Here is a 113225-nt window from a genome sequence, read left to right as displayed (position 1 = left end):
GCCGGCTCAGGGTTTTGCCCATGGTCTGGGCTTGGACGCGGACCAATTGCGCCAATTGCGCTTGGGTCATGGGTCCTTGAGCGGAGAGCACTTCCATCGCAATGACCCCGGCATGGGTCAGGCCAATGGCCCCCAGCTTCTCGTTCCAGGAGTGTTCTACAAGGCGTGCTGCCGTGGACAATAGGCGGCCCGTGGGCCAGCGATCCATATCAGGCATACCAAAGAGTATAGCGATTGTGCGATTCGTGGGCCGCGCCCGGGCTCACTAGGCTGGAATTCCCTAAAATTGTCAAGGAGATAAACATGCCTGAACGACTCGTTCCCGGAGACGACGCGCCGGACTTCCAGCTGTTGGACTCGGCCGGACGCGAGGTCGGCCTGCAGGACTTCCGCGGCCGGAACACGGTGGTCTACTTCTATCCGGCGGCTGCCACGCCGGGCTGCACCAAGCAGGCCTGCGACTTCCGAGACTCACTGGCGGCCCTGCAGGGTGCGGGCTATGACGTCGTCGGCATCTCCCCCGATCCGGTCGCGAAGCTCGCGGGCTTCGCGGCGGCCGAAGGACTCAGCTTCCCGCTGCTCTCCGATCCGGACCACGCGGTGGCCGAGGCGTACGCGGCATGGGGTGAGAAGAAAAACTACGGCCGCACCTATGAGGGCCTGATCCGTTCCACCGTGGTGGTCGGTCCGGACGGCAAAGTCACCCTGGCGCAGTACAACGTGCGCGCTACCGGCCACGTCGCCAAGCTGCTCCGCGACCTGAAGCTGGACGCCTAGCTGCCCTGCCCCGCAGCCCGGCCCCGGCGCCGGGCTGCGGGGCAGAACTGTAGACTGGTGCCTGGCATCCGCCGTCGAGGGTCTTTCGGGCCCGCGAACGACGGCGCCGCGCGCGAGTGGTGAAATTGGCAGACACGCAGGATTTAGGTTCCTGTGCCTTCGGGCGTGGGGGTTCAAGTCCCCCCTTGCGCACAATGCAAAACCCCGGTCGTCGGACCGGGGTTTTGCTGTTTAACTCTGGAACTAGACCGGGGACCGCCCTTCCCGCACCCGCCAAAAAGCCCGGAATCCCGGCGAAGCCGCCCGCCCGCCCCGCCGCCCTGAACCGGTTCCGAAAAAGAATTTCGATTCCCACCCATCTCTTTCCGCCAAGCCCGCGAATACCCATTGAGACACCAACCAAGGGTCGGTGCCCGACAGTCGGAGAAAGGCCACAGCGGCAAAAACGTCGCTGAAGGCAATGAAATCGGCACAACAAAGGAGAATCGAAATGCAGACCATCAAGCGCACGACTTTCGCCGTTGCAGGTATCGCTGCTGCAGCCATGCTCAGCCTCACTGCCTGCGGCGGTTCCAGCACGGGATCCAGCTCCTCGGCTCCCGCTTCCACGCCGTCGGAGTCCGCCATGTCTTCCAGCATGGCCCCGTCACCGTCCATGAGCTCCTCCGCCGCAGCGATGGACCCGGCAGCGGACCTCGTCGGCTCCGGTTGCGCCGCCTACGCCTCGCAGGTTCCCGACGGTAAGGGTTCCGTCGCCGGCATGGCGCTGGACCCGGTGGCCGTAGCCGCCTCCAACAACCCGATTCTGACCACCCTGACGGCCGCCGTCTCGGGCAAGCTCAACCCCAAGGTCAACCTGGTGGACACCCTGAACGGCAGCGAATTCACTGTCTTCGCTCCGACGGATGACGCGTTCAAGAAGATCGACGCCGCCACCATCAACAAGCTCAAGACGGACGATGCCCTGCTGAGCAAGATCCTCACCTACCACGTAGTTCCCGGCAAGATCAGCCCGTCTGAAATCGTGGGCACCCACAAGACCGTCCAGGGCGGTTCCGTGACCGTCACCGGCAGCAAGGACGCTCTCAAGGTCGACGGCGCCAACGTGGTCTGCGGTGGCGTCAAGACCGCCAACGCCACGGTCTACATGGTCGACTCGGTCCTGATGCCCAAGTAGGCATCACCAAGACCTCCTGACCCGGATCCAGCCTGACTCCCTGGATCCACCTGGAGAAACGAAGGCCCGCACCGGACGGTGCGGGCCTTCGCCTGTTCCCTCCGGGCGGGTCAACTAGACTGGGGCTGTTCCGCAGCCGGCGGCCAACAAGTTCCCAGAGGTGATTCCTTCAGTGCCCAGCAGTACCGCGCCCATCAGTACCGGCCCCCGCAGGGCGTTGCGCCGCATCGCGGCCGGCTTCGGCGCCGTCCTGCTCCTGCTGCCGCTGGCCTCGTGCACCGGAGCGCCGGGCCCCGCACCCTCGCCCACCTCCGCCAGCGCGTCCGACGCCGGGCCCACCGCCACTTTCACCTTTGGCACCGCCTCGCGCCCGCTCGGCCTGGATCCGGCCCTGGTGTCCGACGTCGACTCCTACCGCATCACCCGCCAGATCCTCGAGGGCCTGATCGGCGTCGACCAGACCAGCGGCAAGCCAACACCCCTGCTGGCTACCGAATGGACGACCAGCGACGCCGGCCGCGCCTACACCTTCAAGCTCCGCGAGAACGTGAAGTTCCAGGACGGCACGGCCTTTAATGCGGCGGCCGTGTGCACCAATTTCAAGCGCTGGTTCAACTTCCCCGCCGCCCTCCGCAAGCAGGCACCCGGCAGCACCTTCAAGGGTGTGTTTATGGCGCACGCGGACCAGGCGTCGCTGTCCATCTACAAGGGCTGCACCGCGCTGGCGGCAAACAGCGTCCGGATCGATCTCACCCAGCCCTTCACCGGTTTCCTCCAGGCGCTCACCCTGCCCGCCTTCGCGATCTCCTCGCCGCACGCCCTGGCCGCACAGTCGGCCGACGTGCTGAACCAGAAGCGCGAAGGCCAGCCGGTGTCCGCCTACGCCCTGCACCCTGTGGGCACCGGCCCCTACGTCTTCGACTCCTGGGACAACAACACCGTCACCCTGAACAGCAACAGGCGCTACTGGGGCGACAAGGGCCAGATCGGGACCATCAACTTCGTCACCTACGACCACCCGCAGGCCCGGCTTCAGGCCCTGCTTGACGGGAAAATCGATGCCTACGATTCCGTGACCGTGGGCAACTTCGACCAGCTGGTCAAGCGCGGCAAACAGATCATCCAGCGCGATCCCTTCTCCGTCATGTACCTGGGCATGAACCAGGAAGTCCCGGTGCTGCGGAAGCTCAAGGTCCGCCAGGCGATCGAGATGGCCCTGGACAAGGACACCTTGATCCGGAAGTTCTTCATTGACAACACCGCCGCGGCCTCGCAATTCGTCCCGCCGAAGCTGAGCGGCTTCAACAACAACGCACCCTCCCTGGGCTACGACCAGAACAAGGCCAAGGAGCTCCTCGCCGAGTCCGGCTACAAGGGTGAGGAACTGAAGTTCTACTACCCGCTCAACGTCACCCGGCCCTACCTGCCGACCCCGGAAAAGGTCTACGCGGAGATCAGCCGCCAGCTCACCGCCGTCGGGCTCAACATCAAACCCGTTCCGGTCGAATGGTCCGACGGCTACCTCCAGAAGGTGACCTCCCCCGGCGACCACGCACTGCATCTGCTCGGCTGGAACGGGTCCTACGCGGATCCCGATAACTTCGTGGGCCCGCTTTTTGGTGAAAATACCGGTGAGTTCGGCTACCAGGACCCCCAGGTGTTCTCGAAAATCTCCCGCGCCCGGGGCCTGCCGGACGGCAAGGACCGGACAGAGCAGTACCAGACCATCAATGCGCAGATTGCCGCGACCGTGCCCGCCGTGCCGATTGCGTTCCCAATCTCGGCACTGGCTCTGTCAGACCGGGTGCTGAAGTACCCAGCGTCGCCGGTCCTGAACGAAGTTTTCACGAACGTCGAACTAAAGCCTTGACGGGACGGCCCAATTTCAGTTAGTGGGCCGTGCGGGGATATTCTGTGACAGCCAGAGCCGCTGCTATCGGAGACTGATTGTGACTTTCATTTCCAAGACCCAACATGCCGACGTCGTCCTGATTGGCGGCGGCATCATGAGCGCCACGCTGGGCGCCTTCCTGAAGCAGCTTGAGCCGAACTGGACCATTTCGCTCTTCGAGCGCCTGGACCAGCCGGGGCTTGAAAGCTCCGATCCGTGGAACAACGCCGGCACCGGCCACGCCGCCCTGTGTGAGCTTAACTACTCCCCCGCAGCCAAAGACGGTTCGGTGGACCCGGCGAAGGCCCTGCACATCAACGAGCAGTTCCAGCTTTCCCGCCAGTTCTGGTCCCACCTGGTCACCAACAACCTGATCGGTTCCCCCAAGGGCTTCATCAACACCGTGCCGCACATGAGCTTCGTGGTCGGCGACGCCAACGTCAAGTTCCTGCGCACCCGCTACGAGGCGCTCAAGCCGAACCCCCTGTTCCGCTCGATGGAGTACTCCGAGGACCACGCCCAGATCGCCAAGTGGGCACCGTTGATCGTCAAGGGCCGCGATCCGAAGCAGCACATCGCCGCCACCCGCGCCGCCGAAGGCACCGACGTCGATTTCGGCGCCCTGACCCGCGAACTGACCGGCTACCTCGCCAACAACGGTGTGGAAACCAACTACGGCCACGACGTCACCGGCATCAAGCGTGCCTCCGACGGCGGCTGGGACCTTGCACTCAAGCACCCGCGCTCCGGCGAGCACGGCTCGATCCACGCGAAGTTCGTCTTTGTCGGCGCCGGCGGCGGTGCGCTGCACCTGTTGCAGGCCTCCGGCATCCCGGAAAGCAAGGGCTTCGGCGGCTTCCCGGTCTCGGGCCAGTTCTTCCGCTGCACGGACGAGACCCTCGCCGGCCAGCACAGCGCCAAGGTTTACGGCCAGGCCTCCGTCGGCGCCCCGCCCATGTCCGTCCCGCACTTGGACACCCGGTTCGTCAACGGCAAGCGCTCACTGCTGTTCGGCCCGTACGCCGGTTTCTCCACGAACTTCCTGAAGAACGGCTCCTACCTGGACCTGCCGCTGTCCATCCGGCCCTCCAACATCATTCCGATGCTGGCCGTGGCCAAGGACAACATGGATCTCACCGCATACCTGGTTAAGGAAGTCGCCAAGCGGCACGGAGCCAAGGTCGAGGCCCTGCGGGAGTACTACCCGGAGGCCAAGGACGGCGACTGGGAGCTCATCACCGCCGGCCAGCGGGTGCAGATCATCAAGAAGGATCCGAAGAAGGGCGGCGTGCTGCAGTTCGGCACCGAGGTCATCGCCGGCCGCGACGGCACGATCGGCGCCCTGCTTGGCGCCTCCCCGGGTGCCTCCACGGCCGTGCCGATCATGATCGAGCTGCTCCAGAAGTCCTTCCCCAAGAACTTCAAGGGCTGGCAGTCCAAGCTCAAGGAGATGATGCCGGGCTACGGCATCAAGCTCAACGAGAACCCGGACCTCGCCGCCAAGCTCGAGGCCGAGACGGCCGCGGCACTCCAGCTGGAGCCGGTCAGCGCCACCCGCTGAAACTCTTCCGGGTTGCGGCACGTTCAATCCCTGTGACGTCACGCTGTGACGTACCTCCGTCGACCCATCAGGAGACCATGAGATGTTCCGGCTGGCCAAGCTTTCGCTAGGAAACCGGGCGCTGATCGCGCTGATCACCGTCTTCGCGTCGGTCTTCGGCGTAATCACGATGACCTCGCTCAAGCAGGAGCTCATCCCATCCATCGAGTTCCCGCAGATCACGGTCATCACCTCGATGCCCGGGGCCTCTCCGGAAGTCGTAGACAAGCAGGTCAGCGGGCCGCTGGAGACGGCGCTCAACGGCGTCGAGGGGCTGGAGTCGACGTCGTCGACGTCGCGCAACGGCGTTTCGCAGATCACCCTGGCGTTCACCTACGGCTCCAACCTGGACCGCGCCCGGAACCAGATCGACCGCGCCATCTCCAACGCGAAGCAGGCGCTGCCGAAGGACGTCCAGCCGCAGGCGATCGCCGGCAGCATCAGTGACTTCCCGATCGTCTATCTTGCGGTCTCCTCGGACAAGCCGTTGAGCGAACTCAACGCGGACCTGGCCCGCCTGAGTGTGCCGCGGCTGCAGAAGCTCGACGGCGTGCGCGGCGCCGAAGTGACCGGCGGGGCCACCCAGCACATCAAGATCCTGCCGCGGCCGACGGCCATGGCAGCCTCCGGCACCACCATCGCGTCCATCTCCGAGGCGCTGAAGAACAACGGCAGCCTGGTTCCGGCCGGCAGCATCGAGGAGCAGGGCAAGACGCTCTCGCTGCAGATCGGCAGTCCGGTGGATTCCCTTGACGCGATCAAGGCCCTGCCGCTGGGAGGCGCCCGCGACGCCGCGACAATCGGCAGCGTGGCGGACGTCAGCATCACCGAGGACGCCCGCACCTCGATCACCCGCACCAACGGCAAGGAAACGCTGGCCGTCTCGGTCACCAAGAAGCCCGAGGGCGACACGGTGGGCATCTCCCACGCGGTCAAGGACGCCATCCCGCAGCTTGAGGCCGAACTGGGGTCCAACGCCAAGTTCACCCCGGTGTTCGACCAGGCGCCGTTCATCGAGAAGTCCATCAAGGACCTCACCACGGAGGGCCTGCTGGGTCTGGGCTTCGCCGTCGCCGTCATCTTGCTGTTCCTGCTCTCGGTGCGCTCCACGCTGGTCACGGCCGTGTCCATCCCGCTGTCCCTGCTGATCACCTTCATCGGGCTCTCCGCGACCGGCTACTCGCTGAACATCCTGACCCTCGGCGCGCTGACGATCGCGATCGGCCGCGTGGTGGACGACTCGATCGTGGTGATCGAGAACATCAAGCGGCACCTCAGTTATGGCGAGCAGAAAATCACCGCCATCCTGACCTCCATCCGCGAGGTCGCCGGCGCAATCACCGCGTCCACCCTCACCACGGTGGCGGTCTTCCTGCCGATCGCGTTCGTCGCCGGACTCGCCGGTGAGCTGTTCCGGCCCTTCGCCCTCACCGTCACGATTGCTTTGGTCTCCTCGCTGCTGGTCTCGCTGACCATCGTTCCGGTGCTGGCTTACTGGTTCCTGCGGACCCCGGCGGACAAGGCCGGCGCGTACGTTTCCGAAGCCTCAGCCCGCGAGACCGCCGCGAAGGCCCACGAGGCCGAGCAGCGCAGCTTCCTGCAGCGCGGCTACCTCCCGATCCTGACCAAGACCCAGCGGCACCCCGTCATCACCCTGGTGGCGGCCGTTTTGGTCCTCGGCGGCACCGCAGCGATGTCGCCGCTGCTCGCAACCGACCTGCTGGGCCGTTCCGGCGAAAACAGCATGACCGTGCGGCAGGCCCTTCCGGCCGGCACCAGCCTGGCGGAGGGCAGCGCCGCGGCCGTCAAGGTCGAGAAGACCCTGCGCGGCATCGACGGAATCAAGGACGTCCAGGTCACCACCGGCAACGCTCAGTCCGGCTTCTCAGCCCTGCAGTCCACCGGGGCGGCGAACTCCAGCTTCACCGTCGTGACCGAGGAGAAGGCCAACCAGGGCAAGCTGCAGGACATTGTCCGCAAGGAGCTCGCCAAGATCTCCGACGCCGGCAAGATCACGGTGGGTTCGCAGCAGGGCGGATTCGGCACGACGTCGACTGTCGACATCACGCTCAAGGCCGCCAGTTCCGCCGACCTCAAGACCGCCAGCGACGCCATGGTCAAGGCCATGGACGGGGTTCCCGGCTCGTCCGAGGTCAGCACCAACCTGGCCGCGAGCCAGCCCGTGGTCCAGGTCAAGGTGGACCGCGCCAAGGCCGTTGCGGCGGGCCTGAACGAACAGCAGGTCGCCGGCGTCCTGGCCGCCAGGATCAGTCCGGTCCCGGCCGGCACCGTCCGCATCGGCACAAACGACTTCCCGGTCCGGATCGGCGAAGGCACCCGTTTCACCAGCATCGGCGCCGTGCGCGACCTCCCGCTGCCGACGGCGCGGGGCCCGGTCCCGCTGTCCTCGATCGCTTCCGTGGAACAGGTGGAGGTTCCGGTCTCGATTACGGCCAGCAACGGCCAGCGGACCGCTCGCGTCTCCGTCACGCCGTCGGGCGGAAACCTGGGTGCGGTAAGCACCGAGGTGCAGGCCCGGCTCAAGTCGGTCCAGCTGCCGCCGGGCGTCACGGCAGAGATCGGCGGCGCCACCACGCAGCAGGCTGAGTCCTTCGGCCAGCTGGGGCTGGCACTGCTGGCCGCCATCGCGATCGTTTACGTGATCATGGTCGCCGCGTTCAAATCCCTCGTGCAGCCACTGATCCTGCTGGTCTCCATCCCGTTCGCAGCCACCGGCGCCATCGCGCTGCTGCTGGTGACGGGCGTCCCGCTGGGGCTGCCTTCGCTGATCGGCATGCTGATGCTGGTGGGAATTGTGGTGACCAACGCGATTGTGCTGATCGACCTGATCAACCAGTACCGCCAGCCGCGCAACGGCGAGCCCGGCATGAGCGTGGCGGACGCGATCACGCACGGCGCACGCCAGCGCCTCCGGCCGATCCTGATGACCGCGCTGGCCACCGTGTTCGCGCTGACCCCGATGGCTCTGGGACTGACCGGCGGCGGGGGCTTCATCTCGCAGCCGCTGGCCATTGTGGTGATCGGCGGCCTCATTTCCTCCACCGCCCTGACGCTGGTCCTGGTGCCCGTGCTGTACCGCTTGGTGGAGGGCCGGCGCGAACGGAAGGCGCTGCAGAAGGCCAACGGCGGCAAGGCCACCCACGGGCGCCGGGCCCAGCCCGCGCCGTCGGACGCCGCGGACGCCATCGACCGGCTCGATGAGCAGGACGAGGCCGACGAACCGGACGAGGCACCGGCGCTCCGCAACTAAATTCCGCCCCCGCCCCTCCCCTCCCCAACTAGCTCGCAATAGTTGTCGTTTTGCCCGCTCAAAACGACAACTACTGCGAGCTAGTTGGGTTCGTGCGGCCCGGGCCTGTGGATAACCGCCTGGGTGCCGCCGGAATTTGCCAGCATGGGGCCATGAAGACGCCGCAGCCCCTGCCGGACCCGGTTGCCCGTGCGCCCTTCACCTTCCAGGAGGCGCTCGACGCCGGGGTCAGCTACCGCCGGCTCCGGCACCGCGGGCTAGCATCGCCGAGCCGTGGCATCCGGATTCCTTGCGCCGCGGAAACGCCGCCCGACCTGGAGCCGCTGGTACGGCCCTTCACCCGGATAACGGAATTCACGGTCGCCTCGCACGCCACGGCATTCCGGCTCTGGGAGATGCCTGGATTCCTACCGGGGGCGGATGATCCGGGCATCCACCTGTCGCGGCCTGACTCCATGGCCATCCCCCGGCGGACTGGCGTAATCGGCCACGTCGGTCAGTTCTTCCCCGATGAGATCGTGAGTATCGGCGGCCTCCTCGTGACGACGCGGGTCCGTACCTGGCTCGATGTGTCCCGGTTGATGGGGGTGGACGAACTCACCGTGGTGGCCGACCATCTGATCCGTGTGCCGCGGGCTGACCTGGAGGGCCGCAGTGATCCCCACGCCAGCATCGCGGACCTGGCCGAGATGCTGGACCGGCACAAGGGCACTCCCGGAATCCGGAAGGCCCGGCTCGCCTTGGAGCAGGCCCGGGTCGGCGCGGACTCGGCTCCAGAGACTCGGCTGCGGCTTGCACTGACGCGGGCCGGTCTGCCCGAACCCGAGGTGAACCCGCGCACGGAGTTGCTCAACGGCGTCGTGCGTCAACCCGACCTGGCGTATCCGGAATTTCTGGTGGCGGTGGAATACGAAGGCGACGGGCACTCCGAGGCCGGGCAGGTGATCCGGGACATCACCCGCGAGGAAGACTTCAGCCGGGGCGGCTGGACGCTGGTCCGGTTGTCCAAACGCCACATGGCCAACGACGCCCGTTCTGCGGTGTCGAAGGTCCGCGCCGCGCTCCTGGACCGGGGCTGGAGGCCGCGTTGACCTTCCCAACTGGCTGGCAGTTGTTGTCGTTTTGGGCCCTCAAAACGACAACAACTGCGAGCTAGTTGGGGGCGGAAGCCGACTCGGCGGTGTGTGCGGGGGCGGGGTCCGGGTCGGAGAATGCCAGCTTGGGTACCAGCATCAGGGCTGCGGCCGCAGCCAGTCCGGTGACCCCGCAGATGGTCCACACCGTGAGGTAGCCCGCCAGCGGCGCTGCGGTCTGCCCGGCGGCGGCAGAACCAGCGTCGGCCAGGACGTGGTTGAGCAGGGCAATGCCGAACACCGCCGACGCGAAGGCCCCGCCGATGGTCTTGGTCGTGTTGGTCAAGCCCGTGGCCATCGCCGTCCGGTTCAGCGGCGCCGCAGCGGCCGCCGCCGAGGGCAGCGCCGCCACGAGCGCCCCGGAGCCGACGCCGGCCACCGCCATGTTGACCAGGGCCTCGGCCAGGCTGCCGTGGAAGGGCAGGAAGAGCAGGTAGCCCAGCCCCACCAAGGTCGCCGCGCCCACCAGGGTCCAGCGCGGGGTCAGCCGGCGCGTCACCACGGGGTACAGCAAAGCCCCCACCAGCAACGCCAGCACGTACACGCCGATGATGATCGAGACCTGGCCGGCGCGCAGCCCCAGCCCGTAGCCGTGTAGTGCAGGATCGGTCCGGGCGAAGGTGGAAAGCGGGGCCTGGGCGCCCAGCACGGATACCCCGAACAGCCCCGCGGTCAGCTGCACCGGCCACATGGACTTGGACCGCAGCATCCGGATGTCCACCAGCGGATCCCCGCGGCCCAGCTCGACGCGGGTGAACGGAACGAAGACCAGCAGGCCGGCCGCGACCAGCGCCCAGGCCCACCAGGCCCCGGGGCCGCCCAGCCGCATGAAGGTCAGTCCGGACGTGATCAGCAGGAGCCCGACGGCGAGCAACGCGAAGCCGCGGGTATCCACCCGGCCGCCGCTGCGCTCGGTGGATTCCGGCACCCCGAAGCGGATCGCGAACCAGCACGCCGTCACTGCCAGGGCAGGAAGCATCAGCACCAACTGCAGTTGCCCTGCGAAGGCTTCCACGAGGGCACCGGCCGCGAGGGCACCGGCGATGACGCCGAATTCCAGCGCGCCGACAAGGGCCCCGGCCGCGCGGCGGGTGCGGGCGGCGCCGTCGGGCAGCCCGTGCACCCGGCTGAAGACGAGGGCGATTTCCAGCGGCAGCCAGACCACATAGAAGCCCTGCAGCGACCACGCCGCGAGGAACGTCCAGAAATCCGGCGCCAGCGCCACGCCCCAAGAAGCGGCGGCGGTGAGCACGGTGGAGACGAGCAGGATCCTGCGATGTCCGTACAGGTCTCCCAGTTTCGCGAGCACCGGCACGGCCAGGGCACTGACCGTCAGCTGGGCGGCCTCGAACCAGTTGACGTCGGCGTCGTGGATCCCCAGGTGCCGGGCGATGTCGGTGAGGATGGGGGTGTAGTAGCCCTGCAGGATTCCGCTGGTGAGTTCCACCAGGCACAGAAAAGCGACAACGCGGCGCATGGCGCGACCTTCCGGGCGGGCTGGGCATCTGGCGGCCAGCCGATTGATTGCATCCTAGGGCCGGGCCCCGCGCGCTCCCCGCAGGACGTGGAATATCCCGGCGTGGCGGACGTTATAGAGGGTGATAGATGCAAATGCATGTAAATCGGTTATAGTAGAAACAGCTCCCGGAAGTCTCCGGTCACGGAAAGGCACATCATGCAGATCGGCGTATTCAGCGTCAGCGATATCACCACCGACCCCACCACGGGGCGCACCCCCACGGAACACGAGCGCATCAAGGCCTCGGTTGCGATCGCCAAGAAGGTCGAAGAAATCGGCATGGATGTCTACGCCATCGGCGAGCACCACAACCGGCCGTTCTTCTCCTCCTCCCCCACCACCACGCTCGCCTACATCGCGGCGCAGACCGAGCGGATCATCCTCTCCACGGCCACCACGCTGATCACCACCAATGACCCGGTGAAGATCGCCGAGGACTTCGCGATGCTCCAGCACCTCGCCGACGGCCGGGTGGACCTGGTCCTGGGCCGCGGCAACACCGCCCCGGTCTACCCCTGGTTCGGCAAGAACATCCAGGACGGGATCGAACTCGCGATCGAGAACTACTCCCTGCTGCGCCGGCTCTGGGATGAGGACACGGTCAACTGGTCCGGCAAGCACCGCACCCCGCTGCAGAACTTCACGTCCACGCCGCGCCCGCTCGATGGCGTTGCCCCCTTCGTCTGGCACGGCTCCATCCGCACGCCGCAGATCGCTGAGGTGGCGGCGTACTACGGCGACGGCTTCTTTGCCAACAACATCTTCTGGCCCAAGGAGCACTACCAGCAGCTGATCGGCCTCTACCGCGAACGCTACGAGCACTACGGCCACGGCAAGGCGGACCAGGCGATTGTGGGTCTCGGCGGCCAGTTCTTCATGCGGAAGAACTCGCAGGACGCCGTGAAGGAGTTCCGCCCGTACTTCGACAACGCCCCCGTCTACGGCCACGGCCCCTCGCTCGAAGACTTCACCTCGCAGACCCCGCTGACGGTCGGCAGCCCACAGGAAGTCATCGAGAAGACCCTGACCTTCCGCGAGTACTTCGGCGACTACCAACGCCAGCTGTTCCTGATCGACCACGCCGGCCTGCCGTTGAAGACCGTCCTGGAGCAACTGGACCTGTTCGGCGAGGAAGTCCTGCCGGTGCTCCGCAAGGAATACGCCGAGAAGACTCCGGCCCACGTTCCCGAGCCGCCCACCCACGCCGGTCGCGTGGCCGCCTCGCTGGCGGTCCGTGAGGCCGCCCCGCAGGACGCCTGATGTCCACGAAGGCTGCGCCGGCGGAAGCTGGCCGGGCGGGGGTACCGGCGGAACCGGGCACCAGCCCGGCCTCCCCGGTGCGGCTCGCCGCGCAGACCTGGGAGTCGCTGTTCCGGGCCCAGGTCGCGGTGATGCGCCGGCTGCAGGCAGGACCTGCCTTCAAGTCCCTGGCCCTCAACGAGTACGACGTGCTGTTCACGCTCTCACGCTGCCCGTCCGGCTGGCTCCGCCAGAATGAGCTCAACGACCATGTGCTGCTGAGCCAGTCGAGCCTGAGCCGGCTGGTGGAGCGGCTGGAAAAGCGCGGCCTCGTGGAGCGCAGGCCCGCCCCCGACGACGGCCGCGGCGTCCTTATCCGGCTCACCGAAGCCGGGCGGGAACTGCAAAAGACGATCGGGCGGGAGCATGTCCGCGACATCGCCTCCCTGGTGGGCCCGGCGCTCACCGCCGAGGAACAGCGCGAGCTGCTGCGCCTGACGGAGAAGCTGCGGGCCTCGGTGGCGTCGCGCTAGCTGTCCTGCTCCGCCGTCGGCCCCTGGGCGAGCCCAGCGGAACGGCTGCTAGCGGATGGCGAGCAGCGCCGCCGGGTCCTCAACCGGCAGCTCGCCGGTGACGGTGGCGGTGACCTTCAGTTCCTTCAGCAGGAGGCTGCCGCCCACCGTGGACAGGAAGGCCGTGTCCGAGGAGTCCCGGCCGGCCGTAATCCGGAGCATGCTCTCCCGCGGCGCCAGGCCGGTCGGATCGATGACGTGCCAGGCGCCGTTGACGTGGGCTTCGGCCACGGCATGGAAATCCATCGGGCTCAGCCCCGGAGCATAGACCGCGGCCAGCCGCGCCGGGACGTTCTTGGACCGCAGCAGCGAGATGGCCAGGTGGGCGAAGTCCCGGCAAACACCGCGCCGGTGCAGCAGGGTCTCGACGGCACCGTCCGTCCCGCGCGAGGACCCGCTGACATAGCGCAGTTCGCTGAAGACCCAGTTCCGCACGGCGTGCAGGAGCTCCCCGCCGTCGAGGCCGCCAAACTCGGCATACGCCGTCGGGAGGAGCCGGTCGGATTCGGCGTAGCGGCTGGGCCGGACGTAGCGGATGAGCTCCATCAGTCCGGGTTCCTCCGGTACGGCGGATCCGGTGACGGTGGCGCCGTACTCCACCAGCACCTCGGTGGGTTCGGCGAACTCCATGTAGTGGAAGCGACCGCCGTGGTGGTCCGAGAGCTCGGTCAGGGGCACGTCTTCGCCTCCGGCCGTCACGGACAGCGACTCCTCGAATCCGCTGTAGCCGGGGTTGCGGGCTACAGCGACCGCCATCGCGACCTTGGTATCGGCCACGGTCTTGAAGGCCAGGCGTGCGGACACGATGCGTTCCATGAATCTCCGGAGGGTGCGAGCGAAGCCGCTGGATTGTCAGCGGGAGGGCAATGTCCCCGGGCCGCCATGGTGCCGGCGGGGGGACTAGTTTTTGATCTTCAGCGACATTAGCATCCGCTGGACATTGGCGAATTCCGAGCCCTCGTTGACGTATTTGTCCGCCTCGCCCAGAGTGTCAAAGGACTGGGCCGGGGCGACTTTCTGGTCCGGAGCGAACGCCTTGAGCTCAAGCAGGTCGCCGAAGGAGTAATCGCCCTTGCCTTCGGGGCCGCGCACGACGTTCCGCAGGGCGCAGGCTTTGCCGCCCGCCCCGCCGACCACGTTGCTGATGCCGTACGAGCCGAAGTACTTGTAGCCCTGGATCACGCGGAACACCACATGCGGGTCGATGGTTCCTTCCCCGCCGAGGTGCGGCAGTTCCACCGGAACGCTGCTGACCACCACGTACGGCTTGGCCGTCCCCGGCTTGCAGACGGCCGCCGCCTGCGGCCGGAGTCCGGTCTGCAGCGTGGCCAGGTACCGGCCGTCCGCGTCCTTGACCTCGATCTTGAGCGCCCCCGGCAGTGAGCCCTGCGCCGGGGTGACGGACTGGGCAATCCACTCCTGCGGCAGGTCGAAACTCACGTTCTTGCCGGGATCGGAGTACGTTTTCCAGGCCGCCGCCGTGGCACCAGCCGTCGCGGAGGCGGTTGCGGAACCAGAGGCGCCCGCGGAGGCCGAGCCGCCTGACGCGGCGGCCGGGGACGACGCACCGGTGGAGGAAGCCGCCGTCGAGCCGGCACCCGGACTCCCTGCCGTCCAGGCCGGCGTGCCCTTGCCTTCGCTGCTGCAGCCGGCGAGCGCCCCGGCGGTGAGCGCCAGCGCGGCGGCTATCCGGAGTCCGCGGGTAAGAACCGTGCCAGTCATGCTGCCAGCGTAGCCGGGCACCCGCGCGGTTCAGAGCCTCCGGAGCAGCGTTTCGTAGAAGCGGACGCCGTGGCCCAGGGTCTCGAGCGAGATTTTTTCGTCGACGGCGTGGATCGAGCCGCGGTCCGCGGCGTCCATGGCGAAGGGGGCGAACCGGTACACGGAGTCGCAGATCCGGGTGAAACGGCGCGAGTCCGTGCCACCCATCATGATGTACGGCGTGATGATCGCCTCCGGGAAGGTCTCTGAGATACAGTCCTCCAGCAGCTGCCACTGCGGACCGGTGGAGGCGGACACCGGCGTGGGCTCGTTGCCCTCCACCACCCGCAGTTCCACCATCGGATCCCGGATGACTTTCCGCAGCCGCTCCACGGTTCCGGCCACGGTATCTCCCACGGCCACCCGTATGTTGGCGTTCGCCTTGGCCGTGGCGGCGAGCACGTTGGCGCCCGCGCTACCTTCCAGGGTGGTGATGGCCACGGTGGTCCGGGTCATCGCGTTGGTTTCGTTCCCCAGCCGGCCGAAGAGCCACGTCATTGGGACCCTGAGCAGGGACAGGTTCGCGAAAGCTACCCGCAGCGGGGCCGGGGCGTGCGGTCCGAAGCGCCGGAGCATCTCCGCGGTCACCTCCGGGAGTCGCTGCGGGAAGGGATTTTGCTCGATCCGGGTGATCGCCCGCGCCAGCCGCGCCGTCGCTCCCATCCGGGGCGGCGTCGAGGCGTGTCCCCCCGGATCCCGGGTCAGCAGCTCCACGTCCAGGATCCCCTTTTCGGCCACGCCGACGACGGCGGCCGGCCGGCTCACGCCGGGGAACGCCCCGCCCGCCACGGCTCCGCCCTCGTCCAGCACCAGCCAGGGCCGCACCCCACGGCCGGCCAGCAGCTCCACGGCCGCTGCGGCACTGTCTCCGGCAGTCTCCTCGTTGTTGCCGAAGGAGAAGTAGACGTCGTGCGCCGGGGCAAAACCCTCGCCCAGCAGGGCCTCCGCGGCCTCCAGGATGGCGACCAGCTGGCCCTTGTCGTCCAGCGTGCCGCGGCCCCAGAGATGGGTTGCGTCGCTGTGGCCGGAGAACGGCGGATGGGTCCACGCCTGTTCGTCCCCCGCCGGCACAACGTCGTAGTGGGCCATCAGCACCGTAGGGCGGCTGCCGGGATCCTCCGAGGTACCGGGCCAGCGGAACAGCAGGGCCGCCCCGTTGACGCGTTCCACATCGAGGGCTGCGTGGACCGAGGGGTAGAGCCGGGGCAGGGCCGCCAAGAAGGCCTCGAACTCTTCGGCGTCCACCTGTGCCGGAACCCGGGAGGAGACGGTGCGGAACCGGACGAGTTCGGCCAGCGAGGCGGCGGCGCGGTTGGCGGACCCGGCGGGGGCGGAGTTGTTCATGCGCGAAGTCTACGGTCCCCCAGCGGCGCTCCGAGGGCACGGCCCGCCGCGTTTCCGGCGGCGAAACAAGGCTAGGCTGGGGGGATGGCTGAACAGCATTTTGATGGAGCGGACGTTGACGGCCCGGACGGCGTCTCGCGAATGTCCGCCGTCGACATCGCGGACTGGCGGCTTCGGACCTTTGCGCTCTACGCCGCCGTGCGTAAGATCGCCGCGGATAACCCGGCCGAAGCCCACTCCTACTGGCGGCAGGAGCGCGACCGGCTGTTCGGCACGCACCCCGCCTCGCCGCTGACCGACGACGCCAAGGCGAACTTCGGCGGCCTGAAGACCGCGGACTACGATCCGATCTATCGCTTCCACGTCCCCATCACGAAAGAAGGCGCCGGACGGGAGATGAACGTCGAAACCGGTACCGACGGCCTCGTTCGTTTTGTCCGGCTGGGTACCTTCGACCTGCCGGAGATGGGCCAGCTCGCCGTCTGGAAGCTCAACGGCTACGGCGGCGGCATCTTCGTGCCGTTCCGCGACGCCACCGCCGGCCAGCCCGGCGGCAGCTACGGCGCGGGCCGCTACCTGCTGGACACCATCAAGGGCGCCTTCCACGGCGTGACGGGCTCGGGGCCGGACGCCGAGTTCGTGCTGGACTTCAACTTCGCCTACAACCCGTCCTGCGCCTACAACGAGGCGTGGGCCTGCCCGCTGGCCGGGCCGTCGAACCGCCTCGCCGTGGACATCCCGGTCGGCGAGCTGTACTAGACGGATGGAGTCGCAGCTACAACAAGCGCAGCCCTCCCGGCAGTACCCGCCGGACACAACCGCGGCCTCCCCAACTTCTTCCCCCTCTGCTTCACCGCGCCGCCGCCACCGGGGCGTGCTCCGCTATCCGTTGGTCCGCCAGCTGCTGCGCTTCACCGGCGTCGGCGTCGTTTGCACCGTGTCTTCGCTGGCACTGTATGCCTTCCTGCGGCCGTGGATCGGACCCCAGCCGGCCAACGCGGCTGCGTTGATCCTCACGTCACTGATGAACACCGCGCTGAACCGGCGGCTGACGTTCAAGATCACCGAGCGCCACCGGATGAAGCGCGACCATCTCAACGGGCTGATGGTAATCGCCGTCGCCCTGCTGATCACAGGCGGCAGCCTCGGCATCCTGCACTGGATCAACCCGGACGCCACCGTGGCCGATGAGCTCTGGACCACCACCCTGTCCGGCTTCCTGGCCACGGCCGTAAGGTTCACGATGCTGCGGCACTGGATCTTCCGCCGCGCCCGGCACCGCTAGCATCCAGCGGGGCCGCCTAGCCGAGGGCGCGGATGCTGCCGACGGCGGTGCGCACCGCGGCTGCTGCTTCCCGCAGCTCGGTGGCGGTAATGGACGAATCGAAGCTGAAGCGCACGGCGGTCTGGGCCACTTCGGCGCTGATTCCCATCGCCAGCAACACGGGCGACGGCTCGTCCGAGCCCGCGGCGCAGGCCGAACCGCTGGAGCAGACCACACCCTGCCGCTCGAGTTCCAGCAGCACAGACTCGCCGCTGGTTCCCGGGAAGCAGAACGAGGCCACCGAGGGCAGCCGCTCGACCGGATGGCCGGTCAGCACGGCGCCGGGCACTCCGGCCAGGACGGCGCCGATGAAGTCATCACGCAGGGCAGCAACCCGCGAGGAGGCTTCCTGCTGCGAGGTCCCGGCCAGGCTCAGCGCCGTTGCGAGGGCCACCGCGCCGGCAACGTTCTCGGTGCCCGAGCGGCGGCCGCGTTCCTGGCCGCCACCGTGGACCAGCGGTTCCAGCCGGGTCCGGCCGCGCACGAACAAAGCTCCGCAGCCCTTCGGGGCGCCCAGCTTGTGGCCGGAAAGGCTCAGGGCATCGACGCCCAGGCCACGAGTGTCGAGCGGCAGCCAGCCCGCGGCCTGCACGGCGTCGCTGTGGAACGGGATGCCGCGACCGCGGGCCAGCGCCGCCAGCCGGGCTACGGGCTGGATGGTGCCGACCTCGTTGTTGGCGTACATGACGCTGGCCAGCGCGGTTTCCGGCCGGAGCACGGCCGCGAACGCTTCCTCGGTCACCTGCCCGTAGCGGTCCACCGGGACCACGTCGACCGCGAAGCCGTGGACACGTTCGAGGTACCTGGCGGAGTCCTCCACCGCGGGATGTTCGACGGCGCTGATCGCCACCCGGTCCAGGCGCGGGTCCGCAGCGCGGCGGGCCAGGGCGATGCCCTTGACGGCGAGGTTGTCCGCTTCCGTGCCGCCGGAGGTGAAGACGACCTCGCCGGTCCGGCAGCCCAGGGCCTTGGCCGTCGTTTCCCGGGCTCCCGCGAGCGCCGCGGCGGCGGCGTCGCCGAGCGAATGGTGGCTTGAGGGGTTGCCGAACTCGCCGCTGAGGTACGGCCACATGGCGTCGAGCACCTCGCGGCGGACCGGCGTGGTGGCGGCGGCGTCCAGGAAGATCACGGCATTCCTCAGTCGAGCGCCGGCCCGGCGGCCTGGGCCATAGCCCCGGCGGCAGGTTCCAATTCGATGTCGAGGCCCAGGTCCAGGGCGCTGACACTGTGGGTGAGCGCACCGATCGAGATGACGTCCACCCCGGTGGCGGCGATGCCGGCCACGGTCGCGAGGCTGACGTTGCCGCTGGCCTCGACCCGTGCCCGCCCCGCGACGAGTTCGACGCCGTCGGCGAGTTCGATCAGTGAGAAGTTGTCCAGCATGATGGTGTCCACGCCGGCGGCCAGCACGGGCTCGATCTGCTCCATGCTGTCCACCTCCACCTCGAAATGCGTGGTGTGCCCCAGCCGCGCCTTGGCGTCGCGCAGCACCGCGGTGAGCTTTGCCGGGTCACCACCGGTGAGCACCGCCAGGTGGTTGTCCTTGGCCAGGACCGCGTCCGAGAGGCTGAAGCGGTGGTTTGCTCCGCCGCCGCAGCGCACCGCGTAGCGCTCCAGCACGCGAAGCCCCGGCGTCGTCTTCCGGGTGTCGGTGATCCGCGCACGGGTGCCGGCAACCAACGCGACGAACTCCGCGGTCCGGGTAGCGATCGCGCTCATCCGCTGCACCAGGTTCAGCGCCACCCGTTCGGCCAGCAGCACGCCGCGGGCGTTGCCGGTCACCCTGGCCAGCGCCGCGCCGGCCTCGAAGGCATCGCCGTCGGCCACGAGCAGTTCGACGACGGCGGCCGGGTCCGCCAGCTTCATCGCCGCGGCGAACACCTCCCCGCCGCTGAGCACCCCCGGCACCCGGGCTGCCAGCACCGCAGTGGCGCGGGCGTCGGCGGGGATGAGGGTCTGCGAGGTGATGTCGCCGTACGGGGAGTCCTCCTGCAGGGCGGCGCGCAGCACGGCCTCCACGGCGGCCGCGGGGAGGGTGCCGGCGAGGGCAGTCACCGGGAGGGCGCCCGGTCGGGCTGTGGCGGGTGCTGTCATGACGAAATCCTTTGTTTCGGGCGGGATGCGGCGGCATACCGGTGGCCGTGGGTTAGGGCGGCCGGGGCGGAACGGGCCGGGGCTGCGAGCATTGCGGGGACGACGGCGTCGCCGTCACGGGAGGCGGGGTCTGCGTCCGCCCGGAAGTGGGCGCCCACCGAGCCGGTCCTGGCCCGCGCGGCTTCCACCAGCAGGCGTGCGGCCAGCAGCAGATTCCGATCCTCGTGCCCGGACTGATCCAGGCCCGCGTCCGTCACCCTCTCGGGCCGGACCACGCCAGCCCAGGCAGCAAGCTGCGCAGCCGCAGCATCGAGGTCAGCCCCCGTACGCAGCACCCCGGCAGCCCCAGTCATCAACCGCCCCAAAGCCTCCCGACAAAACACCCCGGGACCAGGCCCAGACCCGGTTTTCACAACACCCTCGTGCAAGCCGGCCAGTGGTGTCACTTCCCCAGTCGTGTCGCGCGAGGGTACTGCGGAAGCGTGCGTCAAGGCGAGGCCGCCCGCGGCCGAGCTAGCACGCGGAGCAGTGCCGTCGTGCGACGGCCCCGCACCAAGGAAGTCCTCCACGGCCCGTCGCCCGAACACCAGCCCTTCGAGCAGCGAATTGCTGGCAAGCCGGTTGGCGCCCTGGGCCCCCGTGCACGCGACCTCCCCTGCAGCGTAGAGCCCCGGTACCGAGGTGCGCCCGCGCAGGTCGGTGGCGACCCCGCCCATCCAGTAGTGCGCCGCCGGGGACACGGGCAGCGGTTCGGCGGTCCAGTCGTACCCGGCGGCGCGTGTCGCTGCCGTGATGGAGGGGAACCGCCGGGCCAGGAAGCCCGGCCCGCGGCTGGCTTCAATTCCCCGGGCATCCAGGTAGACCGGGCTGTCCGCCGGGAGCCCGGCGGCCGCAAGGTGCAGCGCGATACTGCGGGAGACGACGTCGCGCGGGGCCAGCTCCGCGTCCGGGTGGTAGTCGGGCATGAAGCGGTAGCCGGCGGCATCCAGCAGCACGGCACCCTCGCCGCGCACCGCCTCCGAGATCAGCAGCGCGGGCGGCCCGCCCGGCACCTCGGCTGCGGCCAGCGTGGTCGGGTGGAATTGGAAGAACTCCAGATCGCGGACCGCGGCCCCCGCGCGCCAGGCCAGGGCGAGGCCGTCGGCGGTGGCGACGGATGGGTTGCTGGTGCGGGCGAACAGCCGCCCGGCGCCGCCGGTGGCGAGCAGCACGGCGTCGGCGTCGAGTCGCTTCGGCTCCGCGCCGGCCAGGTAGGCGACACCGGTGACGGCGCCCGGATTTGCTCCTGACGGACCGCCGCCCTCGGTGAGGAGCTCGGTCACCAAGGCGCCGGTTTCGACCCGGACTCCACCCTGGACGGCGCGCTCGAGCACAGCGGCCACGAGCGCACGCGCGATGCGGGCCCCGGTCGCATCGCCGCCGGCGTGAAGGATGCGGGCGGCCGAATGCGCAGCCTCGAGCCCCAGCGCCGGGCCGCCGTCGGCACGGACGTCGAAGTCCACACCGAAGCGGCGCAGCCCGGCGATGTCCCGGACGGCCTCCGTGCACAGGATCCGCACCGCCTCGGGATTGTTCAGCCCGGCCCCGGCGGCGAGGGTATCGGCGATATGCGCCGCCACGGAGTCACCCGGTGCGGCCTCCCCCGGCGCCAGCACGGCGGACACGCCGCCCTGGGCGTAAAAGGTGTTGCTCTCCTCGAGCGCGCGCTTGGTCAGGAGCACCACCTCAGAGGCGGACGCTTCCGAGGCGAGCAGCGCCGCGTACAGCCCGGCGATCCCGCTGCCGACGACGATGAGCCGCCTGGTCACGGCCGGGCCGCCAGCATGCGTTCGAGCGCCACGCGGGCCGGAGCCGCGACGTCGTCCGCCACCGTGATGCGGTTGACCACCTCGCCGCGCACCAGGGACTCCAGCACCCAGGCCAGGTAGCCCGGGTGGATGCGGTACATGGTGGAGCAGGGGCAGATCACCGGGTCCAGGCAGAAAATGGTGTGCTGCGGGTTTTCGGCGGCCAGCCGGTTGACCAGGTTGATCTCGGTGCCGACCGCGAAGACGGTGGGCTCGGTGGCGGCGGCAATGGCCTTGCGGATGAAGTCGGTGGATCCGGCAGCATCGGCAGCGTCGACCACCTCCATGGGGCACTCCGGGTGCACAATGACCTGCACGCCCGGGAACTCGGCGCGCGCCTTCTCGATCTGGGCCACGTTGAAGCGCTTGTGGACGGAGCAGAAGCCGTGCCAGAGGATCACGCGGGAATCCTGCAGGGACTGTTCGTCGTTGCCGCCGAGCTCCTTGCGCGGATTCCACATCGGCATCTGCTCCAGCGGCACACCCATGGCCTTGGCGGTGTTGCGGCCCAGGTGCTGGTCCGGGAAGAACAGCACGCGCTGGCCCCGCTCGAACGCCCACTCCAGCACGGTGGCGGCGTTCGAGGAAGTGCAGACAATGCCGCCGTGCTCGCCGCAGAAGCCCTTGAGCGCTGCCGAGGAGTTCATGTAGGTGACCGGGATGACGGGCACCCGGCCGTCGGCGTCGGGGTCGGTGCCGAACAGCTCCTCCAGCTGTTCCCAGCACTCGGTGACCGAGTCGATGTCCGCCATGTCCGCCATCGAGCAGCCCGCGGCGAGGTTGGGCAGGATCACGGCCTGCTCCGGCCGGGACAGGATGTCCGCGGTTTCGGCCATGAAGTGCACACCGCAGAAAATGATCGCCTCGGCGTCGGGCCGGGTCAGGGCCGCATTGGCGAGCTGGAAGGAGTCGCCCACGAAGTCGGCGTATTCCACCACCTCGTCGCGCTGGTAGAAGTGCCCCAGGATGACGGCCCGGTCCCCCAGCGCTGCCTTGGCGGCCCTGATGCGGGCGTCCAGTTCGGCGTCGCCGGCCAGGCGGTACTCCTCCGGGAGCTGGCCCTGGCGGGGGGTGGACGGCGGGGCCACGTCGGCCACAGAAGCTCCGGGGCCGTAGGCGGGCACACCGGCAAGGGCCTCGGCGAGGTCGTAGTCCCAGGGACCCCGGGCGAGCGCGGGGCTGCAGGTGGACCCCGCGGTGCTGCCTTCAGCCTGTTCGCGCGTGATCAGCTGGATCGCCGTGTTGACGCTGCTCATGGTGTGCTCCTGTTGTCTGGATCGAGGCCTGGGCGGCCGGTAAAGCGGTAGAGGCGGGGCGGGCGGTGCTTGCCGCCTTGGAGGTATTCGTCGGTTTCTTCGATTTCGGGGGCGGCTTTGATCTGGCGGCGGAAGTTGGCCGGATCCAGCTCGCGGTCCAGGACTGCCTCGTAGACTTCCCGGACCTGGGCGAGGGTGAAGTACTCGCCCAGCAGGTGGTAGGCGATGGAGCCGTAGGCCATCTTGTTCCGCAGCCGCCAGAGCGCGTACTCGATGATGGTGTTGTGGTCGAACGCCAGTTCGCCGAGCCGGTCGGCCCGGAACCAGCGGACGTTTTCGGATTCGTCCGCGAGCGCGGCCTCGGTCGGCTGGACCAGGGCCCAGTAGACGATCGAGACCACCCGCTGGGTGGGCGAGCGGTGCAGGCCGCCAAAGGCGTAAAGCTGCTCGAGGTAGCTTGGCGCCAGTCCGGTGGTTTCGCGCAGGTTCCGGGAGGCGGCGTCCTGCAGCGACTCAGCATGCGTCAGCGGCCCGCCCGGCAGCGCCCACAGCCCCTTGAATGGCTCCCTGATCCGGCGCACCAGCGGGATCCACAGCGTGGGGCGGCCCGAGCGCTCACTCGGGCGCAAGGCGAAGATTACCGTGGAGATGGCCAGCGACGGCGGCGCGAGCTGGCGCTCCGAGACGTTGGCTGGAGAGGTGTAGACGGTGATCAACCCCCGCATTCCGGGGTCCGGACCGGTCCCGTGGAGACTGCCCGGACGGTTCCGGCCCTACCGCCGGAATAGTTATAGTCAAAGTGACTAGAACTAATTCTACGACGACGCCGGTCCGGCGCAAAATGTTGCGGTCTCCGGGCTGGCCGCGCGGCTACTCCCGCTGCGCGGCGGCTTCCAGCAGCGGCAGGGTCCGGCCCTCGAAGTGGGTGTTGAGCACGATCACCGAGGAGGAACGGAGCACAGTCCGGGTAGCGATCATCGCATCCAGCACCCGCTGCAGGTCCGGGTTGGAGCGGGCCGCAATCCGGGCCATCAGGTCCGAGCTGCCGGACACGGTGTGGATCTCGATCAGCTCCGGAATGCGCGCCAGGGCCTCCACGACGGCGTCATGGCCCAGGTCCTGGTTGATGGTCAGGGAGCAGAAGGCGACCACCGGGTAGCCGAAGCGGGCGGGATCCGGTTGCGGCACCCAGGAGCCGATGACGCCGCTGTCCTGCATCCGGTCCAGTCGCGACTGCACGGTGGCCCGGGCGACCTTCAGCACCCGGGACGCCTCCAGCACGGAGGCCCGAGGGGCGTCCGTGAAGAATCGGACAATCTTGGCGTCCAGCGGGTCCACGTTCACGTCAGTTTCCTTGCCTGCAGGGATTCAACCGCACAAATCGTCGTGATTCGGGCTGGCTATTCAACAAACTGCAACCATGCTCTCACGCCGCCCGCGCGCGAGGGCACCCCGGGGACGGTAAATTCGAATGGTCCCAAAAGGACGCATCCACCACCGTAAGAAGGTTCGCCAGCATGACAACGAAGTCCACCGCGGAGCGCCCGGCCGTGAAGCTCGGCCACAGCATGAAGCCCCGCCAGCTCACCATGATGGGACTCGGCAGCGCCATCGGCGCCGGTTTGTTCCTCGGATCGGGGGCCGGAATCCAGGCCGCCGGTCCGGCCGTCCTGATCTCCTACCTGGTCGCGGGCACCCTGATCATCATCGTGATGTGGGCCCTCGGCGAGATGGCCGCCGCAAACCCGAACAGCGGCGCGTTCTCCGTCTACGCCGAGAAAGCCATGGGAAAGACCGCCGGCGCCACCGTGGGCTGGCTCTGGTGGCTGCAGCTCGTCGTCGTCATCGCGGCCGAGGCGCTCGGTGCGGCCGGGCTGCTCTTCACGATCTGGCCTGTTGTTCCGGTGTGGGGACTCGCCCTGATTTTCATGGCCGTCTTCACGGCCATCAACCTCGCCGGGGTGAAGAACTTCGGCGAATTCGAATTCTGGTTCGCGATCCTCAAGGTCGCCGCCATCCTGCTGTTCCTGGCCATCGGCGCCGCCCTGCTGTTCGGCTGGCTGCCGGAGGTTCCCAGCCCGGGACTGAGCAACATCACCTCCAACTTCGCCCCGGCGGGCCTGGGCGGAATCGCGGCGGCCTTGTTCGTGGTCATCTTCGCCTTCGGCGGCACGGAAATCGTCAGTGTCGCCGCGGCAGAGACGGAGAACCCCGAACGCAGCGTGGGCCACGCGATCCGCACCGTCGTCTGGCGCATCCTGGTGTTCTACATCGGCTCCGTGTTCGTCATCGCCGCCGTGCTGCCTTCGACGTCGGCAGCACTGAAGTCGCCGTTCGCGGGCGTCCTGGACCTGGCCCGCATCCCCGGCGCCGGCGCGGCAATCACCCTGGTCGCCGTCGTCGCCCTGCTCTCGGCCCTCAACGCGAACCTTTACGGCGCCTCCCGGATGGCCTACTCGCTGTCCGTGCGCGGCGAAGCTCCCGCCTTCCTTTCGCGGCTCAACACGGCCCGGGTCCCGGTCATCGCCGTCAGCATCTCGGTGGCCTTTGGCTTCCTGGCGGCCGTGCTCGAACTGCTGTTCCCGGAAAAGATCCTCCCGGCGCTCTTCCAGCTGGTGGGCTCGACCTGCCTCGTGGTGTGGGGCTCGGCCCTGGTATCCCAGCTGATCCTGCGGCGCCGGGCGGACCGTGCGGGCACCGTCCTTCCGCTGCGCATGAAGGGCTTCCCGGGGCTCACGGTGTTCGGTCTGGTTCTCCTGGCCCTGATCTTCGCCGTCGGCTTCAGCAGCCCGGAGAGCAGCAAACAGCTCTTCAGCACCATGGCGCTGATCGCCGGCATCGCCGCCGCCTGCTGGATCGGCGCCCGGCTCGGCCGTGCACGCCGCGCCGACTGAGGCTCCCCGCTGCAGCCTTTCGGGACTAAATTTGGGGATGCATGTCGAGAAGTCTTGACCGGCTCCGCTCACTAAGTGGAAGACCACGACAGGCGTGGCCCCAATATAGGAGATCATCATGCCGAAGTATCTGCTCCTCAAACATTACCGCGGCGGCCCCGTGCCGCACCGTCCAGTGCCCCCGATGGACCAGTGGGCCCCGGCGGACGTAGAGGCACATATGGCTTTCCTCAGGCGGGTCAGCGAGGTGCTTGAGGAGAACGGCGAGTACGTCGATGCGCAGGCGCTCACCCCTGAGCGCACCTGGGTTCGCTACGGAGGCCCGGGCGCCGCACCCGTCACCACAGATGGCCCGCTTCCTGAGACCAGCGATCTGGTTGCCGGGTGGTACATGATCGACGTCGATTCACGCGAACGGGCAGTCGAACTCGCGGCCTTCGTCTCCTCCGAGCCGGGCCCGGGCGGCGAGCCGCTCTACGAGTGGATCGACATCCGTGAAGTCATGTCCGGGGCACCCTCGCACGACTAACCGGGCGTGATCATCGATCCGATGCGAACACTGGACGAGGGCGCCCTGCGTGCCCTCGTCCGGCGGGTGCTCGCAGGTCTGGTCCGGCGGGGCGAGGACTTCGACGAAGCTGAGGATGCGGTCCAGGAGGCGCTGCTCGAAGCGCTGCGGGTCTGGCCGGAACACCCACCGCGCGAACCACATGCCTGGCTGACCACTGTCGCCATCCGCCGGCTTGTCGACGCCCGACGCAGCCAGGCAGCCCGTCACAGACGAGAAGAGGCCACTCGCGACGAGCCGCAGTCCCCTCTGACAGACGAGGGCGATGACACGCTCTTTCTACTTTTCTGCTGCTGCCACCGTAGCCTTGCACCTGCCTCCCAAGTGGCTCTGACCCTCCGCGCTGTCTGCGGCCTCACTACCCGCGAGATCGCCGACGCCTTCTTCGTTCCGGAAGCGACAATGGCGCAACGGATCAGCCGCGCCAAGCGCTCCCTGCAGGGGCGCCGCCTGGACCAGCCCGGCGACCTCAGCGTCGTACTGCATGTGCTCTACCTGGTCTACACGCGCGGCCACGCTGGCCGCCTCGACCTGGCACAGGAAGCCATCCGACTCGCTCGCCAGCTCACCCTCGTGACTGAAGAACCGGAGGCGCGCGGGTTGCTGGCCCTCATGCTCCTCAACCACGCTCGGCTCCCGGCACGGTTCGATCCCGAGGGCCGGATTGTCACCCTCGACCGGCAGGACCGCGGCCTGTGGGACGGACGAGAGATCGCGGAGGGCGTTCGCGTCCTGCAATCAGCGCTGGCCGCTCAGCGCTTCGGCAGATACCAGATCGAGGCTGCGATCGCAGCACTTCATGACGATGCCGCGACCGCCGAAGAGACCGATTGGCCGCAAATTCTTGCCTGGTACGACGACCTCGTCGCGCTCACCGACGACCCGGCGCGTCATAACCCGGCCGCAGCACTCGGGCGCGCGGTCGCAGTCGGCCACGTTCACGGCGCCTCTGCAGGGCTGCAAGAGACCTACCTGCTACGGGACGTGATCGGCGACCGGCACCGCTGGCATGCAGTCCTGGGCTATCTGCACGAGTTGGGCGGCTGTTTCTCCGCCGCTGCTGCCGCCTACGCCGAAGCTGCCCGCCGGGCGACGAACGTCGCCGAACGCGACCACCTTGTCCGGCAGGCCTCCCGCGCACGGACCAAGACTGAGTAAATACTCTGTACAAACTGCCAAGCGCGATGAGGCCGGGAACGGCAGCTTTTGACAGAATGGTCAGTGCTACCTGAGCTGATTGCCTAGAGCTTGGCCCGTGACTAGGGTCACAGGCATGGACACACTCCCCCTCGCGGTTACCGGCGACGACGCCGGTCCGCTCACCCCCGCCCAGCTGCGCGAGCTCTACTCGCTGATGGTCGCGGTCCGGCACCTCGACACCTCCGCGATCGCCTGGCAGCGGCAGGGCATCATCCCCGGCTACGCCCCGGAGCTCGGCCAGGAGGCTGCCCAGGTGGGCAGCGGCTACGCCGTCGACACCAGCCGCGACTTCGTCTTCCCCACCTACCGCGAGATGGGCGTCGCCCGGACCATGGGCGTGGACATGGTGGGCTACATGTCCACCCACAAGGCGACCTGGCACGGCGGCCTCTACGACCCGATGGCGTCCCGGCTCGCCCCGATCCAGGCCGTCGTCGCCGGATCCGTGCTGCACGCCGTCGGCTGGGCCCACGGCCAAACCCTGGACCAAAAAGACGGCGTGGCGCTGACGTACTTCGGCGACGGAGCCTCCTCGCAGGGCGACGTCCACGAGGCGATGAACTTCGCCGCCGTGATGAAGGCACCTGTGGTCTTTTTCGTGCAGAACAACGGCTGGGCCATCTCGGTCCCGACCGACCGCCAGGTGGCCGGCGGCTCCGTCGCCGCCCGCGCGGCCGGCTACGGCATGCCGGCGCTGCAGATCGACGGCAACGACGTCGTCGCCGTCGTCGAGGCGACCCGCCGCGCCTTCGCGCACGCCCGCTCCGGCAACGGCCCCGTGCTGATCGAGGCGATGACCTACCGTCGCGGGCCGCACTCGACCTCCGATGACTCGGGCCGCTACCGCTCCCTTGACGAGGAGCGCGACGGCGCCGGCGAGGATCCGCTGGAGCGGCTCAAGCAGCGGCTGCTGGCGGACGGATCCGCCGACGCGGCGTTCTTCGCCGAGGCGCTGGCCGCCGCCAAGGCCGAAGAGGAGCAGATCCGCACCGGCATCCAGGCCCTTGGCCCGCGCCCCGGAACCGAAATGTTTGACCTGGTCTTCCAGGAAACCACCCCTGCCTTGCAGGCCCAGGCCGCCAACTGGCGCGAGGAGTCCGAACATGTCTAACTCGATTCTCGAAAACAGTGCCGCTGCAAGCACGAGCGCAGATGCCCCCGTTTCCACCACGGTGATGTCCATGCAGCAGGCGCTCAACCGCGCCCTCGACGAGGTGCTCGCGGAGAACCCCAAGGCTGTGATCTTCGGCGAGGACTGCGGCCGGCTTGGCGGCGTCTTCCGGATCACCGACGGACTGCAGGCCAAGCACGGCGCGCAGCGGGTCTTCGACACCCCGCTGGCGGAGTCCGGCATCCTCGGCATGTCCGTGGGCCTGGCGATGGCCGGCTTCCACCCCATCCCCGAGGTCCAGTTCGACGGCTTCGCCTACCCGGCCATCAACCAGATCGTCTGCCAGATCGCCCGGATGAACTACCGCAGCCGCGGCACCATGCCGATGCCGATCACCCTGCGGGTGCCCAGCTTCGGCGGCATCCGGGCCCCCGAACACCACGGCGAAAGCCTCGAGGCGCTCTTCGCCCACGTGCCCGGGCTCAAGGTGGTTTCGCCGTCGAACCCGCACGAGGCCTACCACCTGCTCAAGTACGCCGCCACGCGGCCGGATCCGGTGATCTTCATGGAGCCGAAGTCCCGCTACTGGCAGAAGGGCGAGGTCGATCCCGGCAAGGCCGATCCCTCCGGCGGCGCGCCCGAAGGCGCCAAGGTCATGCGCGAGGGCAGGCACCTGACGCTCGTGGCCTGGGGCGCCATGGTGGCCCGCTGCCTGCAGGTGGCCGAACTCGCCGCCGAGGACGGAATCGACGTCGAGGTCCTGGATCTACGCTGGCTCAAGCCGATCGACGCCGCGGCGCTGGCCGCCTCCGTGCGCAAGACGCGCCGCGCCGTCGTCGTCCACGAAGCGCCGCTGACCTCCGGGCTGGGCGCCGAGGTGGCGCAGCTGATTACGCAAAGCTGCTTCGACACCCTCAAGGCACCGGTGGAGCGCGTGACCGGCTTCGACGTCCCGTACCCCTCCGGCGACCTCGAAGATGAATACATCCCGAACATTGACCGGATCCTCTTCGGCATCCAGCGAGTATTGGAGTACAAACGTGGCTGAAATTTCCTTCCCGCTGCCGGATCTCGGCGAGGGCCTGATCGAGGCGACCGTGCTGGAATGGCTGGTCTCGCCGGGCGAGCAGGTGGAGCGGAACCAGCCGCTGGTGGAGGTCGAAACCACCAAGTCGGCCGTCGAATTGCCCAGCCCGCAGGCAGGTAAGGTAGTGCGTATCTACGGCGGGCCCGGCGACAAGATCAATGTCGGCGAGCCCCTGATCGTGTTCGAGGTGCCGGACAACACCGCCGGCATCGTGGGCACGGTCCCGAAGGAAGAGGCACCGAAGCGCCGGGTTCGCCTGAGCGCCGTACTTGATGAGGACTGACACCATGAGCGGCAGGCACACCGGCGAGCAGCGTTCCCACACGGTCGAAGGCACCGACCCCCAGCTTTACGTCGGGGTGCACGATCCGAAGGACGACGCCGGGCTGCGTCCGGTCCTGCTGCTGCACGGCTTCTCCTCCTCCTCCAAGCTCAACTGGGAGGACACCGGCTGGATCACCGCCCTCACCGACGCCGGCCGCCGCGTCATCGCCGTGGACCTGCCCGGCCACGGCCGCAGCGGCGCCCCGGAGGACCGGGATTCCTACTCCCCCAGCAAGATCCGCGCGGATCTGCTCCAGATTGCGTTCGACGCCGGCGCACGTCCGCTGCGCGACGGCGATCCGGCCAGCGGCCTGGACGTGATCGGCTACTCGCTGGGGTCCCGGCTGGCCTGGGAATTCGGCGCCACCCAGCACGAACTGGTCCACCGGCTGGTGCTCGGCGGGCCCAACGTGGCGGACCCGCTGGCGGAGTTCGACCTGGTCGCCGCGCAGCGCTACCTGGCGGACGGAACGCCGATCGCGGACGCGTCCACCGCCGGGCTGCTGAAGATGGCGCAACTGCTGCCCAGCAACAACATCTTTGCCCTGCTGTCCCTGATCGAGGCGATCAAGGACGAGCCGTTCGACCCCGCCGAGGCGGTTCCGCAGATGCCGGTGCTGCTGGTGGCCGGGGAGAAGGACGAACGGGCCGCGTCCATGCCCGAGCTCGCCGCTCTCGGCGCCAAGGCCGGGGCGATGGTGGAACAGCTCATCCTGCCGGCGCGGAACCACACGAACGCCGTGACCAGCCGGGCCTTCAAGCAGGGTGCCATCAGCTTCCTGGGCGTCTAAGCACTCGCTTAAACAGCAACGCGGGGTCACTTACGGCCCATCCGGGGGTTCCGGATGGGCCGTAAGTGACCCCGCGTTGTTTTTGGCTGCCTAGTGGTGGCGGCTGACGCCCAGCGGACGGCCGCGGGTTTCCTTGGCCAGGATGACGCCGACGGCGGAGATGACGCAGAGGATCATGATGTAGATGCCGATGGAGCCGGTCCAGTGCGTGCCCTGCAGCAGGGCCTCGGCGATGGTCGCCGCGAAGGCGCCGCCCAGGATGGCGCCGAAGGCGTAGCCGATGGAGATGCCCGAGTAGCGTACGTTCGCCGGGAACATCTCGGCGTACATCGCGGACATCGGGCCGTAGGACAAGCCCAGGCCGATGGTCAGGACGAACAGCGCCGTGCCGTAGAGAACGATGTCCTTGGTGTCGATCAGGGCGAACATCGGGATCATCCAGGCAAAGACGATCCCGTAGCCGATCAGGAAGGTCTTGACGCGGCCAATCTTGTCCGAGAGCCAGCCGCCGACCAGGGTGAAGATGAGCCAGCCGAAGGACGCCAGTGTGGTGGCCAGCAGGATCTGCGGGGTGGGCATCTTCAGCGTCTTGGTGGCGTAGGAGATGAAGAAGGCGATCAGCAGGTAGCCGGCAGCGTTGTTGCCGATGAAGATCATCGTCGAGTAGAGGACAGCCTTCTTGTGCTTGCGGATCAGCTCGCCCAGGGGCGCCCTGCTTTCTTCCTTGCGCTCCTGCATTTCCTTGAAGACCGGGCTCTCAGCCACGGCGCGCCGGATGAGGTAACCGACCACGATCAGGACGATCGAGAGCAGGAACGGCACCCGCCAGCCCCAGCTGCCGAAGTCTTCCTTGGACATCGACGTGTTGAGGAAGTAGAGCAGGCCGGTGGCGAGGATCATGCCCACCGGGACGCCGATCTGCGGGTAGGCGCCAAACAGGCCGCGCTTGCTCATCGGTGCGTGCTCGACGGCCATCAGGGCAGCGCCGCCCCATTCACCGCCGGCCGAGAAGCCCTGGATGATGCGGAGCAGGATCAGGAGGATCGGGGCCCAGACGCCGATCTGCGCGTAGGTCGGCAGCATGCCGATCAGTGCCGTCGCGGCGCCCATCATGACCAGGGTGAAGACAAGCATGGCCTTGCGGCCCAGGCGGTCGCCGAGGTGGCCGGCAACGATGGCGCCCAGCGGGCGGAACAGGAAGCTGATGCCGATCAGGGCGAAGGACAGGATCTGCGCCAGGCCCGGGTTGGAGGCATTCAGCGGCGCGAGGAAGAGCGGGGACAGCAGCGTTGCTGTCAGTTGGGCGAAGATGAAGAAGTCGTACCACTCGATCGTGGTACCGACCAGCGTCCCGGCGAGGACCTTGCGTTCCTCATGCTTGCTGCTGGGGCCCGTCTCTGAATCGACGGTTGAAGTTGCGGTCATTGGAACTCCGTTGCTGGGGGCAGAGGTGCTGCCCGGGTGGGTGCAAGTGAAAAACTAAATGCCTACAGAATTACTGATCGAACGGTCAGTTAGTAACTGTGATACTACTATGAAATGTGTGATCAGGCACACATTTCCGCCAAAAAGCTTCGCCGCCCCGGAAAGTGACGGGGAAACCCGCTGGCAGAACTCCCGGTCGGCGTCGGCCGGCGACTCCCGGCCGCGGACCCGGGAAGGCGCTTGTTAGCCCTCACCGCGTGTTCTATAATCGAACAAGCAGTTCACATATAGAACGCTACTTCACTGTGAGCCGGAACACAAGACTCCCCCGCCCGCCTCTAGGATGGACTCCATGACCCCGAACGCCGGCAGCACCCAGGCCCCGCCGTCCCAGACGCTGTCCCGGGGCATCCGGGCCCTGGAGATCCTGGCCGACGCCCCGGAGCCGCTCACCATCGCCGAGCTCGCCGACGCCATGGGTGTCCACCGTTCGGTCGCCTACCGCATCCTGCGCACCCTCGAGGACCACTCGCTGCTGGTCCGGGACGACGCGGGCAGGGTCCAGCCCGGCCCCGGCCTGGCCGTCCTCGCCCGCGGCGTCGCCCGCAATCTCCAGACCGCCGCGCTGCCTGAGCTGACCCAACTGGCCAACGCCCTGACCATGAGCGCCTTCGTGGCCGTCTGGGACCGCGAGGACTGCGTCACCCTCGTCACCGTCGATCCGCGCCACACGGGGGCGGCCGTGGTCCAGCACCCGGGCTCCCGGCACCCGGTCAGTGCCGGAGCGCCCGGCATCGCAATCCAGTCGGCGCTTTCGGAGCAGGAATGGCACCGCCTCGCCCCGGGCATCCCCTACCGGTCGGAGGCGGCCGAGGCGCGCCGCCGCGGCTTCGCGGCCAGCCATGACGAGGTCATCCCCGGCGTCTCCTCGCTGGCCGTGCCGGTCAGGGTTCCCGGCGGGCGCCCGGCCGCCCTGGCGGTGGTCTACATCCGCGCCGCACAGGACCCGGATGAGGTTGCGGCCGCCCTGTCGGCGAGCGCCGCGCGGATCGAGGCGCAGCTGGCCTGAGGCCCCGGCCCGGGCTCTCTTGACAAGCCGGTCCAGTTCGGGCAGTTTTGTATCGTATACGATTTCATACTCAATGAGGAGATGCCATGGAGCAGCTTTCGCAGGACGCCCTGGCCGCCACCGGCAAGGTCATCGCGGTGCACATCAACTACCCGAGCCGCGCCGCCCAGCGCGGCCGCACCCCGGAGCAGCCCTCCTACTTCCTGAAGCCGTCCTCCTCGCTGAGCCTCTCCGGCGGCACCGTCGAACGGCCCGCCGGCTGCGAACTCCTGGCCTTTGAGGGCGAGGTGGCGCTGGTGATCGGCAGCCGGGCCCGCCGCGTTTCCCCGGACGAGGCCTGGCGCCACGTCGGCTTCGTCACGGCCTCCAACGACCTCGGCGTCTACGACCTGCGCTATGCGGACAAGGGCTCCAACCTGCGTTCCAAGGGCGGGGACGGTTTCACCCCCGTGGGCCCGGGCCTCCTCCCGGCCGCCGAGGTCGACCCGGCAGGCCTCCGCATCCGCACCTGGCTCAACGGCGAACTGGTGCAGGAGGACACCACCGGCACGCTGCTGTTCCCCTTCGCCCGGCTCGTCGCGGACCTCTCCCAGCTCCTCACCCTGGAGCCGGGCGACATCATCCTGACCGGGACGCCCGCCGGCGCCTCCGTGGCCCAACCGGGCGACGTGATGGAGGTCGAGGTGGACGCCCCGGCGTCGGGGCTCACCACCGGCCGGCTGACGACGACGGCGGTCCAGGGCACCGTGCCGCTCGCCGACTACGGCGCGCAGCCGCGCAGCGACGAGGCCCAGCGCGCCGAGGCGTACGGCACGCCGGCAGCCGCCGCCGCCGAACCTACGGCAGCGGCGGAACCGGCCGCGCCGAAGAATGCTCTGACCCCCGAGCTGAAGGCGAAGCTCGAGTCCGTCGCCACCGCCACCTTGAGCTCCCAGCTGCGCAAGCGCGGCCTGAACAACGTCAGCATCGACGGCCTGCATTCGACCCGGCCGGACCGCACCGTAGTCGGGGTGGCCCGGACCCTGCGCTACGTGCCCAACCGCGAGGACCTCTTCAAGACCCACGGCGGCGGCTTCAACGCCCAGAAACGCGCCATCGACTCGCTCCGGGAAGGCGAGATCCTCGTTATGGAGGCCCGCGGCGAAAAGGGCACCGGGACGGTCGGGGACATCCTGGCCCTGCGCGCCCAGGTCAACGGTGCCGTGGCCGTCATCACCGACGGCGGCGTCCGCGACGTCACCGCCGTCGGCGCCCTGGAGATGCCCACGTTCTTCGCGAACGCGCACCCCGCAGTCCTGGGCCGGCGCCATATCCCGTGGGACGTGGACCTCACCATTTCCTGCGGCGGCGCCACGGTTCAGCCCGGGGACATCATCGTGGGCGACGCGGACGGCATCCTTGTGATCCCGCCGGCACTCGCCGAGGAAGTGGCCGACGACGCCCTGGTCCAGGAATCTGAAGAGACGTTCATCGCCGAGATGGTCGCCGCCGGGCACAGCGTGGACGGCCTGTACCCGATGAACGCCCAGTGGCAGGAAAAGTACAAGGCGTGGGCCGCGGACCGCGGGCAGTCCCGGCCATGACCAGCACCGTGAGCACGGCCGGCCCGGCTGGCGCCACCTCGAGCAAGTCGGAGCAGGCGTACGCGGCGGTCAAGGCCAGCATCCTCAGCGGCGAATACTCCCCCGGCTACCGGCTGGTGCTGGCCAAGATCGCCGAGGAGCTGGGCTTCAGCGTCGTCCCGGTCCGCGAAGCCATCCGCCGGCTCGAGGCGGAAAACCTCGTGGTGTTCGAACGCAACGTCGGCGCCACCGTGGCCGGCATCGATCCCACCGAATACCTCTACACAATGCAGACCCTGGGGATCGTCGAAGGCGCCGCGACGGCGTTGTCCGCGCCGCTGATCTCCGCCGCGGACATCGCCCGGGCCCGCGCGGTGAACGAACTGATGCGCGAGTGCCTGGAAAACTTCGACCCGGTCCGTTTCACCAGCCTGAACCGCGACTTCCACAGCGTCCTGTTCGAGCGCTGCCCCAACCCGCACATCCTCGACCTGGTGCACCGCGGCTGGAACCGGCTGCAGGCGCTGCGTTCCTCCACCTTCAGCTACGTGCCCGGCCGGGCCCGGCAGTCGGTCGAGGAACACGAGGCGCTGCTGGGGCTGCTGGAGGCGGGCGCCCCGGCGGACGACGTCGAACGCGCGGCCCGCGCGCACCGCGCCGCCACCCTCGATGCCTACCTCGCCCACCGGGCTCCGTCCCCCTGACCCCAGCGGGCCGGCCCCGGCCGCCCCTCCCCCGAACGATAAGGAAAAAACAATGAAGTTCCGTTCCGATCCCCAGCAGCACCTCAAAGGCTCCCTCGCCGCGATGTTCACCCCGTTCACGGCGTCCGGCGACGTCGACCACGACAGCCTGCGGAACATGGTCCAGTGGCAGATCGCCAGCGGATCCTCCGGCATCACGATCGGCGGGTCCACCGGCGAGCCCAGCGCCCAGTCCGTCGAGGAACGCGCCGCCGCCATCCGCGCGACCGCCGAGGCGATCGGCGACCGCGTGCCGTTCATGGCCGGCACCGGCACCGCAAAACTGCAGGAGACGCTGGAGCTGACCCAGGCCGCCGTCGACGCCGGCGCGGACGCGTCGATGATCATCACGCCCTACTACTCCCGGCCCACGCAGGAGGCCCTCTACCGCTGGTACGCCACGATCGCCACCGAGTTCCCGCAGATGCCGTTCGTGATCTACAACGTGCCGTCCCGCACCGCGGTGGACATGGCCCCCGAAACCGTGGCGCGGCTGTTCCGTGACTTCGACAACATCGTCGGGATCAAGGAGACCACGAAGGACTTCGAGCACTTCTCCCGTGTCATGCACCTGGCCGGCAAGGACCTGCTGGTCTGGTCCGGCATCGAACTGCTGTGCCTGCCGCTGATGGCGATCGGCGGCGTCGGTTTCATCTCGGCGCTGGCAAACATCGCCCCGAAGGCCTCCGCGGACATGTACAACGCCTGGGTCGAGGGTGACTTCGAGACCGCCCGGAAGATCCACTACGGCGTCCACCCGCTCGTGGACCTGTTGTTCGTCGAGACCAACCCGGCGCCCAGCAAGTGGCTGATGGCCGAGGCGGGGCTGATCTCCTCCGACTACGTCCGCCCGCCGCTGATCACGCCCACCGACGCCGGGCTGAAGAAAATCACCGAACTGATGGAGGCCGGCCGGGAGTACCTCACCCCGGTGGACGGCTTCCGGATCGCCAAATAACACCTCCCCGCCACTTCAACGCCGAAGCAAAGGATTGACCCATGGCCGAGCACTACATCCCGGACGATTTGCCCACCCGCATCCAGCACTACATCAACGGCGAGTTCGTCGACTCCGTCAGCGGCAAGACCTTCGATGTCCTGGACCCGGTGTCGAACGAAACCTATGCCACCGCGGCCGCCGGGCAGAAGGAGGACGTCGACCTCGCCGTCGCCGCCGCCCGCACGGCCTTCACCCAGGGTCCCTGGCCCCGGATGAAGCCGCGCGAACGCGCCCGCGTCCTGAACAAGATCGCCGACGCCGTCGAGGCCCAGGAGACCCGGCTGGCGCAGCTGGAGACCTTCGACACCGGCCTGCCGATCACCCAGGCCAAGGGCCAGGCGCTGCGGGCCGCAGAGAACTTCCGCTTCTTCGCCGACCTGATCGTGGCCCAGTTCGACGACGCCATGAAGGTCCCCGGCGCGCAGATCAACTACGTCAACCGCAAGCCGATCGGCGTCGCCGGCCTGATCACGCCGTGGAACACGCCGTTCATGCTCGAGTCCTGGAAGCTCGCACCGGCGCTGGCCACCGGCAACTGCGTGGTGCTCAAGCCGGCCGAATTCACACCGCTCTCCGCCTCCCTCTGGGCAAAGATCTTCAAGGACGCAGGCCTGCCCGACGGCGTCTTCAACCTGGTCAACGGCCTCGGCGAAGAAGCCGGCGACGCCCTGGTCAAGCACCCGGACGTGCCGCTGATTTCCTTTACCGGCGAAACCACCACCGGCAAGACGATCTTCCGCAACGCCGCGGAGAACCTCAAGGGCCTGTCGATGGAACTCGGCGGCAAGAGCCCGGCGATCATCTTCGACGACGCCGACCTCGACGCCGCGATCGACTCCACCCTCTTCGGCGTCTTCTCGCTCAACGGTGAGCGCTGCACGGCCGGCTCCCGGATCCTGGTCCAGCGCGGCATCTACGAGGAGTTCTGCGAGAAGTACGCCGCCCGCGCGAAGAACATCGTGGTCGGTGACCCGCACGACCCGAAAACCGAGGTCGGCGCGCTGGTGCACCCGGAGCACTACGAGAAGGTCGCCCGGTACGTGGAAATCGGCAAGTCCGAGGGCCGGCTGCTGGCCGGCGGCGGGCGTCCGGAGGGACTTCCGACCGGCAACTACATTGCCCCGACGGTGTTCGCCGACGTCGCCGCGGACGCCAGGATCTTCCAGGAGGAGATCTTCGGCCCGGTCGTGGCAATCACCCCGTTCGAGGACGACGCCGAGGCGCTGGCCCTGGCGAACAACACGAAGTACGGGCTGGCCGGCTACGTCTGGACCAACGACCTGACCCGGGCGCACAACTTCTCGCAGAACCTGGAGGCCGGCATGGTCTGGCTCAACAGCCACAACGTCCGGGACCTGCGCACCCCCTTCGGCGGCGTCAAGGCCTCCGGGCTGGGCCACGAGGGCGGCTACCGCTCCATCGATTTCTACACCGACCAGCAGGCCGTCCACATCACCCTGGGCAGCGTCCACACCCCGAAGTTTGGTGCCACGGCCCGCTGACGGCCCACCGCCTGTCTGCCACCCGCCACCGCACCCGCCAGCTCAAAGAGGAGTCACATCATGGCCAACGACATCATCACCCCCACGGTCCCCGCGCCGGACATTGTCCGCTGCGCCTACATGGACCTCGTGGTCACCGACCTGGAAAAATCCCGGGCGTTCTACGTGGACCTGCTGGGCCTGCACGTCACCTACGAGGACGAGGACGCGATCTACCTGCGTTCCTTCGAGGAGTTCATCCACCACAACCTGGTGCTGCGCAAGGGCCCCGTGGCCGCAGCCGCCGCATTCGCCTACCGGGTCCGCACCCCCGAAGATGTGGACAAGGCCGAGGCCTACTTTGCCGAAATGGGCTGCCGCACGGAACGCCGCAAGGACGGCTTCGCCCGCGGGATCGGCGACGCGGTCCGGGTGGAGGACCCGCTGGGCTTCCCCTATGAGTTCTTCTACGAGGTGGAGCACGTGGAACGCCTCACCCAGCGCTACGACCTCAACAGCGCCGGCGAACTGGTCCGGCTGGACCACTTCAACCAGGTCACCCCCGACGTCCCGCGCGGCCGGAAGTACCTGGAGGACCTGGGCTTCCGGGTCTCCGAGGACATCAAGGACTCCGACGGCGTCACCTACGCGGCCTGGATGCACCGCAAGCAGACCGTGCACGACACCGCCCTCACCGGCGGCGACGGGCCGCGGATGCACCACATCGCCTTCTCCACCCACGAGAAGCACAACATCATCCAGATCTGCGACAAGATGGGCGCGCTGCGGATCTCGGACCGGATCGAGCGCGGACCCGGGCGGCACGGCGTGTCCAACGCCTTCTACCTCTACATCCTGGACCCCGACGGCCACCGCGTGGAGATCTACACCCAGGACTACTACACCGGCGATCCGGACAACCCCACGGTGACCTGGGACGTGCACGACAACCAGCGCCGCGACTGGTGGGGCAACCCCGTGGTCCCGAGCTGGTACACCGAGGCCTCCCTGGTCCTGGACCTCGACGGCAAGCCGCAGCCGCTCGTGATCCGCACCGACAGCAGCGAAATGGCCGTCACCGTCGGCGCCGACGGTTTCGCCTACACCCGTGAACCAGGCGAGGAGCGCGGCTTCAAACTCGGCTCCCAGCTCTAGATCACCTAACTGACTCGCAGTCGTTGTCGTTTCAGCCCGCAAAACGACAACAACTGCGAGTCAGTTGGGGTTATGCGGCCGCCCTGTTTCGGCGCTGGAGGACGACGGCGGCTGCCGCGCCGAGCAGGAACAGCGCCGCCGCGGCGCAGACCGGAACCAGGAACGCGGCCGAATAGCCGGAGTTCTGTGCCAGCTGGCCGGCGATGGAGGAGCCCAGCGCTGTGCCGGCGACAATGCCGCTGGCCAGCGCCGTCATCACCGTGCCAAGTTTCCCCTCCGGGGCCACGACGCCGCCGATCGCGAACACGGTGACCATCAGCGGACCCACCGGCAGGCCCAGGACCAGCAGCACCAGGATCATCGGCAGCGCCGTCGAGGGCAGGAGCAACAGGGCCGCGAGCCCGGTCATCAGCGCCGCGCAGGCCAGCCAGCGGGCGTTGACGCTGAACCGCCGCGGCCAGTACGCCACGGAGAGTGCCGCGGCGGCGGAGCTCAGGCCCATCACCGCGTAGAGCAGTCCGGCCAGCTCGGACGTGGCGAAGCTCGCCGAGAAGGAGCTGAGCGAGGTCTGGGTCGAGCCGAAGAAGGTGCCCATGCAGACCATGGCCAGGACCGGCAGCCCGACGGCGGCGAAGGTTGCCGCGCGCTGCCCGGTGGTGAGGGCTCTCCGTTGCTGCCGGGCGGCGGCCGAGGCCGCGCGGCTCCGTGCCGGGGTGCGCGGCACCGCGCGGTGCGTCGGGTGCACGGCGAACGCGGGAACCAGGGTGAGGGTGAGCGCGGCGGCCAGCGCGAGCGGCAACCAGGGGCTGAGGAGGCTGGCGAGGATGCCCACCAGCGCCGGGCCCAGCACAAAGGTCAGCTCGTCGGCGGTGCTCTCATAGGACAGGGCCGTGTCCAGGTCTTCCGCGTGTCCGCCGCCGCGGGAGCTCAGCGCCATCCAGCGGACCCGTGCCAGCGGGCCGACCTGCGGGCAGCTGGCGCCCGCCACGAAAGCCGCGGCGAGCACCGGCACGGCGGCGGCCAGCTCCCGACCGCCCGGGACCAGGTATGCGGCGAGGATCAGGGCGGTCACGGCGACCGCGTTGAAGACGGCGGAGAAGAGCAGGACGGGGCGCTGGCCCAGCCGGTCGGCGAGGGCGCCCAGCACCGGGGCCCCGAGTGCCGAGCCGATGCCAACGGCGCCGGCCGCGGCGCCGCCCACGGCATAGGAGTCGGTGACTGCGGTGACGAGGGTGAGGGCGCCGACGGTCAGCATGGCCAGCGGGAGACGGGCGAAAAGCCCCAGCGGGATGAAACTCCGGCCGGCGAGCAGGGGCAGCCGGGCAAAGCGGCCGCCGCTGCGGGCTGCCGCGGGCGCAGCGGAAAGGGACGTCGTGGAAGACGGTGAAGGGTTCATGATTCCGGGTTCGTTCGATAGTGCGCATCGTCCCTCCTCCCGATGCGCGCGACCCGGTAACCCTCCGATTGTACCCGAGCCGGCGGGCCTCAGGCCGGGGTGTCGTCGGAGATGTGCAGGGTGGATCCGTTCCGGCCCTTGACCACCTGGAGCTGCGTGGTGATCCGCTGCTTCATTTCCGCGACGTGGCTCACGAGGCCCACAACCCGGCCGCCGTCGCGGAGCCCTTCGAGCGCGTCCATGACCTGTTCGAGGGACTGTTCGTCGAGGCTGCCGAAGCCCTCGTCCACGAAGAGGGTCTCAATGTCCACCCCGCCGGATTCCATTTGCACCACGTCCGCGAGGCCGAGGGCCAGGGCGAGCGACGCCATAAAGGACTCGCCCCCGGAGAGCGTGGCGGTGTCGCGGCGCTGGCCGGTCCACTGGTCCACGACTTCGAGGCCCAGCCCGGATTTTTGCCCGCGGGCTGCCTTGGCGTCGGTGTGTTGCAGGGTGTAGCGGCCGTCGCTCATGCCGATCAGCCGCTCCGAGGCCGCAGCCGCCACCTGTTCCAACCTGGCCGCGAGCACGTAGCTGTTCAGGCTCATCCGGTAGTTGTTGTCTCCGCCGGCGCGGGCCGCCTCGGCCACGGCGGTCCACAGCGCTGCCCGATCCCGGGGCTCCCGGCCGGCAGCCGCGTGCTCCGCATACTCGGCGGAGATCCGGCCCAGGGTCTGCACCGACTTCCCGGCGAGCCCGGAGGCCAGTACAGCCTCCCGGGCCTTGCGTTCCGCCGACGCACACTCGGCCCGGAGCTGGTCGAGAACGGCGCCGTCCACGGGGCCGTCCGCGGCCAGCTCCCGGGCGGCCAAGGCGAGTTCCTCACCGGCAAAGAGTTCCGTAAGCCGGGCGGCTTCGTCCTGCCCGGCACGGACGGCGGCTTCCAACCCGGCCGCATCCGGTGCCGGCAGGAGCACCGAGCGGGCCGCGTCCGCCGACTCGAAGCCGGCGTCCGGGAGGGCCCGCTCAAGCTGGGCACGCGCATCGGTGGTCCGCGCGCGGGCCTGTTCAAGGCTGCCGGCGGCCGCGTCGGCGCGTTCGAGCAGGGCCGTCGTTTCGCGAACGGAGACGAGGCGCTTGCCGAGGCTCGCGTGCCCGGCGCGCAGGCCCGCCAAGGCGGCCTCAAGGCCTTCGACCTGTCCGAGGACCTCGCTGATGGTGGATTCGGTCTGGGCGATCCCGGAAGCGGCCGCCGTCCGGGCCTGTTCCGCGGCCAGGATCTCCTCGTCCAGCTCCGAACGCCGGGCCCGGTTGGCCGCCAGCTCTGCTGCGGCGTGGGTAGCTTCGGCCGACCGCTCTTTCGCCAGTGTGGCCTCTCTGCGGGCCACGTCAGGCTCGGTGTCGCCGCCCTGGGCTGCCAGCACGGCGAGGTCCTGCTGGGCTTCGCCGAGTTCACGCTCCAGCGCCGACAGCACAGCCTCGGCCGCCTCGGCGTCCTCCTGCGCGGTCTTTTCAGCCTCGGCGATGGCCAGCGCGGACGCCGCGGCCGGAGCGGGGGCGGGGTGCTCGGCGCTGCCGCAGACCGGGCACGGCTGGTCCGGGAGCAGCTGGGCCGCGAGTTCCGCGGCGGCATTGGCGAGCCGCTCCTCTCGGAGGTCCAGCCAGCGCTGCCGGCGGTCCTGGTGGCTGTCGCGGGCCACGCGGTGGCGGTCGGTGATCCGTGCGCAGTTTTCTGCGGCGGAAGCGTGGCGGGCGACGATGGCGACCAACTCTTCCGCGGCGGCGGCTTCCTTGGTGCGCAGCTGGACTTCGGCGGCAAGTTCTTCGAGCGGAGCCAGAGCGGCAAGGAGTTCGGCGGATTCGGCGCGCAGGGCGTCGAGGGTTGCGGCGCCGGATCGGCTGGCCGTGTGCAGTCCGTCCAGGGTGAGCTGCAGTTCGGCGCGGCGGCCGATCAGGACGGCAAGACGGTCCTCGTCCGGCAGCCGTTCCTCCAGGACGGCACGGAGGGAGCGCAGCCGGCCGAGCTCGCTCCGCAGCACTGATCCTTCGAGAAGCGGCTCGCCGGCCGGTCCGTCGGAACCCGGAGGCGCGGCAGGCAGCGCGGCCAGCTCCGGGTCGGTGAGCGCCGCGGCCCGCAGTTCCGCAGCCGCGCCGGCGGCGGCCGCGGCCGCGCGTTCCTCGGCCGCCTCGGCACTGTCAACCGCCTGCAGCTGGCCGCCAAGCACTTCGGCTTTCCGGTGCTGTTCCAGTAATGCGGTCTTCTTCCGCAGCTCCGGGGCCGCCGCTTCGGCGGCGGCGCGGCGGCGCTCGGCCGCCGCAAGTTTTGCCTGCCGCGCGGCGCGCGCCGCCGTGCCCTCGAGAAGGGCGGCCAACTCGGCGCCGACCCGCTCGGACTCGACCGCGGCGGCCTGGCGTTCCCCGGCGGCCGAGCCGGCGCTGGCCTCAAGCCAGGCCAGCAGCTGGTCGGCGTCGTCGCGGCCGGGTGCCCCGTCCAGCTCGACGCCCAGGCCCGCGGTTTCCGCTTCGGCCTGGGCCAGCAGCAGTTCGAGCTTGTTGTTGAGGCTTTCCACCTCGGTGCGGGCCGCGGCGGCGCGCCGGCCCAGTTCCTGTTCCACCGCTTCGAAGCGCTGGGTGCCGAAGAGGCTTTGGAGCAGCACCAGCCGGTCGGAGGCCTTGGAGCGCAGGAAGGCAGCGAAGTCGCCCTGGGGCAGCATCACCACCCGGGTGAACTGCTCCCGGTCCATGCCCAGCAGGGCGGTGATTTCCGCACCTGCCTCGTCGTTGCGGCCGGACTTTTCCAGCCACTCGCCGTCGATCCGTTCCCGCAGCAGGGTGTTGGCCTTCTGCTCGGTGAACCCGTTCTTGCCCCGGGCGCTGGGCTTGTTCCAGGCGGGCGTCCGGGAAACTTCGAAGTGCCTGCCCTGGGCGGAGAACTCGCAGGTGACGCGCGGCTCGGCGGCCGGGTCCGCGTGGTCGCTGCGCAGCCGCTTGCCCTCCTGCCGGGCGCCGGGCACGGAGCCGTAGAGGGCAAAGCAGATGGCGTCCAGGACGCTGGTCTTTCCCGCGCCGGTGGCGCCGTTGAGCAGGAAGAGACCGTGCGTGCTGAGCCGGTCGAAGTCGATGTGCTCCGTGCCGGCGAAGGGGCCGAACGCGGAAATTTCCAGGCGGTGGATCCTCACCGGGAAACCCCTTCCAGTCGGACGGCTTCGAGGGCTTCGGCCAGGACTCCGGACTCGGCCTCGTCGGCGGCGCGGCCGCGGACATGTTCCAGGAACCCGCAGCAGATCGAGAGGTCGTCCCCGGCCTGGGCCAGCCGGCTGCTGTAGCTGGTCTTGGCCGAGGCTTCGGCGCCCTCGGGGTCGAAGCCCAGGACGAGGGTGTCGGGAAAACGCGCCCGCAGCCGTTCCATGGCCTGGTTCGGGCGTTGCGCGTCGGTCAGCGTGATCTGGCAGTAGGCGCCCTCGGCCCAGGCGAACGCCTCGTCGGTGAGCAGCTCGTCCAGTTTGCCGCGCAACGTGGCGAGGCGGCGGGGCGCTTCCCACAGGACTTCCGTGACGGCGGTGACGCCGGTGGCGTCGACGTCGATCAGCCAGCCGCCCTTCTGGTGCTTCGCTTCGGAGAACGAGTAGGCCAGCGGTGAGCCCGAATAGCGGACGGCGGACGAGAGTGACTGCCGGCCGTGCAGGTGGCCCAGCGCGGTGTAGCTGAAGCCGTCGAAGAGGTCCAGCGGCACCGCGCCGACCCCGCCGATGCTCAGGTCCCGTTCACTGTCGGAGCTGATGCCGCCGCTGGCGAAGGTGTGGGCGAGCACCACCGAATGGACGGTCCGGGTCTTGGACCGTGCCGCGATGTCGGCGCGGACCAGCCCGGTGGCGGCGCGGGTCACCTCGAAGTGGCTGGCGGTCTCGACGCCCAGCTGCGCGGCGACCAGCCGCGGCTCCAGCCAGGGGATGCCGTAGATCGCCAGCACCGCCGCGTTGTCCTCGTCCGCGCCGGCGCCATTCGCCCCGGCGTCGTTCGAGAGCGGGAGCAGCAGCGGGGTGTCCAGCTCGGCAAGCCGGGTGCGCAGGTGCACTCCCCCGCGTTCGAGCAGGCGGGAGGCAAAGCCGAGCCGGATGGCCGAGTCGTGGTTGCCGCTGGTCAAAACCACCTTCGCCCCGGCGCCGCTGAGCCGCACCAGTGCGTCGTCGAGCAGGCCCACGACGTCGACGCCGGGCAGCGCACGGTCGTACACATCACCCGCGATGAGGACGACGTCGACCGACTCTTCGCGGACGACGCCGACGAGTTGGTCGATAAAGGCGCGCTGGGGGTCAAGCATCCCGACGCCGTGGAACGACCGGCCCAGGTGCCAGTCCGAGGTGTGCAATAACCGCATGCCACTACGCTATCGGCTGCCACCGACACTATTGCGCACCGGCCCGGCGCCAGGGGTGACAGACGTTACAGGGTGCGCTTGTCGAAGAAGTCGCGGGCCTCATCCGCGGACGTCACGGAAGTCGCCGGCGCTGCCGGTACGGCGTCCCCCGCGTCGGCCGCGTTGTTGGGCTCGCCGGGCTCGTCAAGACTGTCGTCGTCGACGTCGGCATACCCGCTGGTCCGCTCCGGGCCGCCGGAAACCGCGCCGGCCCGCACCGAGGTGCTCGCGAACCCCCGGAACACCAGCCCGGCAACCGCGGCGCCGACCAGCGGGGCCACCCAGAAGAGCCACAGCTGGCCCAGGGCGTCCGGGCTGCTGAAGAGCGCGGAAGCCGTGGCACGCGCCGGGTTGAAAGGGGCGTTCCCGATGCTCTGGCCCAGCTGCAGCAGCACGGCCATGCTCAGGCCGACGGCGAAAGGCGCAGCGGCCTTTGCCGGGTTGCGTCCCGCGGTGGTGCCGAGATAGACCGCCACCAGCAGGGCGGCACCGAGCACCTCGAGCAGCAGTACACCGGCCATCGGAGCCTGGATGACCGAGCGGCTGTCAAAACCCGCCGCGACCGTGTCGAAGGCCGTCTGCGTGCCGTTGAGTTTGGGAACCGTGCGCAGCACGCCGAACAGCGTCAGCGCCCCGAGCACGGCGCCCACCAGCTGCGCGCCAAGGTAGGCCGCGGCGTCGAGCGGCCTGATCCGGCCGGCGATCGCGTTGCCCACCGTGACCGCGGGGTTGAAATGGCCGCCGGACAGGTAGCCGAAGGCCAGCATGGCCGCCGTGAGGGCCAGGCCCGCCGCCAGCGAGGCGGACATCGGGTTGTACTGCGGAACGGCGAACAGCGGCACGCCCAGGCCCACCACCACGACGAACAGGGTCCCCAGTGCCTCGGCGGACAGCCGGGCGATGAGGCCCGGCTGTCGGTCATCGGGTACGAGGGCCGGCTGGGCGACGTCCGGCTCGGAGGCGTGCACTGGCTTGGTCATGGCGCGGAAATCCTTTGGCTGGGGGTCATGGTCTGCTTGGAGTCTGCCAGCGGGGGCTGGGTGTTCGCTGGAGCCCCGCCGTGCCGGGCGGCGGCTACGTCCCGAGCGCAATCGCCGCCACCGTACTCGCGGCGAGCGCCAGGACAGCCGCCGTCGCGCTGATCATCAGCGCCGCCGGGGCCGCGTCGGTGGAGCTGCGCAGCTGCCGGGAGCGCACCCGGACGCAGACAAAGAGGACCACCGTGGACCCGAGCGCCGCTGCGGCACACAGGCCGAGGGAGTCGAAGCGGCCGGCGGCCTGGTCCCCCGGGCCGGACAGCGCCCAGGTGCGCCAGATGAACAAATCCGCGACGACGAGGGCCAGCAGCGTCCGGCCCCAGGCCAAAGTCGTGCGTTCCGGCTGCAGCCCGGGGCCCTGCGGCGGTACGGTCACCGTGCGATCAAGATCAGGATGGCGATAGTGAGCGCGGCGATGGCGACGCCGACGGTCATGACCAGCATCAGCCCGGAGTAGGGCAACTCCCGGTTGTTGCGCATCGCGGCTTCCATTCGGCCCCAGCGGTGGTAGGCCAGCGCGGCCAGTCCGGCGCCGAGGACCGCCAGCACGACGCAGATGGCGATGCGCACCGGCCCCGGGGCGATGTTGGGCGCCAGCTGATCGATGGCGAGCGCGCCGGCGATCAGGGCCAGCGAGGTCCGTACCCAGGCCAGGAAGGTTCGCTCGTTGGCCAGCGTAAACCTGTAGTCGGGCGTGCTGCCGGTCTTCCGCCACGCTGGTTCGCGCATCACTCTCCCTTGTCCGTCCTTTGTCCGGGGCCGCGGCCATGACGAACCTGGCACCACCAGCACCCTACCCGTCTCAGCCGGGCGCCGCGTTCCCGTGCGGGCCGGGCACCGGGGTAAATTTGGAGGTATGAGCATTGAGCCCGGCAGCACCCCGGCGGCCGCCCCGGCGCCGTCCCATGAGTCCCGCATCCACGGCTGCCTGCTGGGCGGCGCGCTCGGGGATTCGCTGGGCTACGCCGTCGAATTCGCGAAAATCGACGAGATCCGCGCCACCTACGGCCCGGAAGGACTGCGGGACTTCACCGGGCTCGACGGCGTCAGCCACTTCTCCGACGACACCCAGATGACTCTGTACACGGTGGACGGCCTGCTGGAGGCACTCGAGTGGGCCAACTCGGGCGTGGCGGCGGACACGAATGCCTGCCTCTGGCTTGCCTACCTGCGCTGGCTCGGCAGCCAGGGCGAGGCACTCCCGGACTCCGCCCCCTTCCAGCCGCCGCGCTGGATAGACAGCCACGCTGTGCTCCGGCACCGCCGCGCCCCGGGCAATGCCTGCCTCAGCGGCCTCGCCACCGGGGAAATGGGAACCGTGTACCGGCCGGTCAACCCGGAGTCCAAGGGTTGCGGCACGGTGATGCGCTCGGCGCCGTTCGGACTCATCCCCTACGTCCCGGCGGACGCGGTCTACAAGATGAGTGCGGACGCGGCGTCGCTGACCCACGGGCACCCCGCGGCCCGGCAGAGCGCCGGCGTGTTCAGCCTGCTGATCCATGCGCTGGTCAGCGGCAAGGACCTGCATGAGGCGGCTGGCGCCGCGCTCTCGCAGCTCCAGGACGGCCCGCTGCCGAAGGGTGAGGAGCCCGATCCGGCCCTGGTCGACCGCTTGACGGCGTCCCTGCGCCTGGCCGCGGCGGCAGCGCCCGGGGCCGGAAGCGGAGGTTCCGGGGACCTGCTCGGCGCGGAGGAACTGGTGCGGGAACTGGGCGAAGGCTGGGTTGCCGAGGAGGCACTCGCCGTCGGCGTGTATGCCGTGCTGGCCACCGCACCGGCGACGACGGCGGCGGCCGCCAGCCCCGAGGAGCACTTCCGGGCAGCGATCGCTGTGGCGGTGAACCACAGCGGCGACAGCGATTCGACCGCCTCGATCGCCGGGAACATCCTGGGCGCGCACTACGGCGAGGAATGCCTGCCGGCGGACTGGCTGGCGGCCCTCGAGGCCCCCGACGTCATTCGGGGCATGGCCGCACGGCTGGCGGCGGTTACGGGCGCCTGAGCGAAATGTTGTTGCAGGCTTCGCAGACATCCTCGGGGATGAGTCCGCGGCGCTGCAGCAGCCCGAAGATCGCACAGCCGAGGCAGAAGCCGGCGAAGGCCTCCAGCGAGGCGGCGGCGATCAGGGCCACGAGCAGGACCCAGGCCACCGGCGCCAGGCCCGCGGCGAAAAGGATGGCAGCCGCCGTGGACAGGGCCGCTCCGATGCCCTGGGCGAAGCGCTTCGGTGGCCCGGGAACCAGCCGCTTCTTGCCCAGCAGCGGAGTCAGGACCTTGACCGAGAGCACGCCGAAGGGCGAAATCCGCGGCCCGAACAGCACCCGCAGCCAGAATCCGGCGGCGATGACCGCCAGCCCCCAGCCGGAGCCGGTCAGGAGCGTCACGAGGGACAGCAGCACCACGAGAGCCGCGGTAATCCGCGCGGAGTACTCGTTCACCGGATTGGGGAAGGCAAAGACCTTGGCCCAGTCGATTCCGCCGTGCCGGTCAGCGGCGGGAGCCTCTGCTGCGCGGGCGGGTGAAGAGATCAGTTTGCTCATCGTTCAAGGCTAGGAGCGGACCGATCCCGGGCGAAATGATTGTTGCGCCGTATGACCTAGCGCCTACGTCAGGGAGTGAACGTGGCCGCCCACCATCTGCAGGAACTCCCCCTCCGAGAGCACCTCGATCCGCTGGCCGCGGTCATGCAGTTCCAGGACCCGACGCGCCTTGCCGGTCAGCCGGCCCGAACGCAGGTCGGCCGCGACGAAGCCGTCCCCCACCACCAGCACCGTGGTGCGGGCGGTGACGCGGCTCTCGGGCCGGGCCCCCAGTTCGGCGGAGCGCAGTTTTGCCTCGGGCCGCGGAATCGCGAGTTCTCCGGTGAACACCACGGTCTGTCCGAACAGCGGGTGGTCCGGTTCGGCCCCGGCGTTGGGCACGGGGTTGGCGCCCTCGTCCGGCCAGCCGGGACGGAACGGCCGGGTGGCCGGAGCCGCGCCCTGTCCGGCGGCGAGCGCCTCGAGGGCGGACCTAGTGGCCTTGGAGAGCGGGTCGCGCCGCGGATCGAAGGCAGGCTGGCGGGACACGGCCAGCCCCAGCGAGAGGTACAGTTCCGCGATGCTGGCGGCGCCGTTGCGGGCCGCGATGTCGATCAGGATGCCGGCGCAGGCCCGGGCGTCCTCGGCGGCGTCGTGGTGGTTGAGCAACGGCACGCCGGCCTCCTCCGCGGCGTACGGCAGCGAGTTCGACACCAGCGAGTAGCAGCGCCGGGACAGCATCACGGTGCAGACGTAGTCGTAGGCGGGGCCGGGCAGGCCGGAGACCTCCAGGCCGGAACGGATCACGCCCAGGTCGAAGGCGGCGTTGTGGGCGGCCAGCACGTCGTCGCCAATGAAGGCACCGATCTCGGGAAACAGTTCACCGAAGCGCGGCAGGCCGGCGACCTGCTCGGGCCGGATGCCGTGGATGCGGACGTTGTGGTGGTCGAAGGCGTCGTGGTTCGCGGGCGGCCGCATCAGCCAGGAGGCCTCTTCGACGACGACGCCGCCGCGCACCTTGCTCAGGCCGACGGCGCACGGCGAACCGCGGAAGCCGTTCGCAGTCTCGAAGTCGATCGCTGTAAAGTCCAAACCCACGCTCCAACTTTAGCGCCGGAACCGGCTGCACCCGGTCAAGTACCCTAGATAGGTGAACCCTTACACCCTGCACGACTTCGCCGTGACCACCTTCGGAGGCGCCGGACCGGTCCAGCCGCACCTGGCCTCGTTCCTGCCCGACTGGCTTAACCCCCAGGTTTTCCTGGCCGACCCTGCCCTCGCGCCGTGGGTCGTGGTCCTGGTCTGCGGCATCATCTTCGCCGAAACCGGGCTGCTGATCGGCTTCTTCCTGCCCGGTGACTCGATGTTGTTCACCGCCGGGCTGCTCGTCGCGACGGACACCATCAAGTTCAACATCTGGGCGTTTGCCGCGCTGATCGTCGTTGCCGCGATCATCGGCAACCAGGCCGGTTACCTGATCGGTTCCAAGGCCGGTCCGGCCATCTTCAACAAGCCAGATTCCAAGCTGTTCAAGCGCGAGAACGTCGAGAGCGCCCACGCATTCTTCGAGAAGCACGGCGGCAAGGCGCTCATCCTGGCCCGTTTCGTCCCCATCATCCGGACCTTTGTCCCGGTGATCGTCGGCGTGGCCCAGATGAGCAAGCGCAAGTTCTTCATCTACAACGTGATCGGCGCCGTGCTGTGGGGCGGCGGCGTGACCCTGCTGGGCTACCTGCTGGGCGACAAGGTGCCGTGGGTCCGGGACAACCTGGACATCATCTTCATCGCGATCGTGCTGCTCTCGGTCATCCCGATCGGCATTGAAGTGATCCGTGGCCTCATCGCCAGGCGCCAGGCCGAAAAGTACGGCACCGGGCTGGTCGAGGAATTCATTGAGGAGCACGAGCCCGAGGAAGAGCGCAAGACCCCGTAGCCCCCGGTTCTCCCCGGCCGCTGCGCTCCCCCGCCGCGGCCCAAAAGGATGGCGCCCCACAGTGTGGGGCGCCATCCTTTTACGTTGTCCAGCGCAGACGCTATCCAGCGCAGACACGCTACCGGCCGGCCAGGGCCTCCACGATCGCCGGCAGCAGCGCCCGGAACGCATGGCCGCGGTGGCTGATCGCGTTTTTCTCCGCCGGGCTGAGTTCAGCGCAGCTGCGGTCCAGGCCGCTTGGCTGGAGCACCGGATCGTAGCCGAAGCCGCCCGCCCCGCGCGGTTCCCGCAGCAGCGTGCCTTCCAGCTGGCCGTACTCCACCACTTCGCGCGCTTCCTCGCCGGCCAGGCCAGGCACGGCGAGTGCCGCCGCGCAGACAAAGGCCGCGCCGCGGTATTCGTCAGGCACGTCGGAAAGCTGGTCCAGCAGCAGCTGCAGGTTCGCGGCGTCGTCCCCGTGCCGGCCTGCCCAGCGGGCGGAGAAGATGCCCGGGGCGCCTCCCAGGACGTCGACCGCCAGGCCTGAGTCATCGGCGATCGCGACGAGGCCCGTGGCCTCCGCCACCGCCCGGGCCTTGAGCAGCGAATTCTCCGCGAAGGTCACGCCGGTCTCGACGACGTCGGGGGCACCGACGGCGCCCGCGTCCACCACCTGCGTGTCGACGTCGAGTCCGGGCAGCTGGCCGCGCAGCAGTTCGCGCAGTTCCCGCAGTTTGCCCTGGTTGTGGGTCGCGAGTACCAGGACCGGCGGGTTCGGCTGGTTGCCTGACGGGGCGCCGCTCACGGGGCCTCGGCCAGGGTTTCGCGCTGGATGGCGGCGAGCTGCTCCGTGCCGAGCAGGGCCAGGTCCAGCAGCTTGTTGAGCTCGTCGCGGTCGAATGGCGCGCCCTCGGCGGTGCCTTGGACCTCGACGAACTTGCCCGATCCCGTGACCACGACGTTCATGTCGGTCTCGGCGCGGACATCCTCCACGTACGGCAGGTCCAGCATCGGCACGCCGTCGATGATGCCCACCGAGACGGCCGCGATGGTGTCCACCAGCGGCTGGGCGTTGCGGGCGATCAGCTTGTTCTCGCGTGCATAGCGGATGGCTTCGGCGAGGGCGACGTATGCGCCGGTGATGGCGGCCGTGCGGGTGCCGCCGTCCGCCTGCAGGACATCGCAGTCCAGCACGATGGTGTTTTCGCCGAGGGCCTTGGTGTCGATGATGGAGCGCAGCGAGCGGCCGATCAGGCGGGAAATCTCGTGCGTGCGGCCGCCGATCTTGCCCTTGACGGACTCGCGGGCGGAGCGGGTGTTGGTGGCCCGCGGCAGCATGGCGTATTCGGCGGTGACCCAGCCGCGGCCCTCGCCCTTGAGCCAGCGCGGCACGCCCTCGGTCAGCGACGCCGTGCAGAGCACCCGGGTGTTGCCGAACTCGATCAGGGCGGAACCTTCGGCCTGCTTGGACCAGCCACGGGTGATGCTGATCGGGCGGAGCTGGTCGGGCGTGCGGCCATCGGCGCGGATGACGGGGGCAGTAAGGGCTTCGGAAGTCATGCCTTCCAGCATATCGACTTGGCGGTGCGCGCCGCCCACGGCGTCAGTTCAGACGGTGTAGTGCACGCCCGCGACGGCGACGGCCACGTGCTGGCCGAAGACCTCCTTGGCCTCCGCCATCACCTTTGTCGGGGAGGTCCAGACCGGGATGTGGGTCAGCAGTAGCCTGCGCGCCCCGGCAGCCACGGCCGCTTCGCCGGCTCGCTTGCCGGTCAGGTGCACATCCTTGATGCCGTCGTCGCGGCCTTCCTCGAACGCTGCCTCACAGAGGAACAGGTCCGCGTCCCGGGCCGCGTCCTCGAGGCCGCCGCAGGAGTCGGTGTCCCCCGAGTAGCCCAGCACCCGGGTAACCGGGGTGCCGTCCTTGTCCGGTTCGGTGACCTCCACCCGCAGGGCGTAGGCCTCCTCGACCGGGTGGTTCACCGCGAACGGGGTCACGGTGAACGGGCCCATGGTCACGGGCTTGCGCTCGGACCAGTTGCTGAAGTCGAACTCCTCGTGCATGCCCGGGTCCAGATCCAGGCCGTAGGCCGTGGCCATCCGGTCCGCAGTGGCGGCGGGCCCCCAGACGGGGATCCGGCCGCGTCCCCAGCCGCCCGGCTTCCAGCGAACCGCGACGTGCAGCCCGCACAGGTCCATGCAGTGGTCCGGGTGCAGGTGCGTCAGGAAGATCCCGTCGATGTCCTCAAGGTCGGTGTACCGCTGGATGGCGCCAAGTGCTCCGCTGCCCAGGTCCAGCACAATCTTCCAGCTCCGCTCGCCGTCGTGCGCGGTCAGCAGGTAGCACGACGCCGGCGAGCCGGGTCCGGGAAAGGACCCGGTGCAGCCCACGATGGTCAGCTTCACAGGCCGGACCTCCGGAGGCCGGTCAGCGGCGGCGCGTCGGAGGCGACAAAATCGGTGGAGACGAAGTTGGAGATCCGCGGCCGGCCGGCGCCGGCCTGCGCGGCGGCGATCATTTCCGGGGTGATCCGGGCGAGGCTGCCGGTGGGGTACTGCGCGGCCACGTGGTCCACGTGGCGGACGCTGAGGACCTCGGGGCCGAGGAAACGGCGGGCGAGGTGCTCGAACTGCGCGGCGTCGCCGGTGGCGATGAAGTTGTACTCCGGGGCGGTCGTGCCGGTGCGCTCGAGGCCGCGCGAAGCGAGCGCACGGTACACGTCTTTGGCGGTTTCTTCCGCGCTGGAGACGAGCGTGACGTCCTCACCGAGGACGAAGGAGATCACACCGGTAAGCAGCGGGTAGTGGGTGCAGCCCAGCACCACGGTGTCCACGCCTGCCGCCGTGAGCGGGGCCAGGTATTCGCGGGCGACGGCGAGCAGTTCCGGCCCGGTGGTGATGCCGGCCTCCACGTAGGAGACGAAGGCCGGGCAGGCCACCGAGGTGATGTCCAGGTCCGGTGCTGCCGCAAAGGTGTCCTCGTAGGCGCGGGAGCCCACCGTGGCCGAGGTGCCGATCACGCCGATCCGGCCGTTGCGGGTGGCCGCGACCGCACGACGGACGGCCGGCTGGATCACTTCGATCACCGGGATCCCGTAGCGGGCGGTGTACCGTTCTCGCGCGTCGCGGAGCACGGCGGCGGACGCCGAGTTGCAGGCGATGGTGAGCAGCTTGACGCCGGAATCGACCAGTTCGTCCATCACGCCGAGCGCATTGGCGCGGACCTCGGCGATGGGCAGCGGACCGTACGGCCCGTGGGCGGTGTCACCGACGTACAGGATGGATTCGTTGGGCAGCTGGTCGATGATGGACCGTGCCACCGTGAGGCCGCCGACGCCGGAATCGAAGACGCCGATCGGGCGCTCCCCCGGCCGGGCATCCCCGGTGCTGCCCGCTGCGGTCTCCGCCGCAGCTTCCGCTGCCGGATCCGTGCTCGATGCTGAAGTCATGATTATTCGAGGATAGGGCTTTGCCATAGGCGCGGCCATCACATTGTGTCGAGCGACTCGTGTCTAATGGGTCACACGGGCCTAGGCTTCGAGCGAGGCCAGCATCGCCTGGACCAGGGACTCCTGCAGCCAGGTAGTGAAGTTGTAGACCAGGGCCAGGTAGCTTTCGACGTCCTCAGCCTGCGACCAGTCCTGCATCCGGTGGACGTGCTCGGCGTCAGCGTCGTCCCGGATGTCGAGCCGCTCGGCGAGCACCAGCCGGACGTCGTTGAGCGCGGTGGACCAGTGCCGGGCGTCCGCGGGCGTCAGCACCAGCTCGTCCTTGTCCAGGCCAAGGGCTGCAGCCTTCAACGCGCCGATCTTGCTCTCCCGCAGCGAACGCTCGGTGTACCGGCGGAACTCCAGGGAGGCCTTGTCATCGTCCTTCATGACATTGGGCAGCAGCCGGCGCAGGGCGCGGTCCGACGGCTCGCGGGCTTCTGTGTCCAGCCCGACGAGCGCCGCCAGCGGATCCTGGTTGGCCCGTTCCTCCGGCTCCAGCATGGAAACGACGTCGTCGAAAAGACTGCGCAGCAGGTCCCGCTCGGCCGGCTCCAGGTAGCCCGTGATGCCCTTGAGTCCGTACTTGAACGCCTTAGCCACGTTTTCCCTTGCCCTTGCCTGATCCGTTGCCGCCGTGGCCGCTGCTGGCCTTCTCCACGGTGGCCCACAGGCCGTAGCCGTGCATCGCCACCGCGTGCTGCTCGACCTGCTCCTTGCTGCCGTGCGCCACGATGGAGCGGCCCTTTTTATGGACCTCCAGCATGAGTTTGTTGGCCTTCGCCTCGGAATAGCCGAAGTAGCTGCGGAAGACGTAGCTCACGTAGCTCATCAGGTTTACCGGATCATTCCAGATCACGAGGTTCCAAGGGATGTCCGGGGCGGTCAGGACGTCGGTCGACGACGCCGTTCCGGTCTGGGTGCTCTCCTGGGTGTCAGGGCCGAGCGCAACACTGAGGGTCATCTGTCCATTCTATGGGGAGGCTGGGCCCACACCGGCGAGGGCCCCGCGGCGAAGCGAAGCGAGACGTGGGAGCCGGTGGCTGGGCCCACACCGGCGAGGGCCCCGCGGCGAAGCGAAGCGAGACGTGGGAGCCGGTGGGGACTAGAGTGAATTTGTGAGCACCTCAGCTGGCTGGGACCATCCCCGCACGTCCCTGTACACCGACCACTACGAGCTGACCATGCTGCAGGCCGCCCTGCATTCCGGCGCCGCCCACCGCAAGTCGGTGTTCGAAGCCTTCGCGCGGCGACTGCCGGACGGCCGGCGCTACGGGATCGTGGCGGGCACCGGCCGGCTGCTGGAGGGGATCGCGGACTTCCGCTTCGGCGACGCCGAGATCGACTTCCTGCGCCGGACCAAGGTGGTCAACGAGGAAACCCTGGAGTACCTGGCCAATTTCTCCTTCTCGGGCGACATCTGGGGCTACGCCGAGGGCGAAGCATATTTCCCCAACTCCCCCATTCTGATCGTCGAATCCACCTTCGCCGAGGCCTGCATCCTCGAAACGTACATCCTCTCGATCCTCAACCACGACAGCGCCATCGCGTCCGCGGCCTCCCGCATGATCACGGCCGCTGGCACCCGGCCCTGCGTCGAAATGGGCTCCCGCCGGACGCAGGAGGAATCCGCCGTCGCGGCCGCACGCGCCGCCGTGATCGCCGGCTTCGACAGCACCTCAAACCTCGAGGCCGGCCGGCGCTACGGGATCAAGACGGTGGGCACCGCCGCCCACTCCTTCACCCTGCTGCACGACACCGAGCGCGAGGCTTTTGAGGCGCAGATCGCCTCGATGGGTGCCGGCACCGCGCTGCTCGTGGACACCTACGACGTCGAAGCGGCCGTCCGGACCGCCGTCGAACTGGCCGGCGACAAGCTGGGCGCGGTCCGGCTGGATTCCGGCGACCTCGTGGCGCAGGCGCAGTGGGTCCGGCAGCTGCTCGACCAGCTGGGCAACGAGAACACCCGGATCATCGTCACCTCGGACCTCGACGAATTCGCCATTGCCGCACTCCAGTCCGCCCCGGTGGACTCCTACGGCGTCGGCACCTCGCTGGTGACCGGCTCCGGCGCTCCGACGGCGAGCATGGTCTACAAGCTGGTCAGCCGCACCGACGACTCCGGCGCGTTCGTTCCGGTAGCCAAGGCGGCCAAGAACAAGACCAGCAAGGGCGGGCGCAAATACGCGCTGCGCAGGCTCAACGAGCGCGGCACCGCCAGCCAGGAAATCGTCGGCATCGGGCACCACCCGGACGACGACGGCAACGACCGGCAGCTGTTGCAGCAGTTCATCAAGAACGGCGAGCTGCTGCCCGGCTGGACCGGGCCCGAGGGCGTCGTTCGGGCGCGGCAGCGCCACGCCGACAGCATGAAGGAGCTCCCGGCCGTGGTCAACCGGCTCCAGCGCGGCGAAGCAGCCATCCCCACCATCTACGAGGAGGACTGAATGTCACGTGCCTTGATCATCGTTGACGTGCAGAACGATTTCTGCGAGGGCGGGGCGCTCCCGGTCGAGGGCGGAGCGGCCCTGGCGGCCGAGATCAGCGAATACGTCGACGCCCACCACGGGCAGTTCGACCACGTCGTGGCCACCCAGGACTGGCACATCGAGCCGGGCGCGCACTTCTCGGAGCAGCCCGACTTTGTCGACAGCTGGCCGCCGCACTGTGTCGCGGGCACCCGCGGCGCGGAGCTGCACCCGGACCTGGACACCGAATACATCCAGGCCTACTTCCGCAAGGGACAGTTCACCGCGGCCTACTCGGGCTTCGAGGGGCTGCTGGCCCCGGACGACGCCGTCCCCACCGGCGACCGTGCGCCCGGTTCGCTGCCGATGGGCGGCGCCGTCGACGCCGGTGCCGCAGCCGGCAGTGATCTCGCCGCTGGCGAGGATGCCATCGGCCTGGACGACTGGCTGCAGAGCCACGACGTCGAGGAAGTGGTGGTCGTGGGCATCGCCACCGACCACTGTGTGAAGGCCACCGCCCTGGACGCCGTCCAGGCCGGCTACTCCGTCACCGTGCCGCGCGGGCTCACGGTGGGGATCGCCGAGGATCTCGACGACGCCTTCGCCGAGATGGAGTTCGGCGGCGTCGACATCGCCTGAGCTCGTCGCCGCCTCGAGCCGCACAGTAGACTCGAAATCCTTGCCAGTAACGTCGGACCCGTAAATTCCCGGAGTACACCATGAAGAAGACCCTGACCGTCCTGATCGCTGCCGGTACCCTGCTCGGTGCAGCCGCCTGCACTGCCACCCCGCAGATGACCAGTGAGGAAACCTGCGCCCGCATCAAGACCATCACCTCGTCGCCGACGTCCAGTTCGGACAAGTTCGGTATGACGCGGCTGGCCAACCAGATCCGGCCCATCGAGGCGAAGGCCTCCGAGGAGCTGCAGGCCCCGCTGCAGTCGATCCTGGACTACCTGGATGAGGCCGCGAAGAAGGACACCGACTCGGCCAAGCTTGAGGAGCTGAAGGCCGAGTACACCGCGGCCGGCCAGAAATTCTCCCAGACCTGCGGCGCCGCCCAGTAAGGCAGGGCCAGCGGCATTAAAAGGGACCGGTTACCCCGGTCCCTTTTTTGTGGCGTGTTTTGCCCTGCGGGCCGGCGCGGCCGCAGCTTCCGGCGGCTACTTCCGGCCGATGAACCAGTCCTGAAGCTTCCGTAGCCGCGTCTGCAGCTGCTCTTCGTTGGCCTGGGCGACGGCCGGGCCGCCGCACACGGTCCGGAGCTTGGTGTGGATGACGCCGTGCGGGGTTCCGGTCCGGGCGGACCAGGCCGCGACGTTCTTGGCCAGCTCGGTGCGCAGGTCCATCAGCATTCGGTGGTCCGGCACGGCCGGCACGGCCTCGGCGGCGGCTTGGGGTGCCCGCTTGTTCTTGCGGTTGAGCTGTTCGTGCTGGCGCTGGCGCAGCAGGGTACCGACCTGTTCGGCGTCGAGCAGGCCGGGAATGCCGAGGAAGTCCAGCTCGTCCTCCGAGCCCACCTCGCCGCCGGTCCCGAACTCGCCGCCGTCGAACAGCACGCGGTCGAAGGAGGCCTGCGAGTCGAGCGCCTCGAACTTGCCCTTCATCAGGGTGTCGGAGGCTTTCTCCTCGCGGTTCGCCTCGTCCATCAGCGAGTCCTCGGGATTGAACAGCCCGTCGGCGTCTTCCTTCTCCGGCCGGTCCAGGGCATGGTCGCGCTCGGCTTCCATGGAGTTCGCCAGCGCCATCAGCTGCGGCACGGAGGGCAGGAACACCGACGCCGTCTCGCCGCGCTTGCGGGCACGCACGAAGCGGCCCACGGCCTGGGCGAAGAACAATGGGGTCGACGTAGAGGTCGCGTAGACGCCGACGGAAAGCCGCGGGACGTCCACGCCTTCGGAGACCATACGGACCGCAACCATCCAACGCTTGTCGCCGGCGGAGAACTCCTCGATCTTGCTGGAGGCCTTCGCGTCGTCGGAGAGGATGACGGTGGGTGATTCGCCGGTGATTTTCTTCAACTGGCCGGCGTAGGCCCGCGCGTCGTCGTGGTCGGTGGCAATCACCAGGCCGCCGGCGTCGGGCACGGTGCGCCGCACCTCGCTGAGGCGCTTGTCCGCCCCGGCCAGCACGGCCGGGATCCATTCGCCGGCCGGGTTCAATGCCGTCCGCCAGGCCTGGGACGTGATGTCTTTGGTGACCGCGGCTTCGCCCAGGGAGGCGGCCATCTCGTCCCCGGCGCTGGTCCGCCAGCGCATCTGGCCGGAGTAGGCCATGAACATCACCGGGCGGACCACATGGTCGCGGAGGGCCTTGCCGTAGCCGTAGGTGTAGTCGGCCTTGGAGCGGCGGATGCCGTCGCGGTCCTCGGCGTACTCGACAAACGGGATCGGCGAGGTGTCCGAACGGAACGGGGTACCCGTCAGGGACAGGCGCCGGGCCGCGGGATCGAAGGCCTCGCGCAGGCCGTCACCCCAGGACAGCGCTTCGCCGCCGTGGTGGATTTCGTCGAGGATCACCAGCGTGCGCGCCGCCTCGGTCTTGGCCCGGTGCAGCATCGGCTTGCTGGCCACCTGGGCGTAGGTGACCGCGACGCCGATGAAGCCGCGGCCGTGCTGGCCGTCAGCGTTCTTGAAGTTCGGGTCGATCGCGATGCCGACCTTCGCGGCAGCGTCGGCCCACTGGCGCTTGAGGTGGTCTGTCGGGGCCACAATCGTCACCCGGTTCACCACGCCGGCCTCGATCAGCATCGAGGCCACGCGCAAAGCGAACGTGGTCTTGCCGGCTCCGGGGGTGGCGACCGCCAGGAAGTCCTTGGGGTGGCCGCCGAAGTAGCTGTCCAGTGCTTCCTGCTGCCAGGCGCGCAGCTTCGGGGCGGTACCCCACGCGGCCCGCTCGGGATACGCGGGCGGCAGCACGGGTCCGCCAAAGAGTGTCTCTGTCACTTAGGAGTCCTCCCCTCCGCGCACGTCAGCCGGTTCCGGAGAAACCCAATTAAGCACAAAAACACCAATCTTTTTCGGATGAACCGGACAGCAGGAACGCGGCGGATCCCGCAGCGCGGGGCGGCAGCGCCGGCACGGCGCCGGCAGCCCCAACGGACCCAGCCCGCTGCGGGTGGCCTAATTCGATGGCCCTATTTCCCGGAGTCTCCGCCGTCGCCGCCCGGGCGGAGGCCCTCGTAGACCTCTTTGCACTCCGGGCAGACCGGGAACTTCTTCGGATCCCGGCCCGGCGTCCACACCTTGCCGCAAAGGGCTATGACGGGTTCGCCCGACAGCGCGGATTCCATGATCTTTTCCTTGCGCACGTAGTGCGAGAAGCGCTCCCGGTCGCCCGGCTCCACTTCCTGGCGCAGTTCCTCGCGCTCAATCGTAGCCGTCGACGTCCCGGCTCCGGAGAGCTCACGCATCGGGTCGTTTTCGAGGGGATCCGTCATGCTGGTCATGACATCCATCTTAGCCGCTGGTACGGACGGAATCTCGACGGCGGATTCCGGCGTGGGACGGATTGCCGTCGTTACAGGCCCTGCCAGCGCGGCTTGCCGTCGAAGCTGTGCCGGTAGTAATCGGCGAGTCGGAGCGAGGAGGCCGCCGCCTCGTCCAGGAGGACGGAGACGTGGGGATGCAACTGCAGGACCGACGCCGGGCAGATGGCGGCCACCGGTCCCTCGGCGAAGTCGCGGACGGCCTGTGCCTTCTGCGCGCCGGTGGCGAGGAGGATCACATGCCGGGCGTCCAGGATGGTCCCGAGGCCCTGGGTGAGGACGTGGTGCGGCACCTCAGCCAGGCTCCCGAAAAAGCGGGCGTTGTCCCGCCGCGTCTGCTCGACCAGGGTTTTGATCCGGGTCCGGGACGCGAGCGAGGACCCCGGTTCGTTAAAGCCGATGTGGCCGTCCGTGCCCACCCCGAGGAGCTGGAGGTCCACTCCCCCGGCGGCCCTGATCGCGTCCTCGTACGTCCGGCAGGCCGCGGGAATGTCGCCGGCCTCCCCCTCGGGTCCGCGGACGTTGTCCGGGCTGATGTTCACGCGGCCGGTGAATTCGCGCCGGATGACTTCGCGGTAGGACTCGGGGTGCCCCGCCGGGAGCCCGACGTACTCGTCCAGGATGAAGGCCCGGGCACGGCTGAAGTCGAGGCCGCCGCGCTCATGCCGCTGTGCGAGCTCCTCGTACACCGGCAGCGGCGACGATCCGGTGGCCAGGCCCAGGACGGCGTCGGGCTTGCGCCGCAGCAGGGCCTCGATCGCGTCGGCGGCGAGCGCGGCAATCGGCCTGCTGCCGGCAAGGATCACGACTTCCATGACGGCAGGCTATCCCACTCCGGCCCGCACGGGCCCGGGCCGTCAGACCCGGTCAGCGGTTGACGGCCAGCTGCGCCAGCAGTTCCGGGGTGCGCGAATCAAACCATTTGCCGCCCAGCCGCACCCCGGCGATGAACAGCGCGAAGCCCAGCACCGGGCCGAGGAGCAGGCAGATCCAGCCCGGCACGGCGCTGCCGCCCGCGAGCTGCAGCGCCACCAGCGCCAGCTCCGGGCTCACCAGCAGCAGCAGCACCGCCATGCCGCCGAACTGCACGGCAAGGGTCTGTGCCACGTTGCCCGGCGGCTTCTTGAACGGGCTGTCGCCGGGCAGCGGCACGGGCACGGTGTAGCGCGCCGAGACCACGGAGGACAGACCCAGCCCGGTGAACAGCACCCCCAGGGCCAGGCCCAGGATGCCGGGCAACAGCGACCAGTCGCCGGTGAAGAACATCGGCAGGACGCTGAAGGCCAACACGACGGGCAAAGCGAAGACCAGGCACGCCACGGCCCTTCCGAGTCTGTCGTGCAGGCCGCGCACGCCGGCCGAGACGTGCAGGGCAAAGGCCGTGCTGTCGTAGGAGACATCCGAGGCGATGGACCAGGCGAGCAGGAAGGCGGTCAGCGGACCGACGAACAGCAGGATCCCGTAGAACCCTGTCTGGCTGGCCTGGAAGAAAAGCAGCACCGGCAGCAGCGGCACCACCACCAGGGCGCCGGCGTAGCGTGGATCGCGCAGCCAGTAGCTCAGCGAGCGCGCAACAATGGCCCCCGTGGGGGTGGCCGGAACCAGGGCGAACAGCCCCAGCCCTGATGCTTTCTTTTTGGCGGTCCCGGCGTAGGGCGGTGTGACGAGCGCGCGCTGCAGCAGGAACTTCCAGCACAAGGCAAGGGCCGCCAGGGTGGCGGCGGCGATGAGCAGCTTGAGCGCGGCCGGACCAAAGTGGCCGGCGGCAAGCTCTCCACCGAGGGCCCAGGCTGCCCCGGCGGGCGTCCATTCGAGGACCCGCGCCAGCTCAGTCACAAACTCGGCGTTGCCGGCGATTCCGCGGGCGACGCCGGCCACAATTGGCCCCATCAACACCAACGGGATCAGGAACGCCACCGCGCTGACGTCCTTGAAGCGCCGGGAACTGGCCAGGCTCACCGTGCCGGCAGTGACCACCTTGGAGAGCACGACGCACGTGAGCACGCCGAGGACCGCGCCGGCCAGGGCACCGGCCGCGGCCAGGAAGCCACGGGACCAGGTGCCCACGGTGGCCAGCGCCACGAGCGTCGTCGCCGCCCCCGGAATGCCGATCAGCCCGGCCAGCGCCAGTCCTGCCAGCAGTTGCGGCATCGGCACGGCAAAGGTCGTGAACCTGGCCGGGTCCAGCGTCATGTCCGCGGCGGACGCCACAATCGGAATGACCGCCCAGCCCAGGACCGCGGCGGCGCCGCCCAGCACCACCACCGTCTGCGCCGTCGCGACGTCGGCCTGGCGCAGGAGCAACAGCCCGGCGACGCCGAGCCCCACAATGCCCAGGGCGTACAGCGCCCCGATGCCCAGGCCCACCAACTGCCAGGGGCTGCGCCGGAGGCTGTTGCGCAGCAGGGTGAGCTTGAGCCTCAGAAGGTGCGCAACCATTCCAGCCCTTCCGTATGGCTGCGGCCGCCCACCAGCTGGACAAAGCGGTCCTCAAGCGACTCGCCCGCGCGCACCTCGTCCACGCTGCCGGCGGCCAGCACCCGGCCGGCGGCCACGACGGCGACGTGGTCGCACATCCGCTGCACGAGGTCCATGACGTGGCTGGAAACGATCACCGTGCCCCCGGACGCGACGTAGCGGTCCAGGATGTCACGGATGTTGGCGGCGGAGACCGGGTCCACCGATTCGAACGGCTCGTCCAGCACCAGCAGCCGGGGCGCGTGGATCAGCGCCGAGGCGAGGGCGATCTTCTTGGTCATGCCGGCGGAGTAGTCCACCACCAGCGTGCCGGCGTCCTGGCTGAGGTCCAGTGCGGCGAGCAGCTCCGCCACCCGCGACGCCACCACCTCCCGGTCCATGCCGCGCAACAGGCCCGCGTAGGTCACCAGCTGCTCGCCGGTCAGCCGGTCGAAGAGCCGGACCCCGTCCGGCAGCACCCCCATCAGCTTCTTGGCCTCCAACGGGTGCTGCCAGACATCCACCCCGTGGACCAGTGCGGTGCCGAAATCCGGCCGCAGCAGCCCGGTGGCCATCGACAGCGTTGTGGTCTTGCCGGCGCCGTTGGGGCCGACGATCCCGTAAAAGGAGCCGGCCGGGACGTCGAGGCTGATGCCGTCGACGGCGATCTTGGTGCCGAAGCGTTTGGCCAGCCCGCGCAGGGCCAGCGCCGGGACGTGCGGTTGTTCGAAAGTCATGACGTTAGACTAACCGCCGCGGCCGCCTAAAACGTGTGCCGCGGGATGGCCCGTTCGTACTGCGGCGGCCAAGCCAGCTCGTGGCCCAGTTCGAAGGCGGCACGCAGCCACCAGTGCGGGTCCCGCAGCGCGGCACGGGCGATGAACACGCCATCGGCCTGCCCCGTGGCGACGGCGTGCTCGGCCTGTCCTGCCGAGGTCAGCAGCCCCACAGTCCCGGTCCGGACACCGGCTTCGCGCCGGATCCGGGCGCTGAATCCGGTCTGGTAGCCGGGGCCGACCGGGATCGACTGGTGCGCCACGGCCCCACCGCTGGAGACGTCCACGAGGTCCACCCCGTGTTCGCCGGCTGCGCGGGCCAACCGCACCGAGGCTTCGGCGTCGATGCCGCCGTCGGCCCAGTCGGAGGCGGAGATCCGCAGCAGCAGCGGCATCGAGTCCGGGATGACGTCCCGGACGGCGTCGATCACTGCCAGGGTCAACCGATTGCGCCCGGTCTCGTCCCCGCCCCAGCTGTCGGTCCGGTCGTTGACCAGCGGGCTCTGGAACTGGTGCAGCAGGTAGCCGTGGGCGCCGTGGATCTCGATCGTGTCGAAGCCGGCGCCGACAGCCCGGACGGCGGCGGCGGTGAAGTCGGCGATCACGCCGTCGATCTCTTGCTCTGTCATGGCCGACGGCGGGGCGTAGCCGTCGAAGGCGCCGGTGCCCGGGCCCAGGGTGTTCCAGCCGCCTTCGGAGGCGGGCACGGTGCCGGATTTGCCGGAGAACGGCCAGTAGGAGGAGGCCTTGCGCCCGGCGTGCGCCAGCTGGGTCCCGATCTTGGCGTTCGCGGACCCGTGGCGGTGCACGAAGGAGACGATCCGCTCCCATGCCTCGGCCTGGGCGTCGTTGTAGAGCCCGGCGTCCCGGGGGCTGATCCGCCCGGCCGCGTTAACGGCGGCCGCCTCGGTCAGGATGAGGGCGGCTCCGCCGGTGGCGAAGGAGCCGAGGTGCATCAGGTGCCAGTCGTTGGGCACGCCTTCGCCGGTGTCGGGTTCGCAGCTGTACTGGCACATCGGCGAGACCCAGCCGCGGTGCTCCAGCCGCAGCGAGCGCAGCTCCAGCGGGGTAAACAGCGCGGAGCCCACTAGAACAGCACCCGCGCGAGGTTCTGCCGGGCCTTGGCGACGCGGTCATCGGATGTTCCCACCACGTCGAAAAGCTCCAGCAGGCGCACCCGGGCGGTTTCCCGTTCAGGGCCGAAGTTCCGGCCGATGAACGTCACGATCCGGCCCAGGCCGTCCTCGACGTGGCCGCCGGCAATGTCCAGGTCGGCGACGGCGAGCTGGGCCTCCAGGCTGTCCGGCTCCTGGGCGGCACGGCCGCGGAGTGCGTCCGTTTCCGCGGCGGACAGTGCCTGCAGGCGGCCCATTAGCTCGACCTGCGCCAGGCCGGCCTTGGCCTCAGCGTCGGCGGGCATCTCGGTCAGCGCCTGCCGGTAAGCCGCGGCAGCGCCGGCGTAGTCGCCGGCCTCGATGGCGTCGAACGCCTTCTGGTGCAGCGGCGGCAGCGGCGGAGCCTCGGGCTCGGCGGCCCCGGGTCCGCCGGCTCCGATCCGGCCGGTCACGCCGTTGGCCCCCGCAACCTTGAGGAGTTCGTCAAAGAGGCTGCGCACCTGCTGCTCCTCGGCGCCGCCCTGGAACAGCGGCACGGGCTGGCCCTTGACCAGCGCGACGGCGGTCGGAACAGCCTGCACCTGGAACGCCTGCGCGAGCTGCGGGAAGGCTTCAATGTCGGCGGCGCCGAGGACCAGCCGGCCCTCGTAGCTTTCGACGATCTGCTCCAGCACATCCACGAGCTGCGCGGACCCGGGCGAGTAGCTGGCCCACAGCGCAATCACCACCGGAACCTGGGCGGACAGGTCCACGAGCTCCTGGAAGTTGGCCTCGGTGACGTCCACGCGCAGCGGCGTACCGGTGGAACCGCCCCCGGGTTCACCGGGGGCCGTGCCGGCAGCCCCCGGGGCCGGCGGCCGGCCCGCCCCGGCGCCCGCCGGCGGCGCGGGGCGCTGCTTCAGCGAGGAGAGGTCGACGGCGCCCCGCAGATTGAGCGGGTTGGCTGCAGCTGGAGGGACCGGGCGGGAAGCTGGCGAAGTCATAGCTCCACTCTATCCACTACGCCCCACGCAGCAACGACCGGGCCGCGATTGCGGCCCGGTCGTTGCGGTGTGGCTCCGGCCGGGGTGCCGGCCGGACAGTGGCTACTTGATTTTTGCCCCGACCAGGCCGCGGGTGGCGGCAACCAGTTTCATCGGATCCTTGGAGCCGGTCGGCGGGACGTAGACGGCCACGGCTTCGGCGAAGCTCAGGACCATACCCGTGCTCGTCTCCTTGCCTCCGGCCAGGGCCGCGGCGTCGTTACCGATCGTCAGCTTGTCGCCGGAGTTCTTCGGCGTCCCGTCGAAGGCGAAGTCCAGCCGGCCCAGGACCAGGGCGCCGCCGTCGGCAGTGCGGAACACCACGGTGTCCTCAGGAACAACCTTGTGGCTGAAGCTGAACTTGCCGTTCGTGCCCGACTTCACCACGTCCTTCTGGTACGCCAGGGTGTCAGCAATGTACGGCGAGGACTGCCCCTCGGTGAGCTTGTCCTTGAAGCTGGAGTCAGCCTTGGTCAGCCGGTCGGCCAGCCCGGACAGCGCCTCCTGGCCGCTGTACAGCAGCCCGGACTTGTCCGAGGCCGCCAGGGTTTCGGTGCCCCCGCGGTTGATACCCGGGAAGGTGGTGCCCGGCTGCAGCGGGGTAGCCCCGACCAGCTTGTAGTTCTCCCGCGGGGAGGCCTGCACGAGGGTCAGCAGCTGCGGGACCACGTTGCCGTCGCCCTGCGTCACCGCCATGACGGACCTCGGCCAGTCGCGCTTGTTGCTGACCACTGTGGTGAGGAGCTTCGTGGCGCGCACCGGCATCCGGGGCTCGTAGCTCCCCACCTTGGAACGGATCTTGTAGTTCTGCTTGCGCACCTCAAGCTCGGTCGCCCCTACCCGGGGCGTGAGCTTGGCGGCGTCCTTGGCCGCGTCGCCGGCGTCGACGGCGCTGGCGACCTGCTCAAGGATGCGCCGGAACTGCGCGTCCAGCAGGACCGGAGCATCGGCATCCTGGCCTGCAGCCGAGGGCGAGGAACTGCTCGGCGAGGGCGAGGGAGCCTGGCTGGCCTGCGCCGCGACGCCCGTGCCCGCTACCGCGGCGGCGGTCAGCAACGCTACCGCAACGCCGGAGCGGCGGCGGAAGGCTGACGGGGCAACAACGCGTTCAACACTGCTGTCGCGGGCCGGGGCGGCGCCCGTGGCACCGCCGGCGTCCGTGGCAGCGACGTTTGCCTTGGCCTTGGCCCGCGCGCGCTGTGCAAACAAGCTGCCCTTCGGAGTGCCCCCGCCGGAGCCGCCGGCTGCACCGCCGTCGCCGGCGTTGCCCTTGTTGTCCCGCGCCGGCTTGATCAGCAGCAAGGCAGCGCCGGCCAGGATCAGCAGGCCGCCCAGGACCATGAACGGAGCGGCCCAGGGAGTGGACGTGTCGTTCGGGAACGTCATCGAAATCGACGAGGGGGCGGGCTTGGAGCCGTCCGAGGCGAGCAGCAGCGCCCAGTCCCCGTCCGCCGGCGCCGTCCAGGAGTAGTCCAGCTCGCCATTGGCGTTCTCCGTCGTGACCCACAGGTCGGAGCCTGCCGGGGACGGCGCCTTGGCGTCGCCGTCGGCGTGGTCAAGCTTCAGCGACTTGCCGTCGTCCGAGACACCGGAAACGGTGTTGTGGGCGGTCTTCCCAACCCACGCATCGACGTCGTCCGGCCGGCCGGCGGCGAGGATGAAGTTGCCCTCCCCCTTGACGTGGATCTTCACCGTGCCGCCGTGCAGGGTTCGCAGTTTCTCGTCGAAGACGGTCAATGGAGCGGCGGTGCCGCCGGTGGGTGCGGTGGCGGTGACGGTCTCGGCCGGAGCCCAAACCGTCTTCTGGCCGATTCCGGCCAGCAGTGTCAGGAGGCCGAGCAGCACAAGTGCGACTGCAGTCTTGAAACGCAAAATATTACCTATCATCAGCGGACACGTAGCTTTAAGAGTAACCGTTTTGTTACCTGAGAGTCAGATCGGGGTCTTTGTCAAGCCCCTCAGCGGCCTCATCAGGCGCTGCTGGCCCGCCAGTTCGCAAGGCTGCTGATAGTGTTTGCGGTGATCATCACACCCGGCCCGCAACCGCGGTTTTGCAGGGAATTTTCGGAGAAAAAGGGCCTTCAACGCAGTGACTGAACCCACGGATGTGTCCCCCGCAGGACACCCCGCAAGCCAGGAATCCGCCAGCCAGCCACACGGCCCGCACGAGCCGGCCCCGCAGCCCTCGACGCCGCGCGCGGCCGCGGCGGGCTTCCTGATTTCGATGGCGCGCCGCCTGCGGCAGCCGCTGCCCGGTGCCCAGCCGCGCCTGCGTTTCGAGATGCCGCCCGAACACGACGAGGAAGCCGCACCCGCCCCGGACAGCGAGAGCACCGCAAAGTTCGGCGCTCCCGGTCCGCGGATGTCGTCCCAGCACCCGCTGTACGTCGGCTTCATGGGGACGGTCGGCGTGGGCGCGGCCCTGCTGGTTTACTGGATCGGCTCCAACACCACCCAGCTGCTGCTCTGGATCGTCACCGCTCTGTTCATTGCGCTCGGCCTGGATCCCGTGGTGCGCTGGCTGGAAGGCAAAAAGGTGCCTCGGCCGGCCGGAATCCTGGTCTCCGTCGCCGTGCTGGCGCTGGCCGTCACCGGTTTCTTCGCCACGTTGATCCCCACCATCGTCCAGCAGGTGACGCAGGTCGTCCAGGAAGCGCCGCACTGGATCCAGGACTTCATCGACTCCGACTTCTTCCGCACGGTGGACAGCCAGTTCGGCGTGCGCGACCGGATCAGCCAGGAACTCGAGAAGTTCGTCAACAACCCGGAGGCCATGAGCGGCATCTTCGGCGGCGTCGTCGGGTTCGGCTCCACCGTGGCGAACGGCCTGTTCGGCGCCCTGATCGTCCTGGTCCTCAGCCTCTACTTCCTCTCGGCCATGCCGGCCATGAAGAAGTGGGGCTACCGGCTCGCCCCGCGGTCCCGCCGCGCGCGCGTCGAGGCGCTGTCCGAGGAGATCACCGGATCGGTCGGCAACTACGTGATCGGCCAGGTCTGCGTGGCGCTGCTGAACGCCACCTTCGCCTTCATTGTGATGTCGATTGTGGGGGTGCCGTTCGCCCTGCTGCTCGCGTTCGTTGTGGCCCTGCTCGCCTTCATCCCCCTGGTCGGCGGCATGATCGCCGGCGTCCTGGTCACCCTGATCGCCCTCACCGCGGGCTGGCAGACGGCCGTCGTCTTCGCGATCTGCTACTTCGCCTACCTGCAGTTCGAGGCGTACTTCATCTCGCCGCGCATCATGCAGAAGGCAGTCGCAGTCCCCGGCGCGGTCGCCGTGATCTCGGTGATCGCCGGCGGCAGCGTCCTAGGCGTGCTTGGCGCCCTGATCGCCATCCCCACGGCCGCGGCGATCATGCTGCTGGTTAAGGAAATCTTCATCGTCCGCCAGGACAAGCACTAGCGTTTACCGGCTCAGGCGTGGGCGGTGGCCACCGGCCCTGCCCACTCCTCGGGCAGGGCACTGCTGCCGCCCGGGAGCACCTCGGCCACGATCTCGTTGAGCACCCGGCCGGCGTACTTCTCCCCCACCCACAGGTGCTTCGCGCCGTCGACGCCCACGACGTCGGCGTGCGGCACCAGGCTGAAACGCTCGGCGGCGGCCACCGGCTGCAGGTAGTCGTCGTGCTCCGGAACCAGGACCTTCAGTGGCTTGCCGGCGGCGGCCCACTCCTTGAGATGGACGTCCGTGGCGCGGTGCAGCGGGGGCGAGAGCAGGATGGCGCCCTCGATTTCGGAGGCCACAGGTTCGGTGGCGCCGTACATCAGTGCGAGTTCGGTGCCAAAGGACCAGCCGACCAGCCAGCGGTTGGGCAGCCCGCGCTCGACGGCGAAGCGCACCGCCGCCTCCACGTCGAGCCGTTCGCCGATGCCTTCCTCAAAGGAACCCTGGCTGGTTCCGCGCGGTGAAGAGGTCCCGCGGGTGTTGAACCGCAGCACCGCGATGCCGGCGAGGGCCGGAAGGCGGTAGGACGCCTTCCGGTAGACGTGCGAGTCCATGAAGCCGCCGTGGGTCGGCAGCGGGTGCAGCGTAATCAGGGTTGCCTTGATCTCCCCCGACTCGGGAAGCGCCAGTTCGCCAACCAGCCGGTGTCCGTCCGCGGTGCGAAGTTCCACGTTTTCGCGGTGCGCCGGCAGCACGGTCGATGCACGGATTGCGGTGGGCGCGGTGGGCTGGCTGAACACATAGGACGCCGGGTCGAAAGTCATGCCCTCCAGCTTAGCGAAACCGGGCACGGTTGGCCGTTTCAGTTGGCCCCCTGCGAAGCTGCTCAGCGGTACCGGTAGCTGCGCGAGGTCCAGCAGTTCGAGTGCCAGTGCCGGCGCTCGGCCAGGCCGGCGGCCGCGCCAAAGATGTGGTCCTCGGACCAGACGACGAGGTGCGCGGTGCCCGGCGGCACGGCGGTGAAGCATCCGGGGCAGATGTAGGTCTTTCCGGCCCGACTGGCGGAGATCGAGCGGACTATCCATTCGCCGTCGGGGGCGCTCTCCCGCCGCGCGATCCCGGTCCGGGCGCGCTCCAGGTCCAGTTCCGGCGCGGGTCCGGCGGCGTGCTTGCCGGCGCCCTTCCCTCCGCCCTTCCCTGCGCTCTTCCCTCCGCCCTTCCCTGCGCCCTTCCCTCCGGGGGTGTGGCCCGAAGCGGCTCGGCGGGGTCGGTTGGAACGGGGCATGACTCCATTCTGCCCCAGCCCGGCCGCTCCCCCGCCACCAGGCGGCCGCCACGGCGCCCGGGAGCACCGCATCAGGCGGTAGTGTTGACCGGGTGCGTTTAGTCATAGCCCGTTGCTCCGTTGATTATGTCGGCCGGCTCAAAGCCCATCTTCCGCTCGCCACCCGGCTTCTGTTGGTCAAAGCCGACGGTTCGGTCCTGGTCCACTCGGACGGGGGATCCTACAAGCCGCTGAACTGGATGAGTCCTCCGGCCAGCCTGCGCGTCTCCACGCCGGACGAGGTCGACGTCGAAGTCGGCGTCATCGAGCAGTGGACCGTGCAGTCCGCGAAGACCGATGACCGGCTCATCATCAACATCCACGAACAGCTGCATGACACCTCCCATGAGCTGGGCCAGGACCCCGGACTGATCAAGGACGGGGTCGAGGCGGACCTGCAGCGGCTGCTCGCGGAGCAGATCGAGACCCTCGGCGCCGGCTTCTCACTGATCCGCCGCGAATACTTCACCGCGATCGGCCCGGTGGATATCCTGGCCCGCGACGCCAACGGCGCCACTGTGGCGATCGAACTCAAGCGCCGCGGCGACATCGACGGGGTCGAGCAGCTCACCCGCTACCTTGAGCTGCTGAACCGCGATCCGCTGCTGGCGCCGGTGCGCGGCATCTTTGCCGCCCAGCAGATCAAGCCGCAGGCCAAGGTGCTGGCGAACGACCGCGGCATCGACTGCGTCACCCTGGACTACGACGCCATGCGCGGCGTCGACGACAGCGAGTCCCGCCTCTTCTAGGGCCCTCCCGGCTGACCCGCCCTAGACTCTGAGCATGAACCTCACCCCGGCCGGCCGCCACCTGCTCTACGGCACGCTGGTCAGCGATGGTGCCGTGCAGCACGACGCCGTCCTGGCCGTGGCGGGCGGGCGGATCGCGTACGCCGGGCCCGCCGCCGGATTCAGCCCCGGGACCGCCAGGTTCGGTGACGCGCCGGCCCCGGAGCTGCCGCCCGGCGCCCTCATCCTTCCGGGACTGGTGGACCTGCACTGCCACGGCGCGTACGGCGGCGACTTCCCCGGCGGCGCGGAGGCCCCGGCGCGGCGTGCCATCGACTTCCTGCACCGTTCCGGGACCACCACCCTGCTCGCCAGCCTCGTGACCGCCTCCCGGGAGTCGCTGCTGCACGGAATCGCCCTCCTCGCCGGACTGAGCGAGGAGGGCCTGCTGGCCGGAATCCATCTGGAGGGCCCCTTCCTCGCCGCGGCACGGTGCGGTGCGCAGGACCCGGACTTCCTGCGCGATCCCGATCCGGGACTCCTCGCCGAGCTGGTAGCCGCCGCACGCGGCACCCTCGCCACGATGACCTTCGCCCCCGAGCTTTCCGGAGCGGACGGACTCGTCCCGATGCTGGCCGGGCACGGGGTGGTCCCCTCGCTGGGCCATACCGACTGCGACGACGCCACCGCCGCGGCGGCGCTGCGCACGGCCGCGGCGGCACTGCGCACGTCGTCGTCCGTGCGCGGCACGCGGCCCACGGTGACCCACCTGTTCAACGGCATGCCGCCACTGCATCACCGGGCACCGGGCCCTGTCGCCGCGGGCCTGCGCAGCGCCGCATCCGGCGAGGCCGTGCTTGAACTGATCGCCGACGGCACGCACCTGGACCCGGCCATGGTCGCCACGGTGTTCCAACTGGCCGGCGCCGCGAACATCGCGCTGGTGACCGATTCGATGGCCGCCGCCGGCCTGCCCGACGGCGCGTACAGCCTGGGCCGCTCCGCCGTCACCGTCTCGGCCGGCGTCGCCCGCCTCGACGCCGGCGGCGCCCTCGCCGGCGGCACCGCCACGCTGCTCGACGTCGTCCGCCGCACCGTCGCCGGCGGTGTGCCGCTGCCCGACGCCGTCCGCTCGGCCACGGCGGTCCCCGCCGCGGTTCTCGGGCTCGGCGCCGAACTGGGCTCCCTGCGCGGCGGGCTTCGGGCCGACGCCGTCGTCCTCAATTCCGGACTCGGCCTTTACCGCGTAATGCGCTGCGGGGAATGGCTGGCACCGCTTTCCTAATGTGCCTTTCGGCGCAGCGGCGGTTCCGAACGCTTTCTGCGGCCGGGATCTCGTTCATGAACTCTTTACATAAAATTTCTGGAATTATGCGCCGGGCCCGTTGACCTGACGCAGGCGGCATGAAATTCTTGTACCAGTCTTTGTGTAGGTGTTTTTCATGCTCGCAAGACATGTTGCGAGCGTGAAGCTCCTGCCGCCAAGGCCCGGTCAATCCGGGCCGAAGCCAAGGTTCTTCTCGCAGAGTGACCAAGCCCGGTGCAACGTGCGCCGGACTTCTTCAAGATCCACAATGAGGAGAATTAAATGGCACAGGGAACCGTCAAGTGGTTTAACGCTGAAAAGGGCTTCGGCTTCATCACCCCGGATGACTCCGATGGCGATGTCTTCGTTCACTACTCCGAGATCCAGACCGGCGGATTCAAGACCCTCGACGAGAACCAGCGCGTTCAGTTCGAGATCGGCCAGGGCGCCAAGGGCCCCCAGGCTACCGGCGTCACGCTGGTCTAATCTCTCCGGCAATACTGCTTCCGGCAGTACCGCTGCACGAATGATCCCCGGCATTATTGCCGGGGATCATTTCTTTGCGTTTGACCCCTCCGGCGGCAGCATTGTTTGCGGGGATTCCCCTAAACGGCGCGCGGATAATGGCACCGGCTCCGAATTAGCGCACCAGCGTGCGGAGCAGACGCGCACTCTGGCGGACTGAAAGGTCGGGAAGGTAAGCGCGGCTCAAAGCGCGCCCCATCGCCGGCAGCTGCAACGGATCCTGGTAGTACAGGTAGAGCGTGCGGTAATCCGGTTTGAACCGCGATTTGAACGTGGCCAGGGAACGGAATCCGTAAGCCGGTTCCAGCGCACGGCCCACCACGTCCAGAATTCCGGCGAGCCCCTCGCTGTCGCGCGGCCCTCCGTCGCCGTCTCCCCGCGCCTCCTCCCTGGCGAGCGGGGAGCCGGAGAGCGAGATCACTTCCACCGAGTCCCGCAGCTCCAGCACGGCAGAGGCGATCAGGAACTCCATCACGCCGGGGAAGGCGTCACCGCGGCGGCGCATGACGTCCAGCGTCCAGCTCACCACCCGTCCGCCGTCGTAAACCGGCAGCCAGCTGGTGACCCCGTGCACGCGGTCCTCGGCGTCCACGGCAACGCAGCACAGCACTTCTTCGTCTTCGAGCTCGTCGAGGCTGCCCAGCGTGAATCCCATCTCCGGGACCGACTTGCCGGCCGCCCACTCTTCTGAGACCTCGCTCAACTGGGCACGCAGCGAAGGGGAGAATTCCCGATAACGGCCCCAGACCGCACGGACGCCGGTCTTGGCCGCCCGGTTCAGCGCCGTCCGGACGTTTTGCCATTCCTTGCCTTTGAACTCCAGTTCGCGGACCGCCAGTCGGGTCTCCAGCGCCACCGCAACCCTGCGGAAGCCGCGGCCCTGAAGCAGGGGCCACAGCTCGTCCGTGCAGGAATAGAAGCACGGGATCAGCGCTTGTTCGGTGCAGTAGGACAGGAACAGCGCGGCAGTTTCCTCGCGGTGCGATGCCGGGCCGAAAGGTCCCGCCACCGTCAGCGCGACGTTGCCGTGCTGCTGGTAGGCCACTCCCCCGCGGCGCTCGGGTGCAAACCAGTACGTGTTGGGTGCCCAGAGCGCCATCCAGGACAGCGAATCGCCGCCTTGCCGGATGAGGCCGCGGGCCCGTTCCCGGTCCTCGGCCCCCGCATCCGTGCCGTGGTGGCGGCGCAGCAGCACCAGCCAGACCCCGGCAAGCGCCACGACCCAGAAGATGATGCCGGAGGAGGCGAACAGGAAAGCCTCGGTCGCGTTGCGGTTCTGGAACACGCGGTTGTAGATGCCGGGAATGGGCAGCGGCAGGTACTGCCGGGCGAGCTCCGCGGCGAGTCCCAGCCAGCCGCCGTCGCGCTCCAACCCGCCCGAGGCAAACCATGCGGCGCCATAGCCCCCGGCGAGCACCAGGAAGGTCCCCGCCACCGTCAGCGCGAGGATGCGGCGGGCCCGCCGCGTGGTTTCCACCCGGAACAGGCGCCGGTTGGCGAACAGCAGCAGCACCAGGCCCAGCGGCACTGCCACGAGTGGCAGGACGTGGACAAAGCCGGAACCCATTATGGCCGTGTGCGGCCGGCCGGGATAGTGCGGAATCCGGGCAAACAGGGCCAGGTAAACGGCTGCCAGGGCGGTAACACCCAGCTGCACCAGGATCGCGATCCGCAGTGCGAGCCGGCGCCCGTGCCGCATGCCGTCGGCGCAAATCAGCAGCAGCACCACCGGCACCACGGCCAGGGCCAGGCCGAGGGGTCCGGCGTACCCCTCCCGCCCGGCGCTGAGGCAGGTGATGTCGACGCCGCCTCCGCAGTTCTGCTCCAGCTGGTTCAGCGTGGGCAGCGGATTCAGCACCACGTCCCGCAGCAGGGCCAGCGGCCCGGTGGGACTTCGCACCGCGGCCGTGATGATGGGGCCCACGGCGAAGATCGCCACCGTCAGCGCCAGGAGGTTGCGGGTCTCCCGGCCGGTGGAGCGGTGGCGGTGGAGCGTCCCCTTGTCTCCCTGGATCCACCAGCCGGCCATGAGTCCGGACAGGGCGCCGGACAGGCCCACCACCGTTTCCGCGTGCCCCACATACAGCACGAGCAACAGCGACCCGGAGACGACGGCGGTCCGCAGCCGCCGCTGCCACAGCGCCGGCAGGAGGGCGCCGGCCGCGAGGGCGACGGCAAGGATAGCCGCGTACGGGCCGATCAGCCGGTCCCCGGCCATCGGGCCGAGCCAGCCGTCGCCCGCAAAGAGAGCGAGCTGGGTGACGAGCAGGAACAGCGTCACCGCGGCGAACTGCCCGGCAAAGAAGAAGACGGCTGTGCGCAGGGTTCCGAGCTGCCGTTCGGCGAGGCCCAGCAGCCCCAGAACCATCAGCGATGCCGCGAGGTAGGCCAGGGGGTTGGTCGCGAAGAACAGCGAGCTGAACATGGTCCACCACAGTCCGCCCTGCAACCCGGGGGCACTTACCGAGGCCGCCTCAAGCAGTGCTTCCGGCGGGCCGGTGAGGAAACTGCCGGTAGCTGCGCCGACTCCCAGGAACGCCGCCAGAAAGGCCAGCGAGAAGGGAATCCCCTGCAGGTAACGCCCGATCCGGCGAATGGCGTTCCTCACTTCTTGATCCCCCATCGCGGGGCCAGGAAGTCGAGGCCGGCGGACAGTCCCTTGGCAGCGACCGTCCAGGAATGGCCCGTGCGTGGAATCACCTTCTCGTCGACGGAGAACCCGGCCGAGCGGGCGGCACTAGCCAGCACGCCCATGTACTCGATGAACTCGGGATCCCGCTCGCCGGCTCCGAAGTAGAGGGCGTTGCCGTCGAAGCGGCGCTGCTGCATGAGGTGCAGCGGCGTCTGCCGTTCGAAGGCCGCGGTGTCGCCGCCGAACGACGCCTCGATGGTCTTATGCCGCTCCTTGGCGAGGGCGGGCTCCTGCTCGCTCGAAAACGCCAGTGCCGCGCTGTAAACGTCAGGGTGCCGGGTCGCCATTTGGACGGCGCAGGTGGCGCCGAAGGAGAACCCTCCGGCCGCCCACTTCCGCGGATCCGGGTCCACATCGAACGTCGCGCGGATCCAGCCGGGCACATCCTCGGCAAGGAAGGTGTCCGCCTGCGCGATTTGGCTGTCCATGCAGAGGACGTTGCCGTTGGGGGTGCCGTTGGGATCGACCACGATGACCACGGGGGCCACTCCGTGGTGGGCTGACGCGAAGCGGTCCATCCGGCTCCGCAGGGCGCCGCCGGTGACCCAGTCGGCAGGGCTTCCGGGCTGGCCGGAGAAGAGTACCAGCACAGGAAGTGCCGGGCGCGGTGAGGCCTGGTAGGCGGGCGGCAGATAAACGTAGGCATCCCGGCTGCGGAAGCCGGACACGGTGCCCGGGATAGAGGCCTTGCGGACAAGGCCGCCCGCGGGAAGGGTTGCCCGCGGTGTCCACCCGGCCAGGCCGACGGTGGCGGGCTCCCCGGCCTGGCGCTGGAGACCGGCTTCCAGAGCCGGGATCCGTGCGACGGCGGTCCCGGTGAGGTCGCTCACGGTGTGGTTCAGCCCGAAGTAGGCGTTGATCTGGATCGCCGAAAGCGCGAGCACACCGGCAAAGGCGACCGCGGCTGCCGTCACGGCCACCCTGCGGCGGCGGGCCGGACGTGGACGGGACCGCCACACGGTCCGGCCACGGTGGAGCGCCAGCAGCAGCGCGGTGACGGCCGGGACGGACCAGGCGAGGACCTCGGAAGGGAGCACGTCCGGAAAGAGAGCGAAGGGGTAAACGAGGAGCCAGTGAACGCCGAGCACCAGCGCGAGGGAAAGTAGGAGGGCAGCAGGCGGCACGGCCCAAGCCTGGCGACCGGGCGCGCGCTTCCAGCCGCTGTGCGGCCGGATCAGGTACAGCATCCCAACAACCCCGGCGGCGCACGCGGCCCATAGGACCGGGCCGTCGTCGATCCGGATGCCCTCGGCGAAACCCACCGGGACTAGCGCCAGGTGCCGACGCCGATGACCGGACCGGCCTCAAGCCACGAGGAGAGGCCGGTGTAGGCATCGAATCTCATCGCGAGCAGCACGTCGCGGCCCTCGTAGCGCAGTTCGACGATCACGGTTTCCGGCTGCACCTTGACGAGTTCGACTTCGGTGGGCTCGCGGCGCCCCAGCAGCTCAAGGGAGCTGCGGCGGAAGGTATGTTTCGGCCGCACGCTCAGCGAGGCAAGCCGGAACCATTCCAGGTCGTTGTCCTGATAACGACAAACCCCCATCTGCCAGCTGTTTCCAGCAATGCAGATAGAGGCGTCCACCGTGCCCAGGGCGCGCCGCAGATTGAAGCGGCGCACCCCGGAAAGGCACAGTGCAAAGACCAGCAACGCAAACACGGTTGCCAGGACGATGAACGGAAAACCAGTAACGTTCATCAAGGTCGGGCTAGCGGATCCCCGCAGTAGCCGCGTCGCCCATTTGGGCGTTGTCAGCAACAATGACGACCCTGTTGTTGTCGACGGAGAAGAACCCGCCGTCGACAACTACAGCAATGCGGTCACCGGACACCGGCTCAATCGCCAGTTCACCTTCGGCCAGAATCGCCAGCAGGGGCGAGTGGCCGGGCAGGATTCCGATTTCACCATCGCTGGTGCGGGCCTTGACCATCTTGGCCGCTCCGGACCACACGAAGTGGTCCGCTGCGACAATCTCAACCTCAAGCTCAGCCATATTACTTGGTCTGTTCCTGGATCTTGGCCCACTGGCGCTCGACGTCGTCCAGGCCGCCGACGTTGAAGAACGCCTGCTCTGCGATGTGGTCGAGGTCGCCGTCGCAGATCGCCGTGAAGCCTTCAACGGTGTCCTTGATGGACACGGTGGAGCCTTCGACGCCGGTGAACTGCTTCGCCGTGTAGGTGTTCTGCGAGAGGAACTGCTGGATACGGCGTGCACGCGACACGACGATCTTGTCCTCTTCGGAGAGCTCATCGACGCCGAGGATGGCGATGATGTCCTGGAGTTCCTTGTTCTTCTGCAGGATCTGCTTGACCCGGACGGCCGTGTTGTAGTGGTCGTGTCCGATGTACTGCGGATCCAGGATGCGCGAGGTCGACGTCAGCGGGTCAACGGCCGGGTACAGACCACGGGAAGCGATTTCACGGGAAAGTTCCGTGGTCGCGTCGAGGTGTGCGAAGGTCGTGGCCGGGGCCGGGTCGGTGTAGTCATCTGCGGGAACGTAGATGGCCTGCATCGAGGTGATGGAGTGGCCCTTGGTGGACGTGATGCGCTCTTGGAGCAGGCCCATCTCGTCAGCCAGGTTGGGCTGGTAGCCCACGGCCGAAGGCATGCGGCCGAGGAGGGTGGAAACCTCGGAACCTGCCTGGGTGAAGCGGAAGATGTTGTCGATGAAGAGCAGCACGTCCTGGTTCTGCACATCGCGGAAGTACTCCGCCATGGTCAGCGCGGACAGGGCAACGCGCAGACGCGTTCCCGGCGGCTCATCCATCTGGCCGAAGACAAGCGCGGTGTCCTTGAGGACGCCGGCCTCTTCCATTTCGACCCAGAGGTCGTTGCCTTCACGGGTACGCTCGCCAACACCGGCGAACACCGAGGTGCCACCGAAGTTGCGGGCAACACGGGTGATCATTTCCTGGATCAGCACGGTCTTGCCGACGCCGGCACCGCCGAACAGGCCAATCTTGCCACCCTTGATGTACGGGGTGAGAAGGTCGATCACCTTGATGCCGGTTTCCAGCATCTCGGTGGAGCCCTCGAGGGTCGCGAAGGCGGGTGCCTTGCGGTGGATCGGCCAGCGTTCGCTGATCTGCAGCTCGGACTCGGTCACGTCCAGGGGCTGGCCCAGCACGTTGAAGATGTGGCCCTTGACGCCGTCGCCGACGGGGACGGAGATCGGGGCACCGGTGTCAACCACGTTGGTGCCGCGGACCAGGCCGTCGGTTGCCTGCAGGGAGATGGCGCGGATGAGGTTGTCGCCGAGGTGCAGCGCAACTTCGAAGGTGATGGTCGTGGTCTCACCGTTGAGAGTAATCTCCGTGGTGAGTGCGTTGTAAATCGAGGGGATTGCGTCAGCCGGGAATTCGACGTCGACAACCGGGCCAATAACACGTGCAATACGGCCGGTGGCACCGGACGTTGCGGCTACGTGTTCGGTAGCAGTGGCAGTCATCTCTCTCACTTCACTCAGTAGATGGCGTGGGCGGTTAAGTTTGTTCTTTGGTGCAGGTAAAGCTGGGTCCGGACCGGGCGGGCTAGGACGCGTTCAACGCGTCGGCGCCTGCCACGATTTCGGAAAGCTCCTGCGTAATCTCAGCCTGGCGGGCAGTGTTGCGCAGACGCGTGTACTTCTTGATGAGGTCCGTGGCGTTGTCGCCGGCGGATTTCATCGCCCGCTGGCGGGCTGCGAGCTCGGAAGCTGCTGCCTGCAACATTGCGGCGAAGATACGAGACTCGATGTAGCGCGGCAGCAGGGCATCGAGAACCTGCTCAGCTTCCGGCTCGAATTCGTAAAGCGGCAGGAGCTCCGACTCGGAGGCGGCCTGCTCTTCGACGACCTCGAGCGGGAGCAGGCGGATAACCGTCGGCTCCTGCGTCACCATGGACTTGAAGCGGGTGTAAACGACGTGGATCTCGTCCACGCCGCCCTCTTCGTAGGCCGTTGCGAAGTCTGCCAGCAATGCTTCGCCGACTTCCCGCGCCGTCTCGAACTGCGGTGCGTCCGTGTTGCCGGTCCACACCCGCTCGTAGGGGCGGTTACGGAAGTCGAAGTATGCCTGTGCCTTGCGGCCCATGACGTACGTCTTGACTTCCTTGCCTTCCTCGTGGAGCAACTCGGTGAGGCCTTCGGCCTGCTTGAGCACGGTTGCCGAGTAGGACCCTGCAAGGCCGCGGTCGGAGGTGATGACCAGGACGGCGGCGCGGCGGATCTGCTCCGGCTCGGTAACCAGCGGGTGGTCGATTTCGCTCTGGCTTGCGACAGCAGAAACGGCACGCGTGATCGCGTTTGCGTAAGGCAGTGAAGCCGCTACGCGTGCGCGGGCCTTGCCGATGCGCGAGGTAGCGATCAGTTCCATCGCCTTGAAGATCTTGCGCATCGACGTCGTCGAGCTGATCTTCTGGCGGTAGACCCGGATCTGGGCTCCCATACTTATCCTTTCCTAAGATCCCGGTGGCCGGGACTGCCGGAACCCGCTGGGGTTCCGGCAGTCCCTGCCAGCGAAACTAGCGCTTCTGCTTGACGATTTTTTCCTGGTCGACCTTGTCCTCGTCGATCGGGGCGTACTCCTCGTGCCCTGCACCGACCAGGAGGCTGTCGCCCTCGCCGAAGAAGCCCTTCTTGAAGTCCACGATCGCGGTCTTCAGCGCCTCTGCCGTGTCATCGTCCATGACGTTGGTCTGGGCCAGCGTCGTCAGGATGGAGGACTTGTGCTTGAGGTGCTCCAGGAACTCGGTCTCGAAGCGGTTGATGTCTTCAACCGGAACGTCGTCGAGGTAGCCGTTGGTGCCGGCCCAGATGGAGACAACCTGGTCCTCGACCGGGAACGGCGAGTACTGGCCCTGCTTAAGCAGTTCCATCAGGCGGGCGCCGCGGGTCAGCTGCTGGCGGGAAGCCGCGTCGAGGTCCGACGCGAACATCGCAAATGCCTGCATGTCGCGGTACTGGGCGAGTTCCAGCTTCAAGGTACCGGAGACCTTCTTCATGGACTTCACCTGTGCGGCGCCACCCACGCGGGACACGGAGACACCCACGTCGACGGCGGGACGCTGGTTGGCGTTGAAGAGGTCCGACTGCAGGAAGATCTGGCCGTCGGTGATGGAGATGACGTTGGTCGGGATGTAGGCGGACACGTCGTTCGCCTTCGTCTCGATCAGCGGCAGCCCGGTCATCGAACCTGCGCCCAGCTCGTCGGAAAGCTTGGCACAACGCTCAAGCAGACGGGAGTGCAAGTAGAAGACGTCGCCCGGGTAGGCTTCGCGTCCCGGCGGGCGGCGCAGCAGCAGCGACACCGCACGGTAGGCCTCAGCCTGCTTGGAGAGGTCGTCGAACACGATGAGGACGTGCTTGCCACCGTACATCCAGTGCTGGCCGATGGCCGAGCCGGCGTACGGTGCCAGGTACTTGAAGCCGGCGGGATCGGACGCGGGGGAAGCCACGATGGTCGTGTACTCCAGTGCGCCGTTGTCCTCGAGCGTCTGGCGGACAGCCGCGATCGTGGACGCCTTCTGGCCGATGGCCACGTAGATGCAGCGCACCTGCTTGGTGACATCGCCGGAAGCCCAGTTGGCCTTCTGGTTGATGATCGTATCGATGGCGATGGCCGACTTGCCGGTCTGGCGGTCGCCAATGATCAGCTGACGCTGGCCGCGGCCGATCGGGATCATGGCGTCGATAGCCTTCAGACCGGTCTGCATCGGCTCGTGGACCGACTTGCGCTGGGTCACGCCGGGCGCCTGGAGTTCCAGGGCACGGGTGGTTTCGGCCTTGATCTCGCCAAGGTCGTCGATGGGCTGGCCCAGGGGGTCAACCACGCGGCCGAGGAAGGCGTCGCCAACCGGAACGGACAAAACCTGTCCGGTGCGGTGGACTTCCTGGCCCTCTTCGATGCCGGTGAAGTCACCGAGGACGATGACACCGATCTCGCGGACGTCGAGGTTCTGGGCCAGGCCCAGCGTGCCGTCTTCGAAGCGAAGCAGCTCGTTCGCCATGACCGAGGGAAGGCCCTCAACACGGGCGATGCCGTCACCTGCGGTCGTTACACGGCCAACCTCTACGCGCTCTGCGTTTCCGGGTTCGTAGGACGCCGCGAACTCGTTCAACGCAATACGGACGTCGTCGGCGTTGATGGTCAATTCGGCCATCTGCAGTCCCTGCTCTCCTGTTTTCGTGATCATCGTTGCTCACGATGACCGGGGTTTCTTGTCGGTAAGTTGTGCTTGTCCGGCTAACTATGCAATCTGACGCTGGAGCTGGCCCAGACGGGCGAGAACCGAAGCGTCAACCACTTCGTCGCCGATCTGGATCCGCAGGCCACCAATCAGTGCCGGGTCAACGTTCATGTTGATCTTGAGCTCACGGCCGTACAGGGCGTTGAGCCCTGCCTGCAGACGGCTGGTCTGGGTCTCCGTCAGCGGACGGGTGACGCTGACGGTAGCAATCCAGCGCTGCTGGCGCTTGGCCGCAAGCTCGGCAAAACGGCTGACGAGCTTGGTGACCTTGAGGCCGCGGGGCTGCGAAACTGCCTGTCCGATGAGGACTTTCGCTTCCACGCTGGCGCGGGGCACGAGCTTTTCGGCGAGGGCAACCTTGGCAGCCTGGCTCGCCTGCGGCTCGGACAGAGCACGCTGCACCTCGTGGCTGGAATCGACGGCCTGGTTGAAGGAGAACAGATCGTTCTCCAGCGCTTCCAGTCCGCCAATGCCCGAGGCAGAGACGGCCGACTTGTTTTCAGCAACGGCAATTACCACCGAAGCGGCAAGAGTCTCGAGTGCATCGCCGATGTCACGAGCCGACGCCCAGCGTGAGCTGGCCAGCCCGCTTGCGATCTCCACAGCATCAGCGGAGACTTTGCCGCTGAAGAGCTGCTTGACCAGCGCCGACTTTTCGTCACCGCTGCGGGACGGGTCAGTCAGGGCACGGCGCAAGCCAGCCGAGCTGTCCACCGTTCCCAGGATTCCGAAGAGTTCCGTAGCCAACTGCAGCGACGCGTTGGGAAGCTTGGCTTCCAACGCGACGAGTGCCGCGGTCAGCGATTCGCTCGATACACCTGCCATTACTTAGCTGCACCTGCGTTCTGGTTCTCCAGATCTGCCAGGAAACGGTCAACCACACGGGCCGAACGCGCGTCATCGCTGAGCGCCTCGCCGACGATGCGGCCTGCCAGCGTGGTAGCCAGCGTGCCGACCTCGGCGCGGAGCGACACAACGGCCGCCTGGCGCTCGGACTCGATCTGCGCGTGTGCCTGGGCGGTGATGCGGGCAGACTCAGCAGCTGCCTTCTCCTTCAGATCCGCCAGGATCTGGGCGCCTTCGGCGCGGGCTTCCTCGCGGATGCGGTTGGCCTCGGTGCGGGCGTCGGTGAGCTGCTGCTTGTACTCTTCGAGTGCTGCAGAAGCCTCTGCCTGCGCCTTTTCGGCCTTGGCGATGCCGCCTTCAATGGCCTCGGCGCGCTCTGCGAAATTCTTCTCGAACATCGGGACGACGTACTTAGTCACGATGAACAGGAGGACAGCAAAGCCCACGAGGACGACAAACATTTCCCAGATATTGGGAACGAGGGGGTTGGTTTCGCCCTCGGTGGCGGCTGAGATGATCAGCTGCTTCATATTTCACCCGTCCTTATCTACTCGGTTCTGGATGTTCGCTGGGTTCTGAAGGTTTACTTGAGAACGAATGCGAAGACCAGGCCGAGGATGGCGAGGGCTTCAGTCAGCGCAAGGCCGAGGAATGCGATCGGCTGCAGGACGCGCTGTGCTTCCGGCTGACGTGCCACACCGTTGATGTAAGCAGCGAACACGAGACCCACACCGATACCACCGCCGATGGCGGAGAGGCCGTAGCCGATGAGGTTGAGGGAGCCGTTGATGGAGCCTTCCATTTTTCTTCCTTTCAAGATGCCACCCGTGTGGCAGGTTGTTTGGGTTGCTTCATCCCCGCGAGGGGAAGTTTGTGGGTGCCTTAGTGGCTGTCGGCGTGCAGTGCGCCTTCGATGTAGATCGCGGTCAGCAGCGTGAAGACGTACGCCTGCAGCGCCATGATCAGCGCCTCCAGCATGTACATCGCAATCGAGCCGGCCAGGACAAGCACGGAGGCGCCCTTCAGCAGGACGTTCTCCTGCATGACGAGGAACTCGATGCCGGAACCGGCGATCATCACGATCAGGTGGCCGGCCAGCATGGTGGCGAACAGACGGAGGCTGTGCGTGACAGGCCGGACCAGGAAGTTGGAGATGATCTCGATCGGGATAACGATCGGAAGGATGTAGATGGGTACGCCGCTCGGCACGGTGGCCAGCTTGAAGTACTTCAGGCCGTTCTTCTTGACGCCGATGGCGATCCAGGTGATGTACACGATCGCTGCCAGCACGTAGGCGCCGCCGACGTGCGAGAAGCTCGGCAGCTGGATCACGGGGATCGCGCCGTAGATGTTGTTCACGAGGATGAAGAAGAAGAGGCTGAAGAGCAGCGGGACGTACTTCATGAAGTCTTTGCCGCCGATGATGTCCTTGGCGATGCCGTTGCGGACGAAGCCGTAGGCTGCCTCGCCTGCGAACTGCAGCTTGCCGGGAACGAGCTGCTGCTTACGCGCAGCAATCACAAAGAATGTGGCGATAATGACGACCGAGAGGATCACCAGCAGCATCTGCTTGGAGAATCCTTCGGCTTGACCCCAGGGCAGGATAGCCGGCAGGTGCAATTGTTCAATTCCAGGAGGAGTGAACTCTCCTGAATCTTGGGCCGGGAGCGCAAGCGCGATCAACGCGTTTCCTCTCTGCAGTGTCCATCATTGGGCGTTGGGCGGGGAGCGGCCGCATTTCTGTCAGCCATTCCCCCTGTGAAATTTTTTGGCATTACTGTTCCGCGTCCTTCGACGGGCCACCTGCAGCGCCGTCTCCGCCAGCCGAATTCCGGTGACTGGTGAGACCGTGCATATGAGAAAGATAGAACCCTCCCGCAGCTCCAAGCAGGGCGCCTGCGAGCACAATCCAGCGGGTTCCCCACAGATTATCCAGACCCCACCCTATCAAACTCCAGACGATGATTCCGCCAACAATGTAGCTAAAGACGGCTATTCCGGCGTTGTATCCGCCGTCGTTGCCGTCCTGCGAGACACCGGGGGCGCCACCTGTGGTTTTGGGGGTCCGGGCCTGGTTTTTGGGAAGGTTCTTACCTTCGTTGTTGCCTGCATCATCGCGGCTGGGCATGGGTGCCGCCTTCCTGCGGGTCAGGGTCGTTGTAGATTTGCAGCCGTGCCTTGCCGAACCCGATGATCTCCGCCGCCTGCCAGGCGACCACGCAGACGACGGCGCCGATCAGGAACCAGCGTTCGTGCAGCCAGGCCGGCGCTCCGAGGACAAAGAGCACCACGGCGAAGCCGACCACTTTCACGAAGTAGGTGGCAACGAACATGCCGATGGCTCCGGACGGGTTGTTGCGGCCGACAAAATGTCCGATCGCCAGGCTGATCGCGAAGAACGCCATCACCAGCGCGCCGCCGAAGAGGCTGGACAAGGCACCGTAGCCGCCGTTGAAGGCGAAGGCCAGGACCGCGGTCAGCAGCAGGGCCGCCCCCGCCGCCGCCGAACTGAGGGCCAGCAGCTTCAGCCACAGCGACCTGGTGGGACCGGAGCCGCCAACGGAGCCGCTGCCGGACGTGCGTCCGGACTCGGCGTTGGAGCTCATGGGATCCCAATCGTCGCAGGGGGTAAGGGCAGGAACGCGGCGACAAGCCGCCCCTGAATTCTACACGAGATAGAACAGGGCTAGGCCACCGGGATGCGGGTGACCTTGGGACGGTGCCGGAACCGACGGATCAGGTCCGGGGAGACCAGATACAGTCCGAGCACCAGCAGGCTGCCGGCCACGCAGAGGGCGACGACGGGCAGCGGGGCCGTGGCGGCGACGAAACCGAGGACGATGACGGCGATGGTGCAGACCGTTACCACGGCTGCCGCCTGCAGGTGGGAGAAGCCGACGTCGGTGAGCCGCTGGTAAACGTGTTCGCGGTGGGACGCGTACCAGCGCTCCCCCGCCTTGATCCGGCGCAGCAGGGTATAGCCGGTGTCCGCGGCATAGACCAGGATCGGCGAGAGGACGTATTCGACGTAGACGCCGCTCAGGAAGCCCGCCACGGCGAGGGCCGCGATCGAGGCGCCGAGGAGATAGCTGCCGACGTCGCCCAGGAACACCGAACCACGGCCGAGGTTCCAGGGCAGGAAGCCAAGGAAGGCCATCGCGAGCACCGTGCCCCCGGCGGTTAGCCAGGGCTGTCCGGCCAGCATGCCGGCCAGCGCGTAGGCGCCGCCAGCGGTGACGCCGTGCAGGCCGGAGATCCCGTTGATCCCGTCCATGAAGTTCGCGATGTTGACGTAGGCCGCGATTGCCACGGCAGCCAGCGGCAGCCACCAGAACGACTGCGACGTCAGGACGATCAGCGCAGCGGAGCCGGCGGCACCGATTCCCAGCTGGGCGGCGGCGCGTGCCCCGATGGACAGACCGCGCAGATCCTCGATCCAGCCCACGGCGGCACTGGCCGCAATGATCCCCAGCACCACCGCGAAAACCGAACGGTCCACCGTGACGAGGTTTAGGAGCACCGCGGCGAGGTAGCCGACGGCGGTGGCCAGGGCTGCAGCCATCCCCATCCCCCGGATGGTCGCTTTGTGGTGGGAGGAGCGGGCGGACGGAATGTCGACGACGCCCATCCGGACCAGCCACGGTTTCACCGCGAAGGGAAGCAGCAGGCTGGCCAGCAGGGTGATTCCGGCCAGGATGGCGAGCGGCATCATGACGCGACCCGGATCGAGCCCGCTTCATCGGCCTCGTCGTCCGGGATGTCGGCGATGTTAATGCCCTGTTCGGCCTCGCAGCGGGCCAGCCAGACGTTCAGGTCCAGCTTGGCCGGATCCTGCTCGGTGGCCTTGGTGTGCGAAATCTTCGGGTGCAGGGGACGCTGGTCCAGTTCGCCGGTGCCGACGAGCTCTTCATGCAGCTTTTCTCCCGGCCGCAGGCCGGTGTAGATGATATCGACCTTTTTGCCGGACATGGCGATCATCCGCTGGGCGACGTCGAGGATCTTCACGGGCTCGCCCATGTCCAGGATCATCACGTCGCCGCCCGAGCCGATCGCACCGGCCTGGATCACCAGCTGGCAGGCTTCGGGAATCGTCATGAAGAACCGCGTGACCTCGGGATCGGTGACGGTGACCGGGCCCCCGACGCGGATCTGCTCGGTGAAGAGCGGGAGCATTGAGCCGCGGCTGCCCATCACATTGCCGAAGCGGACGGATACGAACTTGCTGCCGGTCTGGCCGGCCATCCAGGCGGTCAGCTTCTCCGCGACGCGCTTGGAGTGGCCCAGGGCGGTGGTGGGGTTGGCTGCCTTGTCGGTGGAGATATTCACAAAGTGTGAGACACCGGCGTGCCGGGCGGCGCGCAGCACGTTCAGGGTACCGCAGACGTTCGTCTTCCAGGCCTCGACGGGGTACTGCTGCAGCAGCGGTGCGTGCTTCAGGGCGGCGGCGTGGAACACGACCTCGGGCCGGCGGTCTTCGAAGATGTCCTGCAGGGCTTCGCCGTCGCGGATGTTGGCCAGCACCGTGTCGCGGCCGGCCAGCAGCCCCCGGCCGGTGATGGAGATCTGTGTCTGCTGCAGCCCGGTCTCGTCGTGGTCGAGCATGATGAGTTCCGCGGGGGCGAACTGGACAATCTGGCGGCAGAGTTCCGAGCCGATTGAGCCGCCCGCGCCGGTCACCAGCACCCGCTTGCCCTTGATATACCCGGCGATTTCGTCGACTTTGATGTCCACCGGCCGGCGGCCGATCAGGTCTTCGACCGCCACGTCGCGGAAGTCCGAGAACCCGTCGGGCGCCCCGCCGCCGAGCATGTCGCGCAGCGGAGGCAACACCAGCACACGGATATTCATGCCGGCCACAGCGTCCGAGATACGGCGCACGACGGCGGCCTCGACATTGGCGAACGCCAGGACCAGCACCCTTGCGCGGGTCCTGCGGATGATCGCCGGGAGGTCCTCTCCCCTGCCAAGGACCTGGACTCCGGAGAGCCGCAGGTGCTTCTTGGCCGGGTCGTCATCGATCAGGCCGACCGGGAAGTACGGGGAATCCGGGTCCTGCAGCATCCGGGTCAGCAGCGAGTTGCCCAGGAACCCCGCGCCGTAGATCAGGGTGTTCTGCGCCTCGTCGCCGGGCCGGGTCTTGCCCTCGACGTAGAGCCGCTTGGCGTAGCGTGCCGCGCCCATGAAGAGGCAGGCGAAGGGGAAGGCGATCAGGCCTACGCTGCGGCCGATGTTGATGGCCCCGTACAGCACCAGCAGCGTCACGGTGATCGAGGCGGCCACAATCACGGTGACGAAGACCAGTGCCCGCGCCTCCTGGAAACTGCCGAAGGGGTACCGGCCCCGGTAGAGGGCCAGCGCGTAGCCAGCGACGATCTGCGCGATGACGGCGAGGGCAGCGATGAAGAAGGCGCCCAGGAACTGTTCCGCCCGGATACCCATCTCGTAGCGCAGCAGCAGCGCCAGGACGACCGCCACGATCCAGGACATGGAGTCGAGGAACAGCTGGATCCAGATCCAGAGGGCGGGCTTCTCTTCCCGTGCTGCGGCAGATCCGCGCGCTTCAGATTTCGTACTCAACAGAGATTGCAACCGACTTCCACTACCACGGCGGCCATGCGCCTGTTTCAAAAAATACCCCGCCGCAAAACTGTCGGACAGCGGCGGAGCCTAAAACGATACTAATCTCTTTCGGCTCCGCTACCTGAGTCAGCGGCCCCGGCCGGCAAAAGCGGCGGCATCGGTTTCCAGCTGCGGTCCGCGAGGATGGCGCGCGATTCGCGCCATCCTCGCCAGAGCGCGCCGGTCCCCTTCAGGGTCCGCTCGACGAGCACCAGGCGGGCAATTTCCTTCAGGAAGGTCAGTGCCGTGCCGGCCCCAAAACCGAGCCGGCTGAACTTCCCGTAGGCCCGGAGGTACTGCGCGACGTGCCCGCGGTTGCGCATCACGTAGCGTCGGCTGAGGTCACTGGAGTCATTGAGGTGGCGCAGGCCCAGGTCCACCTGGCGCTGCGCGCGGACCTTCTTGATGACGAAGGCGTTGACGTAGACCACCGGTGTCTGCTGCGCGGCGAGCCAGCCGTAGACCAGGTCATCCCAGGTGATGAAGAAGCGTGGATCGGGCAGCCCGATGGTCCGCGCCACCGAGGCCTTGATCAGCATGCCTTCGAAGTTTCCGACGTTGGTGCGGAAGACCTCGGAATGCTTGAAGACGTCGCGCGAGACGGGGAGGAAGACGCCGAGCGCCTCGACGAAGTGGTGCTGCCAGAAGAAGGGTTTGCCGTTGGCGTCGTAGCGGCGGCCGATCAGGCAGGAATACTCCGGGGTGAACTTCTCCAGCGCCTCCACCGCTCCGGGGAGGACCTCGACGTCGTCGTCCATCAGCCAGAGCCACCCGGCACCGGCTTCCAGCGCCAGCTCGACGCCGCGGGAGAAGCCGCCCGCGCCGCCGACGTTTTCCGGCAGCCGTTCGTACTCAATCCGCGGACCGCCGGCGGCCCTGGCCCGGGAGACGACCTCGGCTGTGTGGTCGCTGCTGGCATTGTCCACCACGATGATCCGCGCCGGCGGGGTGCTGAGGCGGGCGAAGGAATCGAGCAGGTTCTGCAGGAAGTCGGCACGGTTGTAAGTGACGACGACGGCGTACAGGTTCTCCACGGCAGCCTAGCTGTTGGTGGACATCAGTTGCGCGGGAGAGCCGAAGCCCTTGCCGCGGAACCCGGTGGAATAGGCGCCGAACCAGTGCGCCAGGCCCTTCAGGTCCCCGGTCTTCAGGAAGTAGTACGGGAAGCCGACCATGTCAGCTCCGAACCAGCGCAGGTTCCGGTACTTGCGGGTCAGGTAGCCCCGGTTGCGGAAATAGCAGTAGCGCTTGAACTCGCCTTCCGGGATGACGGGGGTGATGAACCCGCCGAAGACGGGCTTCATCTCGGTCCAGGTGGCGGGGTGCTGCACGGCAACGGTGGCCAGCGTGCCGTACTTCAAGCCGGCCTTCTTCACCCGGGAGAGGAAGTCGACCTCGTCGCCGCGGATGAAGAACTTCACGTCCGGAATGCCGATCTTGTAGAAGACCTCGGTGCGGATCAGGGCCCCGTTGAAGAAGTGCACCATGTCCGGCAGGTAGCCCATCGGCGCCAGTTTGGCGCGGTCATTGGTCAGCAGGCCGTTGATCCGGAAGTTGAAGGACAGCCGGTTCGGGTCTGCGGTGGCGGCGACGAGCGGGCTGACGATGTCGAGCTGGTGTTCCTCGGCCGTCTTCAGCAGCCCGGCGAGGCAGTTGCCGTCCTCGGGGTGGCCGTCGTCATCCATCATCCAGATCCACTCGGCGCCGCTGGCCATGGCGGCCAGGATCGCGTAGGCAAAGCCGCCGGCTCCGCCGAGGTTTGCCTCGGAGCGCAGGTAGTTGATGTTCGCTCCCCCGGCGGCGACGACCTCGGTGGCCGGAACGGTGCCGGAGTCCACGAGCGCGATCGAGTGGATCGGCGCAGTCTGCGCGGCAAGGCCTTTGAGTAGGAGGGCAAGTTCCTCGTGCCGGTCGAAGGTTACGGCCGCGACGGCGACTTTGGGCTGCATGTCAGTTCCTCGGAGGGTCGTCGGAGGCGGTGGGGACAGTGTGGCCGGGTGTCTCCCCGGTCGCGGCGTCAGCCGGCACGGCGGCCGGCCCCGCTTCGGCATCCGGCTCCGCTTCGGCGGCCGGCTGTTCGCCGGCCCCGAGCACGCCCGGGACAACTTCACGCAGGCGCTCAAGGCTGATGGCGCCCTGGCGGACCACGCGCAGCGGCAGGGCCGTGGCGTCAATGATCGTGGACGGCTCGGCCCCGTTGCCTTCGACCGGCCGGTGCCCGCCTTCGAGGTAGACCTCCACCGACTCCGCGAGCTGCGCCTCGGCGTCGGCGGCGCTCTGTGCGGCGGCCTGGCCGGTGCGGTTGGCGGAGGAGACCGCCAGCGGTCCGGTGAGGGTAAGCAGGTCCTGGGCGACGTCGTCGTCCGGGAGGCGGAGGGCCACTGTGCCCTTGGTTTCGCCAAGGTCCCAGTCGAGCGAGGGCTGTGCGTGCAGGATCAGGGTCAGCCCCCCGGGCCAGAACGCCTCGGCCAGGCGGCGGGCCTCGGCCGGCACATCGGTGGCCAGGCCGTCCAGGGCGTTCAGCCTGGGGATCAGTACGGGCGGCGGCATTTGCCGGCTCCGGCCTTTGGCCGCGAGCAACAGCGTCACGGCCTGCGGCGAGAACGCGTCGGCGCCGATGCCGTACACGGTGTCGGTGGGGAGGACCACGCACTTGTGTTCCCGGATGGCCCGCTGGGCGTGTTCAAGTCCTGCGGCGCGTTGCTCCGCGTCCGCGCAATCGTAGCTAGTCGTCACTGGCCTATCCTTTCATCACTGACGGCCTCGGGTTTGCGGACGGCGCTGGTGGCGCGTTCGCGTCCGTTGAGGTCCAGGTGCGTCGTCACTCCGGACCAGTGTCCGGAACGCTCCAGCATCGCGGCGATCCAGCCGGCCTGGACCTCGGCGTGCTCCATGACGAAGTAGCCACCTGGCACGAGAAGCCGGGCCGCGGAGGCCGCCGCCGCCGTCGGGACTTCCATGCCGTCCGCTCCCCCGCCATAGAGCGCCTCGGGCGGGTCATGCAGCGCCACCTCGGGCTCGTTGGGGACCGCTTCGGCCGGGATGTAGGGCGGGTTGGACACGACGACGTCGAAGCTGCCGTTGTGTTCGGGCAACGCGTCCCGCAGGTCGCCGCGCACCAGGTGGACGCCCAGCGGCAGCAGGTTCTTGGCCGCCCAGGCGTGCGCAAACTCGCTGAACTCCACGGCGTGGACCTCGGCGTCGGGAACCTCATGCGCGATCGAGCCGGCAATCGCCCCCGACCCGGTTCCGAGGTCGACGACCTTGGGCCGCCCGTGCAGCCGTTCCGTGTCTTCGGACCGGGCCGCCAGCCAGTCGATTACCAGCTGAACGACGGATTCCGTTTCCGGACGCGGGATGAATACGCCGGGCCCGACGGCCAGTTCGAGGTAGCGGAAGTGCGCCACGCCGGTGATGTGCTGCAACGGGATACGCTGCGCGCGCTCGGCCACCAGCTCGGCGTAGCCTGCCGGCGCCGGCGTGTCACCGAGGACCATGGCGCGGAGCCGGCCCGGGCCGACGCCAAGCAGGTGGCCGGCAAGGAGTTCGGCGTCGACCTTCGGGCTCGGCACGCCGGCGGCGGCCAGCACGGCCGTGGCCTCGCGGACGGCGTCGGCGAGGCTCAGCGCAGCATCAGAAGTCATCAGGCTCAGGTGTCATCGGGGCGGACGATCCGTACTAATCGCCGATGGCGTCGAGGCGGGCCTGTTCGTCCATCTCGATGGCGGACTGGATCACCGGCTCCAGGTCGCCGTTCATGACCTGGTCCAGGTTGTACGCCTTGTAGCCGGTGCGGTGGTCGGCGATCCGGTTTTCCGGGTAGTTGTAGGTCCGGATGCGCTCGGAGCGGTCCATGGTGCGGATCTGCGACTTGCGCTGGGCCGAGTTCTCGGCGTCGATCTGCTCCTGCTGGTGGGCCAGGATGCGGGCGCGCAGCACGCGCATGCCGGCTTCACGGTTCTGCAGCTGGGACTTCTCGTTCTGCATCGCCACCACGATCCCGGTGGGAAGGTGGGTGATGCGCACGGCCGAGTCGGTGGTGTTGACCGACTGGCCGCCGGGGCCGGAGGAACGGTAGACGTCGATCTTGAGATCGTTCTGGTTGATTTCGAGCTCTTCGGGCTCGTCCACTTCGGGGAGCACCAGGACGCCGGCGGCAGAAGTGTGGATACGCCCCTGCGACTCGGTCACCGGCACGCGCTGCACCCGGTGCACGCCGCCTTCGAACTTCAGCCGCGCGAACACGCCCTCGGCAGGATCGTTGGAGTTGCCCTTGACGGCCATCTGGACGTCCTTGTAGCCGCCCAGGTCCGATTCGGTGGCGGAGATAATCTCGGTTTTCCAGCCACGGGATTCCGCGTAACGGCTGTACATGCGCAGCAGGTCCGCGGCGAACAGGGCAGCCTCGTCGCCGCCTTCGCCGCCCTTGACCTCAAGGATCACGTTGCGGGCGTCGTCCGGGTCGCGCGGGATGAGCAGGCGGCGCAGCTTGGCCGCGGCCGTCTCCAGGGCAGCCTCAAGCTCGGGCACCTCAGCGGCGAACTCCGGATCCTCGCCGGCCATTTCCTTCGCGGCCGACAGGTCATCGCTGATGCTTTCCCAGCGGTGGTAGGCCTCCACAATGCCGTTCAACTGCGCCGACCGCCGCCCCAGCTTCCGGGCCAGCTTCTGGTCAGCATAAACAGCAGGATCCCCAAGCTGGGCCTGGATAGCAGCATGCTCATCCAACAGCCCCTGTACGGACTCAAACATTTCAAAACCTCTTTCGACTTGGAACCAAGTCTAGTTACGACAACAAAACTGGACCGCGGCTGGCGACTTAACGACGAAGCCGCACGGATTTTTCCGCCCCGGGAGTGGCTTCGGGCCTGCCGGAGCCGGGTGGCGTGCGATCGTAGATCGAACGCCACCCGGCGGAGGGGCGGGGGCGGAAAATCCGTGCGGCGTTAGCGCGCGGGACCGCCAGAATCTAGCGGTTAATGCAGCTACTTGTCGTTATCGGACTTCGCACCAAGCGTCGTCTTCTGCACCTGCATGAGGAACTCGACGTTGCTCTGGGTCTCCCGGATCTTGTTGGTCAGCAGCTCAAGGCTCTGCTGCGTTTCGAGTCCGGAGAGGACACGGCGCAGCTTCCACATGATCTTGACTTCCTCGGGGGACAGCAGGTTCTCTTCGCGGCGGGTACCGGACGCGTTGACGTCCACGGCCGGGAAGATGCGCTTGTCCGCGAGCTGGCGGGACAGGCGCAGTTCCATGTTGCCCGTGCCCTTGAACTCTTCGAAGATGACCTCGTCCATCTTGGACCCGGTCTCGACGAGCGCGGTGGCCAGGATGGTGAGCGAGCCGCCGTTTTCGATGTTGCGGGCTGCACCAAAGAAACGCTTCGGCGGGTACAGCGCGGCGGAGTCGACACCGCCGGACAGGATGCGGCCGGAGGCGGGCGCGGCCAGGTTGTAGGCGCGGCCCAGTCGGGTCATCGAGTCCAGCAGGACCACAACGTCCATGCCCATTTCCACGAGGCGCTTGGCACGCTCGATGGAAAGTTCGGCCACGGTCGTGTGGTCATCGGCGGGGCGGTCGAAGGTGGAGGCAATGACCTCACCCTTGACCGTGCGCTGCATGTCGGTGACTTCTTCGGGGCGTTCGTCAACGAGCACCATCATGAGGTGGACCTCAGGATTGTTGGTGGTGATGGCGTTGGCGATGGACTGCAGGATGAGCGTCTTGCCGGCCTTCGGCGGCGAGACGATCAGGCCACGCTGGCCCTTGCCGATCGGGGCGACCAGGTCGATGACGCGGGGGCCGATCTTCTTGGGGTCCGTCTCGAGGCGCAGGCGCTCGGAGGGGTACAGCGGGACGAGCTTGGCGAATTCGACGCGGTCCTTGAGTTCCTCGGGGGTCTTGCCGTTGACCGAGGTGACGCGGACCAGCGCGTTGAACTTCTGGCGGGCCGACTGCTGGTTGCTGCGGTCTTCGCCTTCACGCGGGGCGCGGATGGCGCCGACGACGGCGTCGCCCTTGCGCAGGTTGTACTTCTTGACCTGGGCGAGCGAGACGTAGACGTCGTTCGGACCCGGCAAGTAGCCGGAGGTGCGGATGAACGCGTAGTTCTCCAGCACGTCCAGGATGCCGGCGACGGGCAGCAGGACGTCGTCCTCGGTGACCTCGACGTCGTCGACGTCGGGTCCCTGGGAACGGCCGCGGCGGCGTTCGTTGCGGTCGCGGAAACGGTCGTTGCGCGGGTTGTTGTCGCGGTTGTCCTGGCCGCCGGAGCGGTCGTTGCGATCGTTGCGGTCACGACGGTTACGGCGGTTGCGGCGGCTGCCGCCGTCGGAATCGTCGTTGTCGCGGGTGTTGTCGCGGGTGTTTTCGCGGGTGCCGGACGTGTTGTCGCGGGTGTTGTCCTCACGGTTGCCACGGCCGCGGGTGTTGTCGCGGCGCTGGCCGTCGTCGCTGCCCTGTTCGGCCTGGCGTTCCTGGCGCTGTTCGACCGAGGCCTGCTCGGCCGGGGCTTCCACGGCTGCTGCCGGCTGGGCTTCGCCCTGGCCGGTGGCCTGGGCTGCTGCCTCGCCGCGGCGGCGGTTGCGGGTCCGCGGCTGGCGGGTGCGGTCGCTGCCTTCAGTGCCCTGCTCTGCCGGGGCGGACGGTGCCTGCGCCGGGGCAGCGGCGGACTGCGCCTCTACCGCGGCGGCGGGTGCCTCAGCAGCAGGGGTGGTGATGACGCCGTCGCTGCCTGCGCGGCGGCTGCGGCCCCGGGTCCGGGCCCGCGGGTTTTCCTGGGCCGGAGCCTCGGCTCCGTCAGTTGCGGGAGCCACGGCCGGGGCCGAGGCGTGGGCAACAGAGCCATTGTCGCTCGCCTTTTCGGCGGCGCGTTCGGGTGCCTTGCTGACCGGGGTACCGGCACGGTGGGCGGAAATGGCGGTCACCAGATCACCCTTGCGCATCCGGGAGCCGCCGGAGATCCCCAGCTGGCTGGCCAGGGCCTGGAGCTGGGCGAGCTTCAGGCCGGCGAGGCCGCTGCTCTTGGCGGGTGCTGCCGTTGCGGCAGCAGAAGATGATGTTTCCACAGCTGAAGACAGCTCAGTGGTTTCGGTCACGAAGGATCCTTCCCCCTCGACGGCGTCCAGGCTAGGAGCTGGACGCGGTGATTTGATCTGGGCTGCAGTTCAGATCTGCAGCCGGGATTTCGGCCTTGCCGGTTGGATTTCGGCCGGCAGGGCCGGTTACTGCTACACCAAGACACGCCCCGAAATTGAGGAACGGCCGGCTGACACTTCAGGGGTACAGAGGAATTCTGCAGCTTCCTGCGTCAGACCGAAAGCAGGTGGCACCGGAAAATATTGCGCAGTGAAAGATGAGAGAGGGCAACTTGGCCAACATCGCGGTCTTATAAAAAGCTTGCGTGATTACCGCCGGTGCACTTCCACTTTAGCACCCTCAGTGTCTACAGCCAGCTTCATCACACGCCAGGCGACCTCCGGCGTGTTGTCCGCGGTGAAAGCTCCGATGAACTCGACGACGTCGGCCGCTTCCTCTTCCCCCGCGGCCAGGACCAGCACGGTGGGTCCCGCGCCGGAGACGACGGCGGCATGGCCGGCGCGCCGCAGCGCAGCGATCAGCTCCGCGCTGGGCCGCATGGCCTGCGCCCGGTAGCTCTGGTGCAGGTAGTCCTCGGTGCCGGGCAGCAGGAATTCAGGCTTCTGCGTCAGCGCGTGGATCAGGAGGGCGGCGCGGCCCGAGTTCATCGCGGCGGCGTGGTGCCCCACGGAGGCCGGAAGCAACGCCCGGGCGGCCTCGGTGGAGAGCTCGAAGTCCGGCACTGCGACGACCGGGACAATGCCGGCGTCGACCGTCGCGCAGGTGCTGCTGTACTGGTCACTGTCCTGCCAAGACAGCGCCAGTCCGCCGAAAATGGCGGGTGCGACGTTGTCCGGATGGCCCTCCAGTCGGCTGGTGAATTGCAGGATCCAATCCTTGCTGCGCCGCGAGGCCGCCGGGACGAGGGCGTTCGCGGCGCTGGCGGCGGCAACCACGGCGGCGGCCGAGGATCCGAGGCCGCGGCCGTGCGGGTTGACGTTGTCCGCGGTGATCCGCAACCCCTCGTGGCGGAAGCCCAGCAGGTGCAGCGCTTCCGTGAGGGCCTTGGCCACCAGATGGCTCGCATCGCGGGGCAGGGTATCCGCGCCCTCGCCGCTGAGCTCGAATTCAAGTTCGCCGCTCTCGAGGGTCTCCACCGTCAGCGTGTCGTGCAGCGACAGGGCCAGGCCCAGGCTGTCGTAGCCCGGGCCGAGATTGGCGCTGGTGGCCGGGACCCGGACGGTGACTACTTGCCCGGCCGGAACTGCCGGAATGTCGGCGGGAGATTCGGCCGGGACGGTGAGGGTGGTTTCCAAGGCTATTTTTCTTCCAGTCCCAGTTCGGCGGCCACCGTGACGACGTCGTTGGCGACCTTGACCGGCTGCACGTCGCTGCCGTCCTCGGTGCGCAAGGCCCACTGCGGGTCCTTGAGGCCGTGGCCGGTGACCGTGATGACGATGGTCTTGCCCTCCGGAACCTCGCCCGCGGCGTGCTTCTTGATCAGGCCGGCGACGCCGGCGGCGGAGCCGGGTTCGACGAACACGCCCTCGCGGGCGGAGAGCCAGCGGTGCGCGGAGAGGATCTCCTCGTCGGTGACGGCCTCGATCACACCGCCGGATTCGTCCCGGGCGGCGACGGCGGTGTCCCAGGACGCGGGGTTGCCGATCCGGATGGCGGTGGCGATGGTGTCCGGCTCCGTGATGGGGTGGCCGGCGACGAATGGGGCGGCACCGGCGGCCTGGAAGCCCCACATCACCGGCGTCTTCGTGGCGACTGCGGTTAGGGTGCCGGCGGTGGCGGAGTCGTAGGGCGCTGCGTACTCCTTGTAGCCCTTCCAGTAGGCGCTGATGTTGCCGGCGTTGCCGACCGGGAGCACGTGGATGTCCGGGGCGTCGCCGAGCGCGTCGACGACCTCGAAGGCGCCGGTTTTCTGGCCCTCGATCCGGGCCGGGTTGACCGAGTTGACCAGGAACACGGGGTAGGACTCCCCCAGCTTGCGGGCGATGTCCAGGCAGTCGTCGAAGTTGCCGTCCACCTGCAGCAGGGTGGCGCCGTGCGCGATCGCCTGGCTGAGCTTGCCCATCGAGATCTTGCCCTCGGGCACCAGCACGGCGCACTGCAGTCCGGCCGACGTCGCGTAGGCCGCGGCCGAGGCGGAGGTGTTGCCGGTGGAGGCGCAGACTACGGCCTTGGCACCGGAGGCGACCGCCGCCGTCATGGCCATAGTCATACCGCGGTCCTTGAAGGATCCGGTCGGGTTCATGCCCTCGACCTTGAGGTAGACGGTGCAGCCGGTGAGCTCGGAGAGCTTCTGCGCGTGCACCAGCGGGGTGCCGCCCTCACCCAGGGTGATGACCTTGGTGGCCTCGGTGACGGGCAGGCGTTCGGCGTATTCGCGGATGACTCCGCGCCATTGGTGAGCCACTTAGACCCCTTCTACCCGCAGTACGGATGTGACGGAATTGATGACATCCAGGCCCTTGACGGCCTCGACGGTTGCTGCCAGTGCGGCTTCGCTCGCACGGTGCGTGACGATCCGCAGCTCCGCCGACTCCGATTTGGAGGCCGAGTCGCGGTGGATGGTCTGACGCATGATTTCGATGGACACGCCGTGTTCGGCGAAGAGCTGCGCGATCCGGGCCAGGACACCGGGCTGGTCCGCCACGTCGAGGCCGATGTAGTAGCTGGTGATGGCCGCGTCGATCGGCAGCGAGGGGACGTGGCCGGTGGTGGTTTCGGTGCGTCCCGGACCGCCCAGGACGATCCGGCGGGCCGCCGAGACGAGGTCTCCCAGCACGGCCGACGCCGTCGGGGTGCCGCCGGCGCCCTGGCCGTAGAACATCAGCTCGCCGGCGTTCTCCGCCTCGATGAAGACGGCGTTGAACGCGCCGTGCACGGCCGCCAGCGGGTGCTCGCGCGGCAGCAGCGTGGGGTGGACCCGGACGGACACGCCCTCCTTGCCCTCGGGATCGGTGAGCTTCTCTGCGATCGCCAGCAGCTTGATCACGAAGCCGGCGTCCTTGGCCGCGGCGATGTCCGCGGCCGTGACGGAGCTGATGCCCTCGCAGTAGACGTCCTCGAGCGCGAACCGCGTGTGGAAGGAGAGCGAGGCGAGGATCGCGGCCTTCGAGGCGGCGTCAAGGCCCTCGACGTCGGCGGTGGGGTCCGCTTCGGCGTACCCCAGCCGCTGGGCCTCGGCGAGGGCGTCGGCGAACTGCGCGCCCGTGGTGTCCATCTGGTCCAGAATGAAGTTGGTGGTGCCGTTGACGATGCCCAGCACCCGGGTGATCCGGTCGCCGGAGAGGCTGTCCCGGATCGGGCGCAGGATCGGGATGGCCCCGGCGACGGCGGCCTCGTAGGAGAGCTGAACGCCGGCCTTGTCCGCCTCCTCGTAGAGGGTCGGGCCGTCCTGGGCGAGCAGGGCCTTGTTGCCGGTCACGACGGACGCGCCGTGCCGGATCGCGGTAAGGATCAGGCTCCGTGCCGGCTCGATCCCGCCCATCAGTTCGATTACCAGGTCGGCGTCCTTGACCAGCGCGTCGGCGTCGGTGGTGAAGAGCTGGTGGGGCAGTTCGACGTCGCGCCGGGCGTCGAGGTCGCGCACGGCGATGCCGCTCAGTTCGAGGCGGGCCCCGGCGCGGGACGCCAGCGTGTCGGCGTCGTCAATGAGAATCCGCGCAACCTGAGCCCCGACGTTGCCACAGCCCAGCAGGGCCACTTTCAGGGTTCGCAATTCCGTCATTCAGACTCCCATGTCGCGGTTCAGCAGATCTTGTTCGGTTTCGCCGCGGACAATGAGCCGGACTGATCCATCGCGTACCGCGACAACGCCCGGCCGGGCCAGATAGTTGTAGTTGCTTGACAGGGCCCAGCAGTAGGCGCCGGTCCCCGGTACAGCGAGCAGATCACCGGCTGCCACGTCCTCGGGCAGATATACATCTCTAACAACTATGTCGCCGCTCTCGCAATGTTTGCCCACCACTCGGGACAGCTGCGGGGCCGCGTCGGAGCTGCGGGACGCCAGAACCGCCGAATAATCCGCGTCGTAGAGCACCGGGCGGGCGTTGTCGCTCATGCCGCCGTCCACCGACACATAGCGGCGCGGGTACGTAACGTTTTCTGCGCCGTTTTCCGGCGCATCCACCCGGACGGTCTTCAGGGTGCCCACCTCGTAGAGCGTGAAGGTGCTGGTGCCCACGATCGCCCGTCCGGGCTCGATCGAGATCCGCGGTGCAGCGATGCCGAGCTCTGCCACCTTGGCGCGGACGACGGCGGCCATCGCCCGGGCGATTTCCGCCGGCGGACGAGGCGTGTCCACCGGGGTGTAGGCAATGCCGTAGCCGCCGCCCAGGTCCAGCTCCGGCAGCACGATCGAATACTTGGACTGCATCGCGGCGAGGAAGTCGAGCAGCTTTTCCGCGGCCAGGGCGAAGCCGTCCGGTTCGAAGATCTGCGAGCCGATGTGGCAGTGCAGGCCCAGCAGTTCGATGCTGTCGTGCCCGGCGGCGGCCGCAACTGCTTCCTCCGCGGCGGACAGCCCGGCCTGGTCGGTCGAGTCCCCGGCCATCGAGAGGCCGAACTTCTGGTCTTCATGCGCGGTGGCGATGAATTCGTGGGTGTGCGCGTGCACGCCCGGCGTCAGCCGCAGCATGACTTTCGCCGTTTCGCCGCGGTTCGCCGCGATCGCCGCGACCCGTTCCAGTTCGGCGAGGCTGTCGATGACGATCCGGCCCAGCTTCATGTCGAGGGCGCGGTGGATCTCGCCGTCGGACTTGTTGTTGCCGTGCAGCGCGACGGCGGCGCCGGGGATGCCGGCGCGGGCCGCCACGGCGAGCTCACCGCCGGAGGCGGTGTCCAGCCGGAGCCCTTCCTCCTCGACCCAGCGGACGACGGCGGTGCACAGGAACGACTTGCCGGCATAGTAGACGTCCACTCCCCCGCAGATGTCCGCGAAGGCCTCGTTGAAGGCATCCTGGAAAGCCCGGGCGCGGGCCCGGAAGTCAGTCTCGCTCATCACGAACAGCGGCGTGCCGAACTGCCGCTGGAGTTCGCTGACGGTGACGCCGTCAATGGCCAGTTCGCCACCCTCGTTGCGCTCAACACCGGCGGCCCACATCGGCTTGTGCAAGGCGTTGAGGTTCTCCGGGACGGCCAGCCAGTCCGGGGCCAGCGGGGAAGCTGAAACGCTGTTGTTCTGGTTCGCGGTCATGGCGTTCACATCCGTTCCGGCGCCGAGACGCCCAGCAGTTCCAGTCCGTTGGCGAGCACCTGGCTGGTGGCATCGTTGAGCCACAGCCGGGTGCGGTTCAAATCGGTGATGGCTTCCTCGCCCAGCGGCGCGATACGGCAGGCGTCGTACCAGCGGTGGTAGGCCCCGGCGATGACTTCGAGGTGGCGGGCGACGCGGTGCGGTTCGCGCAGCTCGGCCGCCTTGGCCACGATCGAGGGGTAGCTGCCGAGGTGCGAGAGCAGCTCGTTTTCCGTCGCATGGTCCAGCAGGGACGCGTCGAAGGCGTCTTCGCCCTCCACCCGGCGCTCGACACCGGCGGCTACGGCGTTGCGCGCGGCGCCACGGGAGCGGGCGTGGGCGTACTGGACGTAGAAGACCGGGTTCTCGTTGCTGTGCTTCTTGAGCAGTTCCGGGTCCAGGGTCAGCGGAGAATCGGCCGGGAAGCGCGCCAGGGAGTATCGGACGGCGTCCTTGCCCAGCCAGGAGATCAGGTCCTTGAGCTCGATGATGTTGCCGGCCCGCTTGGACAGCTTGGCGCCGTTGACGGAGACGAGCTGGCCGATCAGCACCTCGATGTTGACCTCGGGATCGTCGCCGGCCGCGGCCGCGATCGCCTTGAGCCGGTTGATGTAGCCGTGGTGGTCAGCGCCGAGCAGGTAGATCTTCTCGGTGAAGCCGCGGTCCTTCTTGGACAGGTAGTACGCCGCGTCGGCGGCGAAGTACGTCGGCTCGCCGTTCGCGCGGATCATCACCCGGTCCTTGTCGTCGCCGAAGTCCGTAGTGCGCAGCCAGACCGCGCCGCCGTCGTCGTAGACGTGGCCTTGTTCCCGCAGGCGGGCGACGGCGTCCGCGATGGCGCCGGCGTCGTGCAGCTCCTGCTCGGAGAAGAAGACGTCGAACTCGACGCCGAACTCCGCGAGGGTCTGCTGGATGTCGTGCAGCTGCGCCTTGTAGGCGGCGCCGCGGATCACCGGCAGCGCGGCGACGTCGGTGAGTTCGCGGATGTCCGGGTGCTGCGTCAGGACCTCGTGGCCGAGGTCGGCGATGTACTCGCCCGGGTAGCCGCCCTCCGGAACGCCGCGCCCGTGCAGCCGGGACAGCACCGAGTGCGCGAAAACGTCCATCTGCGAGCCGGCGTCGTTGATGTAGTACTCCGCGGTGACATCCGCTCCGGAGGCCCGCAGGACGCGGGCGATCGAGTCGCCCAGGGCGGCCCAGCGGGTGTGGCCGATGTGCAGCGGGCCGGTGGGGTTGGCCGAGACGAACTCCATGTTGACCGTGCGGCCCGCGAGCGCCGTATTCGTGCCGTACGCGGGGCCCGCCTCGACAATGGCCTTGGCGAGGGCACCGGCGGCGGCGGCGTCGACGGTGATGTTCAGGAACCCCGGTCCGGCGATGTCGACGGCGGAGACTCCCTCGATCGACGCCAGCCGGGCGCTCAGCAGCCCGGCGAGCTGGCGCGGGTTGGTGCCGGCCGGCTTTGCCAGCTGAAGGGCGATGTTGGTGGCCCAGTCGCCGTGGTCCCTGTTCTTGGGCCGCTCCACGCGCACCGAGTCCGGAATGTCGGCGGCGGCAAGGGCGATTTCACCGGCGGTGACGGCGTCCTTCAGGCAGGCGGATATGGCGAGGGAGAGTTCTTCTGGGGTCACAGTTCCAGCCTACCGGTGGCCCGCGGTCCCGCGGAATTTTGCGGCCGTCATCTTGGCCTGCCGGGTTCCCGGGCAGGTTGCCGGCTTTCCCGGCCCGGCGATTTTCCATTGGAGCCCACCTTCCTGCTAAGCTCTAGGACGTCCCGCCGGTAACGGCAGGATCCCTGATTGCCCTCGTAGCTCAGGGGATAGAGCGTCTGCCTCCGGAGCAGAAGGTCGTTGGTTCGATTCCAATCGAGGGCACAGACAAAACCCCGCCGTTTCAGCGAAACGGCGGGGTTTTTGCGTTCATCGGCAAAGCTCAGGACAGCCCGCTGGAAAATTCCTCGGCCGTCATAGGGGTGGAGAACATCGGGTAGTCGTACGCGATCGCGTTGTCGTGTTCCTCAACGGATGTTGCAGCGACGCAGTCGCTCAGCGTCACGACCTGGTACCCGTTCTCGTAGCCGCTGCGCATGGTTGATTCGACGCAGCAGTTAGTCAGGAAACCGCCCAGGGCGATGGTGGTGATGCCCTTGCTGCGCAGGATGAAGTCCAGGTTAGTGCTGGCAAAGGTGTCCAGGCCCCGCTTGCCTTCAATCACGATGTCGCCCTCTGCCGGCGCCAACTCGTCGATGATGGCCGCGCCCCAGGTTCCCTTCACGAAGACGCCGCCGTCCACGACCCCCTTGAGGATCCCGTACGGATGCTTGCCGAGTTCGTTATAGCCCTCGGCAAACGTGATGGGAGCATGCATGACCGTGACGCCGGCCGTGCGGGCTGCCTCTACAGCCCGGGCCGTGTTGGCGAGCATGTCCGTCTTTTCCATGACCGGCCGGACGGCGTCATGCAGCCCGCCGCCGTCGGAGGTGAAGTCGTTCTGGTACTCGATGAGCACAAGGGCGGTGGTGTTCGGATCAAACTTCAAGGCATCCTCCTGATCGGCGGTGGAACGCCGGCGGCGCTGCCGGCGGTCGAGGTCACAGTATCCGCCGGCCCCGCGCAGGACAAGGGCAGTTGGTCCGGCTTTAGCCGCGGGTCAGGCGCCGGCTCGGCTTTGTCCGGCGTCGAAGTCCAGGGCGGCTTCGTCCGGAGTGGACAAGGTGAGCACGGCTTCCTCCACCGTTTCGTGGTCCTCCAGTTCGCGCTCTATCCGGCGCAGCGCCACCGCCACTTCGTGTTCCGGGTGGTCGCCCTGCAGGTCCACGGCCGCGACCAGGTAGAGCCGGCGCGGGCCGACAAATTCCAGGTGCAGGTACGTGAGCCGGGCGATGTCCCGGTGCTCCAGCACCCGGCGGGCCATGGACTGTTCGATGTCCGGGGTAACGCCCTGGCCCACCAGGAAACGACGGTTGCGGTCGATCAGCACGACGGCGACGACGGCCAGCAGCACACCGACGATGATCGAACCGATCGCGTCCGGCAGCGGCGAGCCCGTGACCTGGTGCAAGAACACGCCGGCAAAGGCCACGACCAGGCCGACGAGTGCTGCGGCGTCCTCCGCGAAGACGGCCCGCAGGGTGGGATCGGAGCTGATCAGGACCTGCTCGAGGGTGTGCCGTTCCAGTTCGTGCGCCGCCTTCCGGGTCTGCCGGAACGCCTGGATGAAGGAGATTCCCTCGAAGACGAAAGCGACGGCCAGGACCACGTAGGCCACTGCGAAGTCGGCTGCCGGCTCCGGCGCAATGATCTGCTGGATGCCGTGCATGATGGACACCACGGCACCCGCAGTGAACAGCCCGAACGCCGCAAACATCGACCAGACGTAGGCTTCCCGTCCGTAACCCATGGGGTGGCTCTTGTCCCGCGGCCTGGCCGAGCGCCGTTCCGCGAAGAACAGGAACACCTGGTTTCCGGTATCCGCCCAGGAGTGGGCCGCCTCGGCGGTCATGGAGGCCGATCCGGTGAGGACGGCGGCCACCGACTTCGCCGCAGCCACAAGGATATTGGCCACGAAGGCGATGATGACCGTCAGCAGGGTCGAGCCGGGTTTCTTTTTCTTCTCCGTTTGCGCCATTGGCCTACCGTATCCAACGGGCAGCCGGACGCGGACCATCCAGCGGACCCCGGAGGGGAAGATCGCCGCGTCCGGCCCTGCCAAATGTCGGTGGCCCCTCGTAGGCTGTTCGCATCGGCAGAAGCAAAGGGGTCTCACATGTACTGCTCCATCATCCCTCCCTACCTGTTGCGCCGGCTGGCAGCGCAGCATCATGAACCACGGCTGCTGATCGCAGCCCGTGCCGCCAAAGAAGCCCTGCAGCACGTCAAGAGCTTCCAGGCATCCCGCGCGGCGCCGGTGCCCGCGGCACCCCCGGGACTGCGGCAGCTCACGCCCGGGCCGCCGCAGCGGACCGTATACGACGCGAAAGCCTCGGAGAACCTGCCCGGTGTTCTGGTGCGCAAGGAAGGCGAACCCGTCACCGGCGACCCGGCGGCGGACGAGGCATATGACGGCCTGGGCCACACGCACCGGCTCTACGCCGAGGCATTCGGCCGCAACTCGATTGACGGCAACGGCCTGCCGCTGGATGCCACGGTGCACTTCGGCCAGCGCTACGACAACGCGTTCTGGGACGGCAAGCAGATGGTCTTCGGCGACGGCGACGGCCAGGTCTTCAACCGCTTCACGGCCTCCCTGAGCGTGATCGGCCACGAGCTGGCGCACGGCGTCACCCAGTACACCGCCGGGCTCGCCTACCGGAACCAGGCGGGAGCCCTCAACGAATCGCTCTCGGACGTCTTCGGCGCCCTCGTGGAGCAGTACGTGAAGCAGCAGTCCGCAACCGAGGCGAGCTGGCTGATCGGCGAAGGCCTCTTCACCGACCAGGTGCAGGGAACGGCGCTGCGCTCCATGAAGGCCCCGGGCACCGCCTACGACGACGATGTGCTGGGCAAGGATCCGCAACCGGACTCGATGGACTCCTATGTCCACACCAGCGCGGACAACGGCGGAGTGCACCTGAACTCGGGCATCCCCAACCGGGCCTTCTACCTGGTCGCGACGGCCTTGGGCGGTAATGCGTGGGAGACTCCCGGACGCATCTGGTACGACACCCTGACCGGAGGCTCCCTGCCCGCGGCCGCGACCTTCGGGGCTTTCGCGAAGGCCACCGCGGCATCCGCGAAGGAGCTGTACGGTGCCGAGTCGGCGGAGCATGACGCCGTCCGGCGGGCATGGGAAACTGTCAAAGTGAGGCTGTAACCAGCGCCTGCCTAAGGATCACCCAGTGGAGTCAAGCCAGTGAAGATAACCGTCCAGCGCAGCGGTGGCGTTGCCGGGATGGAGCGCGTCTGGAGCGTGCAGGCGGTGACGCCGGATGACCGGGACCAGTGGCAGCCCTTGATCGAGGCCTGCCCCTGGGACGACCTGCCCGGCCCGGCAGCAGCCGAGCCCGGCGGAATTCCCCAGCCGGACCGCTTCGTCTACCGGATCCGGGCCGGCCAGCGCCGCGCCACCCTGCCGGAGCGGGACCTCGTCGGACCCTGGCGGACCCTGGTGGACAGCATGCGCGCCGCTGCGGAGTCGCTGGCTCAGCCGGAACCGGCGTCGGGCGGTGCCGAGACCCGGGACCGCCCGGACGGGCAGCCCGGTTAGACCGCCGCCAGGTGCCCGCGGAACGTCCGCCGGTAGGACTGCGGGCTGGTGTCCAGCACCTTGGCGAAGTGGTGCCGCAGCAGCACCGAGTGGCCGAACCCGGCCTCCCGGGCGATCTCGTCGATGTTCAGATCCGTGGTCTCGAGCAGCTCCTGCGCCCGCAGCACCCGCTGCGAATTCAGCCAAGCCGCGGGGGTCGCACCGGTCTCGGCCCGGAACCGCCGCGCAAAGGTCCGCGGCGACATGTGCACGCGGGCGGCCAGCTCGTTGACGGAGTGCTCCTCGTCCAGGTTCCGGACCATCCACCGCAGCAACTCCTCCATCGGCTGCGAGCCGCACCTGGGCATGGGCCGGTCGATGAACTGGGCCTGGCCGCCGTCGCGGTGGGGCGGAACCACCATGTCCCGGGCGATACTCGCGGCCACGTTGGCGCCCAGCTCCACCCGGACCAGGTGCAGGCTGGCATCGATGCCGGCGGCCGTGCCGGCGCTCGTGATGATCCGCCCGTCCTCTACATAGAGCACGTTTTCATCAACCAGCGCGGCCGGGTAACGGCTGGCGAGCTCCTGCGAGTAGTGCCAGTGCGTGGTGCAGCGGCGCCCGTCCAGCAGCCCTGCCCGGGCCAGGGCGAAGGCGCCGGAGCAGATCGACATGACCCAGGCTCCCCGCGCGTGCGCCGCCCGCAGCGCCTCCAGCACGGACTCGGGGACATCGGAGTCCTTGCCGAACGGGGTCATGATGACCAGGTCCGCGTCCGCGGCGGCCTCCAGCCCGAGCGGCACGTGCATCGACAGGCCTGACTTCATGGGAACGTCGCCGGGCTCCGGCGTGCAGACCCGGAAGTCGAAGGCCGGCACGCCGGTGCCGCGGTCCGATCTGTCGACGCCGAACACCTCGAATGCGGTGCCGAACTCGAAGACCGAGAAGTTGGGAACCACGATCATCGCCACTGAATTGATCATGTCTCCAGTGTGGCAGAAATTATAGCCTTTTGGGCATTTCTGCCACTTTTTTTGCATCCCCCACCGGAGAACCATGGAGGTATGGAACTCATCGGAATCGCCCTCATCGTCCTGATCCTCGCCGCCGTCGCAGCCACCCTCCGGGCTCTCCGCAAAGACGGTCTGGGCCACAACCCGCCCGTCCGTTCGGAAGAGTACTGGATGGCCCACGACCTCCCCAGCACCAGCTACACGCTGCGGTTCTTCTAGCCCGCTCCCCCGCCAACCGCTGCCCGGCCCCGCCCAGGGACCGGGCAAACCTATGTCCGGCTGCTGGGCCAGTAGACTGTTTTCAGCCATGACACTGCATATTTCCTACCCCGCCGAGCTGCCGGTCTCCGAGCGCCGCGAGGACCTGATGGCCGCCATCGCCGCAAACCAGGTGACCATCATCGCCGGCGAGACCGGTTCCGGTAAGACCACCCAGATCCCCAAGATGTGCCTCGAGCTTGGCCTGGGCGAAAACGGCCTGATCGGCCACACCCAGCCGCGCCGGCTCGCCGCCCGCACGGTCGCGGAGCGCATCGCCGAGGAACTCGGCGTCGAGATCGGCCAGGAAGTCGGCTTCCAGGTCCGTTTCACCGGCGAGGTCAGCCGCTCCACCAAGGTGAAGCTGATGACCGACGGCATCCTGCTGGCCGAGATCCAGCGCGACAAACTGCTGCGCAAGTACAACGCGATCATCATCGACGAGGCGCATGAACGCAGCCTCAACATCGACTTCATCCTCGGCTACCTCAAGCGGATCCTCCCCCAGCGCCCGGACCTGAAGATCATCATCACCTCGGCCACCATCGATCCGGAGCGCTTCGCCAAGCACTTCGGCAGCGAGGAGGAGCCCTCCCCCATCATCGAGGTGTCCGGCCGCACCTTCCCGGTGGAAATCCGCTACCGGCCGCTCTCCCAGCCCGCCGGCGGCCCCAGCGCAGCTGGCGATGATGCGGACAATTCCTCCGACGACGAGCTCGAGGAGGACCGCGACCCGCTGGACGCGGTGTGCGACGCCGTCGACGAACTCGCCCTCGAGGCCCCGGGCGACATCCTGATCTTCTTCTCCGGGGAACGCGAAATCCGCGACGCCGCCGAGGCGCTCAACGCGCGCATCCAGGCGAACCGGCGGCTGGCCGGCACCGAGGTCCTTCCCCTCTTCGCCCGGTTGAGCCTGCAGGAGCAGCACAAGGTGTTCCACCCCGGCAGCAAGCGCCGGATCGTGCTGGCCACCAACGTTGCCGAAACCTCGCTCACAGTGCCCGGCATCAAGTACGTCGTCGACACCGGCACCGCACGCATCTCGCGCTACTCGCACCGCACCAAGGTCCAGCGCCTGCCGATCGAGCGGGTCTCGCAGGCCTCTGCCAACCAGCGCTCCGGCCGCTGCGGCCGTGTCTCCGACGGCATCGCCATCCGGCTGTACTCGGAGGAGGACTTCGAATCCCGGCCGCTGTTCACCGACCCGGAGATCCTGCGCACCAACCTTGCCGCCGTCATCCTGCAGATGACGGCCATGGGTGTGGCCCGCGGGCCGAAGGATGTGGAGAACTTCCCGTTTGTGGAGCCGCCGGACTCCCGAGCCATCAACGACGGCGTCACCCTGCTCCGCGAGCTCGGCGCTCTGAGCGCCGCACGGCAGCCGGAAGCAGCGGACGACGCCGGGACCCGGGCCGGTCGCCGGCCCGCCGGCGGCCGCGGCGGCGGGCTCACCGCCGTCGGGCAGCAGCTTGCCCAGCTGCCGGTGGACCCACGGCTGGGGCGGATGATTGTCGAGTCCGGCAAGCGCGGCTGCGTCCGCGAGGTCATGATCCTGGCCGCGGCGCTGACCATCCAGGATCCGCGCGAGCGCCCGACGGACAAGCAGCAGCTTGCCGCGGAGAAGCACGCGCGGTTCCGGGACGAGAACTCGGACTTCACCGGCTTCCTGAACCTCTGGAACTACCTCCAGGAGAAGCAGCAGGAACTCTCTTCGACCGCGTTCCGCCGGCTGTGCCGCAACGAGTTCATCAACTATTTGCGCGTCCGCGAATGGCAGGATCTTTTCGCCCAGCTGCGCCAGCTCGCCCGGCCGCTGGGCATCAGCCTGGACAACAAGCGGCTTACCGACCCGGTGGGCAACCACGAGGGCATCCACATCAGCCTGCTGTCCGGGCTGCTGAGCCACATCGGCATCCTCGACGAACGCAAGCGCGAGTACGCGGGCGCCCGCGGCAGCCGCTTTGCGATCTTCCCCGGCTCGGCGCTGTTCAAGAAGTCCCCCACGTTTGTGATGGCCGCCGAGCTGGTCGAAACCAGCAGGCTCTGGGCGCGGGTGGCCGCAAAGTTCGATCCGCTCTGGGCCGAGCAGGTGGCGCCGGACCTGGTGAAGCGCAGCTACAGCGAACCGCACTGGTCCAAGAAGATGGGCTCGGTGATGGCGCATGAGAAAGTCACCCTCTACGGTGTGCCGATCATCCCCAACCGGCGGGTCAACTACGGGCGGGTGGATCCGGAGCTCTCCCGCGAGCTGTTCATCCGCCACGCCCTGGTGGAGGGCGACTGGCAGACGCACCACAAGTTCTTCCACCGCAACCGTGCCCTGCTCCAGGAAGTCGAAGAGCTCGAGGCACGGATGCGGCGCCGCGACATCCTGGTCGACGACGAGACCCTGTTCGAGTTCTACGACGCGCGGATCGGTAAGGGCGTGGTTTCCGAGCGCCATTTCGACAAGTGGTGGAAGGAAGCCCGCCAGCAGGACCCCACGCTGCTGGACTTCGACCAGTCGCTGCTGATCAGCGAGGACGCCGACGCGCTCGACGATTCGGCGTACCCGAAGACCTGGCTGCACAAGGGCTTCGAACTGCCGCTGAGCTACGAGTTCCATCCGGTGGCGCCCGGCTCCCCGCCGAACCCGTCCGACGGCGTCACCGCCGAGGTCCCCGTATTGTTCCTGAACCAGCTGGACGACGCCGCGTTCCGCTGGCTGATTCCCGGCCAGCGGGTGGAACTGGTTACGGCCCTGATCAAGTCCCTGCCCAAGCAGGTGCGGAAGAACTTCGTTCCCGCACCGGACGTCGCCCGCCAGGCCGTGGCGGCGCTAGAGGCCGATTTCGATCCCGCGGCGGATGAGCTGGAGCCCTCACTCGAACTCGTACTGCGCCGGCTCCGCGGCCAGGTCATCCCGCCGGGGTCGTGGAACTGGGACGCCGTCCCGGCGCACCTGCGGGTCAGCTTCCGCGTGGTCGACTCCCGCGGCAAGGTCCTCGACGAGGGCAAAGACCTCGCGGTGCTCCAGGAAAAGCTGGCACCGGCCACCCGGCGCGCGATCGCCGAGTCCCTCGGGGCCACGCCGGCCACGACGGCGCCCAAGGCGACAACGGCAGGCACCGCCGGCGGCGGGGCGAACGGCAGATCCTCCGGGGCTCCTGCCGCACAGACGCAGCTCGTCCCGGCTCCGGCCGGCTTCAGGGAGCTGTCCGGCCTGAAGGATTGGACCTTCGGCACCGTGCAGCGCCAGGTCCAGGGCACCGTGAAGGGCCACACCGTCACCGGCTACCCCGCACTGGTCGACGAGGGCGCCTCCGTGGCCCTGCGGCTCTTCCAGACCTCCGGAGAGCAGGAACAGGCCATGCGCGGCGGGGTCATCCGGCTGCTCGCCCTGAAAGTCCCGCCGCCGGACCGCTATGTCCTGGAGCACCTGAACAACACCGAGAAGCTGACGTTCAGCCAAAACCCGCACGGCTCCGTTTCGGCCCTGATCGCGGATTGCGCCCTGGCCGCGATCGACAAGCTCACCCCGGCCGCGCTGCCGTGGGATGCGGCGGCGTTCAAGGCGTTGTATGAGCAGGTCCGGGCGGAACTGATCGACACGGTCTTCACGGTGACCGCCGTCGTCGAGCGGATCCTCGCCAGCACACGGCGCATCGAGAAGCGGCTCAAAGGAACCACCAGCCTGGCCCTGATCAGCGCCCTCAACGACGTCAAGGCCCAGCTGGAGCAGCTTGTCTTCCCCGGTTTTGTGGCACGCACGGGCTACGCCCAGCTGAGCCAGCTGCCCCGCTACCTCGCGGCCATCGAGAAGCGCCTCGAAAAGCTTCCCGTGAACGTCCAGCGCGACGCGCAGCACATGGCGGTCATCCAGGCCCTCGAGGACGACTACGACGACGCCGTCTCCGCGTTGCTGCCCGGCCGGCGGATCGGCACGGAGTTAACCCAGGTCCGCTGGATGATCGAGGAACTGCGGGTGAGCCTTTTCGCCGTCGAACTCGGCACCGCCTATTCGGTGTCCGAAAAGCGGATCCGGACCGTGCTGAACAAAGCGCTGGCGCCGGCGTAGACCCCCTGGGGAGTGCTGCGCCGGCGCCAGTTCCTGGAAGTTAAGCCTCCGGGACGTGCTCCGCGTGGCCGGCCTTCCGCAGGCCCTCGCGCAGCGTCTCCGCGTTGGCGTCCAGCCGGGCCGGGTCCGGGTGCTGGTCGACCGAACCGAAATCAAAGTCCGCCATCGAGTTGGACGGCCAGACGTGCACGTGCAGGTGGTTGATTTCGTAGCCGGCCACGATCAGGCCCGCCCGGGCGGCGTCGAACACGTCCACCTGGACCGCACCGATCTTGCGGGCAACTTCCATGACGCGGCCCAGCACCTCCGGTGAGGCGTCCGTCCAGCGGTCCACCTCTTCAGTGGGAACCACGAGCGTGTGCCCGTCGGCCAGCGGGCCCACGGTCAGGAATGCGACAACGTCGGGCTCGCGCCAGACGAAGCGGCCCGGGATCTCGCCGTTGATGATCTTGGTGAACAGGGTGCTCATACGTCAGCCTTTTCCGCCGGGGACCCCAGGGTGCTGGTGTCCAGAACAAATCGGTACTTTACGTCGCCGGCCACCATGCGGTCATAGGCCTCGTTCAGCTGGTCCGCACGGACCACCTCGACGTCGGACACCACGCCGTGCTCGGCGCAGAAATCCAGCATCTCCTGGGTCTCGGCGATCCCACCGATCAGCGAGCCGGCATAGGCGATCCGGCGCCGGATCAGCGCACCGGGGTTGACCGGCGGCATAGCTTCCGAGGGCAGGCCCAGCTGGAAGAGCGCCCCGTCCACGCGAAGGGTGCGGAAGTACGGGTTGAGGTCGTGCGGCGCGGCGACGGTGTCGATGATGACGTCGATGCTGCGGTCCGCTGACTCCATGGCCTCCAGGTCCGTGGACAGGACGACGTGGTCGGCACCCAGCTCGCGGGCCGCCGTGAACTTCTGCTCCGACGTCGTGAAAACCGTCACCTCCGCGCCCATGGCCTTGGCGATCTTGACCGCCATGTGGCCGAGGCCGCCGAGCCCGACAACGCCGACGACGTCGCCCTTCTCCACCTCGAAGTGGTTCAGTGGGGAGTAGGTGGTGATGCCGGCGCAGAGCAGGGGCGCCGCGGCGGCCGGATCCATGCCCTCCGGGACCCGCAGGACATAGTTGCGGTCCACGACGATCGCGGTGGAGTAGCCGCCCTGGGTGATGGCGTTGCCGTTGCGGGCATCCTTGGCGCCGTAGGTTCCGGTCATGCCGTTTTCACAGTACTGTTCGAGGCCGTCGAGGCAGCTGTCGCATTCGCGGCAGGAATCGACCATGCAACCGACGCCCACGCGCTCACCAACGGTGAAATCGTCGACGGCGGAGCCCACCCGGGTGACCCGGCCGACGATTTCGTGTCCCGGAATCAGGGGGTAGGTCTGGGTTCCCCATTCGCCGCGGGTGGCGTGCACGTCCGAGTGGCAGAGGCCGCAGAACTCGATGGCGATCTCGACGTCGTCCTCCTTGGGGGCGCGCCGGGCCACGGTCAGCGGAACGAGTCCGCTGTCGCTGGCCGTGGCGCCGTAGGCGGCGGCGAGCGTGGGACGGTCGGTGCCGGCGTCGCTGGCATCGTTGAGGTCGGGAAGCGGTTTGGCGAGGGGCGGCGGTACGGGGCGTCCTGGAGTCATGGTCCGACGCTACCCCCGGGAGTGGATGCGGTGCCACTTTGGGGGTGGAGCGGGACCTGCTGGGGCGCGGCTATTCCGCGTGGAAGTCGATCGTTTTCGTGGTGGTGTTGCCGTCTCCCGGCGTCCCAAAGACGCGCGTCATGCGCGGCACGGTCTCCAGGCCGCCGTGGCGTGGCACGGCATGCTCAGACCACTTCACGAAGACTTCGATAGGGCGCCCGGCTGCCTCCGCTTCGGCCCAGTCAATGGCTGACAGGACGTTTGGAGCATCGCGGACATCCCAGTCGTCGACCATCCACGAGTAGCCTTCGACCGCCGGCCGGGTCCAAATGCGCACCCGGTACTCCGCGGGTCGGTCGTATTCGCCGATGGCCGCGTCCGGGCCGATTGGTTGAATGTCCATCGGCAGATCCTATGCCTGCGGGGGTAAGTCGGCTGGTTCTGGCTTTCAGCACCGGGTTCCGCCGACGGGCCTGACTTCCTTTCGGCGCCGGGGCGGAGGACTGGTTCATGACCCTTCTGGCCCGGCGGCCCTGCCCTGGGCTTTGCTGCGGCCGCCTTAATTGTCATAGCTGCGCGATAGCGTGTTTTTATGGACGGCAAGCAAGGGCCCGACGTGGCTCCGACGGACAGCGTAACGGTCGCGGACCTTGCGCGGATCCTGGCCGGGATCCCCGCCCCGGCCAGCGCCGCGGCCCTCATCGACGAAACACGCGAGCTGGAGGACCTGAAGTCAGCCCTGGCCGCCCGGCAGGCCCGGGACGCCGTCGCCTTCGACCTGTCCCAGCGCCGCGAACAATCCCTGGCCGGCGTTCCCGCCGACCA

General features: G+C 68.3%; 104 protein-coding genes, 2 tRNA genes and 1 pseudogene (1 of these 107 running past the window's edge). 39 read left to right on the top strand and 68 right to left on the bottom strand.

Annotation, left to right across the window (positions count from 1 at the left end; all coding sequences use genetic code 11):
- Window positions 1-208 carry the 5' end (the start) of a MarR family winged helix-turn-helix transcriptional regulator gene (locus tag AC1DBL_RS13880; protein ID WP_441417862.1) on the bottom strand. Its footprint begins 266 nt before the window's first position, so 208 of the gene's 474 nt are visible here — the first part of the coding sequence; it begins with the start codon at window positions 206-208; the stop codon falls past the left edge of the window.
- 95 nt (window positions 209-303) lie between these two features.
- Between AC1DBL_RS13880 and bcp the strand changes: the two genes are divergently transcribed.
- The 7 genes from bcp (at window position 304) to AC1DBL_RS13845 (ending at window position 9807) form a co-directional block, all read left to right on the top strand.
- Window positions 304-777 carry a thioredoxin-dependent thiol peroxidase gene (bcp, locus tag AC1DBL_RS13875; protein ID WP_441417420.1) on the top strand — a complete coding sequence of 158 codons (474 nt, stop codon included), beginning with the start codon at window positions 304-306 and terminating at the stop codon, window positions 775-777.
- Window positions 778-887: 110 nt separating this feature from the next.
- Window positions 888-969, top strand: a tRNA-Leu gene (locus AC1DBL_RS13870).
- Window positions 970-1267: 298 nt separating this feature from the next.
- Window positions 1268-1954: a fasciclin domain-containing protein gene (locus AC1DBL_RS13865; RefSeq protein ID WP_441417419.1), complete on the top strand. Its 687-nt coding sequence runs from the start codon at window positions 1268-1270 to the stop codon at window positions 1952-1954.
- A gap of 217 nt (window positions 1955-2171) precedes the next feature.
- On the top strand, window positions 2172-3824 hold the full coding sequence (locus tag AC1DBL_RS13860; RefSeq protein ID WP_476926354.1) for an ABC transporter substrate-binding protein: 1653 nt from the start codon (window positions 2172-2174) through the stop codon (window positions 3822-3824).
- A 79-nt stretch (window positions 3825-3903) separates the two neighbouring features.
- Window positions 3904-5406 (top strand): malate:quinone oxidoreductase, encoded by a 1503-nt coding sequence (locus tag AC1DBL_RS13855; RefSeq protein WP_441417418.1) that lies wholly within the window; start codon window positions 3904-3906, stop codon window positions 5404-5406.
- An 82-nt stretch (window positions 5407-5488) separates the two neighbouring features.
- Complete coding sequence (locus AC1DBL_RS13850) at window positions 5489-8716, top strand: efflux RND transporter permease subunit (RefSeq protein ID WP_476926332.1); 3228 nt, start codon at window positions 5489-5491, stop codon at window positions 8714-8716.
- A gap of 152 nt (window positions 8717-8868) precedes the next feature.
- Window positions 8869-9807, top strand: coding sequence for an endonuclease domain-containing protein (locus AC1DBL_RS13845; protein WP_476926331.1), 939 nt, complete (start codon window positions 8869-8871; stop codon window positions 9805-9807).
- A 61-nt stretch (window positions 9808-9868) separates the two neighbouring features.
- Here AC1DBL_RS13845 and AC1DBL_RS13840 read toward each other — a convergent pair whose 3' ends face one another.
- Window positions 9869-11326, bottom strand: coding sequence for an MFS transporter (locus tag AC1DBL_RS13840; RefSeq protein ID WP_476926330.1), 1458 nt, complete (start codon window positions 11324-11326; stop codon window positions 9869-9871).
- Window positions 11327-11524: 198 nt separating this feature from the next.
- Between AC1DBL_RS13840 and AC1DBL_RS13835 the strand changes: the two genes are divergently transcribed.
- Together AC1DBL_RS13835 and AC1DBL_RS13830 are read left to right on the top strand one after the other, a co-directional pair.
- A complete protein-coding gene (locus AC1DBL_RS13835) occupies window positions 11525-12628 on the top strand; it encodes an LLM class flavin-dependent oxidoreductase (protein WP_476893350.1) in 1104 nt (367 codons plus the stop codon).
- The gene (locus tag AC1DBL_RS13830; RefSeq protein WP_476908619.1) at window positions 12628-13140 is read left to right on the top strand and encodes a MarR family winged helix-turn-helix transcriptional regulator; all 513 of its coding nucleotides are present in this window, start codon (window positions 12628-12630) and stop codon (window positions 13138-13140) included. Before AC1DBL_RS13835 ends, AC1DBL_RS13830 begins: the two co-directional genes overlap by 1 nt.
- 48 nt (window positions 13141-13188) lie before the next feature.
- On the opposite strand, the gene AC1DBL_RS13825 is transcribed toward AC1DBL_RS13830, so the two are convergent.
- The 3 genes from AC1DBL_RS13825 to AC1DBL_RS13815 all read right to left on the bottom strand — a co-directional run bounded on the left by AC1DBL_RS13825 (window position 13189) and on the right by AC1DBL_RS13815 (window position 16284).
- Window positions 13189-13995: a transglutaminase-like domain-containing protein gene (locus AC1DBL_RS13825; protein WP_441417412.1), complete on the bottom strand. Its 807-nt coding sequence runs from the start codon at window positions 13993-13995 to the stop codon at window positions 13189-13191.
- 84 nt (window positions 13996-14079) lie between these two features.
- Complete coding sequence (locus tag AC1DBL_RS13820) at window positions 14080-14901, bottom strand: hypothetical protein (RefSeq protein WP_476926329.1); 822 nt, start codon at window positions 14899-14901, stop codon at window positions 14080-14082.
- A gap of 30 nt (window positions 14902-14931) precedes the next feature.
- Window positions 14932-16284, bottom strand: a complete 1353-nt coding sequence (locus tag AC1DBL_RS13815) for a M20/M25/M40 family metallo-hydrolase (RefSeq protein ID WP_476926328.1) — start codon at window positions 16282-16284, stop codon at window positions 14932-14934.
- 84 nt (window positions 16285-16368) lie between these two features.
- Here AC1DBL_RS13815 and AC1DBL_RS13810 point away from each other — a divergent pair, with 84 nt between their 5' ends.
- The gene (locus AC1DBL_RS13810) at window positions 16369-17043 is read left to right on the top strand and encodes a DUF1684 domain-containing protein (RefSeq protein WP_476926327.1); all 675 of its coding nucleotides are present in this window, start codon (window positions 16369-16371) and stop codon (window positions 17041-17043) included.
- A 115-nt stretch (window positions 17044-17158) separates the two neighbouring features.
- Window positions 17159-17569, top strand: coding sequence for a GtrA family protein (locus AC1DBL_RS13805; RefSeq protein ID WP_476926326.1), 411 nt, complete (start codon window positions 17159-17161; stop codon window positions 17567-17569).
- A gap of 16 nt (window positions 17570-17585) precedes the next feature.
- Here AC1DBL_RS13805 and AC1DBL_RS13800 read toward each other — a convergent pair whose 3' ends face one another.
- The 6 genes from AC1DBL_RS13800 to AC1DBL_RS13775 form a co-directional block, all read right to left on the bottom strand.
- The gene (locus AC1DBL_RS13800) at window positions 17586-18737 is read right to left on the bottom strand and encodes a cysteine desulfurase family protein (RefSeq protein ID WP_476926325.1); all 1152 of its coding nucleotides are present in this window, start codon (window positions 18735-18737) and stop codon (window positions 17586-17588) included.
- An 8-nt stretch (window positions 18738-18745) separates the two neighbouring features.
- Window positions 18746-19702 carry a carboxylating nicotinate-nucleotide diphosphorylase gene (gene nadC, locus AC1DBL_RS13795; protein WP_476893343.1) on the bottom strand — a complete coding sequence of 319 codons (957 nt, stop codon included), beginning with the start codon at window positions 19700-19702 and terminating at the stop codon, window positions 18746-18748.
- Entirely contained in the window at window positions 19699-21510 is a 1812-nt protein-coding gene (locus AC1DBL_RS13790) for an L-aspartate oxidase (RefSeq protein ID WP_476926324.1), read from the bottom strand. The genes nadC and AC1DBL_RS13790 overlap by 4 nt, the downstream gene beginning before the upstream one ends.
- Window positions 21507-22805 (bottom strand): quinolinate synthase NadA, encoded by a 1299-nt coding sequence (nadA, locus tag AC1DBL_RS13785; RefSeq protein WP_476926323.1) that lies wholly within the window; start codon window positions 22803-22805, stop codon window positions 21507-21509. The genes AC1DBL_RS13790 and nadA overlap by 4 nt, the downstream gene beginning before the upstream one ends.
- Complete coding sequence (locus tag AC1DBL_RS13780) at window positions 22802-23530, bottom strand: NUDIX hydrolase (protein WP_441417403.1); 729 nt, start codon at window positions 23528-23530, stop codon at window positions 22802-22804. The genes nadA and AC1DBL_RS13780 overlap by 4 nt, the downstream gene beginning before the upstream one ends.
- A 145-nt stretch (window positions 23531-23675) precedes the next feature.
- The gene (locus tag AC1DBL_RS13775; protein ID WP_441417402.1) at window positions 23676-24149 is read right to left on the bottom strand and encodes an Lrp/AsnC family transcriptional regulator; all 474 of its coding nucleotides are present in this window, start codon (window positions 24147-24149) and stop codon (window positions 23676-23678) included.
- Window positions 24150-24322: 173 nt separating this feature from the next.
- Here AC1DBL_RS13775 and AC1DBL_RS13770 point away from each other — a divergent pair, with 173 nt between their 5' ends.
- From AC1DBL_RS13770 to AC1DBL_RS13740, 7 genes are all read left to right on the top strand, one after another.
- Complete coding sequence (locus AC1DBL_RS13770; RefSeq protein WP_476926322.1) at window positions 24323-25699, top strand: amino acid permease; 1377 nt, start codon at window positions 24323-24325, stop codon at window positions 25697-25699.
- 118 nt (window positions 25700-25817) lie between these two features.
- Window positions 25818-26228 carry a YciI family protein gene (locus AC1DBL_RS13765; protein WP_476926321.1) on the top strand — a complete coding sequence of 137 codons (411 nt, stop codon included), beginning with the start codon at window positions 25818-25820 and terminating at the stop codon, window positions 26226-26228.
- Between the two features lie 6 nt (window positions 26229-26234).
- Complete coding sequence (locus tag AC1DBL_RS13760) at window positions 26235-27425, top strand: RNA polymerase sigma factor (RefSeq protein WP_476926320.1); 1191 nt, start codon at window positions 26235-26237, stop codon at window positions 27423-27425.
- Between the two features lie 115 nt (window positions 27426-27540).
- Window positions 27541-28578: a thiamine pyrophosphate-dependent enzyme gene (locus tag AC1DBL_RS13755; RefSeq protein WP_476926319.1), complete on the top strand. Its 1038-nt coding sequence runs from the start codon at window positions 27541-27543 to the stop codon at window positions 28576-28578.
- On the top strand, window positions 28571-29626 hold the full coding sequence (locus tag AC1DBL_RS13750) for an alpha-ketoacid dehydrogenase subunit beta (RefSeq protein WP_476926318.1): 1056 nt from the start codon (window positions 28571-28573) through the stop codon (window positions 29624-29626). The genes AC1DBL_RS13755 and AC1DBL_RS13750 overlap by 8 nt, the downstream gene beginning before the upstream one ends.
- Window positions 29619-29948, top strand: coding sequence for a biotin/lipoyl-containing protein (locus tag AC1DBL_RS13745; RefSeq protein ID WP_018775751.1), 330 nt, complete (start codon window positions 29619-29621; stop codon window positions 29946-29948). The genes AC1DBL_RS13750 and AC1DBL_RS13745 overlap by 8 nt, the downstream gene beginning before the upstream one ends.
- Window positions 29949-29952: 4 nt before the next feature.
- Complete coding sequence (locus AC1DBL_RS13740; RefSeq protein ID WP_476926317.1) at window positions 29953-30780, top strand: alpha/beta fold hydrolase; 828 nt, start codon at window positions 29953-29955, stop codon at window positions 30778-30780.
- Between the two features lie 90 nt (window positions 30781-30870).
- Here AC1DBL_RS13740 and AC1DBL_RS13735 read toward each other — a convergent pair whose 3' ends face one another.
- Window positions 30871-32205, bottom strand: coding sequence for an MFS transporter (locus tag AC1DBL_RS13735; protein WP_441417395.1), 1335 nt, complete (start codon window positions 32203-32205; stop codon window positions 30871-30873).
- Window positions 32206-32557: 352 nt separating this feature from the next.
- Between AC1DBL_RS13735 and AC1DBL_RS13730 the strand changes: the two genes are divergently transcribed.
- From AC1DBL_RS13730 to hpaD, 6 genes are all read left to right on the top strand, one after another.
- Window positions 32558-33274: an IclR family transcriptional regulator gene (locus AC1DBL_RS13730; RefSeq protein ID WP_441417394.1), complete on the top strand. Its 717-nt coding sequence runs from the start codon at window positions 32558-32560 to the stop codon at window positions 33272-33274.
- A gap of 86 nt (window positions 33275-33360) precedes the next feature.
- Entirely contained in the window at window positions 33361-34857 is a 1497-nt protein-coding gene (locus AC1DBL_RS13725; RefSeq protein WP_476908605.1) for a fumarylacetoacetate hydrolase family protein, read from the top strand.
- Window positions 34854-35540, top strand: a complete 687-nt coding sequence (locus AC1DBL_RS13720) for a GntR family transcriptional regulator (RefSeq protein WP_476893332.1) — start codon at window positions 34854-34856, stop codon at window positions 35538-35540. Before AC1DBL_RS13725 ends, AC1DBL_RS13720 begins: the two co-directional genes overlap by 4 nt.
- Window positions 35541-35592: 52 nt before the next feature.
- Complete coding sequence (dapA, locus tag AC1DBL_RS13715; protein WP_441417391.1) at window positions 35593-36537, top strand: 4-hydroxy-tetrahydrodipicolinate synthase; 945 nt, start codon at window positions 35593-35595, stop codon at window positions 36535-36537.
- Between the two features lie 41 nt (window positions 36538-36578).
- Window positions 36579-38081, top strand: coding sequence for a 5-carboxymethyl-2-hydroxymuconate semialdehyde dehydrogenase (gene hpaE / locus AC1DBL_RS13710; RefSeq protein ID WP_476917176.1), 1503 nt, complete (start codon window positions 36579-36581; stop codon window positions 38079-38081).
- Between the two features lie 60 nt (window positions 38082-38141).
- Entirely contained in the window at window positions 38142-39215 is a 1074-nt protein-coding gene (hpaD, locus tag AC1DBL_RS13705; RefSeq protein WP_476926316.1) for a 3,4-dihydroxyphenylacetate 2,3-dioxygenase, read from the top strand.
- A gap of 70 nt (window positions 39216-39285) precedes the next feature.
- On the opposite strand, the gene AC1DBL_RS13700 is transcribed toward hpaD, so the two are convergent.
- The 6 genes from AC1DBL_RS13700 to AC1DBL_RS13675 all read right to left on the bottom strand — a co-directional run bounded on the left by AC1DBL_RS13700 (window position 39286) and on the right by AC1DBL_RS13675 (window position 46773).
- Window positions 39286-40611, bottom strand: coding sequence for an MFS transporter (locus AC1DBL_RS13700; RefSeq protein WP_476926315.1), 1326 nt, complete (start codon window positions 40609-40611; stop codon window positions 39286-39288).
- 89 nt (window positions 40612-40700) lie between these two features.
- Window positions 40701-43769, bottom strand: a complete 3069-nt coding sequence (locus tag AC1DBL_RS13695; protein ID WP_476926314.1) for an AAA family ATPase — start codon at window positions 43767-43769, stop codon at window positions 40701-40703.
- Complete coding sequence (locus AC1DBL_RS13690) at window positions 43766-44968, bottom strand: exonuclease SbcCD subunit D (protein ID WP_476926313.1); 1203 nt, start codon at window positions 44966-44968, stop codon at window positions 43766-43768. The genes AC1DBL_RS13695 and AC1DBL_RS13690 overlap by 4 nt, the downstream gene beginning before the upstream one ends.
- 65 nt (window positions 44969-45033) lie before the next feature.
- Entirely contained in the window at window positions 45034-45987 is a 954-nt protein-coding gene (locus AC1DBL_RS13685; RefSeq protein WP_476926312.1) for an MIP/aquaporin family protein, read from the bottom strand.
- A 94-nt stretch (window positions 45988-46081) separates the two neighbouring features.
- Window positions 46082-46420: a DUF202 domain-containing protein gene (locus tag AC1DBL_RS13680; RefSeq protein WP_476893325.1), complete on the bottom strand. Its 339-nt coding sequence runs from the start codon at window positions 46418-46420 to the stop codon at window positions 46082-46084.
- Window positions 46417-46773 carry a YidH family protein gene (locus AC1DBL_RS13675; protein ID WP_441417383.1) on the bottom strand — a complete coding sequence of 119 codons (357 nt, stop codon included), beginning with the start codon at window positions 46771-46773 and terminating at the stop codon, window positions 46417-46419. The genes AC1DBL_RS13680 and AC1DBL_RS13675 overlap by 4 nt, the downstream gene beginning before the upstream one ends.
- A 127-nt stretch (window positions 46774-46900) precedes the next feature.
- On the opposite strand from AC1DBL_RS13675, the gene AC1DBL_RS13670 reads away from it, so the two are divergent.
- Window positions 46901-48046: an ADP-ribosylglycohydrolase family protein gene (locus AC1DBL_RS13670; RefSeq protein WP_476926311.1), complete on the top strand. Its 1146-nt coding sequence runs from the start codon at window positions 46901-46903 to the stop codon at window positions 48044-48046.
- On the opposite strand, the gene AC1DBL_RS13665 is transcribed toward AC1DBL_RS13670, so the two are convergent.
- Both AC1DBL_RS13665 and AC1DBL_RS13660 read right to left on the bottom strand, forming a co-directional pair.
- Window positions 48033-48584: a DUF4395 domain-containing protein gene (locus tag AC1DBL_RS13665; protein WP_476908595.1), complete on the bottom strand. Its 552-nt coding sequence runs from the start codon at window positions 48582-48584 to the stop codon at window positions 48033-48035. The two genes, AC1DBL_RS13670 and AC1DBL_RS13665, sit on opposite strands and share 14 nt — an antisense overlap.
- A 63-nt stretch (window positions 48585-48647) precedes the next feature.
- Window positions 48648-49661, bottom strand: a complete 1014-nt coding sequence (locus tag AC1DBL_RS13660) for a 3'-5' exonuclease (protein ID WP_441417380.1) — start codon at window positions 49659-49661, stop codon at window positions 48648-48650.
- A 67-nt stretch (window positions 49662-49728) separates the two neighbouring features.
- Here AC1DBL_RS13660 and AC1DBL_RS13655 point away from each other — a divergent pair, with 67 nt between their 5' ends.
- Window positions 49729-50496, top strand: a complete 768-nt coding sequence (locus tag AC1DBL_RS13655) for a VTT domain-containing protein (protein ID WP_476926353.1) — start codon at window positions 49729-49731, stop codon at window positions 50494-50496.
- A 118-nt stretch (window positions 50497-50614) separates the two neighbouring features.
- Here the strand turns inward: AC1DBL_RS13655 and rdgB are convergent, their stop codons facing one another.
- The 6 genes from rdgB to clpS are packed head-to-tail and all read right to left on the bottom strand — an operon-like array spanning window position 50615 to window position 54927.
- Window positions 50615-51280: an RdgB/HAM1 family non-canonical purine NTP pyrophosphatase gene (gene rdgB / locus AC1DBL_RS13650; RefSeq protein WP_441417379.1), complete on the bottom strand. Its 666-nt coding sequence runs from the start codon at window positions 51278-51280 to the stop codon at window positions 50615-50617.
- A complete protein-coding gene (rph, locus tag AC1DBL_RS13645; protein ID WP_138768925.1) occupies window positions 51277-52035 on the bottom strand; it encodes a ribonuclease PH in 759 nt (252 codons plus the stop codon). Before rph ends, rdgB begins: the two co-directional genes overlap by 4 nt.
- A 48-nt stretch (window positions 52036-52083) precedes the next feature.
- Window positions 52084-52881, bottom strand: a complete 798-nt coding sequence (locus AC1DBL_RS13640; protein WP_441417378.1) for an MBL fold metallo-hydrolase — start codon at window positions 52879-52881, stop codon at window positions 52084-52086.
- A complete protein-coding gene (murI, locus tag AC1DBL_RS13635; protein ID WP_441417377.1) occupies window positions 52878-53963 on the bottom strand; it encodes a glutamate racemase in 1086 nt (361 codons plus the stop codon). The genes AC1DBL_RS13640 and murI overlap by 4 nt, the downstream gene beginning before the upstream one ends.
- Window positions 53964-54005: 42 nt before the next feature.
- Window positions 54006-54566 (bottom strand): DUF2017 domain-containing protein, encoded by a 561-nt coding sequence (locus tag AC1DBL_RS13630; protein ID WP_441417376.1) that lies wholly within the window; start codon window positions 54564-54566, stop codon window positions 54006-54008.
- Window positions 54559-54927, bottom strand: coding sequence for an ATP-dependent Clp protease adapter ClpS (clpS, locus tag AC1DBL_RS13625; RefSeq protein WP_175322893.1), 369 nt, complete (start codon window positions 54925-54927; stop codon window positions 54559-54561). Before clpS ends, AC1DBL_RS13630 begins: the two co-directional genes overlap by 8 nt.
- Window positions 54928-55081: 154 nt before the next feature.
- Between clpS and AC1DBL_RS13620 the strand changes: the two genes are divergently transcribed.
- The 3 genes from AC1DBL_RS13620 to AC1DBL_RS13610 all read left to right on the top strand — a co-directional run bounded on the left by AC1DBL_RS13620 (window position 55082) and on the right by AC1DBL_RS13610 (window position 57498).
- A complete protein-coding gene (locus AC1DBL_RS13620; protein WP_441417375.1) occupies window positions 55082-56410 on the top strand; it encodes a nicotinate phosphoribosyltransferase in 1329 nt (442 codons plus the stop codon).
- A complete protein-coding gene (locus AC1DBL_RS13615; protein ID WP_441417374.1) occupies window positions 56411-57070 on the top strand; it encodes an isochorismatase family protein in 660 nt (219 codons plus the stop codon).
- 80 nt (window positions 57071-57150) lie between these two features.
- A complete protein-coding gene (locus tag AC1DBL_RS13610) occupies window positions 57151-57498 on the top strand; it encodes a hypothetical protein (RefSeq protein WP_441417373.1) in 348 nt (115 codons plus the stop codon).
- A 96-nt stretch (window positions 57499-57594) separates the two neighbouring features.
- On the opposite strand, the gene AC1DBL_RS13605 is transcribed toward AC1DBL_RS13610, so the two are convergent.
- The 8 genes from AC1DBL_RS13605 to AC1DBL_RS13570 form a co-directional block, all read right to left on the bottom strand.
- Window positions 57595-59376 (bottom strand): DEAD/DEAH box helicase, encoded by a 1782-nt coding sequence (locus AC1DBL_RS13605; RefSeq protein WP_441417372.1) that lies wholly within the window; start codon window positions 59374-59376, stop codon window positions 57595-57597.
- Window positions 59377-59567: 191 nt separating this feature from the next.
- Complete coding sequence (locus AC1DBL_RS13600) at window positions 59568-59879, bottom strand: DUF3039 domain-containing protein (RefSeq protein WP_441417371.1); 312 nt, start codon at window positions 59877-59879, stop codon at window positions 59568-59570.
- A gap of 71 nt (window positions 59880-59950) precedes the next feature.
- The gene (nagB, locus tag AC1DBL_RS13595) at window positions 59951-60733 is read right to left on the bottom strand and encodes a glucosamine-6-phosphate deaminase (protein WP_441417370.1); all 783 of its coding nucleotides are present in this window, start codon (window positions 60731-60733) and stop codon (window positions 59951-59953) included.
- Window positions 60734-60785: 52 nt separating this feature from the next.
- Window positions 60786-62357: a transporter gene (locus AC1DBL_RS13590; protein WP_441417369.1), complete on the bottom strand. Its 1572-nt coding sequence runs from the start codon at window positions 62355-62357 to the stop codon at window positions 60786-60788.
- Window positions 62339-63112, bottom strand: a complete 774-nt coding sequence (locus tag AC1DBL_RS13585) for an ABC transporter ATP-binding protein (RefSeq protein ID WP_441417368.1) — start codon at window positions 63110-63112, stop codon at window positions 62339-62341. Before AC1DBL_RS13585 ends, AC1DBL_RS13590 begins: the two co-directional genes overlap by 19 nt.
- Before the next feature lie 26 nt (window positions 63113-63138).
- Complete coding sequence (locus AC1DBL_RS13580; protein WP_441417367.1) at window positions 63139-64239, bottom strand: NADH:flavin oxidoreductase/NADH oxidase; 1101 nt, start codon at window positions 64237-64239, stop codon at window positions 63139-63141.
- Window positions 64239-65249, bottom strand: coding sequence for a co-chaperone YbbN (locus tag AC1DBL_RS13575; protein WP_441417366.1), 1011 nt, complete (start codon window positions 65247-65249; stop codon window positions 64239-64241). Before AC1DBL_RS13575 ends, AC1DBL_RS13580 begins: the two co-directional genes overlap by 1 nt.
- 102 nt (window positions 65250-65351) lie before the next feature.
- Window positions 65352-67175, bottom strand: a complete 1824-nt coding sequence (locus tag AC1DBL_RS13570) for a DUF8094 domain-containing protein (protein ID WP_476926310.1) — start codon at window positions 67173-67175, stop codon at window positions 65352-65354.
- A 337-nt stretch (window positions 67176-67512) separates the two neighbouring features.
- Between AC1DBL_RS13570 and AC1DBL_RS13565 the strand changes: the two genes are divergently transcribed.
- A complete protein-coding gene (locus tag AC1DBL_RS13565) occupies window positions 67513-68688 on the top strand; it encodes an AI-2E family transporter (RefSeq protein ID WP_476917220.1) in 1176 nt (391 codons plus the stop codon).
- Between the two features lie 11 nt (window positions 68689-68699).
- Here the strand turns inward: AC1DBL_RS13565 and AC1DBL_RS13560 are convergent, their stop codons facing one another.
- Entirely contained in the window at window positions 68700-69494 is a 795-nt protein-coding gene (locus tag AC1DBL_RS13560) for an alpha/beta hydrolase (protein ID WP_476917167.1), read from the bottom strand.
- A gap of 62 nt (window positions 69495-69556) precedes the next feature.
- On the bottom strand, window positions 69557-69955 hold the full coding sequence (locus tag AC1DBL_RS13555; protein ID WP_476917166.1) for an ATP/GTP-binding protein: 399 nt from the start codon (window positions 69953-69955) through the stop codon (window positions 69557-69559).
- A 92-nt stretch (window positions 69956-70047) separates the two neighbouring features.
- Here AC1DBL_RS13555 and nucS point away from each other — a divergent pair, with 92 nt between their 5' ends.
- The 3 genes from nucS to AC1DBL_RS13540 all read left to right on the top strand — a co-directional run bounded on the left by nucS (window position 70048) and on the right by AC1DBL_RS13540 (window position 72514).
- On the top strand, window positions 70048-70743 hold the full coding sequence (gene nucS / locus AC1DBL_RS13550; RefSeq protein WP_175322880.1) for an endonuclease NucS: 696 nt from the start codon (window positions 70048-70050) through the stop codon (window positions 70741-70743).
- 34 nt (window positions 70744-70777) lie between these two features.
- On the top strand, window positions 70778-72007 hold the full coding sequence (locus tag AC1DBL_RS13545; protein WP_476926309.1) for an N-acetylglucosamine-6-phosphate deacetylase: 1230 nt from the start codon (window positions 70778-70780) through the stop codon (window positions 72005-72007).
- A gap of 303 nt (window positions 72008-72310) precedes the next feature.
- Complete coding sequence (locus tag AC1DBL_RS13540; protein WP_011692441.1) at window positions 72311-72514, top strand: cold-shock protein; 204 nt, start codon at window positions 72311-72313, stop codon at window positions 72512-72514.
- A 154-nt stretch (window positions 72515-72668) separates the two neighbouring features.
- On the opposite strand, the gene AC1DBL_RS13535 is transcribed toward AC1DBL_RS13540, so the two are convergent.
- The 26 genes from AC1DBL_RS13535 to argS form a co-directional block, all read right to left on the bottom strand.
- The gene (locus AC1DBL_RS13535) at window positions 72669-75176 is read right to left on the bottom strand and encodes a bifunctional lysylphosphatidylglycerol flippase/synthetase MprF (RefSeq protein WP_476917164.1); all 2508 of its coding nucleotides are present in this window, start codon (window positions 75174-75176) and stop codon (window positions 72669-72671) included.
- Entirely contained in the window at window positions 75158-76507 is a 1350-nt protein-coding gene (locus tag AC1DBL_RS13530; protein WP_476917163.1) for an alpha/beta hydrolase, read from the bottom strand. Before AC1DBL_RS13530 ends, AC1DBL_RS13535 begins: the two co-directional genes overlap by 19 nt.
- Window positions 76508-76512: 5 nt before the next feature.
- A complete protein-coding gene (locus AC1DBL_RS13525; RefSeq protein WP_441417359.1) occupies window positions 76513-76944 on the bottom strand; it encodes a DUF2550 domain-containing protein in 432 nt (143 codons plus the stop codon).
- Between the two features lie 10 nt (window positions 76945-76954).
- On the bottom strand, window positions 76955-77239 hold the full coding sequence (locus tag AC1DBL_RS13520; RefSeq protein ID WP_104172348.1) for a F0F1 ATP synthase subunit epsilon: 285 nt from the start codon (window positions 77237-77239) through the stop codon (window positions 76955-76957).
- 1 nt (window position 77240) lies between these two features.
- Entirely contained in the window at window positions 77241-78695 is a 1455-nt protein-coding gene (gene atpD / locus AC1DBL_RS13515; RefSeq protein WP_476926308.1) for a F0F1 ATP synthase subunit beta, read from the bottom strand.
- Between the two features lie 82 nt (window positions 78696-78777).
- Complete coding sequence (locus AC1DBL_RS13510; protein WP_441417358.1) at window positions 78778-79671, bottom strand: F0F1 ATP synthase subunit gamma; 894 nt, start codon at window positions 79669-79671, stop codon at window positions 78778-78780.
- A 76-nt stretch (window positions 79672-79747) separates the two neighbouring features.
- Window positions 79748-81385, bottom strand: a complete 1638-nt coding sequence (gene atpA / locus AC1DBL_RS13505) for a F0F1 ATP synthase subunit alpha (protein ID WP_441417357.1) — start codon at window positions 81383-81385, stop codon at window positions 79748-79750.
- A gap of 87 nt (window positions 81386-81472) precedes the next feature.
- Window positions 81473-82297 (bottom strand): F0F1 ATP synthase subunit delta, encoded by an 825-nt coding sequence (locus AC1DBL_RS13500; RefSeq protein ID WP_441417356.1) that lies wholly within the window; start codon window positions 82295-82297, stop codon window positions 81473-81475.
- Entirely contained in the window at window positions 82297-82848 is a 552-nt protein-coding gene (locus AC1DBL_RS13495) for a F0F1 ATP synthase subunit B (protein ID WP_175322873.1), read from the bottom strand. Before AC1DBL_RS13495 ends, AC1DBL_RS13500 begins: the two co-directional genes overlap by 1 nt.
- A gap of 53 nt (window positions 82849-82901) precedes the next feature.
- A complete protein-coding gene (gene atpE / locus AC1DBL_RS13490) occupies window positions 82902-83120 on the bottom strand; it encodes an ATP synthase F0 subunit C (RefSeq protein WP_003804776.1) in 219 nt (72 codons plus the stop codon).
- A gap of 80 nt (window positions 83121-83200) precedes the next feature.
- Complete coding sequence (gene atpB / locus AC1DBL_RS13485; RefSeq protein WP_175322872.1) at window positions 83201-84001, bottom strand: F0F1 ATP synthase subunit A; 801 nt, start codon at window positions 83999-84001, stop codon at window positions 83201-83203.
- Window positions 84002-84092: 91 nt separating this feature from the next.
- Window positions 84093-84446: a hypothetical protein gene (locus AC1DBL_RS13480; RefSeq protein WP_441417355.1), complete on the bottom strand. Its 354-nt coding sequence runs from the start codon at window positions 84444-84446 to the stop codon at window positions 84093-84095.
- Window positions 84430-84924: a Cg1360 family ATP-synthase-associated protein gene (locus AC1DBL_RS13475; protein WP_441417354.1), complete on the bottom strand. Its 495-nt coding sequence runs from the start codon at window positions 84922-84924 to the stop codon at window positions 84430-84432. The genes AC1DBL_RS13480 and AC1DBL_RS13475 overlap by 17 nt, the downstream gene beginning before the upstream one ends.
- An 80-nt stretch (window positions 84925-85004) precedes the next feature.
- Window positions 85005-86030, bottom strand: a complete 1026-nt coding sequence (locus AC1DBL_RS13470) for an MraY family glycosyltransferase (protein ID WP_441417353.1) — start codon at window positions 86028-86030, stop codon at window positions 85005-85007.
- The gene (locus tag AC1DBL_RS13465; protein ID WP_441417352.1) at window positions 86027-87895 is read right to left on the bottom strand and encodes a polysaccharide biosynthesis protein; all 1869 of its coding nucleotides are present in this window, start codon (window positions 87893-87895) and stop codon (window positions 86027-86029) included. The genes AC1DBL_RS13470 and AC1DBL_RS13465 overlap by 4 nt, the downstream gene beginning before the upstream one ends.
- 101 nt (window positions 87896-87996) lie before the next feature.
- Entirely contained in the window at window positions 87997-88971 is a 975-nt protein-coding gene (locus AC1DBL_RS13460) for a glycosyltransferase (RefSeq protein ID WP_476908583.1), read from the bottom strand.
- Between the two features lie 6 nt (window positions 88972-88977).
- A complete protein-coding gene (locus AC1DBL_RS13455; RefSeq protein ID WP_441417350.1) occupies window positions 88978-89886 on the bottom strand; it encodes a glycosyltransferase in 909 nt (302 codons plus the stop codon).
- A gap of 1 nt (window position 89887) precedes the next feature.
- Entirely contained in the window at window positions 89888-90673 is a 786-nt protein-coding gene (locus tag AC1DBL_RS13450; RefSeq protein ID WP_476908582.1) for an L-threonylcarbamoyladenylate synthase, read from the bottom strand.
- The gene (prmC, locus tag AC1DBL_RS13445) at window positions 90670-91581 is read right to left on the bottom strand and encodes a peptide chain release factor N(5)-glutamine methyltransferase (protein ID WP_476908581.1); all 912 of its coding nucleotides are present in this window, start codon (window positions 91579-91581) and stop codon (window positions 90670-90672) included. The genes AC1DBL_RS13450 and prmC overlap by 4 nt, the downstream gene beginning before the upstream one ends.
- Window positions 91582-91615: 34 nt before the next feature.
- A complete protein-coding gene (prfA, locus tag AC1DBL_RS13440) occupies window positions 91616-92689 on the bottom strand; it encodes a peptide chain release factor 1 (protein ID WP_441417347.1) in 1074 nt (357 codons plus the stop codon).
- Window positions 92690-92922: 233 nt separating this feature from the next.
- Window positions 92923-95034 (bottom strand): transcription termination factor Rho, encoded by a 2112-nt coding sequence (rho, locus tag AC1DBL_RS13435; protein ID WP_476926307.1) that lies wholly within the window; start codon window positions 95032-95034, stop codon window positions 92923-92925.
- A gap of 309 nt (window positions 95035-95343) precedes the next feature.
- Entirely contained in the window at window positions 95344-96330 is a 987-nt protein-coding gene (gene thrB, locus AC1DBL_RS13430) for a homoserine kinase (protein WP_476893303.1), read from the bottom strand.
- 2 nt (window positions 96331-96332) lie between these two features.
- Window positions 96333-97439, bottom strand: coding sequence for a threonine synthase (thrC, locus tag AC1DBL_RS13425; protein ID WP_441417344.1), 1107 nt, complete (start codon window positions 97437-97439; stop codon window positions 96333-96335).
- On the bottom strand, window positions 97440-98756 hold the full coding sequence (locus AC1DBL_RS13420; RefSeq protein ID WP_476926306.1) for a homoserine dehydrogenase: 1317 nt from the start codon (window positions 98754-98756) through the stop codon (window positions 97440-97442).
- Window positions 98757-100223 (bottom strand): diaminopimelate decarboxylase, encoded by a 1467-nt coding sequence (gene lysA / locus AC1DBL_RS13415; RefSeq protein ID WP_476893301.1) that lies wholly within the window; start codon window positions 100221-100223, stop codon window positions 98757-98759.
- Window positions 100224-100228: 5 nt separating this feature from the next.
- The gene (gene argS / locus AC1DBL_RS13410; RefSeq protein ID WP_476926305.1) at window positions 100229-101893 is read right to left on the bottom strand and encodes an arginine--tRNA ligase; all 1665 of its coding nucleotides are present in this window, start codon (window positions 101891-101893) and stop codon (window positions 100229-100231) included.
- Between the two features lie 170 nt (window positions 101894-102063).
- Here argS and AC1DBL_RS13405 point away from each other — a divergent pair.
- Window positions 102064-102136 (top strand) — tRNA-Arg (locus AC1DBL_RS13405).
- A 58-nt stretch (window positions 102137-102194) separates the two neighbouring features.
- Here the strand turns inward: AC1DBL_RS13405 and AC1DBL_RS13400 are convergent.
- The gene (locus tag AC1DBL_RS13400) at window positions 102195-102800 is read right to left on the bottom strand and encodes a cysteine hydrolase family protein (RefSeq protein ID WP_441417340.1); all 606 of its coding nucleotides are present in this window, start codon (window positions 102798-102800) and stop codon (window positions 102195-102197) included.
- 111 nt (window positions 102801-102911) lie between these two features.
- Entirely contained in the window at window positions 102912-103889 is a 978-nt protein-coding gene (locus tag AC1DBL_RS13395) for a cation diffusion facilitator family transporter (protein WP_441417339.1), read from the bottom strand.
- A gap of 138 nt (window positions 103890-104027) precedes the next feature.
- Between AC1DBL_RS13395 and AC1DBL_RS13390 the strand changes: the two genes are divergently transcribed.
- Window positions 104028-105074: a M4 family metallopeptidase gene (locus AC1DBL_RS13390; RefSeq protein ID WP_476926304.1), complete on the top strand. Its 1047-nt coding sequence runs from the start codon at window positions 104028-104030 to the stop codon at window positions 105072-105074.
- Window positions 105075-105113: 39 nt separating this feature from the next.
- Entirely contained in the window at window positions 105114-105467 is a 354-nt protein-coding gene (locus AC1DBL_RS13385; RefSeq protein ID WP_476926303.1) for a protealysin inhibitor emfourin, read from the top strand.
- Here AC1DBL_RS13385 and AC1DBL_RS13380 read toward each other — a convergent pair.
- Entirely contained in the window at window positions 105464-106429 is a 966-nt protein-coding gene (locus AC1DBL_RS13380; protein WP_441417336.1) for a GlxA family transcriptional regulator, read from the bottom strand. The two genes, AC1DBL_RS13385 and AC1DBL_RS13380, sit on opposite strands and share 4 nt — an antisense overlap.
- Window positions 106430-106510: 81 nt before the next feature.
- Here AC1DBL_RS13380 and AC1DBL_RS13375 point away from each other — a divergent pair, with 81 nt between their 5' ends.
- Both AC1DBL_RS13375 and hrpA read left to right on the top strand, forming a co-directional pair.
- Complete coding sequence (locus AC1DBL_RS13375; RefSeq protein ID WP_175322851.1) at window positions 106511-106678, top strand: hypothetical protein; 168 nt, start codon at window positions 106511-106513, stop codon at window positions 106676-106678.
- Between the two features lie 88 nt (window positions 106679-106766).
- Window positions 106767-110774 (top strand): ATP-dependent RNA helicase HrpA, encoded by a 4008-nt coding sequence (hrpA, locus tag AC1DBL_RS13370; protein ID WP_476926302.1) that lies wholly within the window; start codon window positions 106767-106769, stop codon window positions 110772-110774.
- Between the two features lie 40 nt (window positions 110775-110814).
- Here hrpA and AC1DBL_RS13365 read toward each other — a convergent pair whose 3' ends face one another.
- From AC1DBL_RS13365 to AC1DBL_RS13355, 3 genes are all read right to left on the bottom strand, one after another.
- On the bottom strand, window positions 110815-111243 hold the full coding sequence (locus AC1DBL_RS13365) for an HIT family protein (protein ID WP_441417334.1): 429 nt from the start codon (window positions 111241-111243) through the stop codon (window positions 110815-110817).
- Window positions 111240-112400 carry an NAD(P)-dependent alcohol dehydrogenase gene (locus AC1DBL_RS13360; protein WP_476926301.1) on the bottom strand — a complete coding sequence of 387 codons (1161 nt, stop codon included), beginning with the start codon at window positions 112398-112400 and terminating at the stop codon, window positions 111240-111242. The genes AC1DBL_RS13365 and AC1DBL_RS13360 overlap by 4 nt, the downstream gene beginning before the upstream one ends.
- A gap of 70 nt (window positions 112401-112470) precedes the next feature.
- Window positions 112471-112803 (bottom strand): hypothetical protein, encoded by a 333-nt coding sequence (locus AC1DBL_RS13355; RefSeq protein ID WP_476893296.1) that lies wholly within the window; start codon window positions 112801-112803, stop codon window positions 112471-112473.
- A 189-nt stretch (window positions 112804-112992) separates the two neighbouring features.
- On the opposite strand from AC1DBL_RS13355, the pseudogene AC1DBL_RS13350 reads away from it, so the two are divergent.
- Window positions 112993-113225: pseudogene (locus AC1DBL_RS13350) on the top strand (HNH endonuclease); the annotation flags it as partial.

Source organism: Arthrobacter sp. 10T44 (assembly GCF_056393885.1).
The sequence above is the reverse complement of the archived record's forward strand: the minus strand, read 5'-3'. Positions and strand labels throughout refer to the sequence as shown.

Coding starts and splice junctions, on each gene's coding strand:
- bcp (WP_441417420.1), top strand. CDS start 304: ATGCCTGAACGACTCGTTCCCGGAGACGACGCGCCGGACTTCCAGCTG.
- AC1DBL_RS13865 (WP_441417419.1), top strand. CDS start 1,268: ATGCAGACCATCAAGCGCACGACTTTCGCCGTTGCAGGTATCGCTGCT.
- AC1DBL_RS13850 (WP_476926332.1), top strand. CDS start 5,489: ATGTTCCGGCTGGCCAAGCTTTCGCTAGGAAACCGGGCGCTGATCGCG.
- AC1DBL_RS13845 (WP_476926331.1), top strand. CDS start 8,869: ATGAAGACGCCGCAGCCCCTGCCGGACCCGGTTGCCCGTGCGCCCTTC.
- AC1DBL_RS13840 (WP_476926330.1), bottom strand. CDS start 11,326: ATGCGCCGCGTTGTCGCTTTTCTGTGCCTGGTGGAACTCACCAGCGGA.
- AC1DBL_RS13835 (WP_476893350.1), top strand. CDS start 11,525: ATGCAGATCGGCGTATTCAGCGTCAGCGATATCACCACCGACCCCACC.
- AC1DBL_RS13830 (WP_476908619.1), top strand. CDS start 12,628: ATGTCCACGAAGGCTGCGCCGGCGGAAGCTGGCCGGGCGGGGGTACCG.
- AC1DBL_RS13825 (WP_441417412.1), bottom strand. CDS start 13,995: ATGGAACGCATCGTGTCCGCACGCCTGGCCTTCAAGACCGTGGCCGAT.
- AC1DBL_RS13820 (WP_476926329.1), bottom strand. CDS start 14,901: ATGACTGGCACGGTTCTTACCCGCGGACTCCGGATAGCCGCCGCGCTG.
- AC1DBL_RS13815 (WP_476926328.1), bottom strand. CDS start 16,284: ATGAACAACTCCGCCCCCGCCGGGTCCGCCAACCGCGCCGCCGCCTCG.
- AC1DBL_RS13810 (WP_476926327.1), top strand. CDS start 16,369: ATGGCTGAACAGCATTTTGATGGAGCGGACGTTGACGGCCCGGACGGC.
- nadC (WP_476893343.1), bottom strand. CDS start 19,702: ATGACAGCACCCGCCACAGCCCGACCGGGCGCCCTCCCGGTGACTGCC.
- nadA (WP_476926323.1), bottom strand. CDS start 22,805: ATGAGCAGCGTCAACACGGCGATCCAGCTGATCACGCGCGAACAGGCT.
- AC1DBL_RS13780 (WP_441417403.1), bottom strand. CDS start 23,530: ATGCGGGGGTTGATCACCGTCTACACCTCTCCAGCCAACGTCTCGGAG.
- AC1DBL_RS13770 (WP_476926322.1), top strand. CDS start 24,323: ATGACAACGAAGTCCACCGCGGAGCGCCCGGCCGTGAAGCTCGGCCAC.
- AC1DBL_RS13765 (WP_476926321.1), top strand. CDS start 25,818: ATGCCGAAGTATCTGCTCCTCAAACATTACCGCGGCGGCCCCGTGCCG.
- AC1DBL_RS13755 (WP_476926319.1), top strand. CDS start 27,541: ATGGACACACTCCCCCTCGCGGTTACCGGCGACGACGCCGGTCCGCTC.
- AC1DBL_RS13750 (WP_476926318.1), top strand. CDS start 28,571: ATGTCTAACTCGATTCTCGAAAACAGTGCCGCTGCAAGCACGAGCGCA.
- AC1DBL_RS13740 (WP_476926317.1), top strand. CDS start 29,953: ATGAGCGGCAGGCACACCGGCGAGCAGCGTTCCCACACGGTCGAAGGC.
- AC1DBL_RS13735 (WP_441417395.1), bottom strand. CDS start 32,205: ATGACCGCAACTTCAACCGTCGATTCAGAGACGGGCCCCAGCAGCAAG.
- AC1DBL_RS13730 (WP_441417394.1), top strand. CDS start 32,558: ATGACCCCGAACGCCGGCAGCACCCAGGCCCCGCCGTCCCAGACGCTG.
- AC1DBL_RS13725 (WP_476908605.1), top strand. CDS start 33,361: ATGGAGCAGCTTTCGCAGGACGCCCTGGCCGCCACCGGCAAGGTCATC.
- AC1DBL_RS13720 (WP_476893332.1), top strand. CDS start 34,854: ATGACCAGCACCGTGAGCACGGCCGGCCCGGCTGGCGCCACCTCGAGC.
- dapA (WP_441417391.1), top strand. CDS start 35,593: ATGAAGTTCCGTTCCGATCCCCAGCAGCACCTCAAAGGCTCCCTCGCC.
- hpaE (WP_476917176.1), top strand. CDS start 36,579: ATGGCCGAGCACTACATCCCGGACGATTTGCCCACCCGCATCCAGCAC.
- hpaD (WP_476926316.1), top strand. CDS start 38,142: ATGGCCAACGACATCATCACCCCCACGGTCCCCGCGCCGGACATTGTC.
- AC1DBL_RS13700 (WP_476926315.1), bottom strand. CDS start 40,611: ATGAACCCTTCACCGTCTTCCACGACGTCCCTTTCCGCTGCGCCCGCG.
- AC1DBL_RS13690 (WP_476926313.1), bottom strand. CDS start 44,968: ATGCGGTTATTGCACACCTCGGACTGGCACCTGGGCCGGTCGTTCCAC.
- AC1DBL_RS13685 (WP_476926312.1), bottom strand. CDS start 45,987: ATGACCAAGCCAGTGCACGCCTCCGAGCCGGACGTCGCCCAGCCGGCC.
- AC1DBL_RS13675 (WP_441417383.1), bottom strand. CDS start 46,773: ATGCGCGAACCAGCGTGGCGGAAGACCGGCAGCACGCCCGACTACAGG.
- AC1DBL_RS13670 (WP_476926311.1), top strand. CDS start 46,901: ATGAGCATTGAGCCCGGCAGCACCCCGGCGGCCGCCCCGGCGCCGTCC.
- AC1DBL_RS13665 (WP_476908595.1), bottom strand. CDS start 48,584: ATGAGCAAACTGATCTCTTCACCCGCCCGCGCAGCAGAGGCTCCCGCC.
- rph (WP_138768925.1), bottom strand. CDS start 52,035: ATGACTTCCGAAGCCCTTACTGCCCCCGTCATCCGCGCCGATGGCCGC.
- murI (WP_441417377.1), bottom strand. CDS start 53,963: ATGGCCGCGCCTATGGCAAAGCCCTATCCTCGAATAATCATGACTTCA.
- clpS (WP_175322893.1), bottom strand. CDS start 54,927: ATGACCCTCAGTGTTGCGCTCGGCCCTGACACCCAGGAGAGCACCCAG.
- AC1DBL_RS13615 (WP_441417374.1), top strand. CDS start 56,411: ATGTCACGTGCCTTGATCATCGTTGACGTGCAGAACGATTTCTGCGAG.
- AC1DBL_RS13610 (WP_441417373.1), top strand. CDS start 57,151: ATGAAGAAGACCCTGACCGTCCTGATCGCTGCCGGTACCCTGCTCGGT.
- AC1DBL_RS13600 (WP_441417371.1), bottom strand. CDS start 59,879: ATGACCAGCATGACGGATCCCCTCGAAAACGACCCGATGCGTGAGCTC.
- nagB (WP_441417370.1), bottom strand. CDS start 60,733: ATGGAAGTCGTGATCCTTGCCGGCAGCAGGCCGATTGCCGCGCTCGCC.
- AC1DBL_RS13590 (WP_441417369.1), bottom strand. CDS start 62,357: ATGGTTGCGCACCTTCTGAGGCTCAAGCTCACCCTGCTGCGCAACAGC.
- AC1DBL_RS13585 (WP_441417368.1), bottom strand. CDS start 63,112: ATGACTTTCGAACAACCGCACGTCCCGGCGCTGGCCCTGCGCGGGCTG.
- AC1DBL_RS13575 (WP_441417366.1), bottom strand. CDS start 65,249: ATGACTTCGCCAGCTTCCCGCCCGGTCCCTCCAGCTGCAGCCAACCCG.
- AC1DBL_RS13570 (WP_476926310.1), bottom strand. CDS start 67,175: ATGATAGGTAATATTTTGCGTTTCAAGACTGCAGTCGCACTTGTGCTG.
- AC1DBL_RS13565 (WP_476917220.1), top strand. CDS start 67,513: ATGGCGCGCCGCCTGCGGCAGCCGCTGCCCGGTGCCCAGCCGCGCCTG.
- AC1DBL_RS13560 (WP_476917167.1), bottom strand. CDS start 69,494: ATGACTTTCGACCCGGCGTCCTATGTGTTCAGCCAGCCCACCGCGCCC.
- AC1DBL_RS13555 (WP_476917166.1), bottom strand. CDS start 69,955: ATGCCCCGTTCCAACCGACCCCGCCGAGCCGCTTCGGGCCACACCCCC.
- AC1DBL_RS13545 (WP_476926309.1), top strand. CDS start 70,778: ATGAACCTCACCCCGGCCGGCCGCCACCTGCTCTACGGCACGCTGGTC.
- AC1DBL_RS13540 (WP_011692441.1), top strand. CDS start 72,311: ATGGCACAGGGAACCGTCAAGTGGTTTAACGCTGAAAAGGGCTTCGGC.
- AC1DBL_RS13535 (WP_476917164.1), bottom strand. CDS start 75,176: ATGGGGGATCAAGAAGTGAGGAACGCCATTCGCCGGATCGGGCGTTAC.
- AC1DBL_RS13525 (WP_441417359.1), bottom strand. CDS start 76,944: ATGAACGTTACTGGTTTTCCGTTCATCGTCCTGGCAACCGTGTTTGCG.
- AC1DBL_RS13520 (WP_104172348.1), bottom strand. CDS start 77,239: ATGGCTGAGCTTGAGGTTGAGATTGTCGCAGCGGACCACTTCGTGTGG.
- atpD (WP_476926308.1), bottom strand. CDS start 78,695: ATGACTGCCACTGCTACCGAACACGTAGCCGCAACGTCCGGTGCCACC.
- AC1DBL_RS13510 (WP_441417358.1), bottom strand. CDS start 79,671: ATGGGAGCCCAGATCCGGGTCTACCGCCAGAAGATCAGCTCGACGACG.
- atpA (WP_441417357.1), bottom strand. CDS start 81,385: ATGGCCGAATTGACCATCAACGCCGACGACGTCCGTATTGCGTTGAAC.
- AC1DBL_RS13500 (WP_441417356.1), bottom strand. CDS start 82,297: ATGGCAGGTGTATCGAGCGAATCGCTGACCGCGGCACTCGTCGCGTTG.
- AC1DBL_RS13495 (WP_175322873.1), bottom strand. CDS start 82,848: ATGAAGCAGCTGATCATCTCAGCCGCCACCGAGGGCGAAACCAACCCC.
- atpE (WP_003804776.1), bottom strand. CDS start 83,120: ATGGAAGGCTCCATCAACGGCTCCCTCAACCTCATCGGCTACGGCCTC.
- AC1DBL_RS13480 (WP_441417355.1), bottom strand. CDS start 84,446: ATGCCCAGCCGCGATGATGCAGGCAACAACGAAGGTAAGAACCTTCCC.
- AC1DBL_RS13475 (WP_441417354.1), bottom strand. CDS start 84,924: ATGAGCTCCAACGCCGAGTCCGGACGCACGTCCGGCAGCGGCTCCGTT.
- AC1DBL_RS13470 (WP_441417353.1), bottom strand. CDS start 86,030: ATGATGCCGCTCGCCATCCTGGCCGGAATCACCCTGCTGGCCAGCCTG.
- AC1DBL_RS13455 (WP_441417350.1), bottom strand. CDS start 89,886: ATGCAGCCCAAAGTCGCCGTCGCGGCCGTAACCTTCGACCGGCACGAG.
- prmC (WP_476908581.1), bottom strand. CDS start 91,581: ATGACTTCTGATGCTGCGCTGAGCCTCGCCGACGCCGTCCGCGAGGCC.
- prfA (WP_441417347.1), bottom strand. CDS start 92,689: ATGTTTGAGTCCGTACAGGGGCTGTTGGATGAGCATGCTGCTATCCAG.
- AC1DBL_RS13420 (WP_476926306.1), bottom strand. CDS start 98,756: ATGACGGAATTGCGAACCCTGAAAGTGGCCCTGCTGGGCTGTGGCAAC.
- lysA (WP_476893301.1), bottom strand. CDS start 100,223: ATGACCGCGAACCAGAACAACAGCGTTTCAGCTTCCCCGCTGGCCCCG.
- AC1DBL_RS13395 (WP_441417339.1), bottom strand. CDS start 103,889: ATGGCGCAAACGGAGAAGAAAAAGAAACCCGGCTCGACCCTGCTGACG.
- AC1DBL_RS13390 (WP_476926304.1), top strand. CDS start 104,028: ATGTACTGCTCCATCATCCCTCCCTACCTGTTGCGCCGGCTGGCAGCG.
- AC1DBL_RS13380 (WP_441417336.1), bottom strand. CDS start 106,429: ATGATCAATTCAGTGGCGATGATCGTGGTTCCCAACTTCTCGGTCTTC.
- AC1DBL_RS13375 (WP_175322851.1), top strand. CDS start 106,511: ATGGAACTCATCGGAATCGCCCTCATCGTCCTGATCCTCGCCGCCGTC.
- hrpA (WP_476926302.1), top strand. CDS start 106,767: ATGACACTGCATATTTCCTACCCCGCCGAGCTGCCGGTCTCCGAGCGC.
- AC1DBL_RS13365 (WP_441417334.1), bottom strand. CDS start 111,243: ATGAGCACCCTGTTCACCAAGATCATCAACGGCGAGATCCCGGGCCGC.
- AC1DBL_RS13360 (WP_476926301.1), bottom strand. CDS start 112,400: ATGACTCCAGGACGCCCCGTACCGCCGCCCCTCGCCAAACCGCTTCCC.
- AC1DBL_RS13355 (WP_476893296.1), bottom strand. CDS start 112,803: ATGGACATTCAACCAATCGGCCCGGACGCGGCCATCGGCGAATACGAC.